103 protein-coding genes, 4 tRNA genes, 3 rRNA genes, 4 pseudogenes and 1 other annotated feature (1 of these 115 running past the window's edge) are annotated in these 115,343 nt (G+C 59.7%); of the genes and pseudogenes, 56 read left to right on the forward strand and 58 right to left on the reverse strand.

The annotated features are described in order from the left end of the window. Nucleotides 1–14: 14 nt before the first annotated feature. The 8 genes and pseudogenes from IPK17_RS11770 to IPK17_RS11805 form a co-directional block, all read right to left on the reverse strand. Nucleotides 15–868 (reverse strand): annotated as a pseudogene (locus tag IPK17_RS11770) (substrate-binding domain-containing protein). Further along, nucleotides 759–1,058: a LacI family DNA-binding transcriptional regulator gene (locus IPK17_RS11775; RefSeq protein WP_343417888.1), complete on the reverse strand. Its 300-nt coding sequence runs from the start codon at nt 1,056–1,058 to the stop codon at nt 759–761. Before IPK17_RS11775 ends, IPK17_RS11770 begins: the two are co-directional and overlap by 110 nt. A gap of 76 nt (nt 1,059–1,134) precedes the next feature. After that, nucleotides 1,135–2,298, reverse strand: coding sequence for a glycoside hydrolase family 32 protein (locus tag IPK17_RS11780; protein ID WP_343418258.1), 1,164 nt, complete (start codon nt 2,296–2,298; stop codon nt 1,135–1,137). Further along, a complete protein-coding gene (locus IPK17_RS11785; RefSeq protein ID WP_343417889.1) occupies nt 2,253–3,341 on the reverse strand; it encodes a LamG domain-containing protein in 1,089 nt (362 codons plus the stop codon). The genes IPK17_RS11780 and IPK17_RS11785 overlap by 46 nt, the downstream gene beginning before the upstream one ends. Before the next feature lie 111 nt (nt 3,342–3,452). Then, on the reverse strand, nt 3,453–3,857 hold the full coding sequence (locus IPK17_RS11790; RefSeq protein ID WP_343417890.1) for a type 2 periplasmic-binding domain-containing protein: 405 nt from the start codon (nt 3,855–3,857) through the stop codon (nt 3,453–3,455). A 4-nt stretch (nt 3,858–3,861) separates the two neighbouring features. Next, complete coding sequence (locus IPK17_RS11795) at nt 3,862–5,046, reverse strand: extracellular solute-binding protein (protein WP_343417891.1); 1,185 nt, start codon at nt 5,044–5,046, stop codon at nt 3,862–3,864. A gap of 97 nt (nt 5,047–5,143) precedes the next feature. Then, a complete protein-coding gene (locus IPK17_RS11800) occupies nt 5,144–6,052 on the reverse strand; it encodes a carbohydrate ABC transporter permease (RefSeq protein ID WP_343417892.1) in 909 nt (302 codons plus the stop codon). Between the two features lie 9 nt (nt 6,053–6,061). Next, on the reverse strand, nt 6,062–7,042 hold the full coding sequence (locus tag IPK17_RS11805; RefSeq protein ID WP_343417893.1) for an ABC transporter permease: 981 nt from the start codon (nt 7,040–7,042) through the stop codon (nt 6,062–6,064). A gap of 246 nt (nt 7,043–7,288) precedes the next feature. On the opposite strand from IPK17_RS11805, the gene IPK17_RS11810 reads away from it, so the two are divergent. Both IPK17_RS11810 and IPK17_RS11815 read left to right on the forward strand, forming a co-directional pair. Beyond that, nucleotides 7,289–7,942 carry a DUF4231 domain-containing protein gene (locus IPK17_RS11810; RefSeq protein WP_343417894.1) on the forward strand — a complete coding sequence of 218 codons (654 nt, stop codon included), beginning with the start codon at nt 7,289–7,291 and terminating at the stop codon, nt 7,940–7,942. 17 nt (nt 7,943–7,959) lie between these two features. After that, complete coding sequence (locus IPK17_RS11815; RefSeq protein ID WP_343417895.1) at nt 7,960–8,796, forward strand: hypothetical protein; 837 nt, start codon at nt 7,960–7,962, stop codon at nt 8,794–8,796. Between the two features lie 426 nt (nt 8,797–9,222). On the opposite strand, the gene IPK17_RS11820 is transcribed toward IPK17_RS11815, so the two are convergent. The 9 genes from IPK17_RS11820 to IPK17_RS11860 all read right to left on the reverse strand — a co-directional run bounded on the left by IPK17_RS11820 (nt 9,223) and on the right by IPK17_RS11860 (nt 20,145). Beyond that, nucleotides 9,223–10,440, reverse strand: a complete 1,218-nt coding sequence (locus IPK17_RS11820) for an ATPase, T2SS/T4P/T4SS family (protein WP_343417896.1) — start codon at nt 10,438–10,440, stop codon at nt 9,223–9,225. 7 nt (nt 10,441–10,447) lie between these two features. Then, nucleotides 10,448–12,169 carry an ATPase, T2SS/T4P/T4SS family gene (locus tag IPK17_RS11825; RefSeq protein WP_343417897.1) on the reverse strand — a complete coding sequence of 574 codons (1,722 nt, stop codon included), beginning with the start codon at nt 12,167–12,169 and terminating at the stop codon, nt 10,448–10,450. A gap of 109 nt (nt 12,170–12,278) precedes the next feature. Beyond that, entirely contained in the window at nt 12,279–14,666 is a 2,388-nt protein-coding gene (locus IPK17_RS11830; RefSeq protein WP_343417898.1) for an ATPase, T2SS/T4P/T4SS family, read from the reverse strand. 42 nt (nt 14,667–14,708) lie between these two features. Then, a complete protein-coding gene (locus tag IPK17_RS11835; RefSeq protein WP_343417899.1) occupies nt 14,709–14,975 on the reverse strand; it encodes a hypothetical protein in 267 nt (88 codons plus the stop codon). Further along, complete coding sequence (locus IPK17_RS11840) at nt 14,965–16,134, reverse strand: pentapeptide repeat-containing protein (protein WP_343417900.1); 1,170 nt, start codon at nt 16,132–16,134, stop codon at nt 14,965–14,967. The genes IPK17_RS11835 and IPK17_RS11840 overlap by 11 nt, the downstream gene beginning before the upstream one ends. 481 nt (nt 16,135–16,615) lie before the next feature. Further along, a tRNA-Gln gene (locus IPK17_RS11845) sits at nt 16,616–16,686 on the reverse strand. 48 nt (nt 16,687–16,734) lie between these two features. Further along, complete coding sequence (locus tag IPK17_RS11850; protein WP_343417901.1) at nt 16,735–17,109, reverse strand: P-II family nitrogen regulator; 375 nt, start codon at nt 17,107–17,109, stop codon at nt 16,735–16,737. Next, entirely contained in the window at nt 17,075–18,337 is a 1,263-nt protein-coding gene (locus IPK17_RS11855) for a cation:proton antiporter (protein ID WP_343417902.1), read from the reverse strand. Before IPK17_RS11855 ends, IPK17_RS11850 begins: the two co-directional genes overlap by 35 nt. A gap of 467 nt (nt 18,338–18,804) precedes the next feature. Further along, complete coding sequence (locus tag IPK17_RS11860; RefSeq protein ID WP_343418259.1) at nt 18,805–20,145, reverse strand: SH3 domain-containing protein; 1,341 nt, start codon at nt 20,143–20,145, stop codon at nt 18,805–18,807. 66 nt (nt 20,146–20,211) lie between these two features. Between IPK17_RS11860 and IPK17_RS11865 the strand changes: the two genes are divergently transcribed. Continuing rightward, nucleotides 20,212–20,664 (forward strand): hypothetical protein, encoded by a 453-nt coding sequence (locus tag IPK17_RS11865; RefSeq protein ID WP_343417903.1) that lies wholly within the window; start codon nt 20,212–20,214, stop codon nt 20,662–20,664. Between the two features lie 211 nt (nt 20,665–20,875). Here the strand turns inward: IPK17_RS11865 and bcp are convergent, their stop codons facing one another. Both bcp and IPK17_RS11875 read right to left on the reverse strand, forming a co-directional pair. Next, a complete protein-coding gene (gene bcp, locus IPK17_RS11870; protein ID WP_343417904.1) occupies nt 20,876–21,334 on the reverse strand; it encodes a thioredoxin-dependent thiol peroxidase in 459 nt (152 codons plus the stop codon). A 228-nt stretch (nt 21,335–21,562) separates the two neighbouring features. Then, nucleotides 21,563–22,042, reverse strand: coding sequence for a peroxiredoxin (locus tag IPK17_RS11875; RefSeq protein WP_343417905.1), 480 nt, complete (start codon nt 22,040–22,042; stop codon nt 21,563–21,565). 71 nt (nt 22,043–22,113) lie between these two features. Between IPK17_RS11875 and IPK17_RS11880 the strand changes: the two genes are divergently transcribed. The 3 genes from IPK17_RS11880 (at nt 22,114) to IPK17_RS11890 (ending at nt 24,957) form a co-directional block, all read left to right on the forward strand. Then, nucleotides 22,114–23,325, forward strand: coding sequence for a protein O-mannosyl-transferase family (locus IPK17_RS11880; RefSeq protein WP_343417906.1), 1,212 nt, complete (start codon nt 22,114–22,116; stop codon nt 23,323–23,325). Beyond that, nucleotides 23,288–24,004, forward strand: a complete 717-nt coding sequence (locus IPK17_RS11885; RefSeq protein ID WP_343417907.1) for a hypothetical protein — start codon at nt 23,288–23,290, stop codon at nt 24,002–24,004. Before IPK17_RS11880 ends, IPK17_RS11885 begins: the two co-directional genes overlap by 38 nt. A 158-nt stretch (nt 24,005–24,162) precedes the next feature. Further along, on the forward strand, nt 24,163–24,957 hold the full coding sequence (locus IPK17_RS11890; RefSeq protein ID WP_343417908.1) for an LGFP repeat-containing protein: 795 nt from the start codon (nt 24,163–24,165) through the stop codon (nt 24,955–24,957). Nucleotides 24,958–25,286: 329 nt separating this feature from the next. Here the strand turns inward: IPK17_RS11890 and IPK17_RS11895 are convergent, their stop codons facing one another. Both IPK17_RS11895 and gap read right to left on the reverse strand, forming a co-directional pair. After that, nucleotides 25,287–25,796 carry a hypothetical protein gene (locus IPK17_RS11895; protein WP_343417909.1) on the reverse strand — a complete coding sequence of 170 codons (510 nt, stop codon included), beginning with the start codon at nt 25,794–25,796 and terminating at the stop codon, nt 25,287–25,289. Nucleotides 25,797–25,868: 72 nt separating this feature from the next. Beyond that, nucleotides 25,869–26,887, reverse strand: a pseudogene (gene gap, locus IPK17_RS40525) (type I glyceraldehyde-3-phosphate dehydrogenase). A gap of 157 nt (nt 26,888–27,044) precedes the next feature. On the opposite strand from gap, the gene IPK17_RS11910 reads away from it, so the two are divergent. Beyond that, nucleotides 27,045–27,527: an alcohol dehydrogenase catalytic domain-containing protein gene (locus IPK17_RS11910; protein ID WP_343417911.1), complete on the forward strand. Its 483-nt coding sequence runs from the start codon at nt 27,045–27,047 to the stop codon at nt 27,525–27,527. 26 nt (nt 27,528–27,553) lie between these two features. Continuing rightward, the gene (locus IPK17_RS11915; protein WP_343417912.1) at nt 27,554–28,147 is read left to right on the forward strand and encodes a zinc-binding dehydrogenase; all 594 of its coding nucleotides are present in this window, start codon (nt 27,554–27,556) and stop codon (nt 28,145–28,147) included. Between the two features lie 571 nt (nt 28,148–28,718). Here the strand turns inward: IPK17_RS11915 and IPK17_RS11920 are convergent. The 4 genes from IPK17_RS11920 to IPK17_RS11935 form a co-directional block, all read right to left on the reverse strand. Beyond that, entirely contained in the window at nt 28,719–28,973 is a 255-nt protein-coding gene (locus IPK17_RS11920; RefSeq protein ID WP_343417913.1) for a HepT-like ribonuclease domain-containing protein, read from the reverse strand. Next, nucleotides 28,963–29,274, reverse strand: coding sequence for a hypothetical protein (locus IPK17_RS11925; protein WP_343417914.1), 312 nt, complete (start codon nt 29,272–29,274; stop codon nt 28,963–28,965). Before IPK17_RS11925 ends, IPK17_RS11920 begins: the two co-directional genes overlap by 11 nt. An 82-nt stretch (nt 29,275–29,356) precedes the next feature. Next, a complete protein-coding gene (locus IPK17_RS11930; protein WP_343417915.1) occupies nt 29,357–29,968 on the reverse strand; it encodes a YkvA family protein in 612 nt (203 codons plus the stop codon). 88 nt (nt 29,969–30,056) lie between these two features. Then, the gene (locus IPK17_RS11935; RefSeq protein ID WP_343417916.1) at nt 30,057–31,667 is read right to left on the reverse strand and encodes a carboxyl transferase domain-containing protein; all 1,611 of its coding nucleotides are present in this window, start codon (nt 31,665–31,667) and stop codon (nt 30,057–30,059) included. A 190-nt stretch (nt 31,668–31,857) separates the two neighbouring features. Here IPK17_RS11935 and IPK17_RS11940 point away from each other — a divergent pair, with 190 nt between their 5' ends. Together IPK17_RS11940 and IPK17_RS11945 are read left to right on the forward strand one after the other, a co-directional pair. Continuing rightward, complete coding sequence (locus IPK17_RS11940; protein ID WP_343417917.1) at nt 31,858–33,513, forward strand: hypothetical protein; 1,656 nt, start codon at nt 31,858–31,860, stop codon at nt 33,511–33,513. A gap of 369 nt (nt 33,514–33,882) precedes the next feature. Further along, nucleotides 33,883–35,088, forward strand: a pseudogene (locus IPK17_RS11945) (LIC_10190 family membrane protein); the annotation flags it as partial. Between the two features lie 36 nt (nt 35,089–35,124). Here IPK17_RS11945 and IPK17_RS11950 read toward each other — a convergent pair. Genes IPK17_RS11950 through IPK17_RS11975 form a run of 6 tightly spaced genes read right to left on the reverse strand, consistent with a single transcriptional unit; the run spans nt 35,125 to nt 41,391 of the window. Then, nucleotides 35,125–36,171, reverse strand: coding sequence for a CE1 family esterase (locus tag IPK17_RS11950; RefSeq protein WP_343417919.1), 1,047 nt, complete (start codon nt 36,169–36,171; stop codon nt 35,125–35,127). A gap of 57 nt (nt 36,172–36,228) precedes the next feature. Then, nucleotides 36,229–36,858, reverse strand: coding sequence for a hypothetical protein (locus tag IPK17_RS11955; RefSeq protein WP_343417920.1), 630 nt, complete (start codon nt 36,856–36,858; stop codon nt 36,229–36,231). 47 nt (nt 36,859–36,905) lie between these two features. Then, a complete protein-coding gene (locus IPK17_RS11960; RefSeq protein ID WP_343417921.1) occupies nt 36,906–38,405 on the reverse strand; it encodes a sensor histidine kinase in 1,500 nt (499 codons plus the stop codon). Between the two features lie 2 nt (nt 38,406–38,407). Further along, nucleotides 38,408–39,091: a response regulator transcription factor gene (locus IPK17_RS11965; protein WP_343417922.1), complete on the reverse strand. Its 684-nt coding sequence runs from the start codon at nt 39,089–39,091 to the stop codon at nt 38,408–38,410. After that, complete coding sequence (locus IPK17_RS11970) at nt 39,084–40,379, reverse strand: hemolysin family protein (RefSeq protein ID WP_343417923.1); 1,296 nt, start codon at nt 40,377–40,379, stop codon at nt 39,084–39,086. Before IPK17_RS11970 ends, IPK17_RS11965 begins: the two co-directional genes overlap by 8 nt. 10 nt (nt 40,380–40,389) lie before the next feature. Beyond that, a complete protein-coding gene (locus tag IPK17_RS11975; protein ID WP_343417924.1) occupies nt 40,390–41,391 on the reverse strand; it encodes a GNAT family N-acetyltransferase in 1,002 nt (333 codons plus the stop codon). Between the two features lie 196 nt (nt 41,392–41,587). On the opposite strand from IPK17_RS11975, the gene IPK17_RS11980 reads away from it, so the two are divergent. From IPK17_RS11980 to IPK17_RS11990, 3 genes are all read left to right on the forward strand, one after another. Next, nucleotides 41,588–41,782 (forward strand): pilus assembly protein, encoded by a 195-nt coding sequence (locus tag IPK17_RS11980; RefSeq protein ID WP_343417925.1) that lies wholly within the window; start codon nt 41,588–41,590, stop codon nt 41,780–41,782. 107 nt (nt 41,783–41,889) lie between these two features. Beyond that, complete coding sequence (locus IPK17_RS11985) at nt 41,890–43,329, forward strand: formylglycine-generating enzyme family protein (protein WP_343417926.1); 1,440 nt, start codon at nt 41,890–41,892, stop codon at nt 43,327–43,329. Between the two features lie 125 nt (nt 43,330–43,454). Then, nucleotides 43,455–44,465 (forward strand): glycosyltransferase family 4 protein, encoded by a 1,011-nt coding sequence (locus tag IPK17_RS11990; protein WP_343417927.1) that lies wholly within the window; start codon nt 43,455–43,457, stop codon nt 44,463–44,465. Between the two features lie 137 nt (nt 44,466–44,602). On the opposite strand, the gene IPK17_RS11995 is transcribed toward IPK17_RS11990, so the two are convergent. The 4 genes from IPK17_RS11995 to IPK17_RS12010 form a co-directional block, all read right to left on the reverse strand. Then, nucleotides 44,603–45,226, reverse strand: a complete 624-nt coding sequence (locus tag IPK17_RS11995; protein WP_343417928.1) for an ArsR/SmtB family transcription factor — start codon at nt 45,224–45,226, stop codon at nt 44,603–44,605. 3 nt (nt 45,227–45,229) lie between these two features. Next, nucleotides 45,230–45,445: a hypothetical protein gene (locus IPK17_RS12000; RefSeq protein ID WP_343417929.1), complete on the reverse strand. Its 216-nt coding sequence runs from the start codon at nt 45,443–45,445 to the stop codon at nt 45,230–45,232. Nucleotides 45,446–45,671: 226 nt separating this feature from the next. Then, nucleotides 45,672–46,481 carry a YwiC-like family protein gene (locus tag IPK17_RS12005; protein WP_343417930.1) on the reverse strand — a complete coding sequence of 270 codons (810 nt, stop codon included), beginning with the start codon at nt 46,479–46,481 and terminating at the stop codon, nt 45,672–45,674. 211 nt (nt 46,482–46,692) lie between these two features. Continuing rightward, nucleotides 46,693–47,145 carry a GNAT family N-acetyltransferase gene (locus IPK17_RS12010; RefSeq protein WP_343417931.1) on the reverse strand — a complete coding sequence of 151 codons (453 nt, stop codon included), beginning with the start codon at nt 47,143–47,145 and terminating at the stop codon, nt 46,693–46,695. 265 nt (nt 47,146–47,410) lie between these two features. On the opposite strand from IPK17_RS12010, the gene IPK17_RS12015 reads away from it, so the two are divergent. The 17 genes from IPK17_RS12015 (at nt 47,411) to IPK17_RS12095 (ending at nt 61,891) form a co-directional block, all read left to right on the forward strand. Next, complete coding sequence (locus IPK17_RS12015; protein WP_343417932.1) at nt 47,411–47,878, forward strand: type II CBASS E2 protein; 468 nt, start codon at nt 47,411–47,413, stop codon at nt 47,876–47,878. A gap of 3 nt (nt 47,879–47,881) precedes the next feature. Next, nucleotides 47,882–48,904 carry a hypothetical protein gene (locus IPK17_RS12020; protein ID WP_343417933.1) on the forward strand — a complete coding sequence of 341 codons (1,023 nt, stop codon included), beginning with the start codon at nt 47,882–47,884 and terminating at the stop codon, nt 48,902–48,904. Nucleotides 48,905–49,122: 218 nt separating this feature from the next. Then, nucleotides 49,123–50,037 carry a HesA/MoeB/ThiF family protein gene (locus tag IPK17_RS12025; protein WP_343417934.1) on the forward strand — a complete coding sequence of 305 codons (915 nt, stop codon included), beginning with the start codon at nt 49,123–49,125 and terminating at the stop codon, nt 50,035–50,037. Then, nucleotides 50,034–50,306, forward strand: coding sequence for a hypothetical protein (locus IPK17_RS12030; RefSeq protein WP_343417935.1), 273 nt, complete (start codon nt 50,034–50,036; stop codon nt 50,304–50,306). The genes IPK17_RS12025 and IPK17_RS12030 overlap by 4 nt, the downstream gene beginning before the upstream one ends. Then, nucleotides 50,296–51,468 carry a methyltransferase domain-containing protein gene (locus tag IPK17_RS12035; RefSeq protein ID WP_343417936.1) on the forward strand — a complete coding sequence of 391 codons (1,173 nt, stop codon included), beginning with the start codon at nt 50,296–50,298 and terminating at the stop codon, nt 51,466–51,468. Before IPK17_RS12030 ends, IPK17_RS12035 begins: the two co-directional genes overlap by 11 nt. After that, a complete protein-coding gene (locus IPK17_RS12040; protein ID WP_343417937.1) occupies nt 51,465–52,385 on the forward strand; it encodes a carbohydrate kinase family protein in 921 nt (306 codons plus the stop codon). Before IPK17_RS12035 ends, IPK17_RS12040 begins: the two co-directional genes overlap by 4 nt. Before the next feature lie 42 nt (nt 52,386–52,427). Further along, on the forward strand, nt 52,428–53,546 hold the full coding sequence (locus IPK17_RS12045) for a DNA adenine methylase (RefSeq protein ID WP_343417938.1): 1,119 nt from the start codon (nt 52,428–52,430) through the stop codon (nt 53,544–53,546). 10 nt (nt 53,547–53,556) lie between these two features. After that, nucleotides 53,557–54,066: a hypothetical protein gene (locus IPK17_RS12050; RefSeq protein ID WP_343417939.1), complete on the forward strand. Its 510-nt coding sequence runs from the start codon at nt 53,557–53,559 to the stop codon at nt 54,064–54,066. Between the two features lie 159 nt (nt 54,067–54,225). Then, a complete protein-coding gene (locus IPK17_RS12055) occupies nt 54,226–54,642 on the forward strand; it encodes a single-stranded DNA-binding protein (protein ID WP_343417940.1) in 417 nt (138 codons plus the stop codon). Between the two features lie 178 nt (nt 54,643–54,820). After that, nucleotides 54,821–55,147, forward strand: coding sequence for a DUF3467 domain-containing protein (locus IPK17_RS12060; protein WP_343417941.1), 327 nt, complete (start codon nt 54,821–54,823; stop codon nt 55,145–55,147). After that, nucleotides 55,147–55,782: a haloacid dehalogenase gene (locus IPK17_RS12065; RefSeq protein ID WP_343417942.1), complete on the forward strand. Its 636-nt coding sequence runs from the start codon at nt 55,147–55,149 to the stop codon at nt 55,780–55,782. The genes IPK17_RS12060 and IPK17_RS12065 overlap by 1 nt, the downstream gene beginning before the upstream one ends. Nucleotides 55,783–55,805: 23 nt before the next feature. Continuing rightward, nucleotides 55,806–57,068 carry a toll/interleukin-1 receptor domain-containing protein gene (locus IPK17_RS12070; protein WP_343417943.1) on the forward strand — a complete coding sequence of 421 codons (1,263 nt, stop codon included), beginning with the start codon at nt 55,806–55,808 and terminating at the stop codon, nt 57,066–57,068. A gap of 42 nt (nt 57,069–57,110) precedes the next feature. Further along, nucleotides 57,111–57,251, forward strand: a sequence feature (ribosomal protein L10 leader region). Nucleotides 57,252–57,369: 118 nt separating this feature from the next. Then, nucleotides 57,370–57,915 carry a 50S ribosomal protein L10 gene (gene rplJ, locus IPK17_RS12075; RefSeq protein WP_343417944.1) on the forward strand — a complete coding sequence of 182 codons (546 nt, stop codon included), beginning with the start codon at nt 57,370–57,372 and terminating at the stop codon, nt 57,913–57,915. 54 nt (nt 57,916–57,969) lie between these two features. Further along, on the forward strand, nt 57,970–58,368 hold the full coding sequence (gene rplL / locus IPK17_RS12080; protein WP_343417945.1) for a 50S ribosomal protein L7/L12: 399 nt from the start codon (nt 57,970–57,972) through the stop codon (nt 58,366–58,368). A gap of 173 nt (nt 58,369–58,541) precedes the next feature. Then, nucleotides 58,542–59,753 carry a benzoate/H(+) symporter BenE family transporter gene (locus IPK17_RS12085; RefSeq protein WP_343417946.1) on the forward strand — a complete coding sequence of 404 codons (1,212 nt, stop codon included), beginning with the start codon at nt 58,542–58,544 and terminating at the stop codon, nt 59,751–59,753. Nucleotides 59,754–59,895: 142 nt separating this feature from the next. Next, nucleotides 59,896–61,068, forward strand: coding sequence for a hypothetical protein (locus tag IPK17_RS12090; protein ID WP_343417947.1), 1,173 nt, complete (start codon nt 59,896–59,898; stop codon nt 61,066–61,068). A gap of 505 nt (nt 61,069–61,573) precedes the next feature. Next, complete coding sequence (locus IPK17_RS12095) at nt 61,574–61,891, forward strand: ArsR/SmtB family transcription factor (RefSeq protein WP_343417948.1); 318 nt, start codon at nt 61,574–61,576, stop codon at nt 61,889–61,891. On the opposite strand, the gene IPK17_RS12100 is transcribed toward IPK17_RS12095, so the two are convergent. The 3 genes from IPK17_RS12100 to IPK17_RS12110 all read right to left on the reverse strand — a co-directional run bounded on the left by IPK17_RS12100 (nt 61,881) and on the right by IPK17_RS12110 (nt 64,749). Continuing rightward, complete coding sequence (locus IPK17_RS12100) at nt 61,881–63,398, reverse strand: sensor histidine kinase (RefSeq protein ID WP_343417949.1); 1,518 nt, start codon at nt 63,396–63,398, stop codon at nt 61,881–61,883. The two genes, IPK17_RS12095 and IPK17_RS12100, sit on opposite strands and share 11 nt — an antisense overlap. 6 nt (nt 63,399–63,404) lie before the next feature. Next, on the reverse strand, nt 63,405–64,088 hold the full coding sequence (locus IPK17_RS12105; protein WP_343417950.1) for a response regulator transcription factor: 684 nt from the start codon (nt 64,086–64,088) through the stop codon (nt 63,405–63,407). Between the two features lie 109 nt (nt 64,089–64,197). Beyond that, entirely contained in the window at nt 64,198–64,749 is a 552-nt protein-coding gene (locus IPK17_RS12110; RefSeq protein ID WP_343417951.1) for a hypothetical protein, read from the reverse strand. 331 nt (nt 64,750–65,080) lie between these two features. On the opposite strand from IPK17_RS12110, the gene IPK17_RS12115 reads away from it, so the two are divergent. The 6 genes from IPK17_RS12115 to IPK17_RS12140 all read left to right on the forward strand — a co-directional run bounded on the left by IPK17_RS12115 (nt 65,081) and on the right by IPK17_RS12140 (nt 73,241). Then, the gene (locus tag IPK17_RS12115) at nt 65,081–66,241 is read left to right on the forward strand and encodes an aminotransferase class I/II-fold pyridoxal phosphate-dependent enzyme (RefSeq protein ID WP_343417952.1); all 1,161 of its coding nucleotides are present in this window, start codon (nt 65,081–65,083) and stop codon (nt 66,239–66,241) included. Nucleotides 66,242–66,432: 191 nt separating this feature from the next. Next, on the forward strand, nt 66,433–68,814 hold the full coding sequence (locus IPK17_RS12120; RefSeq protein ID WP_343417953.1) for an ATP-binding protein: 2,382 nt from the start codon (nt 66,433–66,435) through the stop codon (nt 68,812–68,814). Nucleotides 68,815–68,922: 108 nt separating this feature from the next. Then, complete coding sequence (locus tag IPK17_RS12125) at nt 68,923–69,732, forward strand: tetratricopeptide repeat protein (RefSeq protein ID WP_343417954.1); 810 nt, start codon at nt 68,923–68,925, stop codon at nt 69,730–69,732. Between the two features lie 80 nt (nt 69,733–69,812). Continuing rightward, nucleotides 69,813–70,433, forward strand: coding sequence for a dihydrofolate reductase family protein (locus IPK17_RS12130; RefSeq protein WP_343417955.1), 621 nt, complete (start codon nt 69,813–69,815; stop codon nt 70,431–70,433). Nucleotides 70,434–70,725: 292 nt separating this feature from the next. Beyond that, complete coding sequence (gene gatB / locus IPK17_RS12135) at nt 70,726–72,186, forward strand: Asp-tRNA(Asn)/Glu-tRNA(Gln) amidotransferase subunit GatB (protein ID WP_343417956.1); 1,461 nt, start codon at nt 70,726–70,728, stop codon at nt 72,184–72,186. Nucleotides 72,187–72,302: 116 nt separating this feature from the next. Further along, complete coding sequence (locus tag IPK17_RS12140; protein ID WP_343417957.1) at nt 72,303–73,241, forward strand: tetratricopeptide repeat protein; 939 nt, start codon at nt 72,303–72,305, stop codon at nt 73,239–73,241. Nucleotides 73,242–73,571: 330 nt separating this feature from the next. On the opposite strand, the pseudogene IPK17_RS12145 reads toward IPK17_RS12140, so the two are convergent. The 3 genes and pseudogenes from IPK17_RS12145 to IPK17_RS12155 form a co-directional block, all read right to left on the reverse strand. After that, nucleotides 73,572–73,946, reverse strand: a pseudogene (locus tag IPK17_RS12145) (FKBP-type peptidyl-prolyl cis-trans isomerase); the annotation flags it as partial. A gap of 110 nt (nt 73,947–74,056) precedes the next feature. After that, a complete protein-coding gene (locus tag IPK17_RS12150) occupies nt 74,057–74,530 on the reverse strand; it encodes a MarR family winged helix-turn-helix transcriptional regulator (protein ID WP_343417958.1) in 474 nt (157 codons plus the stop codon). Then, nucleotides 74,514–75,593, reverse strand: coding sequence for an isocitrate/isopropylmalate family dehydrogenase (locus tag IPK17_RS12155; RefSeq protein ID WP_343417959.1), 1,080 nt, complete (start codon nt 75,591–75,593; stop codon nt 74,514–74,516). The genes IPK17_RS12150 and IPK17_RS12155 overlap by 17 nt, the downstream gene beginning before the upstream one ends. A 257-nt stretch (nt 75,594–75,850) precedes the next feature. On the opposite strand from IPK17_RS12155, the gene IPK17_RS12160 reads away from it, so the two are divergent. The 8 genes from IPK17_RS12160 (at nt 75,851) to IPK17_RS12195 (ending at nt 84,340) form a co-directional block, all read left to right on the forward strand. Further along, nucleotides 75,851–76,954: a hypothetical protein gene (locus IPK17_RS12160; protein ID WP_343417960.1), complete on the forward strand. Its 1,104-nt coding sequence runs from the start codon at nt 75,851–75,853 to the stop codon at nt 76,952–76,954. 1 nt (nt 76,955) lies between these two features. After that, entirely contained in the window at nt 76,956–77,666 is a 711-nt protein-coding gene (gene rsmG / locus IPK17_RS12165; protein ID WP_343417961.1) for a 16S rRNA (guanine(527)-N(7))-methyltransferase RsmG, read from the forward strand. A gap of 546 nt (nt 77,667–78,212) precedes the next feature. Then, nucleotides 78,213–78,938 carry a DNA-3-methyladenine glycosylase family protein gene (locus IPK17_RS12170; RefSeq protein ID WP_343417962.1) on the forward strand — a complete coding sequence of 242 codons (726 nt, stop codon included), beginning with the start codon at nt 78,213–78,215 and terminating at the stop codon, nt 78,936–78,938. A 72-nt stretch (nt 78,939–79,010) separates the two neighbouring features. Continuing rightward, nucleotides 79,011–80,822: a cyclic nucleotide-binding domain-containing protein gene (locus IPK17_RS12175; protein ID WP_343417963.1), complete on the forward strand. Its 1,812-nt coding sequence runs from the start codon at nt 79,011–79,013 to the stop codon at nt 80,820–80,822. A gap of 153 nt (nt 80,823–80,975) precedes the next feature. After that, nucleotides 80,976–81,518 carry a peptide deformylase gene (gene def, locus IPK17_RS12180; RefSeq protein ID WP_343417964.1) on the forward strand — a complete coding sequence of 181 codons (543 nt, stop codon included), beginning with the start codon at nt 80,976–80,978 and terminating at the stop codon, nt 81,516–81,518. A gap of 124 nt (nt 81,519–81,642) precedes the next feature. Next, entirely contained in the window at nt 81,643–83,412 is a 1,770-nt protein-coding gene (locus IPK17_RS12185; protein ID WP_343417965.1) for a proline--tRNA ligase, read from the forward strand. Nucleotides 83,413–83,416: 4 nt separating this feature from the next. Next, nucleotides 83,417–83,632, forward strand: a complete 216-nt coding sequence (locus IPK17_RS12190; RefSeq protein WP_343417966.1) for an aminoglycoside phosphotransferase family protein — start codon at nt 83,417–83,419, stop codon at nt 83,630–83,632. A gap of 57 nt (nt 83,633–83,689) precedes the next feature. Next, the gene (locus IPK17_RS12195) at nt 83,690–84,340 is read left to right on the forward strand and encodes an aminoglycoside phosphotransferase/kinase family protein (RefSeq protein ID WP_343417967.1); all 651 of its coding nucleotides are present in this window, start codon (nt 83,690–83,692) and stop codon (nt 84,338–84,340) included. Between the two features lie 165 nt (nt 84,341–84,505). Here IPK17_RS12195 and IPK17_RS12200 read toward each other — a convergent pair whose 3' ends face one another. Genes IPK17_RS12200 through rsgA form a run of 3 tightly spaced genes read right to left on the reverse strand, consistent with a single transcriptional unit; the run spans nt 84,506 to nt 88,889 of the window. Further along, nucleotides 84,506–85,651: a WD40 repeat domain-containing protein gene (locus IPK17_RS12200; protein WP_343417968.1), complete on the reverse strand. Its 1,146-nt coding sequence runs from the start codon at nt 85,649–85,651 to the stop codon at nt 84,506–84,508. Continuing rightward, complete coding sequence (locus IPK17_RS12205) at nt 85,651–87,933, reverse strand: serine/threonine-protein kinase (RefSeq protein ID WP_343417969.1); 2,283 nt, start codon at nt 87,931–87,933, stop codon at nt 85,651–85,653. Before IPK17_RS12205 ends, IPK17_RS12200 begins: the two co-directional genes overlap by 1 nt. A gap of 11 nt (nt 87,934–87,944) precedes the next feature. Next, nucleotides 87,945–88,889, reverse strand: coding sequence for a ribosome small subunit-dependent GTPase A (gene rsgA / locus IPK17_RS12210; protein WP_343417970.1), 945 nt, complete (start codon nt 88,887–88,889; stop codon nt 87,945–87,947). A gap of 165 nt (nt 88,890–89,054) precedes the next feature. Between rsgA and IPK17_RS12215 the strand changes: the two genes are divergently transcribed. Continuing rightward, on the forward strand, nt 89,055–89,900 hold the full coding sequence (locus tag IPK17_RS12215) for a thioredoxin domain-containing protein (protein WP_343417971.1): 846 nt from the start codon (nt 89,055–89,057) through the stop codon (nt 89,898–89,900). A 55-nt stretch (nt 89,901–89,955) separates the two neighbouring features. Then, on the forward strand, nt 89,956–90,240 hold the full coding sequence (locus tag IPK17_RS12220) for a YkvA family protein (RefSeq protein WP_343417972.1): 285 nt from the start codon (nt 89,956–89,958) through the stop codon (nt 90,238–90,240). Nucleotides 90,241–90,321: 81 nt separating this feature from the next. Here the strand turns inward: IPK17_RS12220 and IPK17_RS12225 are convergent. The 5 genes from IPK17_RS12225 to IPK17_RS12245 all read right to left on the reverse strand — a co-directional run bounded on the left by IPK17_RS12225 (nt 90,322) and on the right by IPK17_RS12245 (nt 91,802). Then, nucleotides 90,322–90,396 (reverse strand) — tRNA-Met (locus IPK17_RS12225). An 11-nt stretch (nt 90,397–90,407) separates the two neighbouring features. Then, nucleotides 90,408–90,479, reverse strand: a tRNA-Gly gene (locus tag IPK17_RS12230). Nucleotides 90,480–90,529: 50 nt separating this feature from the next. Beyond that, a tRNA-Pro gene (locus IPK17_RS12235) sits at nt 90,530–90,604 on the reverse strand. A 2-nt stretch (nt 90,605–90,606) separates the two neighbouring features. Next, complete coding sequence (locus tag IPK17_RS12240) at nt 90,607–91,245, reverse strand: hypothetical protein (protein WP_343417973.1); 639 nt, start codon at nt 91,243–91,245, stop codon at nt 90,607–90,609. Nucleotides 91,246–91,322: 77 nt separating this feature from the next. Beyond that, entirely contained in the window at nt 91,323–91,802 is a 480-nt protein-coding gene (locus IPK17_RS12245) for an NYN domain-containing protein (protein WP_343417974.1), read from the reverse strand. 196 nt (nt 91,803–91,998) lie between these two features. On the opposite strand from IPK17_RS12245, the gene IPK17_RS12250 reads away from it, so the two are divergent. The 3 genes from IPK17_RS12250 to IPK17_RS12260 all read left to right on the forward strand — a co-directional run bounded on the left by IPK17_RS12250 (nt 91,999) and on the right by IPK17_RS12260 (nt 95,662). Next, the gene (locus IPK17_RS12250) at nt 91,999–94,014 is read left to right on the forward strand and encodes an ArnT family glycosyltransferase (protein WP_343417975.1); all 2,016 of its coding nucleotides are present in this window, start codon (nt 91,999–92,001) and stop codon (nt 94,012–94,014) included. Between the two features lie 75 nt (nt 94,015–94,089). Next, nucleotides 94,090–95,064 carry a lamin tail domain-containing protein gene (locus IPK17_RS12255; protein WP_343417976.1) on the forward strand — a complete coding sequence of 325 codons (975 nt, stop codon included), beginning with the start codon at nt 94,090–94,092 and terminating at the stop codon, nt 95,062–95,064. Nucleotides 95,065–95,209: 145 nt separating this feature from the next. After that, a complete protein-coding gene (locus IPK17_RS12260; RefSeq protein WP_343417977.1) occupies nt 95,210–95,662 on the forward strand; it encodes a DnaJ family domain-containing protein in 453 nt (150 codons plus the stop codon). A gap of 73 nt (nt 95,663–95,735) precedes the next feature. Here the strand turns inward: IPK17_RS12260 and IPK17_RS12265 are convergent, their stop codons facing one another. Next, the gene (locus IPK17_RS12265; protein ID WP_343417978.1) at nt 95,736–95,921 is read right to left on the reverse strand and encodes a twin-arginine translocase TatA/TatE family subunit; all 186 of its coding nucleotides are present in this window, start codon (nt 95,919–95,921) and stop codon (nt 95,736–95,738) included. A gap of 105 nt (nt 95,922–96,026) precedes the next feature. On the opposite strand from IPK17_RS12265, the gene dnaX reads away from it, so the two are divergent. The 6 genes from dnaX to rrf all read left to right on the forward strand — a co-directional run bounded on the left by dnaX (nt 96,027) and on the right by rrf (nt 103,930). Beyond that, on the forward strand, nt 96,027–97,589 hold the full coding sequence (gene dnaX, locus IPK17_RS12270; protein ID WP_343417979.1) for a DNA polymerase III subunit gamma/tau: 1,563 nt from the start codon (nt 96,027–96,029) through the stop codon (nt 97,587–97,589). A gap of 15 nt (nt 97,590–97,604) precedes the next feature. Next, the gene (locus IPK17_RS12275) at nt 97,605–97,982 is read left to right on the forward strand and encodes a YbaB/EbfC family nucleoid-associated protein (protein ID WP_343417980.1); all 378 of its coding nucleotides are present in this window, start codon (nt 97,605–97,607) and stop codon (nt 97,980–97,982) included. Nucleotides 97,983–97,986: 4 nt separating this feature from the next. Next, entirely contained in the window at nt 97,987–98,589 is a 603-nt protein-coding gene (gene recR, locus IPK17_RS12280; protein WP_343417981.1) for a recombination mediator RecR, read from the forward strand. Nucleotides 98,590–99,150: 561 nt separating this feature from the next. Further along, nucleotides 99,151–100,636, forward strand: a 16S ribosomal RNA gene (locus tag IPK17_RS12285). Between the two features lie 258 nt (nt 100,637–100,894). Next, nucleotides 100,895–103,655, forward strand: a 23S ribosomal RNA gene (locus tag IPK17_RS12290). Between the two features lie 158 nt (nt 103,656–103,813). Further along, a 5S ribosomal RNA gene (rrf, locus tag IPK17_RS12295) occupies nt 103,814–103,930 on the forward strand. The 16S, 23S and 5S rRNA genes sit together here, the layout of an rRNA operon. 176 nt (nt 103,931–104,106) lie before the next feature. Here the strand turns inward: rrf and IPK17_RS12300 are convergent. The 8 genes from IPK17_RS12300 to IPK17_RS12335 form a co-directional block, all read right to left on the reverse strand. Further along, complete coding sequence (locus tag IPK17_RS12300; protein ID WP_343417982.1) at nt 104,107–105,066, reverse strand: DMT family transporter; 960 nt, start codon at nt 105,064–105,066, stop codon at nt 104,107–104,109. An 89-nt stretch (nt 105,067–105,155) separates the two neighbouring features. Further along, nucleotides 105,156–106,370 carry a phenylacetate--CoA ligase family protein gene (locus IPK17_RS12305; protein ID WP_343417983.1) on the reverse strand — a complete coding sequence of 405 codons (1,215 nt, stop codon included), beginning with the start codon at nt 106,368–106,370 and terminating at the stop codon, nt 105,156–105,158. Between the two features lie 454 nt (nt 106,371–106,824). Next, on the reverse strand, nt 106,825–107,619 hold the full coding sequence (locus IPK17_RS12310) for an ABC transporter ATP-binding protein (RefSeq protein WP_343418260.1): 795 nt from the start codon (nt 107,617–107,619) through the stop codon (nt 106,825–106,827). Between the two features lie 140 nt (nt 107,620–107,759). After that, entirely contained in the window at nt 107,760–109,145 is a 1,386-nt protein-coding gene (locus tag IPK17_RS12315) for an ABC transporter substrate-binding protein (RefSeq protein ID WP_343417984.1), read from the reverse strand. 41 nt (nt 109,146–109,186) lie between these two features. Further along, nucleotides 109,187–110,302, reverse strand: coding sequence for a branched-chain amino acid ABC transporter permease (locus IPK17_RS12320; RefSeq protein ID WP_343417985.1), 1,116 nt, complete (start codon nt 110,300–110,302; stop codon nt 109,187–109,189). A gap of 136 nt (nt 110,303–110,438) precedes the next feature. Beyond that, complete coding sequence (locus IPK17_RS12325; RefSeq protein ID WP_343417986.1) at nt 110,439–111,626, reverse strand: branched-chain amino acid ABC transporter permease; 1,188 nt, start codon at nt 111,624–111,626, stop codon at nt 110,439–110,441. Nucleotides 111,627–111,939: 313 nt separating this feature from the next. Continuing rightward, nucleotides 111,940–113,889, reverse strand: coding sequence for an AMP-dependent synthetase/ligase (locus IPK17_RS12330; protein ID WP_343417987.1), 1,950 nt, complete (start codon nt 113,887–113,889; stop codon nt 111,940–111,942). Continuing rightward, nucleotides 113,886–114,659 carry an ABC transporter ATP-binding protein gene (locus IPK17_RS12335; protein WP_343417988.1) on the reverse strand — a complete coding sequence of 258 codons (774 nt, stop codon included), beginning with the start codon at nt 114,657–114,659 and terminating at the stop codon, nt 113,886–113,888. Before IPK17_RS12335 ends, IPK17_RS12330 begins: the two co-directional genes overlap by 4 nt. Nucleotides 114,660–114,864: 205 nt before the next feature. Between IPK17_RS12335 and IPK17_RS12340 the strand changes: the two genes are divergently transcribed. Beyond that, nucleotides 114,865–115,343, forward strand: partial view of a DUF4256 domain-containing protein gene (locus IPK17_RS12340; protein ID WP_343417989.1) — the 5' portion only. It continues 73 nt past the right edge of the window; the window shows 479 of its 552 coding nt (coding positions 1–479); the start codon lies at nt 114,865–114,867; its stop codon lies off the right edge, out of view.

Below are 115,343 nucleotides of genomic sequence, written 5' to 3' on the forward strand. Positions count from 1 at the left end.
ATACTCGGTACACTTTACAGACGCGACCAGCTGGAATGACTCAGCTGATCGACTCTCGTTCGATAGGGGCAGTGCATGATCTGCTGGATCGCCGTCTCGTCGGGCTCATCGCTCTCCGCCAGCGCTGCCAGATAATTTGCCGCCCAGCGCCCCATCTCATAATGAGGAAGCTGCATCGTGGACAACTTCGGATGCAGAGCCGAGGCGATGATTTCCTGATTGTCGAAGCCGATCACGGCCACATCGTCGGGAATTTCAAGCCCAGTTTGCGCAGCGCATCATAAGCCCCCATTGCCATACGGTCATTACCACAAAATAGTGCTGTCGGCGCGGGGTCGAGCGACATCAACACTTTGGTGTAGTCGTAACCATGTTCAGCCGCACCATACCCGTAGCCCACCAGCGCCGCATCGAACGGCACATTGTATTCGGCGAGTGCCTGGCGATAGCCCTGGAGTCGTCCGCGCGATGCGGGCACGCCGGGCGTCACCGTGTTGACGTTGATGAAACCAATACGCCGGTGTCCACGCCTGAGCAGCTCGCAAGTGGCTGCATACCCGCCTTGGACTTCATCGGGAACCACGGACGGCAGTGATCGATCGTCGACGTAACAGTTGGCCAGCACCGTAGGCACTTAGTAGATGTTCGCGGGCAGCGTGACGGGGCGGTGATACATCGCGGCATAGATGATGCCTTCAACTTCGCGTTCCAGCAGCGCATCGACTGCTTGCTGCGCGTGCTCGAGGTTATCCCCGGCGCTAATCACCATCAGAATGTGATCCGTCTCCCACAGCACATCCTGCGCGCCGCGAATAATATCCCCGGCATACGGCGTCGTCGCGACTTGATCGGTCAAGAAACCGATCAAGGTGAACGCTGCGTCCGCATTGTGCGCGCCGTAAAGCTGGACGATAATCGAGATTTTCGATGACTGCCATGACCTTCGCCCGCTTCTTCTCGCTGACGTGCGCGTAATTGTTCAGCACGCGGGAGACGGTCGCGGGGCTGACTCCTGCACGTTTGGCGATATCTTGAATCGTGAGCTTTTTGTTGTCCATGGCAGTTTCCTTCAGCACCGGGTGCGATCAATCCCCCTGATTGTACGCAGAACCCAGCGCCCAGACATCTACCCGCTCAATCAGGGAGATCGCTCTCTCCCCACAAGGCTAGTCCGGTCGCATCCTCCCGTCTGGGAAACACGCGACTGGTGAGGCTCTTGCGATCATTGGCGTACGCTTCGATCATCGAGTGGTCGATATACACCTTCAGGCGCAGTCTCCCGTCGGAAAGCCGGAGTGAACCGCCTTGTACCCCCTGCTGATGAACAGTCGCGCTCAAGCTCGCTCGATTGCGGTCGATGAAGAACTGCGCGTGGCGCGCGTCATAGCCAATGCGCGTTTCTTCTTCGCCCTGCGGAGAGCGGCGCACACTCACGCCAAACCGTTCGCCCTCGGCAATGCAGGCCGTCACTTCTATTTCCAGCATCTTGCCCCGAAGGCCTTCTAACTGAGTGTTTGCCTCCGCTAGAGACACGTTCTCAAGCGCAATCAGGTGATCCGTACGTAGGGTTTCCAGTTCCGGGATTGGTCTGAGGCCCAGTTCGCCGTCCTCGTGCAAGAATAGTTGGATCGGCAGTCCAGCATTTCCCCACCAACCGGAATCATACGCCATCTGCGCGTTCCACTTCGCTTGGGCGATGTTGAGGACAATGCTGCGCCCATACTCATCCACTGATCCGCTGGGACCGGTGAAGTGTTCGCCGTAATCGAAGAGCCGTGGCTCAGCATTATCGGGCGTGAAGGTCAGTGTGGCAGCATCCCATGTGCCGATCCAGTAGGGCACATACTTCAGGAAATGCGCGCTCGGATGTCCCGGTGCCCACCACGGACTGAACAGGAAAATATGCTTACCCTTCCCTAACGGCAGAAACACGGGCAGTTCCCACATCATGCTGACGAGCGGGTAGCGCTGCATGTCGCCGACGAGGAATGGCTTCTGATACGTCCAGTGGACGAGATCGGTCGAGGTGAAGAGCAGCGCCGTCCCGCCAACCTCCTGCACCCCCGCGCCCACCAACTGACACCAGACATCATCTTCGCGCCACACATACGAGTCGCGGAACTCATGCGGCAGCACTTTATGTCCCATGATTTCGAGGTCTTGATTCAGCACGGTGACGGGTGTTTCATGGACGACCCAGGTGGTGAGGTTCAGATCGCCATCGTCGCGGTAGGTGCTGCGCGCCAGCCCGGTCATTTGATTGGGCGACAGCGCGTTGTTCCCCGCTGTGAAGAACAAGACCGGGTTGCCCTCGCCATCGATGCTGGCGCTGCCCGACCAGATACCATCGGTGCGACCGTAGCTTTTTCGGGGATGATCGCGTCCGGCAGGTCTTTCCAGTGGACGAGATCGTCGCTCACGGCGTGCCCCCACGAAATGTGATGCCAGAAGGGGGCGTGCGCGTTGTGCTGGTAGGTGATGTGATACTTGCCTTTGAAGTGCAGCAGCGCGTGCGGTTCGTTCATCCAGTGCTGCGGCGGGATGAAGTGGTATTGTGGACGGTGAATATCACCTGCATAACGACTGCGGCGTGGGCGTGTATCTGCTGGCGGAATGACGCCGCGATAGGCTTCCAGATCGGAGCTAAAGACCGCTTTTACCTGCTCAGCCGTCCACACCACCGAGTCAATTTTCAATTCATCGATGAGCCCGTCGAAGCAGTTGGCTTCAAACACATCTACCTGCACGGGCGTGTTGTGTTTGCCGATCAGCACATCTTTCGGGGCAGCTTGCAGCGTGTATCCACCTGAATAGGTCTGCTCCGCGACGGGTTCGCCGTTGAGGTAGAGCCGTAAACAGCCGTTGACCGAGTCGAAGGTGGCGGCGACGTGCGACCAGACATGGCGCGGAAGGCGTCGGTCACGCGACCAGACTTCCAGCCATTGGCTCCCTGTACCGATTTGCAGTGACCAAGCGCCATGTGTGAACGTACCGAGGATGAAGCCCTGCTGCAGCAAGCGATCATGCTGGTTGACGATCACGCTTAACTGCCCGCCGATTCCGGCTTCAAAGGTGCGCGGCGCAACCCACGCAGAAATTGTCAGCGCGCGGGTTGGCGTGCTAAACACATCAACTGGGTGCGTGATCCACGTGGAATAGCCGTCAAACAGCAGCGCCTGACCACGAATGCCAGCGCGCCACAGCGGATCGCTGGACGGTTTGTAGCGCGCGTTGTTGAAGACATAAGCGATGGAGTCTGCACGACCGCTCACCTGCTCGGTGGTCGTGTTACCCTGACCTTCATCAAATGTCCACCACGCGCCCAAAGTGCTGCTGCCCATGCATGGACTCCTTTATGTAGTTCACTTCAATTCAAACGGATACAGTACGACTTCTATCGGGGAGTCCTGTGAAGGACTCCCCATCGCATAGTTTCTTGAACGGTGCTGGACTTAATTCGCGGCGTTGAAGCGATCCAGCGCCGCCTGATAAATCGCCATCAACTGCGGCAAGCCCATGCTGTCGAGCTGAGCGAGATAGCCGTCCCATTCCCCTTCGATGCCGCCTTCGGCGAGCCACTGAGCGCGCTTCAGGTTCGTGAACTCGTTGATGTCGAACTCGATCAATTGGAGTTGGTCCAGCTCTTCGGGCGTGAAGAACACGGTCGGATACCATTCATCTTCGGCGAACGGCAGGTAGATCGAGCTCAGGTCGGCAATGCGCTGCTGGGCGCGCGGTTCCATGTCGACGACGCGACCGAAGTCCTCGTTGAAAATGATACCGAGACCTTCCGGCGCGACCGTCTGGCGGAACTCGCCCATCGACACGCCTTCGGGCAGCGGCAGGTTGACGAGCATGCCATTAGCATCTTGTTCGTAAATGGTGCCAACCGGACCCCAGATCACCTGCGCCGAGACGTACGGTTCGCCAAAACAGATCGACCCATTGCAGTGTCAGTTCAGGATGTTCGTTTGCCGACGTGATGGCGAACGCCGCGCGACCAAAGCCCGAGCCATTCGCGTGACCGACGCCTTGTTCACCGGTGGGGCCAACCAGCGGCGGGACCAACGTGTACTGGTCAGCGCGCTCCGGACCAACCACTTCTTCGATTTCCCACCAGATGTACGAGCCAAGCTGCGACACATCGCCCGCCTTGCCCTTCGCCAGATACGTCTGCACGTCCTGCGTGAACGATTCAGGATCGATCAAGCCTTCTTGCGCCCACTGGTTGAAATAGGTGATGGCGTCGCGGTATTCGGGCTGCACTGCGGTATAGATCGCCTGCCCATCGCGTACGATCAGGTGTTCGTAGTCGGCGATGGTGTCGGGCATGCCGAACGCGCCGAACAGATCGCCGATGTCCGCGCACCACCAGTCAAACATGAAGCTGAACGGAATTTCATCGGCCACGCCGTTGCCGTTGGGGTCTTGCGTCTTGAATGCGACCAGGACATCGTGCAGTTCATCCATCGTCGTCGGCATCGCCAAGCCGAGGTTGTCGAGCCACTGCTGATTGATGGCGTGGAAGAAGCGTATCGCACCAATCCCGGAGCCCTCGCCCATTTGGACGAAGCTGGGCAGCGCATAGATATGACCATCGGGTGCGGTCACAGCGCCGCGCAGCGCCGGGTAGCGCTCAAAGGCCGCCTGCACATTCGGCGCATACTGCGGGATCAGGTCTTCCAGCGGGATCAAGGTGCCATTGCCGCCGTAAGTCACGATGTCAGCATCGGAGAAGCCGGTGTTCCAGAAGGCATCCGGCAGATCGCCGCTCGCCAGAATCAGGTTTTTGCGTTCCTGATAGTCGGCATTGGCGATGTTCGTCCAGTTGACCTGTACGTTCGTCTGCTCTTCTGCCCAGTCGAACAACACCATCTGATCAAAATCGGGTGTGAGCGGGCCGGCCTTCTGCGCGACAATATCTAGTGTGACGGGTTCGGCGGTGAGCGGTTCCGGCGAAATCACCCACGGGGTGACGCCATCTTGCGCCATGACGGGTAAGGCGACGAAGACCACGAGGAGTAAGGCGATAAGTCTGAGTTTCATTTCCCTTTTCCTTTATTGAAATCGATATCAATCGATGACACAAAAAACAACGAATCCGACAGTGAAATCACTCGATAGCCATGCCTTTCACTACTGCTTAGCCTTTGATCGCGCCGATCATCATGCCTTTGACGAAATAGCGCTGGAGGAAGGGATACAGGATGATCATAGGCGCAGAAGCGACGATGATCATGCCGTACTTAATCAATTCGGTGACGCGCTGCTGATCGGCGTACGAGGTCACGCCCGTGAGCATCGCCGCGTTCGCGGTGACATCGCTTTGGGTGAGAATGTTCCGCAGCACCAACTGGAGCGGATACATATCTTCGCGCGTAATGAAGATCAGAGCGTCAAAGAAGGAATTCCAATTGCCGACCGCATGGATCAAGACCATCACCGCGATGATGGGGCCTGACAGCGGCAGCACCACGCGGAGGAAAAAGGCGATGTTGGAAGCGCCGTCAATCGAAGCCGCCTCCCGAAGTTCGTCCGGGATCGTGATCTGGAAGAAGGTACGCGTGATAATGAGATTCCACACGCCAACCGCATTCGGAATAACCATCGCCCAGATGGTGTTGAACCACCCGAGATCGCGGATCAGGAGGTAGCGCGGAATCAAGCCGCCATCGATGAACATGGTGACGACGAAGAACAGAATGATCAGATTACGCCCGACCAAGTCTTTGCGGGAGAGCGCGTAGCCCGCCGTGAGCGTCAGCGAGACGCTGACGAACGTACCCACGATCGTGTAGATCGCGCTGTTGCGGTAACCAATCAGGATCGAGTCGTCGGCGAAGATGCGGTTGAAACCTTCAAAGGTCAGTCCCTGTGGGAGCAACCAGACCGAGCCCGAGTACACCGCATCCGGATTACTGACCGAAGCGATCACCAGAAAATACAGCGGATAAAAGACGAGCAGCAGCGTAAGCGTGAGAACGATAAACGTGAAGACATTGAAGGTTCGATCCGTTGCGAGAATTCGGATCACAGGTTGAAAGATGCGCATCGCTTCACCTCACCACAGGCTCGTATCAGAGACGCGTTTCGCAAACCGATTGACCATAAACAACAGGATCAGGTTGACGACGGAATTGAACACGCCGACTGCCGCCGAAAAACTGTACTGTGCGCGCTGAAGCCCCAGACTGTAAACATAAGTCTGGATGATTTCGGAAGTTGGTTTATTGAGAGGCGTTTGCATGAGCAGCGCTTTTTCGAACCCGACATTCATGATGTTGCCCACCGCCAGAATCAGCAGAATGATGATGGTCGGCATAATGGCGGGCAGATCGACATAGCGAATACGCCCCCATTTACTCGCTCCATCCATAATCGCCGCTTCGTGCAGCGCCGGGTCGACCGAGGCCAGTGCCGCCATGTAGACGATGGTGGCAAAGCCCGTTCCCTGCCATACCCCTGACCAGACGTAAATCGACGGAAACCAGTCGGGACTCGCCATAAACTGGACGGGTTGTCCACCAAACAGCACGACGAGATGATTGATCAAGCCGCTGCGAGGAGAGAGGAACACATTGATCATGCCGACGAGGACCACGGTCGAAATGAAAGTTGGCGCGTAAATAACGGTCTGCACCAGACGACGGTAGCGCACCACCGGAAACTGGTTCATCAGCAGGGACAGGAAAACGGGCAGTGGGAACGAGATGACGAGCGCGTAGATGCTCAGAACCAGTGTATTGCGCAGCAGCGTTCCAAACTGGAATGAGTTGAAAAAGCGTTGAAAATGTTCAAGACCGACCCAGGGACTGCCCCAGATTCCCTCTGTCGGCACGAAGTCTTTGAAGGCAATCTGGATGCCGTACATCGGGCCGTATTTGAACACGAGAAAATAAAGGATTGTCGGCAGTAGGAATACATAGAGCTGCCAGTTCGTCAGGATTTTGCGCAGCGTGCGCCGCAGATTTTCCGAATTCAGATCAGCAAACCATCTGCCCGAAGTTACGCGGGTTTTCTTTGACAACGATGCGTTTGCCATACATATTCCTCAATCTATGCACTATTTTGAAATCGATTTCAATTTCCGATCAAATAAATCGGCAAACAAATTGAAATCGATTTCAATTTTATCCGATTTGAACTACTTGTCAAGAATCTGGTGAAACGTGGAACCACTCAGGTTGCAGAAGTTGATCCGTCCGCTATAGTTGCGCATTTTGACATATAACTGATAATGTAAAGAGAATCTAAATACTTAATTTCATCCTGATTTTTAGGAGGTGTTGTGAGCGGTCCTGTTCAGCATGCCGATAGCTCTCTCCACTCCGAAGCGCCTAATACTCAAGCAGAGAAAAAATACCGCGTAGGCTGGCCAGATTGGATGCAGTTCCTGCCCTATTTTCACTTCCAGCCTGCCGAACCACAGCTAACCCCACTGATCAAACCCGAAGAACTAGAAGCCCTGCTCGCCGACGCCAGCCCCGAAACTTCCAATGCAATCCGAACTGATATCAAATTCCTCGAAGAGGAAATGTTGCGCCTATTTCGTGAGCGGGATCACATGGCCTCCAAACAGCAGAACGCGTATCGCCTCTACCAAATTCTGTTTTTGGTGCTGGCTGCCGTCGCTACCGCTTTCGGATCATTCCAAGCACTCGCCCTTGCGGGGAGTGATCGCAACTGGCTGGCCGTCTGGGGGCTTTTGGAAACCGTTGTGGCGCTGCTGGCGGTCTTCCTAGCGACCATCAGCGGTCGCGAGCCGCCGCTACCGCTCTGGATGACCAATCGCCGCCGTGCTGAACAACTGCGGCGCGAATACTTTCGTTTCCTGATGAATTTGCTGCCATACAACGAACTCGACTCCGTTGGACGGCGGGTAAAGCTGTCGGAACGTGTCGCAGACATTAATCGTGGTGTTTTTCCCGATGAGGGCCTGTAGGTCTTAGGAGCGAAATCATGCCGGAATTCAACCGCGAGCGACTCGAACTGTCGTACCAGATCTTCCAGCGTTTTGCCCTCGATGATCAGCGTAAGTTCTACAAAAACACCTTGAAGCGGAACCGCACGGCTGCGAGTCAGGTTAATCGACTGCGCGCATTGTTCGCATTGCTTACGGGGCTCGCTTCCGCGCTGGCCGCATTTATTGTGATCGTGACTCCAACCGAGTGCGAAACGACACGGCTTGTCAATGCACTGAGTGACACGGGGGTGGAGGTGCAGATCGAAACGACTCCAGAAGCAGGAACCGATGGTGCAGCAGTCACGCCACAAACAACACCCGCCACACCCCCTTTCAGCTGTTCGCTTTCCAACAATGTAATCCCCTTGCTGCTGATAGTGGCGGTGCTTGCTCCGGCGCTCGGCGGTGCGTTCGGTACCCTTGCCGATTTGTACCAGTGGGACCGGCTGGTGAATATTTATGATGTGGCGCTGGAAAATCTGGAGGTTGCCGATGCGAAGTCACCTCTCGCCGATATGGACGATGTAGATTATCTGGGCAGCTTGAAAGCGTATGCTCACGGAACCTTAGGCGTGATGCGTGATGAAACCGCCCAGTGGGGGCAGATCATCCGCACGCCCGAATCACTCCAGCGCTTTGTCGACGCTGAACGCGAAATTGCCGGAAAAGTGGCCACGGGCTTACCGAAGCAGATTGGCGATTATTTGAGTCAGGAGATGGAGCGGATTCAAGCGGCTACAGAAGCGAACAAGCGGCTGTTGGAAGAAATCCGCGCCCAGTTTGCGCAAGACGCAGGGACCAAACCGGACGACGAAACAGACCCGAAGCAGTAAAATCAACCGGCAAGGTTAGGGAAAGCCTATACAAGATAGGGACGTTTAAAGAGGGTAGCGGGTCAGAATTCTCCTTGATCGCCATGTGTCCAAAGGAAACATTGTTCGCGTGTTCGGGTAGGGGGAAACACGGCAACAAAAAACGGCGGGAATGTTCCCGCCGTTTCATCCGGAGCATATTCGACTCAGCTTCCAGTGTGCTTGCCGATGCTATCTGAGCAGGGTGTCGGGCTTGACGATGAGCAAGACATTTCTCCACGTCCTCAATCGACTGGCGAGCATGACAAGCAAACCTCGATCTAAGGGTGTGAAAGTAGGGCGCTTTGCTTATTTATGGCCGTAGAATCCTAACTGCTGACGCAGAAACGCATGTACGGCGGCCAGTAAACCGCCCTGCTCTCATGTCCTTGCTATTACAACTTTTGCTCAAGCCTCGTGCAGCATGCCCTGAATCACTCCATCCGCAGCGCTTGACACTTGAAAGACAAACCGATCATGCAGCGTACCGTGAGGCGTAATTTCGCTGATGCGCGCCACCCGCCGCGATCCGTCTTCCATGCGGGCTTGATGTACGATGAGATGCAAAGCGCTGGCGACGAATTCGCTCACAGTTTCGTCGGTACTGCTCGTCTGCAGCGTTTGCGCGCACTGCTGCATGATCTGGGTGAGGGCATCTTCCGGATCACGCGCCAGTACGACCGCGATACTCCCTGACAACCGCGATTGATCGCTTCCGATCCACAAGGCCGTCTCGTCCCCTTCCAATTCGCCGATAATCACGCGATCCGCCGCCAGTGTTGTGGCATAACGCAGCAGATCCACCGCTGTGAGCTGGGTTTCATCGCTCAGCGTCAGGCGCAGATCGTTCGTCACATCGATATTCACTTCACGTCCGCGCTCAATTACGATCACCCGGTCAGCCGCCGGGATCGACTTCGCCAATACGTTGAGTAGGGCGGTCTTGCCGCTGCCGCTCGTGCCGCAGAGGACAAGATTGCGCCGATTTTGAACTGCATCGATCAGCAGCTTAAGCGCCTCTTTGGTCAGTCCAAAGCGCGCCAGCACATTATCGGCGCGGCCTTCGGCGCTTTTAACAATCGTCAACAATGGTCCCGTCACACTAACCGAGTCGATCACGGCAGTGATGTGCGTCCCGTCAGGCAGAGTGACCCATTTGAGGCCAGCGACGTTTTGCGTATAGTTTCCAGCAAGAAGCGTGAAACGTTCGAATATGCACAGAATATGCGCTGGATCATCAAAGACCACCTCTGAGCGCTGCATACCGGTTGCTTGCTTGATATACACGTTTTTGGGGCCGTTGACGTGGATTTCGTTCACACTATCATCGTCAAGCAGACTATCCAGGGGGCCAAAGCCACAGATCTCGCTGAAGATCGTCGCCTGCAGCTTGTGCCGATCCACCCGCGACAGCACAAGCTGTTCCTCCATGAACAGCTTGTCGAGCTGTTCGCTTACGACCGGACGGTAGCGCACCCGGTTCTGGTACCGCATCAGCCACGAGCCGCCACCGTCAGCCGCCAGCGTATCCGTGACCTTCGCCGCCAGATCTTTGATCAGGTCACGGTAAGCAAATGGCGAAGACGCGCGCTGCATACCGGATGGTCTGGGTCTCAACAATGACATCGTATCCTCATTTGCTCCGCGGCTTACCGGGCGAACCCTGAAGGAAAGGCGGAAGCGTCATCCCGGCGCGGACAAAATGGTCGATGAACTGGCTCTTCGTGGTTACGATCCGGTGTTCGCCGTAGACTTTGCCATTGACCATCCCGGCTGGCTGGAAATCGAACATGAGCGACAGACTGATTTCGCCGCCGCTCAGCCCCGTCACTTCCCAGATGCCAGCGATTTTGCGCGACCCATCGTGCAGCTGCCGCATGTGTACAATGACCTGCAACCGCTCAGCGATCCGTTGGCGCAGGACTTCCAGTGGACCATCGTCAGACTGTAAACCAATGATCTCCAAGCGTGTGATGGCGTCGCGCGCGTCGCCGCCGTCGAGGCTGCCCATGATCTGCTGGGCTGGAGGATCTTTCGGCAGCACAAACAGCCGTTCGCCGCCGCCTTGATTCATGTGCGGCCCGAACAGCACTGCATCGGCGCGTAAATGCCGCGCCTGTTCGATCAAGTCGAGGGTATTGACTGCGCGTTGCCCATCACTTTGGAGCGGGCTGCATTCGAGCGTTACCACATGTTCATGCTGCGCCTGAAGTTCGGCGATCGTTTCCAGCGTAATCAACCGGCGGTTGGCGGGAATAAACCCGGCCATAATGTTGCACAGCGTCGTTTTGCCTGCGCCAAGGCCGCCCGTGACCAATATCGACATCCCGGCAGTCGCGCACATCTGGAGATAAGTGCAGATTTCAGGCGTTGCACTGTTGTAGCTCAGCAAATCCTCGACCGTGAACGGCGTGCGTCGGTATTTGCGGATCGTCATGCTTGGTCCATTCAGCGCAATCGGGCGCACGGTCAGGTACGCCGTCGAGCCATCGGGCAGTCGGGCATCGCCAAATGGCACGATTTCGTCGATCCGCCGCCCCAGCGGGGCAGCGATGCGATCCTTGATCCGGTGCACATGCCCATCATCCTCAAAGACCACCCCGGACAGTGATTTTTGCCCATTCTGCTCGATGAAGATCAGTTTGGGACCGTTCACCATGATCGCCGTGATCGACTCATCTTTCAGCAGCGGATCGAGCGGGCCGTAGCCGAAAAGCTCGCTGATCGTCGCGCTGTACAGCCGCTCGCGCTCGGTTCTGGTCAGCACAACGTATTCCTCGGCTAAAATCTCATTGAACAGATCACGCAGTCGCTCGTCGACCGCCGCCGAATCAGGCCGATATTCAAAATTCGGTTCCAGCTCATAAAGCAGCGCGCGCATTATTCTGTTTTGGAGGTCACTCAACTGCTGGCGGTGTTCTTGTTCCCTTTGCCATCGAGCTTCCCATGACGGAATGATCGGCGGTGGTTCGGCAGGTGTGGAAACTTCAAAGTCAGAAAAACCGCTCTCCACATCGGAGTCGTCCACAGCACCAAAGGGCGTTTCTTCACCGAAATCGGGCAGATCATAGGCTGCGCCAAACGCATCCGGGGGTGGCGGGTCGGGGCGCTTAGCCTTGAGCGCCGCCAACCCCTTGCGGGCGCGTTCATTCTGCGGATTGAGCGTTAGCACATTTTCCAAACAGATGATTTGCTCCTCATGATCATCGGTCGCACCGCTTAACCACAGCCAGCCCAATTCATGTGCTGGTTCGTCATTGACCAGCTTTTCGAGCAGTTCGCGGGCAGTCCCTCGCCGTCCCTGTTTGAGAGCTTCAATCCCTTGCCGGAGCAGTGCGTCAGTTGCGCTGGTCATGCTGTTTCCTGCTCATTCACTGGCGAAAATATCATCATCGTCATCCAAAGACCCGAAATCATCATCCAATTCAAGTTCATCGATTAACGGGCGAGCCTTCGGCACGGATTTAGCCGCGGGCTTCTTGCGCGCTGCGCGCTGTTTCTCTTTCAACTGGCGGTCTTTTTCGCGTTGCTCGGCAGCCCGGCGTTCCGCTTCCCGCTGCTGATAGCTTTCCAACCGCCGGAGCTGATCGTCCCCGATGAAAGCGCGCATCTGCGCGTCGCTCACCCCGAATGTCTCGCGGGGAAGCGTGATGCCCGTTTGAAAGATGGCGCGATAGAACTGGGATCACCCCGGTGGGCGCAGTCCGACCGATGATCCGGCCACTTTCGTAACCCGTTTCTTCAAAGCGGAAAATATCGACCAACTCCACTCGGTCACCAGTTACACCGCACACCTCGCTGATCGCCGTGACTTTCCGCGAACCATCGCGTAGGCGATCCTGCTGCACCACAAACTGCAGCCCCGATGCGATCCGCGAGCGCACCAGCGCAGGTGGCAGCGCGTTACGCATCAGGATCAGACTTTCCAAACGGTTGAGCGCGTCACGCGGATTAAATGCGGTGATGGTCGTCCAGACTATCAGATCGGCGGTATTCGCCGCCTGAATATAGGCCAGAGCCTCATTCATGCCGATCTCGCCGAGGATAATCCCGTCGGGGCGGTGCTGTAAAGCGATGGCAATGAGATCGCCGACAGTGACCATGCCTTGTCCCTCAATATTGGGCGAGCGGCTTTCCAGTGTCAGCACATGCTCCAACGGAAGCTGCATCTCGACAGCCGATTCGGCGGTGATGATTCGGCGATCCATCGGAATGAAACTGGCGGTCACCTGCATCAGCGTCAGCTTGCCAGAACCGGCGTTGCCCGAAAACAGGATATTCGCGCCGGCGATCGTGAGCGCGCGCAAAAACTCTGCCACCTCAGGTGGCAGAGCGCCAAAACGGATCAAATCCTCAATCTGCAGCGGTCGCTTGTTGAATTTACGGATGACGATCATCGGGGACGGACTGATGGGCGGCATGATCAACTGCACGCGTGAACCGTCGGAGAGCCGGGTGCTCACGATCGGCGCTGTTACGTCGAACCGCTGTCCTAGCGGCGCGGTGATCCGATCCATAATCCGCAGCAGTTGGTCGGAATCTTCAAAGGTAACATCTGGTAGAAGCTTAAGAATGCCACGCACCTCGATATAGACTTGATCCGGCGCATTCACCATAATCTCACTGACCGTATCATCTTCGATGAGCGCTTGCAAGGGGCCGTAGCCGATAACCGCAGCCAGCACGCGCTCATAGAGCCGATCCCGATCCGCTTCCGAAAGCCCTGTTTTCTCTTGGGCAAGCACGGAATCAAACAGCGCTCTGATTTCGTCAGCCTCTGTACTTAACGCCCTGCGATCTGGGTAGTGAGGTGACACATTGAGGTTCGACGTGTACCACACCTCGACGAACCGCTGTATCAGCCGTTTTTCGAAGGCCGCCTGCCGTGCTTTCGCCGCCTGCTGTTCAGAATCAAGCGCTGATACTGCTCGCGGTTCGTAATAACTGCGCAAAGCATCAACAACTGTGTCGAATTGCAGCGGCTCAGGCGCGGAGATTTCACGGCGACTGTGCCGGAATCCTCGCCGTATCTGTGTCGCCAGCGCTTGAAGCCGGGATGTCGGGCGCTTTTTCGAGTCCGGGTCACGAATGCCGAACAGCGCTGGCGCAAGCATGATCCCGGCAGATTCGATATCACGCATGCAGCCCGGAAGATTTCCTGTCGGTCTAAATGCATAATCACCTTCAAATAGGAGAGTCAGTGCGATCCTGTCACCTTCCATACCGCGCACTTCGACCACCTGTGCCAGATCGCCGCGCTGATCGATATATACAATCACATTGATGGCTTCACTGACATACCGACGGGCGACCCGATCTGGTGTATCGTAACCCGCCGCGAGAAACTGCACTTCCAGCAGCGACAAAGCCGCCCGGGGCGATGCCGCCGGAACAGTGAACAGTCCACCCTCATAGGCGCCACTGTAGCGAATGAGCGTATCCATCGTCGCCACCGGATCGACCAATGGATCGATGATCGCCCGATCGACACGTAGATCCCAGACGGCATTCAACACGCGGCTGATAGGCACCGCGCCTGCGCCTTCACGGTTGGCCGCCCGTGGCGTCAGGCTGATCACATGCGGTTGGGGTAGGTGCAGCGACGGCTGCGCTTCTACTACAGCGATCCGTTCGTCGGACGGGATCAGCGCACTCAAAACTTCCAACCAATGGGAGCAGTCATCCGGATTGACGCCCGTGATACAGATCGTCAGCCGCGCCCACACACAGGCATACAGAAATGTGAGTGCGGCGGATTGCGTGGTGTCGGCTAGATTTTCCGCAGTTGCAAGCGGCGTCATGGTGCGGCGCGACGGCTTGCGGATCATCAACATCGGGCCATCGCGCGCCACGGGCGGCAGCGCCGCCGTGATCTGGGTGCCATCCTCAAAGTGTCAGGAAGCCGTCGGAGAATTCGTGTTAAGCGGCGTGTCCGGGAACAACGCCTGAATACAGGTGATGAAAGCCCCTTCATCCTCAAAGGCATTCCCGAACCAGGGATCGAACGCGCGGCCAGAACGGTGATTTGATTTGCGGTAAATCGACGGTTTACCGAACCCTTCGACCAGAATTTGTGCGACCGTCTCATCTTCGATCAGCGGCTGCAAAACACCCCAGGGATAAGGCGTAGTCGTGATGTAAATTTCCGAATTAAACGCCATAGTATTCTCGCAATCCGGTCTCGCTGTGCAGATCAAACCCCTGAGCCGCCGCCGCTTCTCTATCGCCTGCCAGCGCGAAGCGCCCATCATAGCGCTGGCCATCCGGCAGCACCGCGCCGCGCAGACTGCGGGCAAAGCGCAGCTGTCGCTCGCTCGTCAAAATCGCACCCGTCAAGTCAGCAGAATTCAGTACGGCATCGGTGAAATCGGTGTGGGAGAAATTCGCGTTTTGCAATCCGGCTTGGGTCAGGTTGGCTCCGCTCAGATTGGCATCTGCCAGATGAGCGCCTAGCAACCGTGCTCCCGAGAGATCCGCTTGATGAAAATTGGCATTCACAAAGCGACAGTTGACGAATTCGGCACTGCGGAGCACCGCTCCCCAGAAATTCGCGCTGCTGAAATCGACATTCGAGAAATATCCATCAGTCAGGCGGGCGCGGTACAGCATGGTTTCAAGAAATACCCCATTGATCACGCGCAGCCCGCTTAAATTGGCGTAGCGCAGATCACGGCGGCTTAGGTCGACATCGCGCGCGGGCTGCGTCAGCAGCGCGATCACCGTATCCCAGCGACTGCCGAGCGGTTTTTCCAGCTTCACCCCGCGCAGATAAGTGCCGTTCAGGTTCAGCCGCTCGATCTGCACGTTTTCCAGCACCGCATTCGAGAGATCCGCGTCTTCCAAATCGGCATCGCGCAGATCAGCACCGCGCAGCACGACATTTTGCAGGTTCGCCCGTCGTAAACTGACCCCGCGCAGGTTGGCATCCGTTAAGTTGGCGTCGTGTAGATCCGCCTCCGACAGGTTGACGCCAAGCAAGGTGCCATCCAGCAGCCAGCCGCGCTCGCGCAGTTCTTCGGCGGCGCGTTTAGCCTCGTTGTTGACGCTGCTTGCAAGCTGGCGTGTCAGCCGATCACGATCCCGCTGCCGTTCAGCTTCTTCTTGCCGCCGCTGGTTCAATGTATCGATCACGAGGATGGTGATCGCAATACTGCCGAGGTCTGTCCCGACGTTCTGCCACAAATCCCGAAAGACGGCGAGCGGCTCAAACTGGATGCCATGCTCGATCAGCGTGCCCGTGATGATAACTAGGATCGACAGAATGCCGAGACCAACGCCAACCATCCGCACATTGAGCCGCGAAAGCGCGCGTTTCATCATGCCCTTTATGGCAGATCAACTGCCAAAGTTTGCATAAGTTCTCTCTTGAGTGTACTCGAAATCCGCATGGGCGGGGCTGGAAAGCATTGAGCAGACCACAGTAAGCTCGGTTCGATTTCGAAATTAATCTTAACATCGATCATTTCCGTCGCGAAAACTGTGGGCGTCCAGAAGCACATCGTCGATCAGTTCGATGAGCAGATTGACCAGCTTGGGATTGAGGACTAGCCATCCCGCTGGCCGTGGGCGACACACAACACAAAACGCCGAGATATATCCCGGCGTTTACACTGAACAATGTTCGAGTCACATCCAACTAAGTAGGCTCAAAACCAGGACTCGAACGTTCTTTCCGTCAATCTACCTTTAGTCTAAAGCAAAAGTTTGCGGTCAAGTCAATAAACAGGAGACTTGAAATCGAACATCGCTTAAGAGAAAAAAGGGCTTTCTGACACTGTCAGAAAGCCCTTTTCCCCGTGAGCTGGGGGACTTGGATTCGAACCAAGATACACGGCTCCAAAGGCCGTTGTCCTGCCATTGGACGATCCCCCAATCTGGCGCGAATTATAGCAGAAAGGGTCTCGGTGACAAGTCCCGATGCTAGGTCGTCCGGTGATCGCGGACGCCGATGGCCCGCTCAATCGGCACGACGAACAGAATGCCATGGTTGGGATCGGTCAAGTCGCCGAGGACGGCGCTGGTCGCCTCGATTAACGTATCCACCAGCGGGTCGTCGACCAGCGAGAGCAGCATATGATTGCGGGCTTCCATGTTGTCGAGAATCGCCGCCATCGCCGCCGCCATTGACGAGATCATGCGCGGCAGTTCAACATCACCGTGGCGCAGTTCCTGCTGCAGCGCGTGCAGCCCATGCGCGCGGACGATGGTCACGCCCGGCGCGCCCGCCTCCTGCCACGTCAGCGCGACATCAAGGCCATCTTCAACCTGCGCGGTGATCAGCACGACCAGCTTCATGAGTCTGCTCCCCCTTAAATAACGCGCGCACGAGCGGCGGCGTGATGAGCGTTGAGACGAGGATCACGAGAAACAGTGACGCGAACAGCGGATCATCGGCGCGAAACACGCCCACGCCGATCCCCAACGAGGCGATGATCAAGCCGACCTCGCCGCGTGAGATCATACACACGCCGAGCCTGAGCGCATCCCCGTTAGCAAAGCCGCCGAGCCGCCCGCCGAGGCCGCACCCCCCGATTTTCGAGGCGACGGCGACCACCAACAGCAGCAGCGCCAGCGGCAGTGCTGAGAGCGGGAAGGTACTCAGATCTGTTTGCAGGCCGACATCCACGAAGAAGATTGGCACGAGGAACGTGTAGGCAATGCCGCTCAGCGCCGTTTCGATATCATGGCGCACGCGCTCTTTCGCGCGGCTGAAGCCCACGCCCGCGAGAAATGCCCCGGTGATCGCCGCCATGCCGCCAAGTTCTTCCGCTGACCAGCCGAACAGCAGCAGCGCGATCAAGGCGAAGGCCGGAATGCCATAGGACTGCGCCAGTGATGGTCGTGTTGACAGCCAGTTGATCACCTTGGGGACGATGAACCACGCCAGCAGGAACGCGCCGACGAGGTAGAGCGCCATCGTCACGATGATCGAGAGCAGTGAACCGAAATCCACGCTGGCGGCACTGCTGTCCGTCCCGGTGATGGCGACGGTCAGCGAAACGAGCAGGATCGCGATAATATCATCGATGAGCGCCGTGGCCAGCAGCGCGTTACCCACCTTTGTGCGCAGTACTCCCAATTCCAGCAGCACCTGTGCAGAGATGCTCACCGAGGTCGCGGCCAGCGTCACCCCGGCGAACAGCGCTGGCTGCCAGGCGTATTGAAACAGCAGCACAAGCGGTAAGGTGAGCAGCACGGGCGCGAAGGCTCCGGCGAAGCCCGCGATCACGCCGACGCGCCCGACTTTCATCAGTTCGCCCATGTTAACTTCGAGGCCGACGATGAACATCAACAGGAGAACGCCGAGTTCGGCGAACAGCTTGATCGTCTCTTGCAGTTCCACGCCGTGAAAGACCGACTGATGCAGCACATCGATTAGCGTGGGGCCGAGGATCACGCCGATGATCAGTTCGCCGAGTACGCGCGGCTGATGGAAGCGGCGGGCGATGGTTCCGCCAATGCGGGATGCGGCGACGATCAGTCCAATAGCTAAAAATAAGGCGACGGCCGGGTTGCTTTCCATCGCGCCTCCATAGGGTGCGAAAAAATCATACTATAGGAGAGATCGCCGCGGCGCAAGGGAAATCGGCTGCGAGGGGTAAGGTTAGATCAGGGGTAAGGCATGCCGGTAGGTGCGCGGCATACTGTGAGCGCCAGCCAAACTGTTCAGGACGAGGCCTGCCTCGTCCCTACACAAATGCTAGACAATCTTCTCGTAGGGACGCGATGAAGAGGGTGTCTAAAAAGCGCACAGTTATCTTGATGAGAGAGGTTTTTGTAGGGACAAGGCCTGCCTCGTCCTCTATATCGTTCTCTAAAAATTAGGACGAGGCCTGCCTCGTCCCTACAGGTGATAACCTTGTTAGACACCCTCGGAATCGCGTCCGCAAAATCCCAAAACCGACCTGTATCCCATTTTCACAGGCTTCTACGCATTTACCGGTACGCCTTGCCCCTGCGTGAGCAAGCATGACTATCGAACGGGGCGCGCTACGGATTCCCGTCCCGGTTCGGGTCGGGGAAGGCATTGCCGAATGTCCCCGGCACCTGCGTCGGGAGCGGGGTCGGCGGCGGCAGCGGCACGCGCGCATCGACGGGCAGCGCTTCGATGTAGGCCTGCGTTTGCAGCGCGATCAACGCGATCCAGCCGGTGTAGCCGCCCACTTCGATCTTCACCCATGGGCTGTACGGGCTGCGTGCCAGCAGATTGACCACCGTGCCATCAGGCAGCGTGACCACCAGCGGGAAACTGATCTCCGGTCCTTGGCGCAGCGCCGCCCCCGCCGGAGCCGAGACCTGCGCCCGCGTGCCGAGATCGCCGTAGCGCTGGGGGGGCAGCGGCGTTTCCGAATACACTGACGAAATCGCCCCGAGGTTGCGCGCCAGCAGTTCGCCGAGCATCCACCCGGTTTCACCGGATTCGAGGCGCACGTGATACCACGTGCCTTCCGGGTTTTGACCGAGCACACTCATGACCTGCCCGGCGGGCACCTGCATGATCAAGCCCGCATATTGATCCGGCGACGAGCGCAGGTTGACCGCGCCCTGCGTCATGACGAAGCCTGGCTGCGGCAAAATCACGGGGCGGTCGAACAGAGCGACGGGCAAATTCGTCAGCACAGCGGGCTCGAGGGGGAAGGCATCGCTGGGCACATCGCCGGGTGCATACGGATTCACACTGTCACGCGTCACGCTGACTTCCTGCCCCATGTACAGCGTGCGTTCGGTGCCAAACGTGAGCAAGCTGTGCTGACCGGACAGCGCAATGAAGCGCGTGCGCGTCGGCTCCGTGACCGTCATCACCGTGCCGTTGAGCAGCATCGACACGCCGTTGACCACAATGCGCGCCGCCGAACCAATCTGGCTTTGCAGCACGAGCGTGCTGAGCGGCGCGGTGCCGCACACGTTCTCGTTGACGGTGGTTTCGAGCTGCAGTGAGGTCCACGCCGGGAAATCCGGTGGAGAGGCATCGCGCAGCGACACGTCGCCGAGCATGAGCATCGTGTAGTTGAGCGCTCCAGTCGAGCGCACCCACGCGACGCCGTTGGTGCTGCCATCGGCGGCGAGCGGCGCAGTGCGGATGAAATCAACCGCCCCCGATTCGACCAGTGCGCCAATCGGACCGAGCGCATTGCTCACCGGACCGACGGGTTCAACCACGGGCGCAGAACCGCCGTTACAGATATATCCGCCCGGGCGGTTGATACACGCATTGCTGGCCGCCGTCCACACCGCGAGCATGTCACAGGTGGTCGGAGGCGGCAGCTCCTGCGCGAATAGGCGGGTGCCGATGATCAACAACAGAAGGCCAGAGAGCAGGATTTTTCGCATCTTCAACGAATTTCGGGATTTTCCGGTAAGATTGTTTCAATTCTACCATTGATTGAGGTTTGCTCTGTGCCTTTGTCCGTCGATCCCCCCATCCGCCTGCTGATACATTATCAAACTCTCTACCCTGACCAGTCGCCCCAGTGGATTGTCGTGCCACCGGGACGGGTGATGTGGGTGGCCGCGAAGCCGGGGGAGGATGAGCGCTACACGGTCTACGATGTGGAAACGGAAACTGAAGCGACCTTCAGTCGGCAGAGCGCCAAGAGCAAGCGCACGGTGCTCAATCGACCGCTGCCCCGGTGGGCGCGCTACGCCGCCGGGGTGATTCTGCTGCTGGACGATGCGCCGGGCGTCGATGCGGTGATTTGTGGCGATGAAGCCGCGGGGGTGCGCTATGAGCACTCGCTCGGCGTGGCGTTCACCGCGCTGATGTGGGAGATGCTCGGCCTCTCTTATGACGAACGCGCGCTGGTCGATTTCACCGAGCGCGTCCGCCGGGAGTACGTCGAAACGAGTTAAAACCGCAGAGAAATAACGAAAATTAACCACAGAGAACACGGAGAACACAGAGGAAAATATCAAATCAACAACAAGATAGGCACGCATCGGCTCTACAGAAAACACTGATCACTCTCTGCGGTCTTTGCGCACTCTGCGGTTAACTTTATCTTTTTGCTCTGTGTTCTCTGTGTTCTCTGTGGTTCAGTATCTTTTCTGCGCTGAGTTGTGGTTACCAGCCGAGTGACTTGACCGCTTTTTCGACCGATTCGGTCGCGCTCACGCCCAACTGCTCGTCGATGACTACGCCGTGTTCATCGATCACCCAGTGCGAGCGGACGACGCCCATGTACTTCTTGCCGTACATCGACTTTTCGCCCCACGCGCCCCACGCCTCTAACACCTGATGATCGGTGTCACACAGCAGGTTGTACTGCAAACCTTCTTTGACCGCCCACTTTTTCTGATCTTTCGGCGCGTCCGGGCTGATGCCGAGCACGACCACGCCGTTCGCTTCCATCTTTGGGAACTGATCGCGGAAGCCGCACGCCTGCGTCGTGCAGCCGCTCGTGCCTGCCTTGGGGTAGGCGAACAGCACGACTTTCTTACCGCGGAAGTCGCTCAAACGCACGGTGTTGCCATCCTGATTCGGCAGCGCGAAATCCGGCGCGGTCTCACCAATGGTCGGCATTTGCTGTCTCTCCTGTGTACGCACGCCAATCCAGTTCACATCGGCGCGTAATGCTCGGTAAAGATCGATCTGTTCTGTGTCGAGATACGGGGTGATCGCGAGACTCCAACCTCACCCCTAAACCCCCTCTCCGAAAAGAGGAGAGTGGACTTCAAAACCTTGCTTGTCTCCCCTCTCCCCGCTTGCGTGGGAGAGGGGTTGGGGGGAGAGGGGATCTGTCCCTACGAACTAATCCCCGGTCGCCGCGATGGTCTTCGAGACCGACTCCAACGCCTTGCGGACGCTCGTGCCCGGCAGCACATTGATCTGCTGGTCGATGAGCACGCCGTTTTCGTCGATTACCCAGTACGAGCGGTTGATCATCGGGACTTTGACCAGCCCGAAGACCGGAATGCCCCACGCGCCCCACTGTTCGACCATCACATGCTTGGGATCAGAGAGCAGGTCGTAGGGCAGATTCTTACTCGTCTGCCACTCTTTGAGCGTGGCTTGCCCGTCGCAGCTCAAACCGAGCACGACGGCATTATTGGTGCGAAACTCTTCCATATCATCGCGGAAACCACAGGCCTGCGCATTGCAGCCCGTCGTGTTGGCTTTGGGGAAGGCGAAGATCACCACTTTCTTACCGCGGAAATCGCTCAGACGCACGGTTTTGCCATCTTGATTCGGGAGCGCGAAATCCGGGGCTTTTTCGCCAATGGTCAGCATAGTCCACCTTTGTTACGATAGAACAACTCTGAAGTGAGATATAGCTCGCTTAAATAAGAAGCGCTATAGAAATGACTGATGCCCGCATGATTCGGCGACAAACTCTCATCCCCCTTTTACCCTTGGCCGCGCTGCTGGTGGTCTATGTCACTTCGTTGCAGACGATTCCCAATGGGTCGGAACACTATTTCATGATGGATGTGGGTGAGACGCAGGTCGTCCTGAACACGTGGGGGACCCTGCACGCGACGGGCTACCCGCTGTATGTCATGTCCGGCAACCTGACCGTCGCCGCGCTGCGGCTGATCGGCGTCAGCCCGGTCACCGCGCCCGCCGTCGTCTCGCTCATCTGGATGCTGGCGGCGCTGGGACTGATCTACGTGCTCATGCGTCACCTCACCGGGCGCACGGTCGTGCCCGCGCTCGTCGTGCTGGTCTACGGGCTGACGCGCACGGTCTGGATTCACGCGGTGATTCCCGAAGTCTACAGTTACACGCTGTTTCTCATGGCGCTGCTGCTGATCATCGCCCTGTGGCGCGGTGCGGTGCGCTGGCGGGTGTTGTGGTTGGCATCGATTGGAGGCATCGGCATTGGTCAGCACCGCGCAGTCGCCATGTTCATCCCCGGTCTGGTCTATGCCGCGTGGGCAGATGTGCGGCTCGGGCTGCGCCGCCCGCTCACGCTGATCGCCGCCGCGCTGCTCGGTCTCGCGGGGCTGCTGCCCTATGGCTACCTCTATCTGCGGGCACAGGCAGGCGGCGCATGGGTCTACGGCGACCCGGGGACGCTCGCCGGCCTCTGGGATCAGTTCACGGGCAAGGAGGCTTCACGCTTCATCGGCTCGATCACCTCGCTCGACGGTCTGATCGCGAATTTCAACCTCGTCAACACGGTGCTGCTCACTGACCTGACGCTGCCGGGGGTGCTGCTCGGCCTCGCCGGGCTGGTGATCGGCGTACGCCGCCGGGAAACCCGCCGCGCCGCGCTCACGCTGACGCTGGTCGGCGCGGTCTGCTACGGCTTCCATGTGGTCGCCTATACCGATGTGCTCTCCGCGCTGATTCTCCCCGTCACGCTGGCGCTGGCCTTTGGGTGGCTGCTGCTGGTGGATTGGATTCTCACCTCACCCCCTAGCCCCCTCTCCGAGCGGAGAGGGGGAATCAAGACCCTCGCCCTTGGGAGAGGGGATTTAGGGGTGAGGTGGTCTTGCCCTCCTCGCCCTCATCAGCGCGGCGATCCTTTACGTGCAGAATCAGCCGTTCATTCATGTGCTGACGACTGACCCGACCGGAGTCGAAACCATCGACCGCGTGCAGTTGCTGCCGCCCAACGCGACGATCATGCTGCCATGGGGCGTGCATCACGCAGCGGTCGGTGTGGCACGAGATGTGCTCGGGATGCGCCGGGATATCGGTCTCGTCGATCACAAAGCCGACTATGCGGCCATTCTGCAGAACAGCCGCCTGTTCACGCTCTCGGATGTGTTCTACAACCAGCCGATCTCGTGGTGGGAGGAGCGCCTTGGCCAGCCGATCTACCTGACCGCCGCCGCGCCGTATCTGGTCGAGATTGCCACGCGTCCGCGCCTCGGTCTGGTCGACGCGCAGGCCGAGATTGACGGCGTGATCGCGCTCGATTACTTTCTCGTGTGTCATGAGCAGCGGTTTTCGCTGGCGGTCAACTGGTACACGCCGACCGTCCCGGACCGCGATTTGAGCGTGTTCGTCCACGGGATCGATCTGGCGAACAATCTCGTCACCGCCGATCAGAGCGCGCCTGTCTATGGCTGGCGTCCGCTCACGACGTGGACGCCGCGCGAGATCGTTTCTGACCATTACCCGCTGCCGCGCGTCGGCGGCTTGCGAGAAGTCCGCTTCGGTCTGTATGAACAGTTGCCAAGCGGGGAGTTTCGCAATACGGTTGAGTATGTGATCACCGATATCCCAGAGTGTTTGCCGTGAGTGATTCGAAGCAGATCATTGTAGGGACGAGGCATGCCACGTCCTTTGCCTCCCAACGACCGACCCCACCCCCGGCCCCTCCCCGAATTCAGGGAGGGGAGCCAGCAGATTCGTCGTCTCGATCATCTCCCCGCTTGAGTGGTAGAAGGGAGTTAGGGGTGACGGGTATTTGCTTATTGATTCTCGCCCTCCTGCTCGGCGCGTGTACCGGGCAGAATGCCGCGACCACGGCAGGCACGCCCGTCGTCGAATACAAGCTGCTGGCGACACTCTACCTCTCGCCGACGCCCAACGATGCCGAACGCGAAGCGACGCGCCTCGCGGTGCGCTCAGTGCCAGCCACGGCCATCCCGACGGCGACGCCCGCGCCGACCGTGTACGTCGGCGTGTTCCTCGGCGAAAACGACACGGTCGTCGATCCGGTCGTTGACCCGGCGCGCTATCAGGGTACGCTCACGGCGGGCAATCTGCCCACGCCGCTCCCAATCAACTGTCTGTACCCGATCGACGCGGTCTTTGGCACAGTGTGGATGACCAACGAGTCGGCGCGCGCGGCGCTCGGTTGTCCCGGCGAACCCGCAACGCCTTACATCGGCACGGTGCAGTTCTTTGAGCGCGGGGTGATGTACTGGCTGCCGACGGGCGAAATCTGGACGGTGGCGCCGGGTGGTGCGCTTGGCGGCGTCTACTGGTATGTGCCGATTGCGCCGCCGGATCAGGGGTGGCAGGCGCAAGCGCCGGACGGTCTGCGCGTGCCGGAATTCAGCTTTGGGGCGCTGTGGCGCGCCAACGAGCAGATCCGGCAAACGCTCGGCTATGCGCGGGCGGACGAAAGCTCGGTGTCGATCACTGTGCAGCGCTTTGATGGCGGCGCGCTGATCTTCGATCAGACGTCGGCGCAGGTGTTCACGCTCGTCGGTCGCGACGACGGCACCGCCTACGGGCCGTATTAAAGCAAAGACTCAACGCAAAGACGCGAAGACGCGAGGGCGCAAAGTACAGGAGATAAAGCGTGTCGGCGAATTCGTAAAATAGGGGCTAATTCTGTCGGGGACGGCGGACGCCATGAAGAGGGTATCTAAAAAACGTAGGTATCTTGAGGAGCGAGTAGGGACAAGGCATGCCTTGTCCTCTGTATCCTTCTCTAGAAATGAGGACGAGGGATGCCTCGTCCCTACAGACGACACCCTTATTAGGCACCCTCCGAATGGCGTTCCTACCTAGAAATTTCTTCGTAGGGACGCGATTTATCGCGTCCGCAAAACCCACCTAGCCAAGTGATTTAGGTCACGCACTGCGCCAGCAGACTCGGAAGCTGATCGCGCAGTTCGAGGCGCTGCGCGGGATCGTACAGCGTGGTGAACACCCAGCGATTCTGTTCTGGGGGCGTGCCGCGATCCGTGTAGTACAGGTCGAAGCTGTCGCGAATCAACTTGTGATACGCTTCCGCCTCGTAGAACGGCGCAGTGAACGCCAGCAGCTTTGAGCCGACGATGATCCGCGTCGCTTCCGCCTCCGCGACCGCCCACACACCGATCACCGTGAGCGTTTTATAACCGAAATACCCCGCCGGACGATGCCAGATCAGCGCGCCGACCCATGGTGTCGGCTGTTTGCCGGTGAAGGCTTTCGCGCCCCAGCTCAAATTCGGCGAGAAGCGTTTCGCCCGCAGCAGATCGAGCGCGTCGAGCGCGTTCAACCCGTCGAGGATGCGCGCGAGTTCGTCCAACTGCGCTCGCCCGCGAATCTCGGAGATCTGTTCGAGGATGGTCTTCTTGCGTAGTCGTTTCATGACTCGAGTATACCGCGAGTAGGGGCAAGCCGCGGCCTGCCCCTAGATGAAAAGTGACGCAGCAGCTGAGCTTTAGTAGGCGTATTCGCGCATGCCGAGCGACACCAGCGCCGTCTTGATCATCTGGTTGGTGAAGCCCCACTCGTTGTCATACCAGCTCATCACTTTGACGAGGTTGCCGTCGACGACGCGCGTCATATCCGCCTGCACGACGGAGGCACGCGAGTCCTGAATGAGATCCGACGAGACCAGTTCCTCTTCCGCCACCCCGAGGATGCCGTCGTAGCGTTCAGTCGCCGCTTCCCGGCGGAACACATCGTTGATTTCCTCGACGGTGGTATTGCGGCTGAGAAGGAGGGTGATGTCCGCCATCGACACAATCGGCACTGGTCCGCGCACCGACACCCCGTCGAACTTGCCTTCCAGTTCCGGCAGCGCTTTCGCCGTCGCCGTGGCGCGCCCGTGCTCGAGGGCACGAAGTTCGCCGCTGCCGCGCGTCCCCGGCGCATGTCTTTCTTGCCCCCGGGGCTGTCCACGAGCATTTGCGTGGCGGTGTAGGCGTGCAGCGTGGTCATAAGCGCCTTTTCAACGCCGAAATGCCGCTGCATGATCTCCATGATCGGGCCGATATTGTTCGTCGTGCAGCTCGCGCACGAGAGAATGTTTTTCTGTCCGTCTGGACGGTTAACGCCGTGGACGACCGTCGGCACATCGGCGCTGCTGGTGGGGCCGGAGAGGATGACCCACTTCGCGCCCGCCGTGATGTGCTTGGCCGCGTCTTCCTGCTTGGTGAAGATGCCCGTACATTCAAAGACCAGTTCGACGTTCATGGCACCCCAGGGGAGCTTCGTCGGGTCTTTTTCGCTGAGGTAAGCGATCGATTTGCCATCGACGACGATGTTGCCATCGCCCGCTTCGACGCTGCGGGCGTACCGACCGTAAACGGTATCGTACTTGAGGAGATAGACCATGTTTTCCAACGACCCAATGTCGTTGACCGCAACCAGTTCCAGTTCCGGCGTATCCATGAGCAGCTTAAACGCCGCCCGTCCGATTCGACCAAGACCGTTGATCGCAACCCGCACAGCCATAGACTGATGCTCCTATTCATAGAAGTAGATCTCCTAATTTGACGTGTTCTTAACGTGAATGTTTACATTCCGGTGTCTGCCGCTTTGGCCTTCGCCGCCTTACATCTTTGCGTTAGGTATTTTCTTTTCGTTACAATTGTTTTCGGAGGGAAACACCATGCAAATTCAAGCCGCAGTCCTGTATACGCCCAATACCCCGTTCATTCTCGAAACGCTCACGCTCGACGACCCGCGCGCGGGCGAAGTCCGCGTGAAGATCGCCGCATGCGGCGTGTGTCACAGCGATTATCACCTCGTCACCGGGACGACCCGCCACCCGCTGCCCGTTGTGTGCGGACATGAAGGCGCGGGCGTGGTCGAAGCGGTCGGGGAAGGCGTCACGCGCATTCAACCGGGCGATCACGTCATTCTCAACTGGGCGCCGGCGTGCGGCGACTGCTGGTACTGCCGCCACGATAAGCCGAATCTGTGCGCGACCTTCACCGATCCGATCTGGGCGGGCGTCATGCTCGACGGGACGACGCGCCTGCATCTGCCCAACGGCGATCTGGTCTACGCCTACTGCGGCCTCGCCTCGTTCGCCGATCACGTCGTCGTGCCGGAGCAGAGCTGCATCCCGATCGCCGCGATGTCCCGCTGACTGCCGCCTCGCTGGTCGGGTGCGCGGTGGCGACGGGCGTCGGCGCGGCCTTCTACACGGCGAACGTGCGCCCCGGCGACAGCGTGGTCGTGATCGGGTGCGGCGGCGTCGGCTTGAACGTGCTGCAAGGCGCGGCGATCTGCGGCGCGAGTACCATCATCGCCGTGGATACCAATCCGGCGAAAATGCGCATCGCGCAGGAATTCGGCGCGACGCACGCGCTGCTCTCGAATGACAATACCATCGCCGAGATCCGCGCGCTCACGGGTGGGCGCGGCGCAGATCACGCGTTTGAGGCGGTCGGCCTGCCCAAGCTGCAAGAGATGGCGCTGGCGGCGGCGCGTCCCGGCGGCAACGTGATTCTCGCGGGCTTATCGCCGATGGGCTCCGCGACCAACCTGCCCGGCTCGATCATCACACGCGAGGAAAAGTCGGTCAAAGGCAGCTACTACGGCTCGGTCGACTCACAGCGCGATTTCCCGCTGCTGGTGGATTTGTACGCGGCGGGCAAGCTCAAGCTGGATGAACTGGTCACGCAAGAGTACAGCCTTGAGGAGATCAACGAGGCGTTCGAGACGATGATGACGGGCAGCGTCGCCCGCGGGGTGATTGTGTTCTAGCGCGGTCAACTGCTCAATGTCGGCAACTAGCAAACCAAGTGATCGCGGGTGTCTCCGCATTCATTTGATGGTGATTGGGATCGTCTTCGCGTTCATCTGCGTACTCGAGTTTACGCTGGGTATTTGTGCGCGGATCGCGAGTATGCTGATTTCACACGCTTTGCCAGCCGTCGAAGCAGTGCATGACTATCTCTTAGCCAAAATCTGCCGCTGGAGACCACTTCGGCGCAGGAACTGCTGCGCTTTATCGGCGAAACGTCAAATATTCCCTGTGTCTCGGATGGAGAGCCAACAGAACCATTAGTAATCATCCAAGATGAAAGTCTGCGCTGTACGGTACTGGCCGCATCCGAGCAGCGCCAGATGTCGTGGCTGAATAACTTGGGGTAACAGCATAAATTCGTTGGGAATCCTGATTGCATCGAGTTTGTCATGCGCGCTGGCGATCAACGCGAAATGCGCGTTCGGCGAACTGATACCAGTTTGTAAAGCCCTATTCTTTCGGTGGGACGAGGGCAGTAACGCGGCAATCAAAGGTGGTAGACTGTCTTGGACAGCATCCCAGATCACTTCAAGATCGATCCGGAAATTCGTGAATGACAAGCGTTCGCATTCCCATCATCTTGCGCCACTCAATTTCGGGATGATCAATCCGCATGTCGTTTGATACCCGCCGGGCTGCCTCGCCAATCACTTGAATACAGCGAATGACGGCATCTTGGCGGAGGCGATTCTGCAAGAACTGATCGCGGGTAATGCCAGTCAAATAGCTCTGTATACGCCCTGCTGCATCCAGCATGTGAGCGAGAAGTTCTTCATCGGGCATAGATAACCTGCATTGTGTTCAAGAGCTGTTCAAAGTGTTTACGCGTTGTATAGCTTTTGACGAGTTCGCGCTCGTCCATCGCTACGCGTCGTCCCAAAATCGCGCCAAGCTCATCTTCCATGTCGAAGAACCCGTGAAAGTAACCGGGCGTCTCGTAGCCGGGTAAAAGTGTGTACATCACATCGGTGATCAAGCCTTCGCCTTCGCGCTCGTGCGTGTCGAAGATCGCGAGGTCCTGAATCCCCCATTTGTCGGGGAGGGCCGCGGGTTTTTGCGGGGCGATCTGGAGATTGAGCGCCATCGGCTTGCACTTTCACTCACACGAACAGGTTGATTATACTGCCGAAATAAAAAGGACGAGGTCGATAGCCTCGTCCCTACACCTAGAGCACTTCTTCCTCGGCTGGCTTTTTCCGCCGCAGACTTAAGCGGGGCAGACGGCGTTTCGCCTTGCCTTCGACCACATCCGGTGCGCCGCGTTCAAAGCGCGCGCGGATCTTCGCCCACGTCTCCGGCGTGAACAGCTTGTCGGCGTTGTCGGTGACGCGCTTATGCAGCCCGGTGATCGCCTGCTCTACATCGCCGCTCCCCGACCAGTTATCCCGCAGCACCTGCTTATCGACATTGCCAATCCCGCTGATCCACATGAGCACGAGCGCCAGTGCGCCCGCGTCTTCTGCCAAGCCGATCACACCGAGAATCGCCTCCGGCACGAGATCCACCGGGCTGATCACATAGGCCGCCGCTAGGAGAAGCTGCGCTTTCAGCAGAAACGGCACGCGCTTATCCCGCGCCAGTCGCACCACCAGCATCAGCATGTCGGGGACGAGCAGCACAATCTGCGCGACCTGTTCATCTGCGCCGCGCTGCACCCATTCGCGGATGCGGCTGCGCCACTGGTCGTACCAATCCGGCGCGCGCCCGTGAATCTCCGCTTCTTTCAGCGGTTCAATCCCCATACCGGGATCAGCCGGGACGGTTGCATTCTCAGTCATTCCCATACTCCTCAAGGACGAGGCATGCCTCGTCCCTACTCTTTCTTGGCGTCTTAGCGTCTTCGCGCCTTTGCGTTGAGTCTTTTCCTCACATTCTGAATACGCCGAATCGGGTCGGTGGGTTGCGCTGATTCATGCACGCGCTCAGGGCGAGGCCGAGCACGCGCCGGGTTTGCGCGGGGTCGAGGATGCCATCATCCCACAAGCGGGCGGTCGAGTAGTACGGGCTACCTTCGGTTTCGTACTTTTCGTGAATTGGCGCTTTGAACTCGGCCTGCTCCTCTGGCGTCAGGTCCGGCTTGCCCTCGCGCGCCAGTTGATCGCGCTTGACGGTCAACAGCACGTTCGCCGCCTGCTCGCCGCCCATCACGCTGATGCGGCTGTTCGGCCACATCCACAGGAAGCGCGGCTGATACGCCCGCCCGCACATCCCGTAATTGCCCGCGCCAAAGCTCCCGCCGACGATCACGGTCAGCTTGGGGACAGCGGCGTTGGCGACCGCGTGCACCATCTTCGCGCCATCTTTGGCGATGCCGCCGCTCTCGTACGCCTTGCCGACCATAAAGCCGGTGATGTTTTGCAAGAACAGCAGCGGGATGTTCCGCGCCGTACACAGTTCGATGAAATGCGCGCCCTTGAGCGCCGATTCGCTGAACAGCACGCCGTTGTTGGCGATGATGCCCACCGGGAAGCCTTCGAGCCGCGCGAAGCCCGTGACGAGCGTCGTGCCGTAGTTGGCTTTGAATTCGCGGAAGCGGCTGCCATCGACCAGCCGCGCGATGATCTCGCGGGCGTCGTAGGTCTCGCGGAAGCTCGTCGGGAGGATGCCGTAAAGCTCGGCGGGATCGTAGAGCGGTTCTTCGGGCGCGGTCACATCCACGTCGAACGTCTTCGGGCGGTTGAGCGTCGCCGCAATGCCGCGCACGATTTCCAGTCCGTGATCGTCGTCCTCGGCGTAGTGATCCGCGACACCGGAGACGTGCGTGTGCACATACGCGCCGCCCAGTTCTTCGGCGGTCACGTCTTCGCCCGTCGCCGCTTTGACCAGCGGCGGCCCACCGAGGAAGATCGTCCCGGTGCCCTTGACGATCACCGTCTCGTCGGACATCGCCGGGACATACGCGCCGCCCGCCGTGCAGCTCCCCATCACCGCGCTGATCTGCGGGATGCCCGCCGCGCTCATCGTCGCCTGATTGTAGAAGATGCGCCCGAAGTCGTCGGAGTCGGGGAAAACTTCATCCTGCATCGGCAAAAACGCGCCGCCGCTGTCCACCAAGTAGATGCAGGGCAGGTTGTTCTCCAGTGCGATCTGCTGGGCGCGCAGGTGCTTCTTGACCGTCAGCTGGTAGTACGTGCCGCCTTTGACGGTCGCATCATTGGCGACGATCACGCACTCGACGCCGCTCACCCGCCCGATGCCCGTGACGACGCCCGCCGCGGGCGCATCACCGCCGTATAATTCCCACGCGGCGAGCGGCGCGATCTCCAGAAACGCCGAGCCGGGGTCGATCAGGCGGTCGATGCGGTCGCGCACAAACAGCTTGCCTTGCTCGCGGTGGCGCTGCTGATACTTCGCGCCGCCACCTTGGCGCACGAGCGCGAGCCGTGCGCGCAGTTCGCTGACCAGCGCGCGTTGCTGTTCCGCGTTGCGCTGAAACTGCGCATCGTTCGGGTTGATGTGGGTTTCAAGAATTTCCATGCAAGAAGCCTTTTTAGCGGTTAGCTGTCAGCCATTAGCAGTTAGCAAAAACACTGGGAAAGTGATCAGTCATGTGTATTGTAACCTAGACCTGAATAGAATGGCTCTGCTTTTAGCCAACGGCTAATGGCTAACGGCCAATCGCTCTTTTTGAGCCAGACTTAACATCGCGCGGCTTTTAGGGTATGATTTGCCGGGTTTTGCCCATCTCACCGGAGTCCTTACGTATGAACAAAAACAGTTCCAGAAGAGCCAGCATCATTCTGGGCGTATTCATGTTTGTCGTCCTGATTGCCGGGACGATCATCCCCTGATCACCCGCAACCAGACCACGACCACGCAGACCGTTGATCCCACCACCGTGCCGACGCCGACGTATCCCCCCGTGATTGCGGACTACAGCGGCATCAGCTTCGACAAGGTCTATCTGCACCCGACTGGCATGTACACGATCCCCGAACCGACGGGTTGGGAAGTCAGCTCGCCGAGCAGCAATGCGGGCATCGCGCAGGTCAACATGATCAACCAGACCCAGTTGAGCGTGATCGACGCCTACGTGCAGGATGCGGAAGGCCCGATTACCCCGCAAGACTTAGATGCCCGTTTTACGCAAGAAACCATTCTCGCGACGTGGTCGAATTTCCGTGACCCCATTGAGACAAATCGTTCCTTTGAAAATGATATCCTGACCATCGATTTCCGCGTGGGGCTGGCGAATGGTCAGACCTATGTCGCGCGGCAGAACGTGTGGACAGACGGCGAATGGATTTACGTCGTGCGCGTGGTCGTGCCGGAAAACGCGACCGAAACGCTGCGCTTCCTGCTCTCCAACCTGACCGGAAAGATCACGCCGTTTAAGCAGTTCGCAGCGGAACCGTTCAACTGGAACGCGTACTATGACAATGTGACGAGCGCCATCATCCGCTACCCGCAAGCGTGGACCGTCACCGACAGCGCGCCGGGTCGCCCGGCCAGCATCACCGGCACGAACGGCGAAGCGCTGCGCGTGGAAGCCCGCGCGGGTCAGTCGGTGGCCGATGAAGCGGCTGCCAGCGCGTGGTTGGAAGCGGAACGCCCCGGCGCGACCGTGTTGAGCGTCGCTCCAGTCACCCGTGGTGACGTTTCCGGTTTCTCGGTGGCGTATACTTATAACGATGTCGAAGGCGCGGCCTTTAGCGGCCTCGCCGTGCTGCTCAATGGCGCGAACGCATTGTACATCGCCAACCTGCATTTCTCCGGCGCGGATATTGACCTGAACACGGTGCGCTGCCGTCGGCGGAACCGGCTGCCGAAGCGACCGAACTGCCCGGTCTGCTGGCTGAAGCGACCCCGCCGCCGACCAGAATCAAACGCTGGCGCAGGTGATGGCCTCGTTCCAAATTCTGCCTGCGCTCAACCTGTCGGCGAGCTCGCTGCCGCCCGCCACGCCGACCGCCATGCCGACGCTTGCGCCGACCATCGAAACGACGGCGGAAGCCACCGCCGAAGCAACGGACGCCGCCCCGGTCGAAACCACGCCCGGAAGCGACCGCCAGCAGCTAAAGTAGTTTTCCAAACCAACCCCCTTTTTGCGATTAAAGAAGGGGTTGGTTTTTCTCATGCGTTTCAGACACCATACCCCTCTTACAATTCAAATAGATGGAGATGTTCGCGGTTGCTCGTCAGGAGAGGTTGTGGCCAGATACTTCCTGGTTTGAATGGACTGCGTGTCTACGCAGCTTTCAGTGAAGATTGGTTTTCATGCCGGTCCCGGCCTACTCAAGCCGTTCTTGCTGGATGGGCGGGATGCGGTAACACTGTTTTTTGTCCTCTCTGGCTTTCTGATTACCTACATCTTGCTCAATGAGCAAGGCAGCACCGGAACAATTAATTTACGCCGTTTTACTGGCGGCACACGCTGCTATTCTCTGTGAGGCAAACACTAAAATGATCGAAATCCTCATTGTTTGGGTCATTATTGGAGTCACGGCGCTTGGACTCGGATTATTGTTTACCATGTGGTTGAAGGCTGGGTAATAACGATCGCTGTTCTACTCGTCTATCATTTGGTTGCACCGATTACTCCGATCATTGGTGTGGTTCTCTGTGCAATTAGTCTGCTTGGTTGGCTGCGCTGGCGTCCCGTTCCAAAACGAACATGGCTAGTCGCGCCCATGATCGCGCTCTTACTAGCAGGTTTCGCGACTGCTCCATCACTTAAGCCGATGATGGGGGGTATCAATTACAGGTTGTGAAATGGTATGCAGCCTACCCGGTCGTGCCGGGTCTTGCAAACATACAAGGGCGGTTTGGGTTTAACAACTCCTCTTTGCTCTATAACGCGCTATTTACAGAACTACCTAGCACCCCCATGCACTATGGAATGGGTGCGCTGTTTGTCGCATCAGCGGTTGGCAGTGTACTAGCCGCGGTACGCTTGCGTAAGTCGGGCAAATGGTCAGATTTCTTCCAAGCTCTGATGATTTTCCCTATATCACTCTATCTGAAAAGTCTCATGACGCTGGAAACGAGCATCGTAGTAACTTTGCTTGGATTTGTTATTGCCATAAGACTCGCGCGACTACTGGATAACACTGAGATCGATCACAGATTGTTGATCATATTTGTTGCTGCAGCAATCACTGTGAAATTGAGTATCGTCTTCTTTGCGGGTACAGCCTTACTCGTGGCTTGGATTGTGGCTAAACCACCGATTCGCTCACTGGTAAAACCCTTGACCCTTGCAAGTCTACTTGGTCTAGCATGGATAGCTCATGGTATCGTTCTGTCGGGAATGCCCGTATATCCAGCAACGCTTGGGGCAATTGGTGTTGACTGGCGAGTTCCAGATGTGAGTGCAAATGCTGATGCCGCCCAAGTAACCATTTATGCCAGATATTCCAGTCCTGTACCTATCGCAGCAGATGGAGAATGGGGCTGGATACCGAATTGGTGGAAAAGAATCGTCCAATTGCCGGCGATATTCTCCACAGTGGCCATGCTACCAGCCCTCGTATTTGCTGTTCGGCGTCCCTATAGACGTTTACTGTTGTTTGCACCACCGATTGTAGGGTTGGTGTATTGGTTTATCGTCATGCCCTCAACCGAATTTGGGCTTGCGAGTTTCTTCACGCTGGGCTTAGGTGGACTAGCACTTGGCATATCTCGAAAGCTGCGAAAACCGTTTTTGTACGGAGTGCTAGCTATCTCTTTGATGCAGGTAGTTCTATATGTGCCTTACATGTGGAATGTAAATTTGCAGGAGCAGTGGGCACCAGAGTATCAGACTTTCGAGTTTCCAGATGGGACTCAATACTTTGCACCGAATGACGATGGCCCGTGCTGGGATACACCCTTGCCGTGTACCACTCCATCTCAAGTCACTAGATATGGGGTTGTGCTGCGAACAGCGGATTTACGGGATGGATTTAGGTCTCAGTAATGGACTACAGCCCGAAACACGCCGATCGTGCGCCGTCTATCCCGCCGCGCGTGGATGCGCCTTGAAGAACTCCCAGATCACCTGCGTCGCGTCAATGTCAAAGGTCGTCGTGCCGAGGTCGAGTCCGAGCGCATGACCGGGGTAGTTGTGCCCGCCATAGTACACGCCGTAGAACATCACATCGGCGCCATTCGCGCAGTCGGTGGCGGTTTGCAGCAGCACGCGCGCCCCATCATCAGGATCGACATCTTCCAGCATATCAATGCCGCTTGACGTGGCGCATTCGTTCTGGCGCGTCCAGTAGAGCAGGCTGTTGGCCGCCGACATATAACCTAAGCCTTGACGCGGCATGCCGTAGAATGGCACGACGTTATCGGCTGTGCCCTGAATGATCAGCACGGGCATGTGTTCGCCGTCGGTGCAGTACGGCGCGACGTATTCGGGCATGCTTGACGCGACCGAGGCAATCGCCGCCAAACGATCTGGCATCTGGCAGGCGAGACGGAACGAAAGCATGCCGCCCATTGAGAAGCCCGTCGCATAAATGCGCTGCTGGTCGATGTTGAGTTTGTCCGACATGAAGTTGATCGACGCATTGATGAACCCGGCGTCGTTCACATCGGTGATACGCGCATCACCGAGGCGACCGTCATTCCACACATTGTTGAGACCATCCGGATAGATCACAACGAAGTTTTCAGCTTCCGCTAGTTCACTCCACCCCGACCACGACTGGATTTCATTGCCGCTGCCGCCTGCGCCATGCATTACGACGACCAGCGGCACCGCCGCCGACGAAGTAATATACGCTTCGGGGATATACACGCTGAGCGTGCGTGGGATGCCGTCGATGCCGAGCTGGACGGTGTAATCGCCGGGGCCGGGGAAGTCGAGCAGGGCGTTGGGGGGCAGCGCCGCCGTCGCCTCCGGCGTGACTTCGTTGGTCGCCTCGAGTGTGACCTCAGCGGTCGGTTCGGGAGTCGCCTCTTGCGCGGAGATCGGCGCATGCAGCAACGCCGAGAGCGGGAACAGCAAGAACATCAGTATCCCAACGAAACGCACGACTGCCAGTAGGCGCACCATAAACCACTCTCCTGTTTTCTGTGAAGTTTACCCACAGGTGGGGGCAATAGTTCATTTTCAGCGGGAATAGGTCTTCGACTTGCTGTGACGGGCAGTTGTGCGCACTGACCAGGTGTGCAATCGGAAGTTCGACTGCTGCAAATAGGTGAAAGCGGGCGGCATAGCGGGATGATCGAAGCCCTGCACTGTGCTTCCGGCGCAGGCGTAATACTCCGTGTGCCCTTCCAGCCGAGCATAGAAATACTGTGGCTTCGTCGTCGGCAGGGTTAGCTGCCATTCGCGGCATTCGTCCGCGCTGCGTTCAACAGGCGCCGTATCCGGCAGACGCGCGTCGAGCAGCGGCTGTCCCTGAATGGCGAGGTGGATGTGTCGGGCTGTGACGCTGATCGCCGCGTAGTAGTACGGCGTGTGAAACATTTGCCGTTCGATGAAGGCGAACACGCGGCTGGAGTTGAACGCATGGACGAGTATCCCCTTTGCGTCATCCAGCAGCAGCGAGAGCGACAATTCGCGAAAACGCACGCCCATGTAGGTCGTTTCGACCGCGCTCAACACGACGGTTACGGGATCGGCGGTCCGTGCATCGAGGTCAAGGTGCGGCGCCCACACGGCGCGGTCGGCTGTGCCGATGAGCGTGACTTCCAGAACAGGTTCGACGATGGTCACATACTCAATCGGTTGGGTCATGGTGTGCTCCTATGATCGGTGAGGGTGAGGTTACGCCACGGCGGCGGCTAGCGCCGCCGCATGATCGTCGACATCTGCGGAGAGGGCAGCCACACTGTGAACGTCGAGCCTTGTCCTTCGCCGGGACTCGTCACGCTGATTCTGCCGCCGTGCGCCTGAATGATCTCTTGCACAATCGCCAGACCTAAGCCCGTGCCCCGCTGCGGCCCACGCGCCTTATCCACTTGATAGAAGCGCTCGAAGATGCGCGGGAGCTCGCTCGCGGCGATGCCCAGCCCGGTATCCGTGACGACCACTTCGACGCCGCCGTTGCGCACCTGCGTGCATACATTCACTTTGCCGCCCGACGGCGTGTACTTGATCGCATTGCTGATCAGATTGGTCACCACCTGCACCAGTCGATCCCCATCCCCGGCGATCACGGGCATGGACGGCGCGTTGACGGTCAGCGCGACCTGTTTTTCGCGCGCCATGATGGCGAGGCGCTGTCCCACCGCCGCCGTCAGATCGCCCATATCGATGGGGGTGGTTTGCATGGAGAGCCGCCCCGCCTGTAAGCGCGCCAGATCGGTCAATTCGATGACCATGCGGTTGAGGCGTCCCGCTTCTTCGTGGATGATGCGCGCCGCCGGAATCGGATCGCCGACGCCGTCCATGATGGCCTGCGAGAAGCCCTGAATCGAGGTGAGCGGCGTCTTGAGGTCGTGCGACACGTTGGCGAGGAAGTCCTGCTGTGAGCGCTGCTCGGCCTGAATCTTCTCGCTCATCTGGTTGAAGGCATCGGCGACCGCCTTAACTTCCTCCGGCCCCGCCATCGGCACGCGCCGATCATAGTGCCCCTGCGCCACTTCCGAGGCCGCGCTCGCGACCGTTTGCAGCGGGCGGGTGATGCTGCGCGTGATCCACCCGGCGAGCATGACCGCGATGATCAAGCCAATGCCCCCGGCTTGCAGGAACAGCGGCGCGAGTTCCGTGCCGAAGTCGCTCAGCGCCGCTTGCAGCGATTGACGCGGGCGCGGGTCGGCAAACAGCAGCACATTGGCCGTTTCGTCGGTGGGCTGGCGAATCGACTGCAGACCGACGAACAGCCACTCGTCGCCGCCATCACTGAAGATGCCGCGTACGGCGCGAATCGCCGCCAAGCGGGTGATCACGCCGCGGGCGATGGCCGCCGGGATATCGTAGTTTTCGACATCGGCGTTGAGCGGTCGATCAATGAATGACTGGGCGCTGTCGTAGAGCACATCCTGTGTGACTTCGCGCACGATCAGGATGCGAACTTCGCGGTCAGTTGCCACGGCATCCAACTGGCTGGTCAGCCGTTCCCAGCCCGCCGCGGGCGATTCGACGTAGGCGGTCGCCGCCTCGGCGAGAATCTGCCGCAGGTCAACGCTGAGCGCGGTGGTCGCGAGGCGCAGATAGGTGGTTTCCGGCGGCGCATTGCGCAGGTTGAGGATGGCGAACAGCGCCACACCCACGACGATCAGCATGACCGCCATGAGCAGCACATACGAGAGGAATAAGCGACCGCGCAGCCGAGCCAGCATCGTTACACGTCCAGACGGTAGCCGACACCCCACACGGTATCGATAACCGGGCGCATACCCTTGAGCTTATGCCGCAGGTGCGCGATATGCACGTCGACTGTGCGCGTTTCGCCCGCGAAATCGTAGCCCCACACCACGTCGAGCAGCTTTTCGCGCGTGAATACCATGCCGACGTTCTGTGCCAGTGTGTAGATCAAGTCGAACTCTTTCATGCGCAGATCGACCTCGTGGCCGTCCACCATGACGATGCGGCGTTCCGGGTAAATTGCCAGATTATCGAGCGTGACTGCCGTTTCGGCGCTGGCGACAGGCTGACTGCGCGGCGCAATCCGGCGTAAAATCGCGCGCACGCGAGCGACCAGTTCGCGCGGGTTGAACGGCTTGGTCAGGTAGTCATCCGCGCCCAGTTCCAGCCCCACAATGCGGTCGATATCGTCGCTGCGCGCGGTCAGCATGATGATCGGTACGTCGCTTTCGGCGCGCACACGGCGGCAGACTTCCCAACCGTCCATCTGTGGCAGCATCAGGTCGAGCACGACGAGCGACGGCTTCTCGTGCAGTATTTTCTGCAGCGCGGTCTTACCATCGGTCGCGCTCGTCGTTTTGTAACCTTCCTGTTCCAGATACAGCTTGGCGAGATCGATGATGTGCTGCTCATCATCGACGATCAAGATTGTTTCAGCCATCGGCTTCATCCTTCGGGGCTGCTTCGAGCGTGGACACCAGCACTTTATCCACGCGGTTACCGTCCATGTCGATCACTTCTATGCGTAGTGTACCCCAAGTCAGTTGATCGCCCGCTTTGGGGATTTCGTCCCGTAGTGCCATGATGAAACCGCCGAGCGTTTCGAAGACTTTGTGCGCGCCGGGGATGTCCTCAACCGCGAACAGATCGCCGAATTCATCGATGGGCAGCAGGCCGTCGAGCAGGTATGAGCCGTCGTCGCGCCGCACAATTTCCGGTTCGGCGGAGGTTTCTACCTCCCCGACAATCTCCTCAAGGACATCTTGCAGGGTGATGATGCCGAGCGTTTCGCCATATTCGCCAATCACCAGCGCGAAATGACCTTTGTTCTCCCGGAACAGCTCCAGCGTCCGCGTGACCGGCGCAGACGCCGGAACGGTGAGCGCGGGCTGCATGAGCGCCTGCACGTCGAGCGGTTTGCCGAGCAGCAGATGATCCATCACGTTCTTAGAATGCACTACGCCGAGCACATGATCGAGATCGCCAGCGCACACCGGGAAGCGCGAATGATCACCTTTGATCAGTTCGTCGCGGATCAGCCCAATGTCGTCTTGAATGTTCAGCCACAACACTTCGGTCCGTGGGGTCATCAGGGCGCTGTTGCGGCGGTCGCTGAGGCTGAATACGCCTTCGACCATGTCGTGCGCCGTCTCTTGGAACACGCCCGCTTCGATGCCCTGTTTGACCATGCCCGTGATTTCATCTTCCGTGATCGGGGCTTCGTCGGTGTGGCGGGCGCGCAGCACCCACAGCAGCGCCTCGGTCGAGGCGCTCAACAGGCTGACGATGGGCGCGGTCAGGCGGGACAGCAGGTTCATGGGGCGCGCGACGCGCATTGCCATGGCTTCGGGCGCGCGCAGCGCGAGCCGCTTCGGGACGAGTTCGCCGATGATCAGCGAGAGATAGGTCGTGAGGAGGACGATCATCGTGAAGGAGATCACATCGCTGTAGGGTGCGAACGGTGTATCGACCAGTAGACGCGCGAATTGGTGTTCGAGCGCGGCCCCGCCGATGGCGCCGGTCATGATGCCGATCAGCGTGATGCCGATTTGCACGGTGGAGAGAAAGCGGTTGGGGTCGTCCGCGAGTTTAAGCGCGGTCTGAGCCCCTTTATTCCCTTTCTCAGCTTGCTGCTGTAAGCGGCTTTTGCGCGAGGCGATGATAGCAGCTTCGGACATCGAAAAGATGCCATTGAGGACGATCAACCCAAGGATGATCAAAAGTTCCATAGATTGTTTGTTAGGCTCTCCAGGTCATATGGACTAAGGAACGCTGCCGGGTGAAGGCGTATTTTTGGAGAATCGCGTTGGTGAGGATGTCATCCGCCGGATGCTCGATCATGAGGGCGGAACGCAGCCCGAAGCGCCGTGCCGCCAGATTAAGCAGGGCATCATCGTACACGCCTGCGTAGTCCGGGTCAACCAGCAAGCTGAGTTGGACCGAGCTGGACGCGAACGCCGATTCGATCCACAGGGAGGCGCGCAGCACATGATCGGTGTCTGTGCGGACGATCAGCCGTTCGATGGAGCGCATATTGAACAGGTCGCTGATCATTTTGGCGAGCGACGGGCGGAAGAGCCCGGTCGTAAGTGGTCGCAGCCAGCCCATGCCGCCTTGGTCGTTGGGGCGCACGCGCCGCGCGAGGTCATACTCGGCTTTCCATTCGTCCGGGCGGCGGCGGGTGATGTAGACCGCATCCTGCGGCGCGGGAATGCGCGCGGTGCTGCTGCGCCGCCAGATATGGAAGGTGCGGTCGGCGGTGAAGCCGAGGCTCTCGTAGAGGTGGCGCGCGACATCATTGCCGTCTTCGACCTGCAGTACAGTGGTGGTCGCGTGCCCGCGCTTGCGGATCATGTCCATGCTGGCCTGCATCAACTGCCGGGCGATGCCGCGCCCGCGATAGTCCGGATGCACGGCGACGTTGGCGATGATCCAGGATGAGCCGAAGCTGCGCGGCAGATGCGCCGGATACACCGACGTATTGCCCACCAACCGACCGTCTTCGATCCACACGTAGCCTAAGCCGATGCCCTGCGCCACTTCGTTGACGTTGAGCAGCGCGCCCAACCCCGGCGCGACGCGGCTGAGCGTGCGCATTTCCCGAATCGCTGCGCGTCCGCTGCTGTCCATCGTATCGGCAAACGCCAATTCGATGAGGTCGGCCAGCGGCGCGAGATCAGTGCGTAAATTAACCGGGCGCAGTCCCGCAGACACACTGGGAATGCTCAATGTGACTACCACGAACAAACCTCACAAAGCATTTTAGGTTAGCGTAACGAGCAGACTAGGATTTTGTCAATAGATTGTCAGAGACATCTGAAAAAAGTCTCAAACTTAATTGTAAAATATTCATGAAATGCTATAGTACGATTGTGGTAGCATCCCGCGCCGTTCATTTGCGCTGGACACTTGTAGTCATCAGTGAGCGGGAGGTCTTATGGGCATTGAGTTGTGGGCAGGGCGGATGCGACACGCTCTGTCACGCTGGTTCTCTGCTGAAGAGCCCAGTGGACAAGGGTTGGTGGAATACGCGCTGATCCTTGTACTTGTCGTGATTGTCGTTCTCGTGGTTATCACCTTTTTAGGGCCATGGATCGGCAACGTTTTCTCCAACGTGGTGAACAACATCTAATTCACATTATTGTTCCCCCGTCCTTCTTGAAAGACCCTACCGTTGTTCTGGTAGGGTCTTTCGTTTACTATAGTGCCAATTCTGTCTAAACAGGAGAGATGGTAGTAATGGCACGATATAATCCCCAGCGTCGGCGTTCCGGTAGTGCCGCATGGCAGTGGATCGTAATCGGGATGGTATTGGGCTTCGGTTGCTCGGTGATCCTCGTTCTGGCGGCACTGGCAACGGGCGTAGCGAGCCTCGACCCGAACCGTGTCGCCAATGCCGCAACCCAGACCCCGTTCATCATTACCGCGACACCCGCTCCGGTGACCGCCACGCTGACACCAACGCTCGGCCCGCCTACGGCCACGCAGGGCATTCAGCTTGAAGTTCAGGCGCCGACCGCCAGCCCGACGATTCCGCCCACGCTGCAAACTGTGCAGCCCACGCTTGCGCCTACTACGGCGACGGCGGGGAATGGCGGCGCGTTGAGCGGTGCTGGTCAGGTGGCCGGCACATCGCGGTTCTCGCGTACGATTGCTGGCCGCAGTGAAGTGGTGGCCATTGAAGGTGGCACGTTCCAGATGGGTACGACCATCAGCGAAGTCACCTCGGCCGTGCAGGAATGTCTCGGCGGGTACGGCGGTGACGCCGGGACCTGTCAGCTATCCTACGGCGAAGATTCCTTCCCCCAGCATCCGGTGACGGTCAGCACCTTCAACATGGAGACGACCGAAGTCACCTATCAGCAGTACCTGACGTTCCTGAACGAAATGGGCGCGGGTAGTCACCGCAATGGCTGCCTCGGACAGCCATGCATGGAGACGAGCAACGACTCGGAGACGAGCAACGTCTCGTTTGACAGCGCCAACTACAGCGTCCCCGGCGTGATCGCGGACTTCCCGGTCACTAACGTGACGTGGTACGGCGCGCAGGCGTACTGCGAAGCCGTGGGTCGCCGTCTGCCGACGGAAGCCGAATGGGAATTCGCCGCCCGGTCGCGCGATCAGGGCTTCATCTATCCGTGGGGTAACGAGTGGAACGGCAGTCTCGCCGCGACCCGCCGCCTCGCCGATGGTACGCTCGGCGCGAAGGTGTCGGCTTTCAGCTTCCCGACGGGCGCGACCCTGCAGGGCGTGCTCAACATGGCGGGTAACGTCGCCGAATGGGTGAATGACTGGTACGACACACGCTACTACGCCAACCCCACTGCCAGCCAACCTGATCCAACTGGCCCGACCGCGGGCACAGACAAGGTGAATCGCGGTGGCTCGTGGGATACCATGCCGTTCTTCGCGCGCACCGTCCACCGCCGCAACCAACCGCCGCTCGACCCGACCGCGGACATCGGTTTCCGCTGTGTCGAAGAACCCGGCGCGCCGGTCCCCGGCACGGGGCCGCTCGGCGCGGAAGCCGCGCAGACGGGTGAAACGGATCTCGCGCTGCCCACCAACACGCCGAATCCGGCGACGCTCGGCACGAACGAAGAGCAGATCGACAGCGCGCCGACCGTTCCGCCCGCGCCAACCAGCGCCATCCCGACGGCGACGCTCGCTTCGGGGTAAAAGTCACCTCACCCCTAAATCCCCTCTCCCAAGGCGAGGGGCTGGGGTGAGGGGTAATCAATCACACACACTTCTGTCGGGGCGCAGCATGCTGCGCCCCTGCGTTATCTAGAGGTCGAACGCTGATGCTCCCCTTGCTCTACGTGATCGGGCGCAATACGTGGGCGCTCAAAGAAGATGCCCTCGCCCTGAGCGATTCGCTGCGGCGGCAGTTCAGCATCACCGCGCCGCTCGTGACCACGCCATCCCCCGTGCAGAACACGCTGCTGCACTACATCAACCGCTATGAGTACCTCGACAACGCCGACGCCGGGATCCACCCGTCGAATCGCGTGCTCGTCACGTGGTATCACGGCGCGCCCGACGACCCCGACTACGCGCCGATGTATACGCGGCTGTTAGGGCGCGTGGACGAGATCGAGCGCATCATCACCTCGTGCCAGAGCACGCGACAGCATTTGCTGACGGCAGGCATTCCCGACACCAAAATCGCTGTGATTCCGCTGGGCGTTGATCTGGCGCGCTACCGCCAACCGAGCGCGCGCGGACGCGCCGAATTGGGCATCCCCGTCGACGCAGTATGTATCGGCTCGTTCCAGACTGATGGCCTCGGTAATGACGAGGGCGACGCGCCAAAGCTCATCAAAGGGCCGGACGTGTTCCTCGACGTGATCGCGCGGTTGTATCCGCGTGAGCCGCGGCTGTTCGTGCTGCTGACCGGGCATCAGCGCGGTTATGTCAAAGCGGGGCTGCGCCAGATCGGTGTGCCGTTCGCGCATCACAACTTCGCCACGCATGCCGACACCGCCGCCTGTTTCCGCGCCGCCGACCTCATCCTGATCGCGTCGCGCGAAGAGGGCGGCCCGAAAGCCTTCACGGAAGCGTGGGCGGCGGGCATTCCGGTGATCTCCACGCGCATGGGCATGCCTGCCGATCATGTGATCGACGGCGAAAATGGACTGCTGGCGAACGTCGACGATGCGGTTGGGTTGGCGGCGGCGGTTCAGCAGTTGATCGCCCAACCGGAGTTGCGCGCGCGGATTGTGGCAGGTGGCACGCGGGCCGTCGCAGCGCTGACATGGGACATCATCGCCGCGCGGCATATGGCGGAGCTTTATCAGGCTGGAACGGCTTGATTATTTGTCCAATGGTAGAGGCTCAAAGCCTCTGCCTATAACAAAAAGCCCGCTGAAGCAGGCTCTCACAGCCCCGTTCACGGGGCTTACTTACGCAGGCCGGATGCTTTAGCGTCCGGCCTACAGTGGCTTTGCGCTTACTTCTTCGGTTTGTGCGCGACGGGGTAAATGCCGACCACCATCCCCCACTGCTGCGACTCATCCGCGTTGAGTTCGCGCAGCGTGTTGAACTCGGCCACCAGTGCTTCGAGGCGGCGGTAGAATTCGGCGGCCTGTTCGACCGTGAGGCCGCTGGTGGCGCGCCACATGCGCAGCTTTTCGTAGGGTAGGCTGTCATCGCTCATGTCGATGGCGCCCTGCTTGAAGGCCTTGTGGATGTCACCGCGAATCGGTTCGATCATCGCGTCGATGGCCGCGTCAATGGCGTCATCGCCGGAGTCCTGACCGGGTGTGAGCAGCGGGCGGTTGATCTCGAAGGCATACGCTGCCGACTGGTAATGCTTCTCGATGATCCCCGACACAATGCGCGTATCAGTCACGCGGATCAAGCCGTGTTCTTCGAGCAGATTGACATGGTAGTAGAGTTTGGTGGGGGCGAGATCCAGCTCGGCGGCAATTTGCTTGACCGTCTTGGGGCCTTCGAGCAGGGCTTCGATGATCTGCTGGCGCAGGGTGTCAGAGAACACCTTCAGCGTTTCCAGCGTCGTAATCCGAAATTTAGGGGCGGGTTGATACCCGCCCGCCGCTTGCTGATCACTCATGCGTTAATTCAGACTCACATCCTGTTTGGAGTCACCATCAGGCTTCGCGATTTCCACCAGCTTCAGGCCGAAATTGGCGATGCGCTGGCCAACCCACGCGAGCGCGGGATTGTTCTGCTTGTGCTGCTCGTGCAACACTTCCTGAGCCAACAGATCCATCTGCGCCTGTTTGATGAGTTCCTTGCGATACTGCTCGTAGTCGATTTGATCCCAGTTCATTTGGACGCTCCTAGCACCCTATATTGCTGCTTGTGCAGTTCGTAACAACGGAGCGTTTAAAATATTTCAAATATTTATCTTGATTCTACGACTGCGATTTTCAAAAGTCAATTGAGATTTTCAATGCTTGAATTAATTTAAGCATTTGGTGACATCTGTTATTTTCCATGCTGTAATTTGGATTAGCCAGACGGGCGCAGCTCGGTCGTGCCCTATCTATCCATGGTCATAGGCGGACATATCCGACCGCCGTGAGCACCACGAACACCGCGCCGAAGATCACTTCCTGCATCCCGATCACTTTCGCGGGGACGCGCGGCTCCGCGATTAATAAGCCGTAGGTCGCCCGCAGGAGCAGCAGTAGGAGTGCCAACAGGGCGGTGATCGGGATCAACCCCGCATCGAGGAGTGGGAAGGCCAGCAGCAGCGCGCCGCTATGGGCGCCATTGACCGAGTAGCGATTGAATGGCTGACCGCGCCCCCGCCGCAGCCGTGCCCGTACATACAGGATCGAGGGCAGTGCCCGCGCGACGATCAGCACCCACAGGGCGACCGCTTGCAGCGGCGACCACCCGCCTGCCAGCGTGATCGACGCGGCGATCACCGCCAGCGTCGCCGGGCCGCTCAGTTCGGTGAGCAGTTCGCGGCTTTGCCCGGTCGCGTCCCAGTAGGCTTGCAGCGCGAACAACGGCAGCGCGATCAATAGTGGCACGAGCGGCGTCAGGCCGCCCGTGAGCAGCGCCAGCCCAAACGCGACCGCCGCGGTCAGTCCGTAGCCGAGCGCGAAGCGTTCCGCGTACGGGGTGCGCGCCAAGCGCTGCCCTTTGCGCCGGTCACTCAACGCCAGTTTGAGCGGATGCCGCGCCATAAAGGCGAAAAACATACCGATTCCGTAGAACAAACCCGCCGTCGAAAAGGCGACGAGCCAGCCCAGCAGAATCGGTTCGAGGACAAAGCTCCAGCCGCCGTGTTCGGCGGGGAGCGCAATCGGACGAAGACGCACGGGCGCTTTCGTCCGCACTCCGGAATTAGACATACCACTATCCTAATTGATGCTGGGACGAGGTTGTCCGGTAAGTATGTAGAAGAGCGTGAAGTGTCTGTTTTTGGCCTCACCCCTGCCCCCTCTCCGTTCGGAGAGGGGAAAAACGCGTGTTCGTGAAGTCCCCTCTCCCGTGGGAGAGGGGATTTAGGGGTGAGGCCACGCAGATCCCACTATCTTACCGAGCTACTGGCCAACCTCATCCCTATTTCAAATTCATGGTGTAACGGGTGCGCAGGGGTTTGTACCCCATGCTCTTCACCCAGCGTTCGACGCCGCTGTTAAACGCCCACACTTCCAACTGCACCTCGCTGATGCCCTGTGCGCGCCCATAGTCATAGGCCGCATTCAGCAGCACATCGGCAGTATTCGACCCGCCGTTCATCGCCATATTGTGAATCAGCAGCGCTTTGTGGGCGTGATGTTCGAAATCATCCGGCTGATCGAGTACCTGAATCAGCACATAACCGACGATCCGTCCATTTTGTTCCGCGACCAAAAACTGCAAGCCGCTCGCAATCAGCTCCTCCAGCCCTTCACGGGTCAGGTGATTATGTTTGAACATGTGCGGATACGCCGAGGCGTGCGAGTCCTGCACCATGGCGTAGAGTGATGCGAGCGCGGCGTGATCCTCGGCGGTGGCGAAACGCGTTTGCATGGAGTGTTTCTCCTGTCGTAGGCCAGCACCCCACGCTCGGCGGGACGCTCGACGCGCCCGGTCGAGAGGTTGCAGGGTGTGGCTGCCTTCGCTGACTAGATTCGTAGCGTTAGTGTAGCAGATCCTGGCGGTGCTGGAGGTAAAGGCTGGCACCCCCTCAGATCGTGGGGGTTCGCAACATTTTCGGCGTGGACTGCGTATAGAGGAATATGTTGGCATGGTACAATCGTGCTTGTGAAATGCAATGCAAACCGTGAGGGAATCCATGTCTGCATGGTGGGGAACGCGGAACAACGTCTCGCCGCGTCTGCGGCTGGAAGTCGAGGCAATGCGGGCGACCTTTGAAAACACGTTTAAGCTCAACGTGCCGTCGACCGGGCGATTGTACTGGGAAGGGTGGATCGAGGTGAATCTGGCGAACTTGAAGCAGCCACTGCATCGCCTGAAGATCGAATACCCGGACGACTACCCGAGCCGCCCCGCAGAAGCGTACGTACTCGAACCGCGCATTTACAGTGAGAAGCACCAGTATGAAGACGGTCAACTGTGCCTGTTCAACCCGAAGGACGGCGAACACTACGGCTGGAATCCCAGCCGCTCGACGGCCGTCACTGTCGCCGGGTGGGCGGTCCAGTGGCTGTATGCCTATTACACCTGGCGGGCGACGAAGGAATGGCCCGGTATCGAAGAACGGGTCGACCCGAACACGCCGCTTCCGCCACGCCGGAGATAAATCATGGTGATGAAGCGCATCACGGGGCGCAGCGTGCCGAATTTGGTCGTCGCGCAGCGCGTGATCGACAAGATGGCTGCCGCGGCGGCCACCCATATGGAAGATGAAACGGGCGAGGCCATGGTCGGCTTTTACGTGCCGCGCCAGCATCCCAGCGGTGTGCCGACCCTCTACGCGCTGGATACGATTTCGCCGGATGACAGCGCGATCCGCCAGTTCCACACGTTCCAGCAGGGCGATGATCGGCAGGATGATCTCATCTGGTGGCTGCAGGAGAATTGGCGCGTGCAGCGTGAGAAGAACGGTACGTTTTTGACCAAGATGCTCGGCTCCAAGTGGGATGTGCCGCTGCGCTATCTCGGCGACTGGCACAAGCAGCCCGGCTTCATGATTCAGCCGAGCGGCGGCGACCTGATGACCGCCATCGACTGGATCGACGATGAGGACAACAACACCGATTTTCTGCTCGCGCCGATCGTCACGCTCGATCATCCGCATACGATTGTCCCTTCCAATGTGACGACCAACTTTCTGATGGTGCCGCAGGCGAGCGGCGACGCCATGCGCGTCGACTTCTGGTACATCGACAAGAACGCGCACGGCTTCCTGCCCATCGCGCCGACCATCTACCCGAACGATCAACTGCCGACACTGGCCGAATACCCGTGGCATCTCGTGGACGATGCGCGCTTCACCCGCGAAAACGACGCGCTGCAAGCCGAGCAGTTGTTCGTCTCAGTCACGTTGTACGACACTGACGAGACGCCGCCGCTCGAAGTCTGCTATCTGGTGGGGCGCATGGGCGGCGATAAGCTGCTGATCATCGCCACCAAAGCCGACTACCCGAAGTCGGCGCCGAAGGTGCGGGTCGCGCCGTTCATCCACATGAGCGAAGACGACGATATGTACAAGGTGTTCGAGCAGACGTGGAAGGCGTCAACGCCGCTGGATCTACACTTCGACTGGACAGCGGATCACCTGCTGATCGACGTGATCAAGGCGGCGGAAGCGAAGCTAGGGAAGTAAGCACCCCACCCCCTACCCCTCCCCGAATTCGGGGAGGGGAGCCAGCAAAAACGCGCGGTTTGCCCCTCTCCTTTAGGAGAGGGGGCGGGGTGAGGTTAGGTCGAAACGGCGAAGACGTGTAGGGGCAAGGCGCGCCTTGCCCCTACGAACAGCGAATGATAATGCGGTCGTCAGGATGCGGGATCAACCCTCTGACAGTAACCGTTAGGAGTAAAACCATGAGTTGGGATCGAGTAGAGCGGTTGATCGGCTCAGATAATCTGGCGCGGCTGGCAGAAAAGCGCGTCGCGGTGATCGGCCTCGGGTCGGGCGGCGGGTTCGTCGCGCTCACCCTGGCCATGAGCGGCGTCGGCCATTTTGTGCTCATTGATGACGATACGCTGGAAGAAACCAACATCGTGCGCCATGTCGCGGATCGGCGGTATCTGGGACAGCCGAAAGTCGAAGCGGTGGCCGACCTGATTCGCCAGCGCAACCCGAACGCCGACGTGAAAACGGTGATTGGCCTGATCGAAGACCACAAGGACGCGCTCGACGGCGTCGACATCATCATCTCCGGCGTGGATGGCGAAAACCCGAAATACGTCATCAATCAGGTGGCGCTCGAAAAGTTGATCCCAGCCGTGTATGCGGGCGTGTACGAGCGTGGCGAAGGCGGCGATGTCGTCGCGATCACGCCGTACGATGGCCCGTGTTACGCCTGCTGGGCGGCGGAGCTGCGCGACGAATTAGCCGCCGTGAAGAATTTCGGCGAGCGCGAACTCGATTATGGTATGATCGGGGAAAGTGGCACGCTGGAAGCCGAACCGGCGCTGTGGCTGCACGTCACCCGCGTCGCCTCGGTGCAGGCGGATATCGCGCTCAATGAACTCTTGCGTGACAGTGCCATTCATAAGGACATGCCCGGCAACACCGTCATCCTCGCCAATGTGGCGCTGGAGATCGTCGACGGCCAGATCAGCCCGCCGTATACCGCGGTGTGGGCAACCGTTGACCGCAACCCCGACTGCTTGATCTGCGGGGACTACTTCCGGCGGCAGGCGGCGCTCTCCGAAGAGGGCGGCGTATCGCTGGATGACTTGATGCAGGAAACGGGCATGATTGTAGAGGACGAAAAGGAACAAAAATCGTGACGGACGAGCTCAATAACCAACCGGGCGGCACTACCCCTCCTCCCGAACCCACCGATCAAGACGCGAATCCGACCGATGAAGGCTACAAGGAACGGTTGGAACGGCTCGGCGGCGAGCCGGCGCCGGCGATCACGCCGGAGGAATTCGCGCGCCTGCAAAAGGCCGGACAAGTCCACATTGACGCGCGTGGCCGTGTGAAAACCACGCGGCGCAGTGACGCCGAAGCGGGCGTTTCGCTCAAAAAGCGTCGAGCGTGGTATGGCCGATAACGCGGCACTGGTCAACGCGCTTAAAGACGCGGGACTGCTGACTGAGCCCCGGCTGGAACGGGCCTTTCGCGCTGTCCCGCGTCATCTTTTCCTGCCCCAGGTGCCTCCCGAACAGGTTTACTCCGATCAAGCGATTGCCATTAAACAGGGCGCGGATGGTACGGTCATCAGCTCGTCCAGCCAGCCGAGCATGATGGCGCACATGCTCAACCAGCTCCGTTTGACCGAAGGCTGCAACGTGCTGGAAATCGGCACCGGGTCGGGCTACAACGCGGCGCTGATGCAGCACATCGTCGGCGACCTGGGCAAAGTTACCACCATCGAACTCGACAAAGAATTGGCCATGCACGCCGAGAATCATCTGGCGGATGCGGGCATGCGCGCGGTCAACGTGGTGCACGGCGATGGCGCGCTCGGGTATGCGCCGCGGGCGGCATATGATCGCATCATCGCGTCGGTTGGCGTGTGGGACGTGCTCAAAATGTGGGTGCGCCAGCTCAAGCCGGATGGTCTGCTCGTCGCGCCGATCTGGTGGAACGCCTTCCAGTTGAGCGCGGCCTTCACCCCGTCCGGCGATGGGACCCTGACCAGCCGCAAGAACACGCTGTGCAATTTTGTGGTGCTGCGTGGCGGCATCGGCACGCCGTCGTTGAGCGTCCGCCTGGGGACGACGCCGCTCTGGCTCGACTCCAGCGAGGCCGCCCGCATCGACACCGCGCGCTTACATGCGCTGCTCTCGTATGACGCGGAGCGCGAACACCTGAGCGTCCCCCTCACCTTCAGTGAGATGTGGTCGAGCTTTATCCCGTATCTGGTGCTGAATACGCCGCCTGACTTTGTCTTTGCGAAGTATCAGGTGCGCGACAGTGAGCAGCACCCGTACGGCATTGAAGGCATGGGTTTCGCGCTGCTGGCGCGGGGCAGCGCGTGTTTCATCCCCCTGAATGGGAACGGCGTCATCTATTACTACGGCAGCGCCGATTCGTTTATGGCAACCGAGGACGCGCTCAAAGGCTGGAACGCGGCTAAACGCCCCAAACTGGATCAACTGCGCTTGCGCCTGATCCCGAAAGAACGGGGTGAACCGGAAATCCGCGCGGGCAAACTCTACCCGCGCCGAGATCACACTCTGCACGTATGGTTCGAGGATGAGACAACATGACCGACGGCTACGCACTGGTGATCGGATCGATGGGCATTGAAGTCAAAGCGTATGCGCCGCAGCCTTTGGGCGCAGTCAACGCAGGGATTGTGCGCAATACGCTCGGCGGGGGCGCGCGCAATATCGCCGAAAACCTCGCGCGGCTCGATGTGGCGACGACGCTGCTCTCGGCGGTCGGCGTGGACGGCGCAGGCCGCCGCGTGATTCGTTGGATGCGCAAAGTCGGCGTGGACTGCCGCCATGTGCGCGTCGTGTCGGAAGGACGCACCGCCAATTTCATCTCGCTGACCAACGAGCGCGGCGAGCCGACCATGACGATCTACGATACCTCGATCATGGAGCACGTCGACGCCAACTACCTGTGGAAACACGAACCGCTCATCGAAAAAGCCGCGCTGCTCGTGATCGATGCGACGTTGAGCGACGAGGCCATCGCCACCGCTTTCGAGATCGCGGATCGCTACGGCGTACGCGTGTGCGCTGACCCGACGACGCCAGCGCTGGCGGGTAAACTGCGCCCATACCTCGATCAGATGTATCTGGTGATCCCCAACGCCGCCGAAACGACCGCCCTGTGCGACCTGCAGCCCGTCGACCGGGAGTCGGCGTTGGAGGCGGCGCGCAAGCTCGTCTCGCTCGGCGCGCTGATCGCCGTGGTGACGATGGGCGAGATCGGCGTGGCGTATGCGCATGGCAGTGGCAGCGGTTTCATTCGCGCCAAAGCCACGCAGGTCGTCGACCCGACGGGCGCGGGCGACGCTTTCACGGGCGCGGTGATCTTCGGCTTGCTCAATCATGTTTCGGAAGATGAGGCCATGCGGCTCGGCATGACCGCCGCCGCGCTCACCCTGCAATCCAAAGACACGGTGTTTCCCGGACTAACGCAAGAGTTGCTCTACGACAAATTGGTGGTTTAATTGAGGGATCAACATCCGTTAACCCTCGAAAGCTGACCAACGGTGATCCAGCTCGCGTCCGAAACCGTCCACTGGGACAAGCCCATCTCCATCCAACCGACCCCACGCGACGCGGGAGATGCCGTTTCGGACGAGGATCTGACCGCGGGCTTGCTCAAGCCGCCGCTCAAATGGGCGGGAGGCAAACGCTGGCTCGTGCCGCACGTGCGCCCCTTGTGGGAGCCGTTTCGTCAGCGGCGCTATGTCGAACCGTTTTGCGGTGGGCTGGCGCTGCCGCTGAATTTCATCCCGGCGCACGCGGTGCTCAACGATATGAACGCCCACCTGATCAATTTCTACCGGCAGGTGCAGGATGGTCTCCGGATGGAGATCCCGACGGTCAATGACAGCGTGCTCTACTATCAGCACCGCGATACCTTCAATGCGCTGATCCGCGAGGGGCGCGCGCAGAGCAAAACCGCCGCCGAACTCTTCTACTACCTCAACCGCACGGGTTACAACGGTCTGTGCCGCTTCAACAAGAAGGGCGGCTTCAACGTCCCCTTCGGCAAGTACACGACCATCCACTATGCGCCGGATTTCTACGCTTATCAGAGCGCGCTGGCGCCCTGGATGTTCAGCGCGGGTGATTTCGCGCAGATCGACCTCGATTCCGGCGATTTCATCTACGCCGACCCGCCGTATGACGTGCCGTTTGTCCAATATTCGCAGACGGGCTTCACGTGGGAGGATCAGGTGCGGCTGGCAGAATGGCTGGCGCGGCATCGCGGCCCGGTCGTGCTCTCCAATCAGGCGACCGAACGCATCTGCGCGCTGTACGAGCGCCTCGGCTTCACACTCATGAAACTGCCTGCGCCGCGCCGCATCAGCTGCAACGGCGACCGCACGCCCGCGATTGAAGTCCTCGCCATTCCGGGGCATCACGTTGTGAATGGCTGCGTGAGCACACTAGACTCTCGCTGTAGGGACGAGGAATGCCTCGTCCTCATTTTTCCCCTCACCCCTCACCCCTCTCCCACGCAAGCGGGGAGAGGGGCACTGCTGCGAGCGCTGTTGGCTCCCCTCCCTGAATTCGGGGAGGGGCCGGGTGTGGGGTCGAAAAGACTGGATACACCTCCTCTAAATCGCATCCGCCGTCCGCGCTCCCGAGTGTTACGCTAAAGGCGGACGCATGCAGCCTCCCTACTACTTCCCTCACAAGCGCGAAGAATCTTATCCGCCCGTCGAACGGGTGCGGCGGTGGTTCGAGAAGCGTGGGGATGTAGCCGAGGCGCGCGATGTGCAGGACAATGCGGAGTACTACTACAAAGGCGATATTCTGATCATTCGCGGCGACGGTTCGACGCAGTTTGTCGAAGTCAAATCGGAGCCGTCGTATACCCGTCACACCACCGAAAACCTCGCGATTGAGCGCTATTCCGATGTCGCCAAACACACCCCCGGCGGCCCGTGGTCGACGCAGGCCGATTTCTACGTGCACATCTACGGTGATGGTCTGCTGGTGGTGATGAACCGTAAACGCCTCGTCCACTGGATCGATTCCGAACTGGAACGCGATCGGCACACGTTCACCTACCGCGAGATCGCGAATCACGGGTGGGTGACGGGCACATATCTGATTCCGCGGGGGCGGGTGCGTTCCGCGCTCGGCGACTGGATGCGCGAATACGACCTCGATTAGAGTTGCCACTCTGCTTTATGTATGACACTAAATGTATGATATCAGGCGAAGAATTCGCAGATTTGTTCTACATTTCCCCTGTGTAATTCGTTGAATTTATGTTATAATGTTACGTACTGTCTGAGGGAAAATTTGCGCTTAAGAGTAGGAGTGTGACACATGGCGGGCTGGAGTCAGATGATCATACTGGGTAATGTGGGTAGAGACCCGGAAATGCGGTACACCCAATCCGGTGTTGCTGTGTGTTCCTTCACAGTGGCAGTGACACGGCGTTTTGGGAGCGGCGATCAGCGTCAAGAGAAGACGCAGTGGGTGCGCGTTAGCTGCTGGAACAAACTGGCAGAGACGGCGAACCAGTGGATTAAGAAGGGCATGCAGGTGATGGTGGTGGGCAACCCCGAAGTCTCCGCCTATCTTGATAAGAGCGGTCAGCCACAGGCATCCCTTGAACTCCGTGCCGACAACTTCCAGATGCTGGGGCAGCGCGGCGATGGGCAGGGTGGCAATCAGGGTGGCGACTACGGCGATTACGGCGGCGGCAGCGGTGGCTCGAACGTCGACGAGATTCCGTTCTAAACCTTCACGGCTAGTGATATACAAGGACAAGGCTGACACCTTGTCCTTTTTATTTCCCACATGCCCCCTGAATCGGGGGGCGGACGGTTGTTTTCAATCCTCGCGTAATCCAGTATGCTTGAAGGAGTCAGCCCACTTGCTGACAGGCCTTGTGGATTGAGGAGCACACTTCCCCCTTATGACCCAACCACCGAAACCCAACCAGCGCCAACTGCGGCTGGAAATTCCCGCCAACCTCGCTGCGACCTACGCCAACGCCGTCATCGTCAGCCATACCAACAGCGAAATCATCTTCGACTTCCTGCAAATTATGCCGAATGATCCGCGCGCGCGGGTGCAAAATCGCGTCGTGCTCACGCCCGCCAACGCCAAGCTGTTCATGCGGGCGCTGCAAACCAACCTCGACCGCTTCGAGGAGAAATTCGGCGAAATCCCCATGCCGCCGCAAACGGCCTCGCTGGCGGATCAACTCTTCGGCATGATCAAACCGGAAGACGAACCCTGATGACCGACCTGCTCCGGATCTCAGACTCAATCCGTGCGGCCTTCGTCACCAAGAACGCCGCGCGCGACAGCGCGATCAGCCGTTCGCGCGAACTCATCCGCCACTGCGCCGAGAGCATCCGCGCCATTCACCGCCGCGAATGGGACGCCGCGCAGGCCAAGCTGGCGGTCGCGCAAACCGCCGCCGACGATCTGCGTGCGGTCATCAAAGACTATCCGGATTTGCATTACAGCGGTTACACGCAAGATGCGCTCAAAGAGGTAGTCGAAGCCTTCGCGACGTATGCCATCATCCGGGATCAACCGCTGCCCTCGCCGGAATCGCTGAATGTGGATGCCAGCACCTACCTCAACGGGCTGGCGGAAGCCGCCACCGAACTGCGCCGCTTCATCCTCGACATTTTGCGCCGTGAAGACGGCGACGCCGCCGAAGCCGAGCGTTTGCTCAATTGGATGGATGCGATCTATGATCAGCTCGTCACGTTTGACTTTCCCGACGCGATCACGGGTGATCTGCGGCGGCGCACGGATGTGGTGCGCGGCGTGCTCGAACGCACCCGCGGTGACCTCACGACGACGATTCAGCAGCAGCGGTTGCAGGCGGCACTTCAGCGTTTCGAAGGGCGGATCACCTAACTTAGAGCGGGCAGGGTTGAAAAATGACACAGATCTTTATCAGCTACAGCCGGAAAGATGAAGCTTTTGCGCGCCGCCTCACGACGTCGTTGTGCCTACTGGGCGCCGAAGTCTGGATTGACCTCGAAGATATTCCGCTCGGCGTCAAGTGGAGCACTGCGATTCAGGAAGGGCTAAACGAGTCCGAGGTGATGATCATCATCCTCTCGCCGGACTCAATGGCTTCCAGCAATGTTGAGGATGAATGGCAGTATTTCCTCGACCAGAAGAAGCCCGTCATCCCGGTGCTGCTGCGACCGTGCAGCATTCATTTTCAACTCAACCGCCTGCAGCGCGTGCACTTTCACGAGCGCGACTATGACAGCGCTTTCGAGGAACTACATACCGAACTGCAAGAGCGCGGCTTCACGTTTGAGCATACGCCGGAGTATGCGCGTACCCACCCGGCCACGCAGCCGACGCTGCCGCTGCGCCATCCGCCGCCGCCGCGCCGGACACGACTCGCGGTCGGCGGCGCAGTTGTGCTGATCGCGCTGGTCGCCGCGCTTGTGCTCATGCTGATGAACGGCCAAACCACCCTGAGCACGGCGAACGCCACCAACACGCGGATTGCCGAAATCGTCGCCCAGTTGAGCGCCACGGCCACGGATGCGCCGGTCGTCGTGGACGCGGGCACCCGCACGCCGACGGACACCGCGACACTCTCGCCAACGGCCACGCCGACCACACCGCCCACCGATACGCTTGAGCCAACAGCGACGTCGACCCCGCCGCCGCCGACCGATACGCCCACTTCGGAACCAACGGCCACCGCCACCCCGCCGCCAACCGCTACGCCAACACCGGAGGCCACCGGAACGGCCACGCCGACCGAACTGCCCGTCATCGTTACACCTGCGCCGCAGGCGTCGCTGGTGCTGCTGTACGGCGAGAACGGGGTCGCGTTGTTGAACCGCTCGTCGCGGGCGGTCAGCATTGAAGGGCTGATCTTCATGCAGATCGTCGGGCGTACTCGCATCAGCTTTAACAGCACAACGTGGACTTCCACGTCGCGCACGGGCTTGCTCCCGAGCGGCTACTGTGCGTGGGTGGGCAGCGTCCCCGAAGATGAGATCGAACTGCCGCGCGACTGTCGCGGTCGTTACGCCTGGGCGCAGGTGAGCAGTACACGCCGCTTCTGGACGAGCAGCGAACGCGGGGCGACATTCGAGGTGCAGCAGAATTTCGAGACCATCGGCATCTGTGACATCAGCGCCGGAACGTGCGAACTCGGGGCGGGAAGCTGACCCTTGTCAGCGTTTGCTGGCATCAGTTAGAATAACTCTCGCTTAGTCAATTCGACTTTGCCGCAGACCGCAGGTGCGGATCATCCGCTTAATCTCCTGCCGAGGCGAGGGAACCCAATGTCTTATTCCACCGTGAATAGACAGCCCTTCGCGCGTTTGCGAGGGCTGTTTTTGTTTTTAGCGCTTAGCAATTAGCGCTTAGCAGTTAGCGAAGAGCGGCGACCCCTCGCGGGATCGCGTGCTTTGGGCTAATCGCTGATAGCTAAAGGCTAACAGCTATTTTCAGGAAAGGAGGATGCGCTTGGCAATCACACGGGAGCGCAAAGAAGAACTCGTCGCCACGTATACTCAGTTGTTGAGCAAGACCGATGGTTTCATCCTCGCGGAATATCGCAAGATGAACACGGACAAGGTCAACGATCTGCGGAAGCGGCTCGGCGACGCGGCGGGTGGCACCTACTCGGTGACCAAGAACACCCTGTTCCGCATTGCGTTGGAACAAAATGGGTGGCCAGTCCCGCGCGAACTGCTGGAAGGTCAAACCGGGGTCGTGTTCGGCAACGGCAACCTCCCCGCAGTGGCCAAGGCGGTTCAGGCATTCGCCAAGGACAACGGCGATTTCTTCGTCGTCAAGGGTGGTGTGATCTCCGGTTCCGTCTTCAACGCGAAGGAACTGGAAGCGGTCGCGAACCTGCCGACGCTCGACGAAATCCATGCTCAGCTCGCGGGTCTGATCGTCCAACCGGCATCGCTGCTGGCGGGGCTGCTCAGCTCGGCAACGGGTCAGGTCGTCAACGTGCTGCAAGCTTACTTGCAGGAAAAAGAACAGGGCGATGCCGCCGCTTAAGGCCCATTTCCCCCAACATCACTCGTTAAAATCACAAGCTCGAAAGGACTTGAAATGGCAGATTTGAATCGTTTGGTGGATGAACTCAGCGCGCTGACTATTCTGGAAGCGTCGGAACTCAAGAAACTCCTCGAAGAAAAATGGGGCGTGACCGCGGCTTCGGGCGGCGGCATGATGATGATGGCGGCCCCGGCAGCGGGCGGCGCGGCTGCGGCTGCGGCTCCGGAACCGGTCGAAGAACAGACCGAATTCAACGTGATCCTCGACGATGTTGGCCCCAAGAAGATCAACGTCATCAAGGCCGTTCGTCAGGTCACCAACCTCGGTCTGAAGGAAGCGAAGGATCTGGTCGAAGCTGAAAAGCCGCTGGTCCTCGAAGCCGTCAGCAAGGACAAGGCCAACGAAGCCAAGACGATCATCGAAGCCGAAGGCGCGAAGATCGTCATCAAGTAATTTCGCCCACTGCGAAATTTCAAAGGCGGCTCATCCGAGTCGCCTTTTTGATTCCTAAGCTATAGAATGTATTCGGTGGACGAGGCATGCCTCGTCCCTACGAGGTTCGTCTTTGTAGGGACAAGGCATGCCTTGTCCTTGTTTTATCAAGTGCCTTGAGGAAGAAATTCTCTATGCTCGCTGCCTTTGCCCGTAATCTGCGCGATCTCCCCGGCGCGCTGACGCCGTCCGCCGTGCTGTCCGGCCTGCTCGTCATCGTGATCGGCTATGCGTCGTCGCTCGTCATCGTCTTTCAGGCCGCCGCCAATGCTAATTTGACGCCGGGGCAAACGTCGTCGTGGGTGCTGGCGATCACGGTTGGATCCGGTCTCAGCAGCCTGATCATGAGCCTGTGGTTTCGCCAGCCCGTCGTCGCCGCCTGGTCGACGCCCGGTGTAGCGCTGCTCGTCATCAGTCTAGGTCAGTATGCCTTCAGCGAAGCCATCGGCGCATACATCCTCGCCAGCGCGGCGATCATGCTGCTCGGTTTTTCGGGTTTGTTCGGGCGGGTGATGGGCTTGCTGCCGATGCCCATCGTGCTCGGCATGCTGGCGGGCATCCTGATTCGCTTCGGGATCGCCGCGTTTGATGCCATTCCGGACGCACCGTGGATTGTGCTGCCGATGATCGTCGTCTTCTTCGTGCTGCGGCGGCGCAATTTCCGCGCGCCCGCGGCGATCACGCTGCTTGTGGGGCTGGTGCTGGCGTTCGTGAGCTCGGCTGTGCACGTTGACAGCTTCACGCTTTCGCTGACCGCGCCCGAACTGACCGCGCCGACGTTCTCGCTGCAGGCGCTGCTCGGCTTGGCGCTGCCCCTGTTCGCGCTGGCGCTCACCGGGCAGAATGCGCCGGGCCAAGCGGTGCTCAAAAACGCGGGCTACGACGCGCCTATCGACAAGGCGCTGATCGTCACCGGCGGCGTTTCGCTGCTCACCGCGCCGTTTGGTGGGCATGGCGTCACGCTGGCAGCGATTACCGCCGCGCTGGTCACCGGGCACGAGGCGCATCCCGACAAAGACAAGCGCTATTCCGCGGGCGTGGCGACGGGGGTGTGGTACATCGTGACAGGGATCTTCGGCGCGGCGCTGGTAGCCCTGTTCGCCGGGCTGCCGCACGCGCTGATTGCGGCGACCGCGGGGTTAGGCTTGGTCAGCGCGATTCTGTCGTCATTGAGCGGCGCGATGACTGCTGTCGAAGGGCGGGAAGGCGCGCTGGCGGCACTGCTGTGCACCGCGGCGAACTTCTCGCTGCTCGGGATCGGCGCGCCGTTCTGGGGCTTGGTCTTCGGGCTGCTCGTGCATTTCATCATGACGTGGAATCGAACCAAGTTCCCGGCGAAGTCGTAGAATGGTTGAAGGCTGGAAAGTACCTAAACCTCACCCCCGCCTCTCTCCTAAAGGCGAGGTGAGGGCGGCGGAACACTGTCGATGCGGACATTGCTCGCACAAACGTCCGGCCGACAACCCCCTCGCTGAGGATATGAACTCGATGAACCGATCCATCACACGCGCATTTCATCCAGCCCTGATTCTGCTCTGCGCGCTGCTGTGCGCCTTTCCCGTCGCGGCCCAGACCGACGCGCCGCAAGTGCAGCCTATCGGCTTCGGCATGACGGTCGAGGAAACAATCAGCGCGACGGCGGCGTTCGACTGGTGGCAGATCGAAGCGACAGCGGGCGATCAAGTCGACATTGAAATCGAGGCGTACGACGGCCTCGCGCCCGTGATCGGCGTGCTCACATCGGGTGGCACGCTGCTGGAGCGCAGTGAAGACGGTGCACCAAACGGCACACTGCGCCTGCGCTTCGAATTCCCCGAGAGTGGGACATTTGTGATTGTGGCGGGGCGCGCGGGGCTGGATCAGGGCACGACCACTGGGCGCTACGTGCTGCGCGTCGAACGCGTGGGCACCCTCACGGTGATCGACCCGGCGTTTCAGGAAGTCACGTTTGTGTGCGAGGATCAGGAAGTCGTCACACTGGCGACCGTCAGCTTCCACATGGATGCCAGTGACATGACGAGTTACCGCGTCACAGTGCTTGGTGAGTCGGGGTTCGCGCCCGTGATCCGCTTCCTGTCCAGCGCGCAGTCGACCGACGAATGCCTGCTGCCGCGCCCGGAAGACCGCGTGCGGGCCACGCTCAGCCTGCCGGATGGCACTCAGGTTCCCAGCGATCCCACCAATTCCAATCAATTGGTCATTAGCCCGAACGGTACCGATCTCGGCGAGATGACGGTTATCATCGGTGGGGTGGACGGCAGCAGTGGGCAGTACATCGCGCTGCTGGAAGGACTCAACCTTCAGCCAGCCAGTGACACTGATATGTTTAACGTCCGTTTTGGGCCGCTTCCGGCGCAGAGTACGACGCTCACAGCCTATATGATTCAGGTCTATGATCGGCTTGATCCGGTCGTGCTGCTCGACGAGCAGTCGTGTGACGACGCAGGCGCGCGCGGGTGCGACCAGGTCGCCCCGGCAACGGGCACGGGCATTCGCTTTGAGACGTACGGGAACATTGTCGGGGATCGCTTTGACGCGGGCGCGCTCATCACCGATACCGAGCCGCACACGTTGATTCTCAGCAGCTTTGCGAACCGCACGCAGGGCAGTTACGCGCTCATGCTGGTCGGCGAACTGCCCCCACGCAGTTTCGCGGACTAACCGCACTCTACAATCCGGCGGACGCAATGAAGGGGTGTTTAAATAGCATCCTTTGAAGCTTTTCCACTTCGTCAGCGGACGCAATGATGCAATTTAACTTATGAATACGGAGATCGTAGGGACAGCGCAGGCGCTGTCCGCTGAGAACGGACAAGGCACGCCTTGTCCCTACAAACACCATCTTCTTTTCTTAAACTGCACAATTGCGTCCCTGCGAAAACCAATTTGGTTTTACGGTCGGTGTTGGCTCGCCGCCCTGAATTTGTGTGCAGGGTCGGACGCTGCCGACTATCCGAGTAGGACGAATCGGCTACTTGATTTACGGACCTCGAAATCGGTTTCAGAGAGATTGGCGACCCCGTCTTTCCCCTCAAAAGCGGTGCATGCGCAGCCATCCATGCGATTGGCCTAATCTGAAGTCGAGTAAAAACTAGCCGCTAGTCGAGTTGACGCTCCCCTCAAACTCGCATACCCTATATTAAACGCTACTATAAGGGATGAAATAATGTCGCAGAGAACTCAATTGCACATCCTCAACACCGAAGATGCGCGTCAGATTGCCCGTTTCTTTCAGGTTCTGTCCGACCCCACGCGCGTGCGCCTCGTCAAAGCGCTGGCGGATGGCGAGTGGTGTGTATCTGAACTCACGCATGCGCTCGGCATGGATCAGCCGGCCGTCTCCCATCAGCTCAAGTACCTGCGTGAACAGGGTCTGGTCGCGTGGAAGAAGACCGGGCGGCACGTCTATTACACGCTCTCGGATACGCACCTGCGCGATATTCTGATCAGCAGCAAGGCGCACCTGGACAGCCCTAAGGCTTAATTTTCTGCGGTGGCGGGTTCGTCCGGCGTAACAGTCGCAGCCCCGGTCGGGTGACCGCGGCATGTTCTGGCGAGGCGACGTGCTCCTCAATGTGCGGAAGCGTCACGGTAAAGGTGGTTCCGACGCCGACTTCGCTCGTCACCGTTATTTTTCCCCCATGCGCGTCCACAATCCAGCGGGCAATCGATAACCCTAAGCCCGCCCCTTCGCCTTTGCGCACGCGTGACGGTTCTGCCTGATAGAAGCGGTCGAAGATGCGCTTCAGATCTTCCGGCGCAATGCCGATGCCGTTATCGGCGACTTCCAGCACGGCCTCTGTTTCCGTTTTGCTCAAATTGAGGATGATCTGCCCGCCGTCCGGCGTGAACTTGATCGCATTGCTCGTCAGGTTGAGCAGGAGCTGCTTGAGGCGATCCGGGTCGCCGCTCACGCGCACTGGCTCAAAGTTCAGCACCGTGATTTTGAGGTCGCGGTTGCTGGCGAGCGCGCGCGCTTCGCGCAGCGTTTCCCCAACGATCACGTCGAGGTCGACCGGCTCGGCATTGAGCGTCAGCCCGCCGTAGTCGGCTTTGGCCAACAAGAGCAAATCGCTGACGAGGCGGGACATGCGTTCGACTTCGCTCTCAATCGCATCCAGCGAGTCTTTGTCCATGCCGTAGCGCTTGATCAAGTCGACGTGACCGCGAATTGCGGTGAGCGGCGTGCGTAGTTCGTGTGACACATCCGCGACGAAGCGCTGCTGGACGCTGAACAGATGCTCCAGCCGTTCCATCACGCCGTTGAACACCTGCACCAGCCGTCCGATTTCGTCTTCCGGCCCGGTCCAGTCGAGGCGCGTTTTGAGGTCATCGGCGGCGGTGATTTTGGCCGCGGCGCGCGTCACCGAGTCAATCGGCTTGAGCGCGCGTTCCGCCAGCAGCAGGCTGATGCCAATCGACCCGAAGACGGCCAGCGTCATGCTGCCGATGAGGATCGCCAGCAGCCCCTTAGTCGCGAGGTTGACCGCATCAAAGGCGGTCGCCGCCTGTAGGACGAGCGGTCGCCCCCACACATTAATGGGCCGGGTGAGCACTCGCCACGTTCCGGTCTCCACCGTCACATAGCTGTAGAGGTTCGTCACCACCCCCGAATCCGAGCGTTGATACAGCGCCGGATCGGGGTTGATCATGCTAGAGTCAATCGGTTGGGTGTAATCGTCGAGGTTGGACGAGGCGCGCAGCAGCCGCGGCTCCGCCTCGCTCATATCCCACACCTGCACCACCACGCCCGAGGCGCGGAAGACATCAAGCTGTGGGAAAAAGACCACGATCCGTGCCGGGCTGCCAAATTCGCGGACAAGCTCTGCTGAACTGTTCTTCAGTACCTGATCGACGGTTTCAGTGAGCGTCGTATCGACGCTGGTGACCAGCGTCCAGCGCGAGACGAAGAACACGCTCACGCCAAAGACGATAATGATCGCCGCGAGGAGGACGGAATACCACAGGATGAGCTTGCTGCGAATGGTCATGACGCATTATTCTTCTTCGCGCAGCACGTACCCGACGCCGCGCACGGTATGCACGAGGCGGGGTTCGCCGTTTTGCTCCGTTTTCTGGCGCAAATAGCGCACGTACACTTCGATGATGTTGCTTTCACCGCCGAAGTCGTAGCCCCACACCCGGTCGAAGATCACGTCACGGGTGAGTACCTGTCGCGGATTGCGCATGAACAATTCCAGCAGTTCGTATTCCTTCGCCGTCAGGTCGATCGGACGTTCGCCGCGGTAGGCGCGGTGCGTGCCCGTGTCGAGCGTTAGGTCGGCAAAGCGCAGAATCTCCGGGCGGGAGGTCGGCGTTGAGCGGCGAAACAACGCGCGCACGCGGGCCATCAGCTCGTCGACCGAGAACGGCTTGACCAGATAGTCATCTGCGCCCGCGTCCAAACCCTGCACGCGATCTTTGATGTCATCTTTCGCCGTGAGCATGAGAATCGGAACGTCGCTCGCGGCGCGCAGCCGCTTGCAGACTTCCAAACCATCTAAACCGGGGAGCATCCAATCGAGAATGACGAGATCAGGCGGGTTATCACGCGCAATCGCCAGCCCATTTTGACCTTCCCGTGCCACACTGACACGGTAGCCTTCGTAAATCAAGGCGCGTTCGACAAACTGGGCGATCCGTGCTTCATCTTCGATCAGTAGTATCCGTTCACCTGCCATTCCATTTTCCTATGTGTCGATTGTCGCCATACTGTCTAGTATAGCTAAGAATTATGAGTTTCTGAGATGAAGATCAGCGAAAACACACACTTATCACCAATCATTAAGCCTACACATCCGCGCTGCCATCCCCGTCGAAATCGAGCATATCGCTGCCGAGTTCGTCGTCTTCGTCCCGGCGGCGGTCACTGGGCGGTCGTTTGGCTCCCGGCGCGCGGTGACCGAAACGCGGCGTCGGCGTGGCGGGCGGGAGCGGATGCGCCGCCTGCGCGGAGGCGCCGGGCGGGACAAATGTGGGCGGCGGCGTGTGATACGAGTCGGCGGGCTGAATATCATTGGCGACATATGGCGCATTCTGCGGCGTGATCGGCGGTGGTGTGGGCGCGACCGTTTGCTTCTCGATCACCTGCTGGGCGAGCGCCGCGTTGAAATCGTGCTGCTGCGCGATCGAGCGCAAATCGGCGTGCCCCTTTGGAGCGTAACGGCGTTCGTCTTCCGGGTCCGACTCGGAAAATTGTTCGCGCAGCGAGAGCAGTAAGGGGATGATGCCGCGTCCCGTGATGCGCATGAAGAGCGCCGCGATGAAGATCACGATCAACAGGCACAGGAAGGCCAGCACTACCAAGGCCAGCACAACAATCAGGTTATTGTCGAACGTCATACCCCGCCTTTCCCATTACCTCTATCCATCTCATTTTAACCCCGGGGTCAAGATCAGCAACGGACCAGCCAGTCCATGATGTGCTAATCCCCTCTCTATGACGGTTCGGGCGGGCAGTCTGCCAGATTCAGACACATTTACCAACCGGGACGGGACACGGCGCCGGGGCGTAATCCTCACAACGCGCAGTCGTATCCGGCGCAAGCGGAGGCGAGGCGGACGTTTTCGTACACAATGTATGAGACGTCATAGTCATTTTGATGACTCTTGGCGTGTTCAGCCAGGCGAATGTGCTAGATAATGGTTAGGCTTACTTCTGACAGGATCGATTATGCGAAGCTTCATTTCTCAGAGCGTCCAGAATATGAAACCCTCCGGCATTCGCCGGTACTTTGACATCGCGGCGACGATGGAAAATGTGATCACCTTGGGCATCGGTGAACCGAATTTCACCACCCCCGATCACATCATGCGCGCAGGCATCGATTCGCTGATGGCCGGGAAAACGGCTTACACGTCGAATTCCGGCACAATTGAACTGCGGCGCGGGATTGCGGCGCATATCGAACGGCGCTACGGCGTGCACTACTCGCCCGACGATCAAGTGCTGGTGACGGTTGGCGTGAGCGAGGCGCTGTGGCTGGCGCTCAAAGCCATCCTCGACCCCGGTGATGAAGTGCTCGTCGTGCAGCCCTGCTTTGTCGCGAATGCGGCCGCTGTCGAAATGGCGGGCGGCGTCCCGGTGATCGTCAATGCCCTGATCGAAGACGAGTTTCAGGTGACGGGCGCGCAGCTCGAAGCTGCCGTGACCCCGCGAACTAAAGCGATCCTCATCAGCTACCCGAACAACCCGACCGGCGCGATCCTCGACCGCGAGCATATGCTGCAAGTCGCCGCCGTCGCCGAAAAACATGACCTGATGGTCATCTCCGACGAGATTTACGAGCGGCTGGTGTACGGTTTCGAACACATCTGCTTTGCCGCGCTGCCCAATATGTACGAACGCACGATCCTGTTGAGCGGGATGAGCAAATCGTATGCGATGACGGGCTGGCGCATCGGCTATGCGACGTCCACCGCGCCCATCATGGATGCCATGCGCAAGCTGCACCAGTACCTGATCATGTCCGCGCCGACCATCGGTCAGCACGCCGCACTGCAAGCGCTGGTCTCCGGCGAGGACGATGTCGAAGCGATGCGGCAGGAGTACGACCGCCGCCGCCGTTTGATTGTCGGCGGGTTCAACGACCTTGGCCTGACCTGCTTTGAACCGCGTGGCGCGTTCTACGCCTTCCCCAACATCGAAGCGACGGGCATGCAGGATGAAGAATTCTGCGAACGCCTGCTGATGGAAGAACAGGTCGCGGTTGTACCGGGCAGCGCCTTCGGCGAGAGCGGTCGCGGGTTTGTCCGCGCCAGCTACACCAATTCCTATGAGAACATCGAAGAAGCGCTCAACCGCATGGAACGCTTCATGCGGCATCATGGCTGAATCGACGGCCACTGCTTGAATCTGTATCGACGACCGGGCGCACATGCTGCGCCCGGTTGGTTTTCTGACCCCGATTCGCCTAATAACCAATCTCACCACAATCTCGTACGAATTACACATTTTTAATAAATTGATATTGTGCCAGCGGAACCTTCGTGTTAACTTGATGAGAAGTACACGGGGGATAGCCGATGCTCGAGTCGCTTTCGATATTGGTCGCCGATGAGGATCGCAGACAACGCCTGTCTTTTGCGGCGATTCTCGACCAATATCGCATTGCCTCGGTCGGCAGTCTTGAAGAATGCCTCGCTCTCTTCCCCCATGCCGATCTCCTCATCCTGAGCCAAAGCCTGCGCGACTGGGAAGTGATTGTTCAGCAGGTGGGCGCCAGGGTGCCGATTCTGCTCATCGTCACCAATGATGAACACAGCATCCGGCAGGCGCTGCGCGTCGGCGTAACCGACATGATCACCATGCCGGTGTCGGATCTGCTGCTCCGCCATCGCGTCGAACTGCTGCTGACGCACTTCAGTGCCCTACGGCGCAGCGATGAATACGAGAAGCGCTGGCTGCAAACCTTCGAAACCAACCGCGCGATCAAGCTGCTGATTGATCCCACCGATGGACGCATCGTCGATGCCAACAGCGCGGCGGGGCAGTTTTATGGCTACACCCGCGAGCAGCTCCGCCAGATGACCATCGCCGACCTGGACTCGCCGATTCCGGGCGATACCGTCGGCAGCACGCGCAACTGGACGCTGTTCAATTTCCGCCATCGCAATCATTCCGGCGAAATCCGGCACGTCAAAATCTTCTCCAGTCCGCTCGAATATGAGGGGCGGACACTGATGTATATGATCCTGTTCGACATCACCAAGCGGCGCAAAGCAGAAGCGGCGGAACACGATCAGCGCATTCTGGCGGAAGCCTTGCGCAATACGGCGGCAGTGCTCTCCAGCACGCTCGAACTCGACGAGGTGATGGATCGCATTTTGCAGGAAGTGCAGCTCGTCGTCCCGCATGAGCGCAGCAGTATCATGCTGATCGAAGGCTCGATGGCGCGGGTGGTGCGCTCGTGGGCGGCTGAGAGCGTGCCGCTCGACCAAACGCATCGCAATATCGTGTTCTCTGTGCGTCACACGCCCACGCTGCAATGGATGATCGTGAATCGCAACCCGCTGATCATCCCCGATGTCGATGCGTATCCGGATTGGCATCATGTGGGCGATGAACATCGCCGCTGGACGAAGGCCTATCTGGGCGCGCCCATTCGCGTGGGGCGCTACGTAATCGGTTTCCTGAACCTCGACAGTCATTCGCTGAATCGCTTCAATCGCGTTGATGCCGAACGCCTGCAATCCTTCGCGGATCAGGCGGCCATCGCTATTCGCAATGCCCGCCTCTACGATCAGGTGCGCGTGCAGGCCGTGGAGCTGGAACGGCGCATCATCGAACGCACCGCCGAACTCGAACATGAGCGCCGCCAACTGCGCACGATCATCGAAGGCATGAGCGAAGGCGTCATGTATACCGAGTACACTGCGCAGGGATTTGAAACGCACTATGTCAACGGCGCGCTGGAACGACTGACCGGGTACACCGCCGAAGAATGGAAGCTGCTCTCGGTGCAGTTGTTCAAACCGCAGCGGGTGGGCGAACATCTCTTTGAGGAACGCATGGCGGAAGCCATGTATGTGCTGCGCCGCACCGGGCGCTGGGCGCTGGACTACAACTTCACGCGCAAAGATGGCACGCAGTTTGCCGCGCAGCTCTCGGTGACGCTCGTCGGCGGGGACAATGGCCGGAATACCGGGGCAGTCTGTGTGATGCGCGACGTGAGCGAAGAAAAAGCGCTGGCGCAGCAAAAAGCCCGCTTTGTCGCCCATGCCTCGCATGAGCTGCGCACGCCCATCGCCAACCTCAAGACGCGTGTGTACCTCGCCAAACGCCAACCTGAACGCCTGCACGAGCATCTGCGTGTGCTCGAAGAGGTTAGCGGACGCATGCAGCGCTTGGTCGAAGACCTGCTGGATGTGAGCCGCTTCGAACGCGGCATGATTCGGCTGCAGGTCGGGCAGGTGGAAGTGCAGCGCCTGCTGCGCAATGTCGTCACTGTGCAGATGCCGGAAGCCGAGCAGAAGAATCTGCGCCTCGCCGTCGAACTGCCCGAGGAACCGCTGATCGTCAGCGCCGATCTCGAACGGGTGACGCAGGTGATCACGAATCTGGTGACGAACGCGCTCAACTACACGCCGCCCGGCGGCGCGGTGACCTTACGCGCCCAACCGATTTATGATCCGGCGGGCACGTTGTGCTGCGCCCGCATCGAAGTGGAAGACACAGGCATCGGGATTGCTGAGGACAACCTGCCGCACATTTTCGAGCCATTCTTCCGCGTGACCAGTCAGGTGATTGGCACAGGCTTAGGGTTAAGCATCGCCAAAGAGATTGTCGAGCTGCACGGCGGCAAAATCAGCGTGCAGAGCGCGCCGGGCACAGGCAGTCGCTTCAGCTTCTGGCTGCCGCTCAGCGAGCAAATGCTGCTCCCGGCGTTCATCATGGGGGACGAGTAAACGCTCAATTCGCTCACTCCTTTAAAATCTTATGTAGGGACGCGCTTCTGCGCGTCCGCTTCGACGGCTGACCATACAAATGCAAATATCCGTCTGATGGAGCCCTAATTGACTTACACGCCCATGCAGTTAGCCGAAGCGTATTTGGAAACGGGCGAGTTGAATCTCGCTCTGGCGGCGCTCGACGAGCATCTGACCGCCTTCCCGCAGGATGACAGCGCGCGCCGTCTGCGGGTGCAGGTGCTGCGTGATTTCCCTGAAGGCATCGCCACCGCGCTGGCGGATCTCGATGCGCTGGCCGAGCCCAACGCCAGCGATTACGGCGTGCGCGGATCGATTTTGCTCGGTCAAGGTGCTGTACTCGGCGCGGCGGCGGCTTACGAACGCGCGTGGACGCTCAGCCCGGTGGGCTATGCCGAGTTCTACTTCCGGGTGTTGAAAGACCTCGGTCAGTATGAGCGCGCGCTCGTCGTGTTGGACTCACTGCCACAGGCATGGCACTGGCATCAGGCGCACGGCGAAGTCGATGCGCTGCGCGGCGATCTGCCGAGTGCGCTGGCGCATTTCACGCAGGCCGCCGATCAGCTCGCCGCGTTAATCGCCGTGGCGAAAGACAAGCGCTTGCTGGTCGCCATGCAGGCCAATCTGCTCCTCAAACGCGCGGATGCCTACCGCCGCTCCGGTCGCTACGCTGAAGCAGACGCCGATTATCAAGCGGCTGAAGCCGCGGAACCGGGCGACGCCGCGATCCCGTTCAATCGCGGCTTAGTGCGCTTCGAACAGGGCGATCTCGACGGGGCGATCAGCCTATGCCGCGCTGGTTGGTCACGCGCCAACGCCGATATGCGCGCTGCCATGCGCGCCGAACTCACCGCCGATGCGCGGTATCAGCCGATTCTCGCAGCCCTTGCTTCGTAGCACCTGACTGCCGCATTTGCACACATTGAACATCTGTGCTATTTTCTGCGGAAAATTAGCCGATGTTGCAGGAGTCCACGATGCGCAAATTGATTGTCATTTCCCACCTGTCCCTTGATGGTGTCATCCAATCGATGGGGCGCGCCGACGAAGACCCGAGCGGCGGTTTTGCGTACGGCGGGTGGATCGGGGCGTATACCGACGAGCTGGTGGGGAGCGTCGTCCAGCGTGAGATGAAGCTGCCGTTTGATCTGTTGATCGGGCGCAAAACCTTTGACATTTGGGCACCATACTGGCCGTACCATGCGGATATCTGGCCGGGGGTCAATACGGCGACCAAGTACGTTGCGTCGAATACGCTTACGGCGCACGAGTGGCAGCCGACCGTGTTTTTGAGCGGAGACATCGGGGCAAAAGTCAGCCAGATCAAACAGCAGCCGGGGCCGGATTTGCATGTTTATGGCAGCGGTAACCTCGTTCAGACGCTCATGCAGCAGGATCTGGTCGATGCCTTCTGGCTGAAGATCTATCCACTGACGCTGGGGAAGGGTAAGCGGCTGTTTGCCGATGGCTCGATCCCGCTGGCGTTCAAGGTGACGGAAAGTCAAGTCACCCCGAAGGGGGTCATTCTCGTGAATTACGAGCGGGACGGCGCACTTACCCCCGGGGCGCTTGTGGAAACGAATCGTCGGAAGTTTTAACAAAGAGCGCTAAGGGACGCCAAGGAGCGTCCGCCGGAATCACGAACGGACGCGCCGTTCGCGTCCCTCAAAGGGCGATTTTGTTAAGGATGCGGTTAATTGCATCCCGCCCAAAAAGGGTTACGCTACGCACTGCTACCGGCTTGCCTCGCTCGCACACGGGATGGAAGCCGACAGCATCGCAATATCTAATCGCTAAAGGCTAATCGCCAATCGCTAAAAGCTAACGGCTAACCGCCGACTTGTGTTAGAATCAGCAGCCGAAGCGAAACTCCAAACAGGACGATGATTCATGAGCGATTGGAAGCCGATCATCGGCTTGGAAATCCATGCCGAACTCCTCACCCAGAGCAAAATGTTCAGCGCGTGCCCCGTCGTAGACAGCGTGACCGCGCCGCCGAATACCGCCGTTGATCCCGTGTCGCTCGGTTTGCCGGGGACGCTCCCCGTCATCAACCAGGAAGCCGTCGAAATGGCGATGATGGTCGGGCTGGCGCTCAACTGCGAAATCCCCGCGATCAACCAGTTCGCGCGCAAGAGCTACTTCTATCCCGATCTCCCCAAAGGCTACCAGATCAGCCAGTATGACCGCCCGCTCTCCGTGCGCGGCACGCTGGACATTGATCTCAGCGATGGCACGACGGCGACCATCCGTGTGCGCCGCGCCCACCTTGAAGAAGACACCGGCAAATCGGTGCATGTCGATGGCTACAGCCTGATCGACTACAACCGCGCGGGTGTGCCGCTGCTGGAAATCGTCACCGAGCCGGATATTCACAGCGCGGAAGCTGCCGAAGTCTTCGCCCGCAAGCTGCGCGCGATTCTGCAGTATCTCGGCGTGAACGACGGCGATATGTCGAAGGGCGTGATGCGCGTCGAGCCGAACATCAGCGTGATGCACAAAGATGACACGGGCTACCGCACGCGCACCGAGGTCAAGAACCTGAACAGCATCCGCAGTCTGTTCCGCTCAATTGAGTACGAAGTCGCCCGCCAGATCAAAGCGTGGGAGTCGGGCGAGGGCGTGCGGCAGGCGACGATGGGCTGGGACGAAGCGAAGCAGCGCACGGTCGTGCAGCGCTACAAAGAGAGCGCCGATGAATATCGCTATTTCCCCGAACCCGACCTGCCCGTCGTGGAAGTCAGCCGTGAATGGGTGGAGCGGGTGCGCGCGCGCCTGCCAGAACTGCCGGATGCCAAGCGTGACCGCTTCATCAACAGCTTTGGCCTCAGCCGCTACGACGCCTCCGTCCTGACCGCGGAGAAAGCGGTCGCGACCTACTACGAAGGCGTGATCGCGGACGGCGCGAATCCTAAATCCGCTTCGAACTGGATCACGGGCAACCTGTTCGGTCTGCTCAACCGCGACGGCATCGAGCGCGAAAGCGCCGCCGAGAAGGTCGCGCCGGAGAAGCTGGGCGCGCTCGTTAAGATGGTCGATGACGGCACGATCAACAAGGCGACTGGCGTCACCGTGCTCAACGATATGTGGGAGACGGGCGGATCGCCGGAAGACATCGTCAAGGCGAAGGGCTTAGGACAGATTTCCGACACGGGCGCGATTGAAGCGGCGCTGGCCAAGGTGTTGGCCGAAAACGCGCGGCTGGTAGAGGACTATATCGCGGGCAAGGACAAGGTGTTCGGCCCGCTGATGGGCAAAATCATGGCGGAACTGGGCGGACGCGGGAACCCGGCGCTCGTCAAAGAGACGCTCACGCGCGAACTCAACGCGCGGCGGGGGGTAGGTTGTTAGCCCCTCTCCCTTGGGAGGGGGTTGGGGTGAGGTGTGGACCGTATTGTTAGACGGACGTGCAGGGCGCGTCCCGACAAGGGCTGAGGTTTATGGGTAAATTTCGGACTCTGATCGCAATGATCATGTTACTGGCAGCCGTGCCCGTGTTCGCGCAGGACGAACCGACGCCGGAACCGGCCGCCGTCGTCTTCCCCGGCATCTTCGATCAAGCGGTGGCGCTGTTCGACGCGCAGGATTATGAGCAGGCCATTCTGCGCTTCAGCCTGTTCTCGCTGTTCAACCCAACGGCGGGTGAGAGCTACTACGCCACCGCGTTGAGTCACCTCAATCTGGGCGATGCGGAGGCCGCGCTGGCTGAATTCGACCTCGCGCTGAGCATCGACGACCTGCCGCCCGATCTCGAAGCAGACATTTATCGCGTGCGCGCGGGCATTTACGGGCAGCAGGAGCGCCTCGACGAGGCGGTGAGCGACTACACGGCTGCGCTCGATCTCATCCCGGACGCGCAAACCTACTTCCGCCGCGCCCTGAGCTACGCCGCGCTCGAACAGCTCGATAATGCGCTGGCCGATTTCAATGCGGCACTGGAACTGGATGGGCAGAACCCGGTGCTGTATGTGTATCGCGGCTACATCTACGCGACGGATGGGCAAACGCAGCTCGCCGCCGAAGATTACCTGACGTACATCAACCTGATTCAGACCGAGCGCACCGACGGCGCGGCGCTGGAATCGGGCGCGGCGGTCATGGCGCAGATCGAACCAGGCGCGGTCTTCGCGTATCCGCTTGAAGTCAAGGTGGGAACGTATTTCAGCGGGATTGCGATCTCGACGGACGAAAACACGGCCATCGACACGATCATGGTGCTGCTTGATGAGACGGGCAAGCCGCTCATTGGCGACGACGACAGTGGTAACAATGGCGCGGCGCTCGTACTCAACTACGAGATTCCGAACAGCGGCGCTTACACGCTGCTGATTGCGAATTCGACGGGCGGCGGCAGCGGCCAGATCGCGGTGCAGATGTTCCTGAGCGACGAACCGCTGACGAATTGAGGCAGGCTAACCTCACCCAAACCTCGCGCAGTGACCTGCGGGTTTGAGGGACAACAGATTTGTGTAGGGACGCGCAGCGGCGCGTCCGTCTCAGTCTTGCAGCGGACGCATGATGCAATTTAACTTATGAGTACGGAGATCCGAATGTAGGGGAGGGGTGGTGTCCCACGTACGGGCGACCACATAGGGTCGCCCCTACAGCCAATATCCGCGATCATTAGTTAAACTGCATAATTGCGTCCCTACGAAAACAAATCTGGCTTGGCATACGATGCTGGCTCCCCTCCCTGAATTCGGGGAGGGGCTGGGGGTGGGGTCGGAAAATGCTGCCTACTCAAACACCTTGATCAGCTCGACCTTGAAGATCAGCGTGGCGTTGGGGGGGATGACGCCCGCCGCGCCGCGCGGACCGTAGCCCAGTTCCGACGGGATATACAGCTCGTAGATCGAACCGGTGGGCATCAACTGCAAGCCTTCCGTCCAACCGGGGATGACCTGATTCAGGAAGAAGTTAATCGTTTCGCCGCGCTTGTACGAGCTGTCAAAGACTGACCCGTTGATCAGCCGCCCCTCGTAATGCACTTCGACTTCGCTGTTGGCGCTCTTAGGCTTCGGTCCGGTTCCCTGCGTCAGCACCTTGTATTGCAGGCCGCTCTTGGTCGTGCTCACGCCTTCTTTGGTGGCGTTCTCTTTCAGAAAGTCCTTATCCGCGGACATGTGCTCTCCTCAATCGTGATTGAATGCGCCAAGTACTATAAACGGTTTGGGCGTTAGGCGCGAAAAAACGCCGGGTTGAAGCGTGATGCGGGAGTAGGCTAGGCGCGCAGGATGAGCATGTCGACGTAGCGCGTGAGGTCGAAGAGCAGCGAGCGGCGTTCATCGGCGTTGAGCAGCCCCAGCACCGCGCGCAGTTGATCCATGAGGTCGGTCTGCACGCCGATGAAGCGCTCGCGCCCGGCGTCGGTCAGCACGACGTAAACCGAGCGGCGGTCTTCTACGTTGGTTTCGCGCAAGACCAGCGGCGGATCGAACACTTCCAGCCGCTTGACCAGTCCCGTCATAGTGGCGTTGGTCAAGCCGTGCAGTTTGGCCAGCCGACCAATGGTCAGCCGGCCATCATGTTCGATCAGCGTTTTGAGCACGTAAAACTGCGGCGTCGTCAGGCCATGCTGACCCAGCATATCCGAGAGGCGCTTCTCGCCGTCCAGCACAACCTGAAACAGCAGCGCCCAGAAGTGCAGTAAATCGCGCTCAAACGCCGGATCCACGCGCTTACCCGTGGAGGGCATCCCACACGTCAAGCTTGCCCTTGACGCGCCGGATGACTTCGTTGGTGTATTCGTCGGTGTGCGCCTGACCGCCGAGGTCAGACGTCTTCAGCCCATCGTTGATCGTCTCCATCGCCGCTTCGTAGATGGCGCGGCTGGCGCGGGCGGCGGCGTCCGTCTTGATATAGCGCAGCAGCGCCGCGCCCGCGAGGATCATCGCCAGCGGGTTGGCAACGTTCTTGCCGAACAGCGACGGCGCGGTGCCGTGCGGCGCTTCGGTCAGCACGGTCTGCACTTCGAAATCGTCGTTCATCGACAGGATGACCGATTCCGCGCCCGCGATGCTGCCGAACATTTCCAGCACGAGGTCGCTCAGGCTGTCGCCATCACGGTTGAGCGCGGGGATGACCAACGGTTCGCCCGTCGTCTTGAGCAGCAGCGCGTAAGTTGCGTCGATCAACTGGGGGTCATAGCGCACATCCGGGTAGCGGGCGGCGGCGGCATCCAGTTCTTCTTTGAAGATGCCTTCGTAGACCACGCTGACCGTGTACTTCGGCCCGCCGAAGACTTTCGCCCCGATGCGGCGTGCATAGCGGAAAGTGAATTCCGCGACCTGACGGCACACGCGGCGTGACAGCTTGCGCGTGCTGTACGAGATTTCGTCCAGACCTTCGCCTTCACGCCATTCCTTCGCGCCGTAGGCATCTTCGACGGCCATGCGCACGACCGAGATCGGCGCGTACACGCCCGCCAGCGGCCGCACCGACGGAATACGCCGCCCGGTGCGCAAAATCACCTGCCCGTTGATCAGTTCACGCAGCAGGGCGTTGGGGCTGCCGACGTCGTCGGGGTTGCCGGGGGTGATGGTCGCCGCCTTGATGCCGAGCCCCGTCTTGCGGATGGCAGCAGCAGCGTCGTGGACGACTTGATTTTTCGTAGCGCGGCGATTTTCCAGCGAGAGGTCGAAGAACTGGAAATCCAGATCAACCCGGGTCACGGCGGGGTCGAGGACGCGCAGAGCTTCGTCAAGGAGTTCCTGACCAGTCTGGTCGCCCTTCAGCACGGCAATAGTCGGTTGGCTCACGTCGATTTCCTTACTTGGAGAACAAGATGCATCATCGGCTAAGATTCCGTGTGGCGGTCGGCAGCTTGACGGGGCTCAATGACCGCCGCTGCCGCGCGCTGACCCCCGCTCCAGCTTGAGACTGAGGGCGTACCGCACTGAACCATAACTCACATTATGCAGCCATTTTACGGTACAAAGTGTGGATTGAGTAGATTGTGCACAAGGTTTTGCGCTATCATAGCGGCAAATCTAGCAGTAAGGTAAAGGAAATTCCGGTGAAAAAACTGGCATTGCTTACATCATGTCTCCTCCTGCTAATGGTGATCGCGACGCTGGGCGTGCAGCCCGGTCAAGCGCAGACGACGACACCGACCCCGGCTGCGACCACGCAGGGCACGACGGTCGAGGCGTTCGCGGTGCTGTGCACCGATGCCGTCGTTGTGCGCTTCAGCGGCACGATGCTGAGTGGGTGGGACATTTACTATCAGGCGTTCAACGGCCCGAACGGGACGGGCACGGCGCTGACCAACGTCCGGCAGGCGTCGGTCGCGGGCGACTTCCTGTTCAACGAACGCCTCGCCTACAACAGCGGTTCGACTTTGGCGACGGGGGCGACGGGCAGCATCAAGGCGTTTGTGGCGCGTGAAGGCAACAGCAGCAGCGTCGACTTTGAATTCACGGTCAACGACTTTAACGACGGGTGCAGCAGCGACACGACCACGCAGCCTACGGGCAGCGCCGACACCGGCACGACGACCGGTTCGACAGATACGACTGCCGCCGCCGCGTCGACCAGCCGCCCCGGTTTCACCACCAGCCTGCTCGCGCCGAATGGCGGCCTGCTGAACCCGAACCTGCAGCCCGAAGCCGCCGTCGTCATCGGCGCGCGCCCGAGCGATACCTTCCGCTCGGAAACCCCCGGCCTGCTGTTCGCGGAATGCGACGAGTACCCGCTGGCGCTGCCCGGCCTGATCTACGATAACGACACCGTCGTCGTGTACTGGTCGTGGTACACCAAGACGCTCGAAGATATGCAGCAGCACATCGACAACGCGATCTATGTCGCGTCGATCAACACAGCGCGCTTCAACGACGTCCAGCGCACCGAACCCGTCCGCCGCAACGGCAATTACTGGGTGTTCTACAGCTTCACCGCCGGTCAACTGCGCCCCGGTCACTACGAAGTCGCCTATGATCTGACGTGGGCGAACCCGGTCAACGATGGCTACGACGATTACGGCCCCGGCACGGCGCGGCCGCGCGAAAGCGGCAACTGCAACTTCGACGTGACGCGTAACCCGCAGAATCAGAGCGTGGATTACATCGATATGTTCTTCCCGACCAACTGGCCAGTGCACAACATCACGCCGAACGACTAGTATGTGGAACGAGGCAGCGACGCACGCCTTCGGGGTGACGCTCACCCCGGAACAGGCCGATTCTTTCGACGTGTATCTGCGCGAATTGGCGGCGTGGAACAGTCACACCAACCTGACCGCCATCACCGCGCCCGACGAGGTGCGCGTGCGTCACTTCCTCGATTCGTTGAGCATTGTCCAAGCCGTCCCCATGCGCCCCGGCCTCCGGGTGATCGACGTGGGGACGGGCGCAGGTTTCCCCGGGCTGCCGCTCAAAATCGCCTATCCCGGCATCCATATGACGTTGGTCGATGCGACCGGCAAGAAGGTTGCCTTCCTGAGCCATGTCGCGCAGTTACTCGGCATTTCACAGGGGATTGAATGCGTGCATGCCCGCGCCGAAGAGATCGGCCATGTGCCGGAACACCGCGCCAGTTATGACGTGGTGCTGGCGCGCGCGGTTGCCCGCCTGCCCAGCCTGCTCGAATATCTGCTGCCGTTGGCGAAGGTCGGCGGGGTGTGCGTCGCCATGAAAGGCAAGACGGCACACGAAGAGGCGGTCGACGCGAAGAAGGCGCTGGCGGTGCTCGGCGGTAAGCTCGGCGCGATCGTCGAGGTGACGCTCCCCGGCGTCGACGAGGCGCATTATCTCGTGGTGATCGAGAAGGTCAAGCACACGCCGAACGACTACCCGCGCAAACCCGGCACGCCGACCACTAAGCCGATTATTTGACCCCCCTCTGTACGGTAAAAGAGTCTTTCGTAGGGACGAGATATATCTCGTCCGTTTTGGTTAATTAGGCAGCGGACGCCATGTATGGCGTCCCTACAAACACCGTCTTCTGTTCTTAAACTGCATCATTGCGTCCGTCTTTTCCACCTCACCCCCGGCCCCTCTCCGAAAAGAGGAGAGGGGAGTCAAACATGGCTCGCCGCGTCGCCCCTCTCCCCGCTTGCGGTGGGAGGGGGTTAATGGGTCAAAACCATCAAGCTCCTCAGTTTCACTACAACAGGACAGGGGCGAATGCCTGTCCCTACAAATTGATGACATTCTTGACATCACAGGCATCCAGCTTCCCAACATACAGGTCTATGTTCACGATTACGCCCAACCCGCCCTATGATTTCGCCAAGACGCTGCGCGCGTCGCACGCCCTGTATACGATGGGACACGCCCAGCATGGCGCGTTCCGCCGCGTGCTTCGCGTCGGCGCGGCGCTGGCGCTGATCGAACTGCGCAGCGTCGGTACGGTCGAGCAGCCCCGCCTCGAAGGTCGACTTGCTGACGGCGAACGCGCCCGTGGACGAGCATTTGCTCAGCGCGAAGCTGCGCCGCCTCGCCAACGCCGACAGCGATCTCGCGCCGTTTTACCGCTACGCGCAGCACGATCCCGCGCTGCACGCTGTGATCGAACCCGTGTACGGCATGAACACCTTTCAATCCGACACGTTTTTCGAAGCGGTCGCGCTGACCGTCATCGAGCAGCAGATCACGCTGAAGATGGCGCAGGACGCGGAACGCTGGCTGATGACGCAGATGAACGACGCGCTGATCTACGAGGGCGTCACCTACTACACCTTCCCCGATCCGCGCAAACTGGCGGCGTGCACGGTCGAAGACCTGCTGCCCATGAAGATCACAGGCATTCGCATCCGCGTGATCCTCGACATCGCCAAGCAGATCGCGTCCGGCGAACTGGATCTGGAAAGCCTGCGCGATCAGCCGTTCGACGTGGTGTATCCGCGCCTGCGGAGTCTGCGCGGCATCGGGCACTGGACGGCGGCGTGGTCGATCATCCGCGCGTTGGGCGTGTTTCCGCCCGTCGGCTCGGCGGATGTGGCCCTGCGGGCGGCGGTCAACCGCTATTTTCACGGCGCGAACGGTCGCTGTGAGCCGGAAGTGCTGGAGCGGACACTCGGCGTGCATGGCGAATACGAAGGCGTGATCAGCTACTGCGCGCTCACCCGCTGGGAATTCGAGCGGCATCCGCACATTTACGGGTGAAAGCCCCCTCCTCCCAACTCTGTCGTATTTTCTGCTACAATCTGCGCACTGGCAGAGTTTAGGTGCGATGCTATGGCGTCTGACCCGTTCATTCAGCGACACATCCGCAATTTACCCTTGTTCGAGCGGCTCACGAATCCACAGATCGAGCTAGTAGCGAACGCCGCCGAAGTGATTCAGCTTCAGCCGGGGCAGTTCGCCTTCCAGCAAGGTCAGCCCACGCGCGGCATGATGCTGTTCGTGGCCGGGCGCGGCGTGCTGACGCGCTTCAACGCCAACAACATCGAAGAACCGATCGGCTCGGTCGAGCAGGGGCAGTACATCAACGAGACCGCGCTGTATTCCACCACGCGCGAAACGGCGAACCTGCGCATTGTGCAGCCCGCCGTGATCATCCTGATCCCGCGCGGACGCTTTGTGAACCTGCTCTCGCACCTCCCCGAACTGCGTTCCAATCTGCGCGTCGAAACCTCCGCCGATCACCGGGAAGCGCCGCGCCACCTGTTCAAAGGGCAGCGCGACGACGAAACCGTGCTGCACATCTACCGCCGCCACTGGTGGACGTTCGGGCGCTGGTTGTGGCTGCCGGTCGTCTTCGCCATTGTCGCCTTCACCGCCGCCGTGCTGCTCGCGCCGATCAATGGGATCGTCGCGCTGGTGGCGGCGGGCTTGGGCGTGATCGTCCCCGGCGTGATCATCGCCTACTTCTACTATGAGTGGCAGGACGACAGCGTCATCGTGACGAATCAGCGCGTGGTGCGCGTGTGGAATACGCTCTTCACCTTTGAGAACACGATCAACGAGATTCCGCTGGATCGTGTGCTGGAAGTCAGTTCGGAGATTCCGCCCGGCGATGCCTTCGCGCGGTTGCTCAACTATGGCAACGTCGCGATCAAGACATCCGGCGAAAGCGCCAACATGTTCCTGACGTTCGTGCCGAGCCCTATGCAGGTGCAGCGCACGATCTTCGCGCAGCGTGAGCAGGTGCAGCAGTTGAACGCGCAGCGCCGCCAGGCGCAGATCCGCTCCGATATTGAGCGCGTGCTTGGTCGGCAGGCCGGGCAGACGCAGGCCGTCGGCGGCATCGCGCCCGTCGAGCCGAACGACGACAGCGACTCCACGATTGGTTTGAGTTTTCTGCGCACCAAGTACATCAACATGAACGGCGACATCATTTACCGCAAGCATGCCTCGGTGTGGTTCTTCCACATCTTTCCGCCCCTGCTCGTGATTCTTGGGGGGATCGCCTTGTTCTTTCTGAGCCTGATCCCAACGTTCACGTTCTCGGGCGCGGCGGGGCTGGGGCTGAGTCTGCTGGTGCTGCTGCTCGGCGCGTTGTGGTTCTATTGGGGCGATTGGGACTGGCGCAACGACCTGTTCATCGTCGGCAAAGACTCGATCACGCTCATCCGCAAACGGCCGCTGTTCCTGCAAAACCAGCGCGATACCATCCGTCTGACGCAGGTCGACAATGTGCGCTCGGAGGTCAACGGCGTGGTGAATACGCTGCTGAACCGCGGTGATGTGCATATCTCGCTGATCGGCGCGGAGTCGAACGCCAAAATGTTCGACCACGTGTACGACCCGCAGGAGATTCAGTCGGAGGTCTCGCAGCGCTTGTCCGCGATCAAATCGGCGCAATCGCAGTCGGCTTCCGAACAGCAGCGGCAGCAAATGCTGGAATACTTCTCGGTATTCCAGCAGATGACCGGAAATGATGGCCGCGAACTGCCGCGCACCCAACCGAGCGCACAGGCGCAGCCTCAACCGCGCTCGTATACGCCCGCCGCGCCGCCGCCGGACGATGAGGTCACGCAGCAGCCCCCGCCCATGCGCGATGGCAACCGTCCACCGCGCATACCGCGTAATCGTCCCGGTGGATAACGCGCCGAGACGGGGTATAATCAATACATTCCGTAGGTCATTCGCCTCACCCTAAATCCCCTCTCCCACGGGAGAGGGGACTTGAAAGCTACCCGTATTGCCCCCTCCGTTCGGAGAGGGGTTGGGGTGAGCTCCAGATGCAAGGTATAAGGCATGGCAATTCGCGACATCATCAAGCCGGATAACCCGATTTTGCGCAAGAAGGCGCACAAAGTGACCAACTTTGGCGCGGATTTTCAGAAGCTGGTCGACGACATGGTCGAAACCATGATCGCCGCGCCGGGCGTCGGTTTGGCCGCGCCGCAGGTCGCCATCCCGCAGCGCTTGATCGTTGTTCGTCTGCCCGATGACGAGGACAGCAAGCAGGAATACGGCGATCAGGCGGGCGTCGTCTACGTGGTCGCCAACCCGGAAATCATCAAGGCGAGCCGGGAGATGGTCGAAGGCGTGGAAGCGTGCCTCTCGATTCCCGGTTACTTCGGCAAGGTCGACCGCCATGAGAGCATCACCCTGCGCGGGCTGGATCGCAACGGCAAAGAATTCCGCCTCAAGGCGAAGGGCTGGCAGGCGCGCGTCTTCCAGCACGAGATCGATCATCTCGATGGGCGGCTGTACATCGATATCGCCAGCGAAGTGTGGCGTGAAGACGAAGAGACGGAAAGCGCCGAAGATCAGCCCGTCCCTAGCCCCGAATAAGTCGAACCACAGGACGCCAGTCATGGTGTCTCTACTGAACATGCTGTCGTAGGGACGCCCAATCGGGCGTCCGTTTTTTTTGTTGTGCTCGCGGACGCACCGCGTCCCTACGATGGAGTGGTCAATGCGCAGTTCACAGCTTTTCAGTCAGACCTTGCGGCAGGCTCCCGCCGAAGCCGATGTGCGCAGCTATCAACTGCTGCTGCGCGCCGGTTACATCCGTCAATTATCCACCGGGATTTTTTCGTATTTGCCCCTCGCGCAGCGCTCGCTGGCCAAAATCATGGCGATTGTCCGCGCGGAGATGGACGCTATCGGCGGGCAGGAGATCACCATGCCCGTCGTGCATCCCGCCGACCTGTGGAAAGAGACCGGGCGCTGGTATCAGATCGGCGCGGAGATGGCGCGCTTCAAAGACCGGGCGGATCGGGACATGGTGCTCGGCATGACGCACGAAGAGGTCGTGGGCGATCTCATTCGCCGCGAGATTCGCTCGTATCGCCAGCTTCCGCAGCTCATCTATCAGCTCCAGACCAAGTTCCGCGATGAGCCGCGCCCGCGCGCCGGGCTGATCCGCGTGCGCGAATTCACCATGAAGGACAGCTACAGCCTCGATGCTGATTGGGACGGGCTGGACGCGCAGTACCGCCGCCACTATCAGGCGTACTTCAACATCTATCACCGCTGCGGGCTCCCGGTGATGGCGGTGCGCTCGGATGTCGGCATGATGGGCGGCAGTATGGCACATGAGTTCATGTACCTGACGTCGATTGGCGAAGACACGCTGCTGATCTGTGACGAGAGCGGCTACGCGGCCAACCGGGAGGTCGCCACGTTTCTGAAGCCGCCGGCTCCTGTCGAGGACGTGCTGCCGCTGCAGAAGGTCGAGACGCCCGGAACAACCACGATTGAGTCGCTGGCGGATTTCCTGAAGATCCCCAGGAGCAAGACGGCGAAAGCCTTCTTCGTCACGGCGACCGTTTCCGAGAACGATCAGTACGTGGAGCGCTTCGTGATCGCCATCATTCGCGGCGACATGGACGTCAACGAGACCAAGCTGCAAAACGCGCTCAAGGCGAAGACCATGCGCGCCGCTACCGAAGACGAAATCAAGGCGGCGGGCGCGGTCCCCGGCTACGGCTCGGCGATTGGCGCGCGCGGCGCGATCATCGTGGTCGACGACGCGATTCCGACTTCGCCCAATCTGGTCGCCGGGGCGAACGAGGCGGGCTATCACCTGCTCAACACCAACTACGGGCGCGATTTCACCGCGCACATCGTCGCGGATATCGCCGCCGCCCGTGAAGGCGACCGTTCGCCGGATGGCGCGGGAACGCTGCGCGCCGTACGCGGTGTCGAGGTCGGGAACATCTTCAAGCTGGGCACACGCTACAGTGCCGCGCTCGGCGCGACCTTCCTCGACAAAGACGGGGCAGCCAAGCCGATCATCATGGGGTCGTATGGCATCGGCATTGGCCGGTTACTAGCGTGCGTCGCCGAGCAGCACAACGATGATTACGGCCTGATCTGGCCGATCAGCGTGGCGCCGTATCAGGTGGCGCTGATCCTCGTCGTGGGCGATGATGACGCGGCGCGGCAGGCGGCCAACGACTTATACCGCGATCTGCAGGCGGCGGGCGTGGAAGTGCTGTTCGACGACCGCGAAGAACGCGCCGGGGTGAAGTTCAACGACGCCGACTTGATCGGCTTGCCGCTGCGCATCACGGTCGGGGCGAAGTCGCTGGCGCAGGGCGGCGCGGAGATCAAGCGGCGCGGGCGCAAAGACGGACAGATCGTCCCCGTGGATCAGGTCGTCACGTTCATCAAAGGCGAAATCGCCGCGCTGTATGCCGAAATCGGCGCGACGGTGGTCGAAGTGCCGTTCAAGGAGTGAGTGGATGCTCGACCAATTCATCGCGGCGAACTATGGGCTGACGAACGTTCGCCTGACGCCTGCGCCGCGCGGCTTTGTCGCGGAGACGTATTACGTGGACAGCGATTCCGGTCGCTACTTCGCCAAACTGGTGCGTCCGCCCTTTGACGTGCCAACGCTGGCGCCGACCTTGCCCGTCCTGCGCGAACTGCGGCAGTTGGGGATAGCGCAGATCATCTAACCCATACCGACTCTCACCGGGCAGTTGAGCCTGGCGTTCGACGGAGGAACGTTTATCTTGTTCAACCGGGTTGAAGGTGCTTGGATCTTCGATTTCCCGTTTGAACCGTATGTCCGGTTGCTGGCCAGCATTCATGGGCTATCTGATCAGATTCAGACGCCGCTGCCGCGCGAAACCTTTGAACTGACGTTCATGAACGACCTGTTGGCGGTCTGCGAACGGTTGTGGACGGACACTTTTGCTCACCCGCAGGAACACGCGCTGGCGCAGTGGGCCAGCGCGCGGCGCAGCGACCTGCTGCGCGATATCGGCATCGCGGAAGCGGCGGTCAAACAACTTCGGTCAGCCGACCTGCCCTTCATCCTGACGCATGGCGATGCGCCGGGGAACATTCTCTACGATGGGCAGCAGGTGGTGCTGGTCGATTGGGATACGGTGCTGTTGGCGCCGCGCGAACGGGATACGTGGTTTCACCGCTATGATGCTAATTTTCTGCCGCTCTACCGCCAGTTCGTGCCGGGGTACGATTTCGACCCGACTGCCTATCGTTTCTACCTCTACAAGCGCTATCTTGAAGATGCACTGGGGTTTTTCGACAAGGTACTAGCCCCGACCAGCAGCGACGCGGAGAAAAGCCATAATTTCAGCGAATTGATCAACGACTGTGAGGGTTGGCTGCGACCGCTCATGGAGCGCGAACGAGATTAAGTGCTTCATCAGGTAACTTGTTGAATATGGGATTTGTAGGGGCGCACGGCCGTGCGCCCCTACAGAGATAACCGGGTTCGTTTGGGACGACTTACCGAACGGATCCCAAAACCTCAAAAGGAAACACGCCGCGGCGCGTCCCTCCGCAGTTTTCAACTGCCAACGCTACGGAATGCCCCACACGTAGATTGCGCCGACGGCGTCGAACAGCAGAATCAGGCGGGCGTCGTCCGTCCAGCGCACATCGTAGATTTGGCGTGTGCCGACGTCGAGCGGCGCTTGGCTCAATTGCGTGCCTGTGACTTCATTCAGATTCCAGAGATACACGCCACGGTTGAGCGTCGAGGTGATGAGCAGCGCGCCATCCGGCGAAAAGGCCGCGGCCACGCCATCGCCCGCCGTATCCGGCATGATGCCAATCAGTGTGGCGTCCGGCGCGTTCCACAGCGTCAGCCCGTCGGAGCGGCTGCCTGCCAGCAGGTAACGCCCGTCACCGCTGAACTGCATCACATCCGAACCACGCGTATCTAGGGTGACCGGGGCGGCGTCCGGCGTCCACAGGGCGACACTCGTGCCCATCCCGAGCGCGATGGTCGCGCTGTCCGGGGCGAAGCTGGTGCGTAGAATCTCCGCCGCGTCCGTTTCAGCTAATAGGGTGCGCGGCTGCCAGTCCCATAAGCGCGCGCGGCCATCGGCGGCGGTGGAGGCGATGTACACGCCGTTCGGGGCAAAGGCCAGCGTATTGATGCGCCCGCTGTGCGCGTTGATCGTCACCTGTGCCTGTCGCTCCAGCGTATTCCATACGCGGATCGTGCCATCGGTGCCGCCGAGGGCCAGCAGCCCGGCGTTGGCATCATAAGCGGCGACGCCCGAGAACGCGCTGTGCCCGCTGAACTGGTTGATCTGCTGCCCGGTCAGCGCATTGTAGATCGCGACGCGCCCGGACGTTTCCACGCCGTACATTTCGGTTTTGTCGGGGGAATAGAAGACGCGCACCGCTTCGCCGCGCCCAGTGTAAAACAGCGTTTCCCCGGTGAGTAAATTCCACTGCGCCAGTTGATCGATGTTGATCGCCGCGAGCGCGGTCGAATCGGGGGAGAGCGCGGCGTCAAACCACGTCGCCACCACATCCGGCGGATCGATGCGGCCGAGATAGCGGATGGAATCGACGTTCTCCAACGTAATCGGTTGATTGCCCGTCACCCATGCGGGTGCGGTGAGCGTCGGCGCGTTGCGCGCCTCCGGCGTCACGGGAGCGGGCGTGCCGCAAGCGGCCAGCGCCAGCACGAACAGCAGTAGGATGTGCCTCATTATCCCTCGGGTTGGGCGGCGAAGATGTGCATGTTGCCGACAGAGACGCCGTAATCGAGAATTTGTTCCAATCCGCACTCGCCTTCAAACGGCTCGACCTGCCCGTTCTCATTGAGATCGATGCCGGAGACCAGCGCCTGCGCCAGCATGGTCGATTCGACCAGATTCGGCTGGGCAGCGGCCACACTGTCGGCGGTGAGAATGGCCGTTTCCAGCGTCACCACCTGATCTTTCCACTGGCTGGCGTTCGCTACGCAGATGCGGATAAGTTCGGCCTGGCTCTGAATGAGCGCGTTCGAGTCCGGGGCGTTGACGGCGGCGTCGAGCCGCTCCCACATCGCTTCGACAAAGAACATGACGCCGAAACCGCGACCGGGATTTTCGCCGCGACCGTTGCCGTCGTAGTCTTCGCGCGTGCCGTTCAGCGTGTTGATCGTATGTTCGGCGTGGGCGCGCATGCTGCCGACGCTCGTCGCGCCCGCGGCGAGACCGGAATGCCGCGCGGCGATTTCGGCTTCGGTCAGTGCGCCGTCGAGCAGACTGCCGTCGTAAGCGGGTTCAGCCGTGGATGCATAGTCTTGCTCGCCCGCGGGGGCGGCGCTCGCTCCAGCACTGGGATCGACCAGAATGTCCCGCAGCGCCTGTGTCACTTCGACCGGGACGCGGCCGCTGTAAGCGATGGCGATCTCGGGCGGGGCGGCGCTCGGATCATCCAGCCCGATCAGCACACTGTTGTACAGAGCAGGCAGCACCGACTCGTCCTCAGCGCGATAGGTCAGCGCGCCGTTGCCGAGCGCGTCGAGCGTGATCTCGCCGAGGCTCAAAACCTGCTGGGTGCTTGTATTCTGCAGCCACGCCGTATACACCTGTCCCTGCGGCGGCACGCGCACGTCGGTCAACTGCACGTTGACCGTATCGCCGAGCGTGGTCGTCGTGCTGAAGTTCGTCCGCCCGAAGTTGGGCTCGGCGGGGGTGGGCAGCAGGACGACAGGCGGTTGCGTTGGCTGCGCGGCTTGTCCAGTTGGCACGCCTATGTTTTGCGGCGGGGTGCGATCATCATCTGGCGCGCGGTTGTTCTGGCTCACGACGATCAACACGACGACGACGATCAGCACGGCGATGATCGCGAAGCCGCCGAGCAGCACGAGCGGATTCGTCCCCTGCTGCGTGATGATGGTCGGCTGCGGCGGCGGATAGGTGGGGTACTGCGGATACACCCCCGGCGGCGGCGTTTGCCCCGGCGGATACGTCCCCGGTGGCGGCGTTTGACCGGGCGCATAGCTCCCCGGTTGGGGTGTTTGCCCCGGCACATACACGCCCGGCGGCGGGGTCGGAATGCCCGGATACGATCCCGTTTCGACGGGTGGTGGCGTGCTGGGCGTCGGCTGCGTCGGTACACTTCCCTGCGGGAAGATGAAGGTATTCGCCGATGGCGTTTTGCTCAATTCGCCGCGAATGGCGAGACCGAAGTCTTCGGCGAACGCCTGCGCGGTCGGGTAGCGGTCGGCGGGACTCTTGGCGAGGATGCGGCGCATGACCGCGTCGACATCGCCGGGCAGCGCGGGGTTCACTTCGCAGATTGGCGGGATCGGCGCGCTGACATGCTTGAAGACGACTTGCATCGGCGTATCGGCTGGATACGGCTGCTTGCCCGTCAGCATCTCAAACACCACGACGCCGAGCGAATACAGATCGCTGCGGTTGTCGACGGCCAGCCCCTGCGCCTGTTCTGGCGACATGTAGGCGGGTGTGCCGACCAGCCCGCCCGTGATGGTGAGCGACTGCCCGCCCGCCCCGCCTTCGATCAGCTTGACGATGCCAAAATCGGCGAGCAGGGCGTGACCTTCGCGGTCGAGCAGGATGTTATCCGGCTTGATATCGCGGTGAATGATGCCCTGACGATGGGCGTAATCCAGCGCTCCGGCCACCTGCTTGAGGATCGTCTCGACTTCGCGCGGCGGTACGAGGCCGCGCCGCACGCGGTCGCTGACCGAACCCCCGTCAATGTACGCCATCACCAGATACAGCACGCCGTTTTCGTCACCATAATCGTAAAGCGGCAGAATGTGCGGGTGCTGTAAGCGGGCAATCGTGCGCGCTTCGAGGCGGAAACGCTCGACAAACTGATCGTCCTGACCGGGGTGCGTTGGCAGAACCTTGATCGCGACGTTGCGCTCAATGTCGGATTGGTGTGCCTTGTAGACCGTCGCCATGCCCCCATGCCCGATGAGCTTGGTAACGTCGTATTTGCCGAGTTTTTGTCCGACCAATGAAGCGGCCACGTGGTCAATCCTTAGCTGATTGCGTATGCTTCTTCGAGCTCTTCGCGGAGACTGACGTAGCTCCGGTAGCGTGAGCGGTGGATGCTGCCAGCGACGACCGCGCGGCGCACGGCGCAGCCCGGTTCCTGACGGTGATGGCAGTCGCGGAAGCGGCATTCGCGCACATACGGCGCGATCTCGCGGAAATAGGCGTCCAGCTCTTCTGGCTCGACGTCCCAGATATTGAGCGTGCGAATCCCCGGTGTGTCGGCGAGATAGCCGCCCACCGCCAGTTTGACCAGTTCGCTGTCGCGCGTGGTGTGCACGCCTTCTTCGCTGAAGCCGCTCACGCTTTTGACGGCGCGACCCAGCCCCGGTTCGACGGCGTTGAGCAGACTGCTCTTGCCTACGCCCGACGGCCCGGTGAACACGGAAATCTTACCGCGCAAGCGGTCGGTGAGCGCGTCCACGCCGATTCGTTCCAGCGCGCTCGTGTAGATGACCGGGTAGCCCAGCGTGATATAGGGCGCGAACCGTTCTTCCGTTTCGGCGCGGTCGGCGAGGTCGATTTTGTTGATGACGATGATGAGGTCGCTGATGCCGGATTTTTCGCCGACGACGAGGAAGCGGTCGAGCAGCTTGAGACTGGGCGGGGGCTGCGCGGCGGCGAAGACGAACAGCGCCTGATCGGCGTTGGCGATGATGACGTGTTCCCGTTCCGGTGAGCCAGCGCCCCGGCTGCCTTCGGTGCGCAGCGCGCGGGAAATCACGCTGTGGCGTTCCTCGACGGCCTCGACCACGCCCGTCAGATCCTCAAACGCGGTGATCTGCACCCGGTCGCCGATCGCGGCTATGTCGGAAGCCTGCGCGTCTTCACGCAGTTTCCCCCGTAAGCGGCACATATAGATGGTGCCTTCATCCACCTCCACCCAAAAGAATCCGCTTTGCTCTTTGACCACCAAACCTTGTCGATCCAAGCATTCCCCCTCATGTCTAACACTGTTGTTATTCTACACAGATTCCCTAGTTTCCGATGCTTATTCATCATTTTTACAGCTTTTGATCAGCACGTATTATTTCAAAACGCCGCCGCGTCTGTGCTATGATAAGGAACGTCTTGGAAGACGAGAGGCTTTTCTAACGTGCAAAATGATTTGAATCCCACTCCTAACGAAGCGCCTGTGATCCCGGAAACTGCACCGATTCCCACCCCAGCGACTCCGGTTGTCACCGTGCAGCCCGCCACCCTGAACTATATCGTCGTCGGGTTGGTGTGCCTCGTCATCGGGGCGATTATGGGGATGGTGATTGCGCAGCGCATGGAATCGAGCGCAGGCATCGATCAGACGCAGGTCGAGGCGATCATCAACAGCGCGGTCGCGACCGCCGTCGCCGCTGTGCCGCAGAATACCGCCGCCACCGCGCAGGGCTTGAACGAGAATACCGTGTACACGGTGTCGACTGAAGGCGATCCGTTCGTCGGGCCGGAAGACGCGCCAATCACGATTGTTGAATTCGGTGATTTCCGCTGCGGGTACTGCCGCCGCCACTTTGAAGAGACGTTCGAACCGCTGCTCGCTGCCTATGAAGGCGAAGTGCGCTATGTGTTCCGCGACTACCCGATCCTCTCGCAGGAATCGCTGGTCGCCGCCTTAGCTGCCGAGTGCGCGCATGATCAGGGCGCGTTCTGGGAATTCCACGACCGCGTGTACTCGAACCAGAATGTGCTGACGCGCGAACAGTTCATCAGCTATGCGACCGAGCTGGGGTTGGACACGGCGACGTTCACGACGTGTTTGGACGAGCAGCAGCATCTTGACGAAGTTGTGCAGGATTATCAGGATGGGCAGACGCTCGGCGTCGGTGGTACGCCGACCTTCTTCATCAACGGTAAGCCGCTGATCGGCGCGCAGCCCTATTCGCAGTTCCAATTGCGCTTCGACGCCGAACTCGCCGCCGCCACGACCAGCACCGCCGGTACGAATTAGTTCAGCCTCACCCCGAACCCCTCTCCTACGGGAGAGGGGCAGGTTGACGCCTCACATGTTTGACCGCATCCGCGCGTTCACCAGACAGATCAAACGCGAAATCGCTGTCTATCGGTTGGTACTGGCGGATGCGCGCACGCCGCTCCCCGCGAAGATCGCGCTTGGCGCAGCCATTGGCTACTTGCTGCTGCCGTTTGATCTGATCCCCGATTTCATTCCCGTGTTAGGTCAACTCGATGATCTGCTGATTGTGCCGGGGCTGGTGTGGCTGGCGCTGCGCTTGATCCCGCGCGAAGTGGTCGAAGAGGCACGGCGACAAATCACCGAGGGAACGGTGTAGGGGCGCGATTTATCGCGTCCGCTGTGTTGGAAACCGCAGATCTTGTCCCTACAAAAACAAAAAGCCCCGAGCGGGCTTTTTTGGTGGGGGCGGCCCGATTCGAACGGGCAACTTACGATTTATGAGATCGTTTTTCTGCCATTGAAATACACGCCCAGAAAACAAAAAGCAGGTGGGGGGATTCGAACCCCTCTCAGTCACCTTGGAAGGGTGAAGTGCTACCGTTACACCACACCTGCACGTGTGAGGCATTCTAGCAGAGCCACGCCTCAAATTCAACCTATTAATGTCGGGGTGAACGGATTCGAACCGATGAACCTCTCGCTCCCAAAGCGAGCGCGCTACCAGACTGCGCCACACCCCGTTTTACCACTGCGCTTTAATATGGTCGATCCAAGCTTGCAACCTTGACCGGAACTGGGTATCTCCGGTTGATACTGTCAGCAGACCGTAAACGGAACGGTACTTTCTACCCGCCAACTGATTGCTGTTGGACTTGCGCATTACTGAGATTATAGCAGGTTCTATTCCAAGAATTCCAGCCCAATAATTTTTGAGTTCATCAACATCGTGATCTGTGTGGTACTGCAAACGATAGGCCAGCTTATTGGTAGCGAACTGCTTGATCCACTTATTTGCTATTTTCACCATATGTGGATCGGAATTCACGAAACTCACTACATTGCGATTCCGCTTATAGCCTTCCGCCATGTACAGGACGACGAAGTCTCGAAAAGTCAAATCTTGCAGCAGGGACTGCACCTCCGCTGCACCTTCTTGATACCACTGTTGACGAACTGCCGCCGCTTTCTGTCGAATCAAATCCGCTTTTCGGCGTTGGTCAAGCGTCTGCTTTTGAGTGCGGGGAATGGGTATGTCTTTGATCCAATAGTAAAGCGTTGCTCTGGGAAGTTGTAGGCACTCGATCAGATCATCAATCGTCATGTTCTGCTCAGTCCGCAGTTTGATGGCTTTCTCACGGAGATGATCATAGCGGTGTGCCATAGCTAGCGCCTTAGTAGGAGTCGAGTCAACAGTCAATACATAGTATTATAGGAGACTGTAGTGATCTGTCAACGAACTTATTTCCGCTGGCTGAAAATTTTGAGCCACGCTTCGACTTCGGCGGGCGAGGGGTAGACTTCGCTGCTGCGCCCGTCCTTGTCGAGCACATCGTCTTTGTTGGGGGCTTGCGCGGGCTTAATGAGCTGCGCGAAGTCTTTGCTCTTGATCGCCCGCATTTTGCGCATCCGCGCCGCATCCAGCACGACGCGGTCATTCGAGACGACCACCCATTCCTGCACGTTACGCGCCGCCTTGATCCGCCCGATCATGATCCGGTCAGCGTCGGTGTTGGCCGCGGCGAACACCACCTCGACGGTCGCAGTGGACATACGCGACTTGCCGCCCGTAATCCCGCGATCGAAAATGACGACGCACTTCTTCTTCATGCGCGCCGAAAAGCCGATCAGCTTCTGCACGAGCTTGGCTTCGTCGTTGGGGTCAGAGAGGGAGATATCCTCCATCTGGCCGATGAGGTTGTGTCCGTCAATCAAGTACATAGGCGCTGTCCTGTCGTTTGCCGCCTATTGTAATGAACACCGGGGGCAAAGTTCAAAGCCAAAAAGCCCAGGTGCCGCGAGATTTGATTTTCCCTGTGCAAACGTTAACTTGTTCATTTTTCGCACGAGGGGATGAGGTTACACTAAACGTGCTTCATCTTATCCATCGACCTTATCCCAAGGCTTGGGAGTCACTATGCGGAAAAACATCGGTACGCTCCTACGCGCGCTCATCATTTTCGTTGGCATGGCGGGGTTGCTGACCGCTTACTACTGGGTGCATCGTCCGTTCGATATTCAGCCGGGGAGCGCCATCCCTGACTCCGCGCTGCGGCTGGGCGGCGCGCTGCTGGATCTGTTCACCGTCGGTGTGATCTTTGCGGCGGCGGGCGGACTCGGGCGACTGCTGCTCTCCCGGTTGGATATGCCTTCCCGCGCTGAACGCTTCGCGCTGGAAGGCGGCATCGGTTTGGGCGCGCTGGCGCTGATCGTGCTGGCGTTGGGTTTAGTCGGCCTATTTCGCGGAGTTGTCTTCGGCGTTGGGTTGGTCGCCGCACTGGTTCTGCTGCGCCATCAGGTGATCGTCTGGCTGCGCGATGGTCGTGACCTGCTCCGCTCGATCCGGTTGGAGAACATGACGATCACCCTCGCCGTGATCTTCACGGGGGTACTGCTGGTCATGGCGCTGATCATGGCGCTCACGCCGCCAACCCACTGGGACGGTATGACCTACCATCTGGTAGCGCCGACGCGCTATTTACGGGATGGACGTATTCTTGCGCATCCCGACAACTACTATCTTGGCCTCTCGCAAAATGTCGAAATGCTCTATGGCGTGGCGATCGGGCTGTTCGGAAGGGATACGACTGCCGCGCCGCTCCATTGGGGGCTCGGGCTGTTGGGCTTGATCGGCGTGGCGGGGCTGATGCGGCGCTTTGCGGGCCATGCTGCCGCGTGGATGTCGATTCTGCTGCTGCTCAGTGCCTATAACTTGTGGGCGCTGTTCGGCTGGTCATATGTGGATTTGGGGACACTGCTGTTCGGCGCGCTGACGATGATCGCTTCTGTGCGCTGGCGGGAAACCCATGGGCGCGGTTGGATCGTCTTGCTGGGGGTGATCATCGGGCTGGCAATGGGCGTCAAATATACGACCGCCGCGCTGGGGCTGGCCGTCGGCGTGTATCTGCTCCGGCACGAGCCGCGCGAGATCGTCCGCAACGGCTTGATTCTGGGAGTCGCCGCGGTGCTGACATTCGGTCTGTGGGCGGTCAAAGGGACAGTGCTGTACGGCAACCCGGTCTATCCCTTCTTCTTCAACGGCGTGAACTGGGATGCCGGGCGGGCAGCAGCATTCAGTTTTGCCGACCGCAGTTTGATCGCCACGGGAAACGGTTGGCAAGTTCCGATTGTACCGATTGCCGCGACGATCTTCGGGCAGGACAACACCGACGGCTTCGGCTTCACGACGGGAGTCTGGCTGCTGACGGCATTTTTGCTGCTGCCGTTGGTCTGGCGCGGTCTCGACGAACGGGCACGCCAGTTTGCAAAAGACAGTCTGACGATTTTGCTCCCCTTGATCGCGTTTTGGATGGTGACGGCGGCATGGTCAATCACCGGGATGCAGACACGCCTCATGGTGATGAGCCTGCCCGCTTTTGCGGTTGCAGGATCGCTCGGTTTCGCCGGTCTGGCGAACTTTCCCAAAAAGCCGCTCGATATCAACTGGATGGTGCGCGCCGCCTTTGTCCTGACCTTTGCGCTGGGCTTCAGCGAGCAACTACAAACCTTCACCCGTGAGCAGAGCGCTGCTTATCTCACCGGACAAATTGCGCTCGACGATTTTATGTACACCAACACGGGTGCGTATTACGGCGCGCTGCAAAACCTGGCGACACTACCCGCCGGATCACAGGTGCGGCTGATGTGGGAGCCGCGCACCTATTACTGTCCATCGACCGTGACCTGCATCCCCGACAGCTTGTTTGATCACTGGGCACGTCCCCAGCTTTACGGCGCGACACCCCAAGAAGTATTCGCGCAATTCCGCGAATCAGGGGATGATTATATGCTGTTCTTTCATTCGGGTTACGATCTCTACCTGAACGTTTCGCATCACGCTGATCAGGATCGGTTGTTCCCGCAGATGATTGCAGATTATCTGACGCCCGTGTGGACCGATGAAGTCCGCTACACACTGTACACATGGAAGTGATTGCGTTGAGTCCGGCATTGTGCTAAAGTTCACAGACGCTTTGTGACGAAGCCTACTACTGAATAGAGGGTTATTATGCGGCGCTTGGGGCAGATCGCCTTCATCCTATTGAACGTCATCGTCTCGCTCGTCGTGGTGCTGGCCGTCATTACACTCAACGATTCGCAGCGTCCGGCAGAACAGAGCCAGGTCGTGATCACCGTACCCGTGCTGATCACCGCGACACCGAATCCCAACCAGTTCACGCAGACGCCCTTCATTATCACGACGACGCCGCTGCCCGGGACGCCGCGCGTGGCTGCTCTGCCCACGGGCTTGATCGATGCGACCTTTGACCCGGCGCAGCCGACGATTGACCCAGCGTTGATCGAATCGAGTCAGCTTTTGCAGGCGACTGCCGGGACGGCGCTGCCCGACAACTGTATCCTCTATGAAATTCAGGAGGGGGATACGCCGTTCGGCATTGCGGAAGAATACGGCGTGGATGGCTTCGAACTGATGGCGGTGAATGGGTTGGACGATGTGACCGCCAGTCTGCTGCAGCTCGGCCAGACGCTGATCGTGCCGCTGCCGGGCTGCGAACTCACCGCCGAAACGGTCGGCGCGACCGAAACGGCTGCTGTGGTGCCCACACTGCCGCCGACCGCGACCGAAGGCACGCCGCCGAGTGCGACTGTCCCGCCGAGCGCCACCGCTGCCCCGACCAACACGCCAACGTCGACGCTGCCGCCGACCGCGGTCAATGCGCAGGTCGCCATTCTGCGCGTGATGGGCGCGGGCGACATCACGACTGAAGGCGTCGAGATCCAGAACAACGGCGCGGTCGTTGATCTCTCCGGGTGGACGCTGAGCGACGGCGGGGAGAACACCTATACCTTCGCCGATCAACGCTTTTTCACCAATGGGCGGTTGGTGGTCTACACCCGCACGGGAGATGACACGCCGAGCGCCAAATACTGGGATCGCCAGACGGCGGTCTGGGTGTCCGGCGCAACGCTAACGCTCAGTGATCGCGAAGGGCGCGTCCAGTCGACGTTTAGAGTGCCGTAAAACCGCCGCAGCCCGGCAAACCTCACCCCCCGGCCCCTCTCCCAAGGGCGAAGGGGAGTGAAGTCCCTCTCCTCTAGGAGAGGGATTTAGGGTGAGGTTGCCGGCAAATCCGTGGCTGAGGTTAGAGACATAGGAGGACGGATCTATGTCGCTGATGGATGACATTCTGAAGGACGCCATGCAGAAGGGCGAATTCGACAATCTGCCGGGGGCGGGCAAGCCGCTCAAACTGAACGACGATCCGCACACGCCCGCCGAACTCCGTTTAGCCTACAAGATACTCAAAGACAATGATTTGCCGCCCGACTGGATCGCAGCGGGCAAGGATGTCGATGCGGGGCGGGATAAGCTGCTGGCAGAGATGCGCGCAGCCCTGCGCCGCTATCGCGGGGCGCTGAATGACGCGGCCCGTTCCGAGCAACCGGAGCAGACGCGCATCAAAGTTGACGCGGCGTGGCAGACTACGCTAACGGCGCTGCGCGACTCCAGCAAGGCGCTGAATCGGCAGGCGCTCAATTTCAATCTCAAAGCCCCGCAGGGAGTCGCGCACAAATCCATGTTCGACTTCGAGCGGGAACTGCAAAAACTGAGTGTTTAGTTTTCAGTTGACAGTTCACAGTAAAAGCAGCCGTTGTTACTGTCTACTGTGAACTGATCACTGTCTACTTGATTTACGCCTTGGGTTCTTCAGAATTGGCGGGCGCCGACTTGTCCTGACCGCCGGTCTGGAGACCCTTGCGGAAGTTCGCGACCGCGCTCCCCAGTTCACCGCCAATCTTCGACACGCGCCCCACACCGAACAACAGCAGCACAATCACCAGAATGATGATCAGTTCCAGGCCACCGGGTAAATTCATGATGCTCTACCTTTTCCTCTAACAGACAGCACATCATTATAGCACCGTTTAGATTGGCAACACCCTCCAATCGATGATAGACTCCATGTGTAGAGAGGTGACACCTTGCCTGAACAAGCACTTTATCTGAAGTGGCGACCGACAGCCTTTGAGGATTTTGTCGGTCAGGAGCATATCACGCGGACGCTGCGCAATGCGCTCAAGACTCAGCGCGTCCGTCACGCTTACCTGTTCAGCGGCCCGCGTGGCACAGGCAAAACGACGACGGCGCGTTTGCTCGCCAAGGCGCTCAACTGCCTGCACGCTGATCCGGATGCGCGTCCGTGCAACGAATGCTCGACGTGCGTCGCGGTGAACGAGGGACGGTTTCTCGATCTGATTGAGATTGACGCGGCGACGCATACCGGCGTCGACGATGTGCGCGACCTGCGCGACAAGATCGCCTTTGCGCCCGGGGAAGGCCGCTACAAAGTCTATATCATCGACGAAGTGCACCGCTTTACAGGGAATGCCTTCGACGCGCTGCTCAAGACGCTTGAAGAACCGCCGGATCACGCGGTCTTCGTGCTGGCAACCACTGAAATCGACAAAGTCCCGGCGACGATCAAAAGCCGCTGCTTGCAGTTTGAATTTCGCCGCTTCACCGTGCGCGAAGTCGCGGATCGGCTTGACCGGATCATCACCTCGGAAGGCTTGAAAGCCGAACGCGCCGCCCTCGAAATGATCGCGCGGCAGGGCACGGGCAGCATGCGTGACAGCATCAGCCTGCTCGACCAGATCGTGACGGATCCGCAGGCGCTGATCACGGCGGAACTGGTGCAGCGCGTGCTTGGCACGGCGAACCTCGCCGCCGTCAAAGAACTGGTTGCGGCGATTATCGAAATGGATGCCGGGCGCGGCCTGCGCGTGATCAACAGCGCGATTGATGCCGGAACCGATCCGCGGCAGTATGGCCAGCAGGTGGTCGAGCATTTGCGCTGCATTTTGCTCACGCAGACGGCGGGCGCGGAGCTGGTCGAAGCCTCGAACGAAGACCGCGCTATGTACACCGAACAGGCGGCGCAGATTCAGCGCGCCGTGCTCGTGCGGGCGATTCGCGCGTTTAATGAAGCGGTCAATAACTACAAAGGTGGCTGGCAGCCGCAGTTGTCGCTGGAACTCGCGCTGATCGAAAGCCTGCGCACATCGGCAGACGTTGTCGAGGATGCGCCTATTCAAGTCGTCGCCAAGAAAGCCGCGCCGGCAGCCGCCGAACCCGCCGAGCCGGAAGCGCCCGCGCAGCCGCCGGGATCGCCGCCCGCCGTCCCCGCCGCCGTGATCAACGAACGCTGGGATGCGGTTTTGCAGGCGATGGGCAAGATCCACCGGACCAGCCCGGAAGTGATGCGGTATTTCCGCGCGCTGCGTGTCGATGGCAACACGGTCTTCATCTGCACCGATAATCAGGTGTACTTCGACCGCATCTATCCCTATCCTGAGAAGAAGAAGATCGTGGAACAGGCGCTGAGTAATCTGTTCAAAGTGCGCCTGCATGTGCAAGTCGTCAAAGTCAGCGACATGAACAAGCTGAATGATGAAGCCGCGGCGGCTGTGAATCTCGCCGACGATCCGCTGCTGGCAACCGGACGTGAGTTGGGCGCGGAAATTCGACCTGTGAATAAGCGTTAAAGGAGTAAGGTTGTGATGAAGAAGCGTGGTGGTCTCCCCGGTGGTGGCATTCCCGGTGGAGGGAATCAAGCGGCGATGATGCGCCAACTGCAAAAGATGCAGGAAGATATGGTTGCGGCGCAGCAGGCACTGGAGACCGAAACTGTCGAAGTCAAGTCGGGCGGCGGCCTGATCACGGTCGTGATCACCGGGCATCAGCGCGTGCAGTCGATCACCATCAACCCGGAAGGGCTGGATACGAGTGATTCTGAATGGGCGACCGACCTGCAAGACCTGCTGGTGATCGCCGTCAACGAGGCGATTGAGAAGAGTCAGACGATGGCCGCACAGCGCATGGAGTCGATCACCGGCGGGTTGGGCAACATCCCCGGCTTAGGTGGTCTGCTCGGTTAATGCTGTGAGCAAAGCCGTTCCCGAACCCGTCACCAAATTGATCGAAGCGTTTTCCCGTCTGCCGGGGGTGGGTCCCAAGACCGCCTCCCGGCTGACGTATTTCCTGCTGCGGTCGCCCGATGAAGTCTCGCTGGTGCTGTCTGATGCGCTGCGCGACCTGAAGACGCTCACGCGCATGTGCTCGATCTGCTACAACATCACGACGACCGATCCGTGCCCGATCTGCGGCGATTCGCACCGGGATCAACGGTTGATCGCGGTGGTGGAGGAGCCGCTCGATGTGCTCGCTATCGAGCGCACGTCCAGCTATCAGGGCGTGTATCACGTGTTGCACGGGGTGATCAATCCGGTCGGCGGGGTCGGCCCCGATGATCTTAAAATCCGCGAACTCGTCGCCCGCGTGGATAACGGCGGCATCGGCGAGGTGATCATCGCGACGAACCCCGGCTACGAAGGCGACGCGACCGCCATGTACATCCGTGAGCAATTGCTCGGCAAGGGCGTCAAGATGACGCGCCTCGCGCGCGGTCTCCCGGTTGGCGGTGACATCGAGTACGCCGATTCGGTCACGTTGATGCGGGCGCTGCAAGGTCGCAGCGAGCTGTAACCTGAGCGAATAGTCGAAGGCTCAGCAGGGCGCACGTCAGTGCGCCCTGTTTGTTTTCTGCTCCTCCTTGATTGAATGGCGTCACCCCATCCCTCTCCGCTCATAGAAGGGCGAGCGGCTTCCCTTAGGGACCATCCGCACGGGGTAGGGGCAAGGCGCGCCTTGTCCCTACGATAGAAAATGGACGCCGGGCTTTAGGGGCGAAGCTGATGCCTTTACCTTCTTCATATAGATGAAAGCCGCGTTATTGGTCAGATGGTGCACCACCTTGCGATATCCGCGCGCGATCTGGTGCGATTCTGACGAAACTCACCCTTCACACCCCTACTTTCGAGGTGTATACTCCCCGTCCGCTAGAGAGAAATCCAGCGCCGCACCTTGAAAACCAGATATCCCAAATATCGCAACCCAGTTTGAAGAAAGTTTGAAAACGGGGTGCAAAAGGGGTTGACAGGTTCAGGAGGGGTTGGTATCCTTCTAGCACATTCAGCAACGCGCTGAGTGCGAAACACGCACCTTAACAACAGAACTGTGAAGACGAAGAGATGAGCAAGTCAAACACTGACGGAGAGTTTGATCCTGGCTCAGGATGAACGCTGGCGGCGTGCTTAACACATGCAAGTCGAACGATCGCAAGATAGTGGCGCACGGGTGAGGAACACGTAGCTAACCTGCCTTTGGGTCTGGGATAACGTCGCGAAAGTGACGCTAAGACCGGATAAGCTCCCGGGTTGTAGAGACCAGAGAGAAAAGGGGCAAGACGCCTGAAGAGGGGGCTGCGGCGCATCAGCTAGTTGGTGGGGTAAAGGCCTACCAAGGCAACGACGCGTAAGGGGTCTGAGAGGATGATCCCTCACACTGGGACTGAGACACGGCCCAGACTCCTACGGGAGGCAGCAGTGAGGAATATTGCACAATGGGGGCAACCCTGATGCAGCGACGCCGCGTGGGTGATGACGGCCTTCGGGTTGTAAAGCCCTTTTGCCACTGACGAGAACGGACGGTAGGTGGCGAATAAGCCTCGGCTAACTACGTGCCAGCAGCCGCGGTAAAACGTAGGAGGCGAGCGTTATCCGGAGTTACTGGGCGTAAAGCGTGCGCAGGCGGTGCCATAAGTCAGGTGTGAAAGGTTCCGGCTCAACCGGGAAAACGCGCTTGAGACTGTGGGACTAGAGTGGGATAGAGGGACGTGGAATTCCGGGTGGAGCGGTGAAATGTGTAGAGATCCGGAGGAACACCAGAGGCGCAAGCGGCGTCCTGGGTCCCAACTGACGCTGAGGCACGAAAGCTTGGGGAGCGAACGGGATTAGAGACCCCGGTAGTCCAAGCCGTAAACGATGCAGACTGGATGTCCACTCTCGCAAGGGAGGGGGCGCCACAGCTAACGCGATAAGTCTGCCGCCTGGGGAGTACGGTCGCAAGACTAAAACTCAAAGGAATTGACGGGGGCCCGCACAAGCAGCGGAGCGTGTGGTTTAATTCGAGGCTACACGAAGAACCTTACCCGGGTTTGACATAGGCGTAGTAGCGAGCCGAAAGCTGAGCGACCGCAAGGAGCGTCTACAGGTGCTGCATGGCTGTCGTCAGCTCGTGTCGTGAGATGTTCGGTTAAGTCCGAAAACGAGCGCAACCCCCGGGGTCAGTTACACGTGTCTGGCCCGACTGCCTGCGAGAAGCAGGAGGAAGGTGGGGATGACGTCAAGTCAGCATGGCCTTTATATCCGGGGCTACACACACGCTACAATGGTCGGTACAGTGGGTTGCGAGACCGCGAGGTGGAGCCAATCCCCAAAGCCGATCGTAGTTCGGATTGCAGGCTGCAACTCGCCTGCATGAAGCCGGAGTTGCTAGTAACCGCGTATCAGCCACGGCGCGGTGAATACGTTCCCGGGCCTTGTACACACCGCCCGTCACGTCATGGGAGCTGGTCATGCCTGAAGTCGGAGAGCCAACCGCGAGGGGGCAACCGCCGAAGGCAGGGCGGGTGACTGGGACGAAGTCGTAACAAGGTAGCTGTACCGGAAGGTGCGGCTGGATCACCTCCTTTCTGAGAAACAAACGGGCTGACGCCGAGAGGCAAGGCCCAAAGCAAGACAAATGACACGGAACACTCCGGTCAAAACGCGATTTGCTCCACCCTCTTCAATGAAGGATCTCTTCGTCTCACAGTTCTGTTGTTCAGGGCGCGGAAGCGCTCAGAGCGACTGGAAGCACCTTAACAACTCAATAACGCAAATGGGAAACGACGAGATCAAGAGCAAGTCTTCGAAAGTAAGCGAGAGTATCCTCTTCTCCGTAACACAGGTTCAAAGCGGATAAGAGCATACGGGGGATGCCTTGGCGTCAAGTGCCGATGAAGGACGTGGTACACTGCGAAAAGCGTGGATGAGGCGTGTGCAGCCGTAATAATCCACGATGTCCGAATGGGGAAACCCGGCAGGCGTGAGCTTGTCACCCCGCGAGGGGAGGGAACCGGGCGAACTGAAACATCTCAGTAGCCCGAGGAAAAGAGAAGGATTCTGCGAGTAGTGGCGAGCGAAAGCGGAAGAGCCCAAACCAGCGCAAGCTGGGGTTGTAGGACCTCTATCAGCAACCGAAACTGAACCGAACGGCTTGGGAAAGCCGACCAGAGGGGGGTGAGAGTCCCGTAGGTGAAGGGGACGGTTGTGGGGGTATCCTGAGTACCACAAGGCACGCTAACCTGGTGGGAAGCTGGGACGACCACGTTCCAAGGCTAAATACACTTGACGACCGATAGCGCAAGAGTACAGTGATGGAAAGGTGAAAAGAACCCCGGCGAGGGGGAGTGAAAGAGAATCTGAAACCGTATGCTTACAGACGGTCAGAGGGGGTAAAACCCTGATGGCGTGCCTATTGGAGAATGAGCCCGCGAGGTCAATAGCTGTGGCCAGCTTAAGGGAGTGACACCCGGAGGCGAAGCGAAAGCGAGTCTGAATAGGGCGATTAGTGGCAGTTATTGGACACGAAACCAGACGAGCTAACCATGTGCAGGGTGAAAGTCCGGTGACACGGACGGGAGGCCCGAACTCACGTTTATTGCAAAAAACGGGGATGACATGTGGTTAGGGGTGAAATGCCAAACGAGTTTGGAGATAGCTTGTTCTCTCCGAAATAACTTTAGGGTTAGCGTGTGGTGATGACGACCGGAGGTAGAGCACTGAATGGGCTAGGGGGCTGTGAGCTTACCGAACCCAATCAAACTGCGAATGCCGGTCGGTGAGCCATGCAGTCGGACGACTGGAGATGAGTTCAGCCGTCGAGAGGGAAAGAACCCAGACCCCGGTTAAGGTCCTGAAGTTCATGCTCAGTGGGAAACGATGTGGTCGTGTTGAGACAGCCAGGAGGTTGGCTTAGAAGCAGCCATCCTTGAAAGAGTGCGTAACAGCTCACTGGTCGAACGCGACTGCGCGGAAAATGGAACGGGGCTGTAAGCATGACACCGAAACCAGGGACTTGCGTAAGCAAGTGGTAGGAGAGCGTCCCCACAGCGGTGAAGTCGCACGGGCAACGTGCGGTGGAGTGGTGGGGAGTGAGAATGCGGGCATGAGTAGCGAGAACGTTGTGAGAACCAACGTCGCCGGTAGTCTAAGGTTTCCGACGGAAGGTCAGTCCACGTCGGGTGAGGTCGAGCCTAAGCCGAGGCTGGAAAGCGTAGGCGATGGACAGCAGGTCAAAATTCCTGCACCAGTATGTGGAGCGAAGCAGCACATCGCTTGAAGGTAGCCGTTAGCGGGTGGATGTTAACGGATGCTGGATGGGGGTCAAGAAAAGACTGCGGAGCGGTGAAGCATACTGACCGTACCCCAAACCGACACAGGTAGACGAGTAGAGGATACTAAGGCGAACGGGAGAACCTCTGTTAAGGAACTCGGCAAAATAGCCCTGTAACTTCGGGAGAAAGGGCGCCCCTGCAAGGGGGTCGCAGTGAAAGGGCTCTACCGACTGTTTACCAAAAACACAGGTCTGTGCTAACGCGCAAGCGGACGTATACGGGCTGACGCCTGCCCAGTGCCGGAAGGTTAAGAGGAGCGGTGCAAGCTGCGAATTGAAGCCCCGGTGAACGGCGGCCGTAACTATAACGGTCCTAAGGTAGCGAAATTCCTTGTCGGGTAAGTTCCGACCCGCACGAAAGGCGTAACGAGTGGAGCGCTGTCTCAACAGGGGACCCGGCGAAATTGAAGTACGTGTGAAGATGCGCGTGACCCGCAGCAGGACAAAAAGACCCCGTGGAGCTTTACTGTAGCCTGTCATTGCGTTAGGACTGCGTTTGTGTAGGATAGCTGGGAGGGGGCGAAGCTGGGCCGCTAGGCTCGGTGGACCCGACGGTGAAATACCAGCCTGACGTGGTTTTGACCCTAACCCTTCGGGGGACAGTGGCAGGTGGGCAGTTTGACTGGGGCGGTCGCCTCCTAAAAGGTAACGGAGGCGTTCAAAGGTTGGCTCAGGCTGAATGGAAACCAGCCAGTGAGTGCAAAGGCACAAGCCAGCTTGACTGCGAGGCCAACGCGCCGAGCAGAGACGAAAGTCGGACTTAGTGATCCTACGACTCCGAGTGGAAGGGTCGTAGCTTACCGGATAAAAGCTACCCCGGGGATAACAGGCTAGTCTTGTCCAAGAGTTCACATCGACGACAAGGCTCGGCACCTCGATGTCGGCTCATCGCATCCTGGGGCTGGATAAGGTCCCAAGGGTTGGGCTGTTCGCCCATTAAAGCGGTACGTGAGCTGGGTTCAGACCGTCGTGAGACAGGTCGGTCTCTATCCGCTGTGGGCGTCGGGAGTTTGAGAGGATCTGCCCCTAGTACGAGAGGACCGGGGTGGACGGAGCGCTTGTGTGTCGGTTGTCGTGCCAACGGCACAGCCGAGTAGCAATCTCCGGAGCGGATAACCGCTGAAAGCATCTAAGTGGGAAACTGACCTCAAGATGAGACTCCCCATCGCGAAAGCGAGTAAGACCCCAGGTAGACGACCCTGGTTGATAGGCGGGAGGTGGAAGCGCAGCAATGTGTGGAGCTGACCCGTACTAATGGTCGAGGGCTTTGAGTTCTGTGTTGCGGGAAGAGAATACTCTGGCTGAGCTGGAGAAGCTGCGAATGAGAAAAGTCGAAACCCAGGCACGATTGACCCTTCAAACGAGGGGGAGAGCGTGCTAGAATACGCGTTATTGAGTGACAACAACTTGTGAATGAACGAGAAGTGTGTGTGTTGGTGGTTTGAGCGGTGAGGGTCCACCCGGCTCCATCCCGAACCCGGCAGTTAAGCTCACCAGCGCCGATGGTACTGCAAGGGCGACCTTGTGGGAGAGTAGGTCACTGCCAACCCACCCTTCTCGTTTTTCTATTCCCAAATCGAAATGCCCCTCCGAACGGACAGCCAACAGCGTCCGTTTTTGATTCCCCTCTCCTTTAGGAGAGGGGTTCGGGGTGAGGTTCGCTCCTAATCCAACAAAAAAGGACGCGGCACGCCGCGTCCTGACAAACTCTCGTGAGTTGATCGCCTAATTGCGACCCGTTTCGACCGCCAGCGCGTCGACGGCTGCCGAGCGGTTCGCCATCCGCCGCAGCGCTTTGATGCTCACGTTCACCACGGCGATCCCGCAAAAGATGAGCGCCGCGCCGACGATGATCTGCCAGTCCAGCGGCTCATTCAGGATGAGTACACCGAGAATCAGGCCGACCGCCGGGACGACATACGTCACCATGCTCGCCCGCCCTGCCCCCAACTGCTGTACCACCCAGTAGTACATCAGATAGGCGACAAAGGTATTCACCAGCCCGAGCAGCCCAATGGCGATCAGAACATCCGAACTCACGTCGACGAGCATGGTCGCCGGTTCACCGTTGAAGTACGGTGCCAGCACCATCAGGATGCCCGAGGAGATGGCAGCGAACGTCATCGCGCCCGCCGACACCACAATCGGCTCGTACCGCGTGTTGATTTGCTTGCGGCTGTAAATAGTGAACACGGCGTAGAACAGTGACGCGAGCACAATCGCCAGCGCGCCTGTCAGTTCGTTGATCACCAGAGTCCCGGAGGCCCAACTGCGGCTCGCCAGTGTGACCACGCCGAGGAAACCGAGAATCAAGCCGGCAACCTTTTTCATGCTCAGTTTTTCATCAAAGAAGACAAAATGCGCGATCAGCATCGTGAAGAACGCAGCGCTCGATTGCAGCACTGCCGCCAACCCGCTGTCGATACTCTGCTCACCCCATGTGATGAGCGCGAAGGGGATGGTCGTGTTGCCAATGCCGATCACAATCAGCGGGAACAAGCGCTTGAAATCCAGCGGCAGGCGCTTCTTAAGCAGCACCAGCACGAGATTGATGCCGACCGCCGCGATCCCCGTACGGATGAACACCACTTGAAACGGACTCAACTCCTCGACGCCGATGCGGATGAGGAGGAACGACGATCCCCAAATCAAAGCTACGAGCCAAAAGGCTGCCCATTTACGCACTCGAATGCTCCTTTCAAACGGGACATCCCAAGGGTACGGCAGCCTTCAGAACCGGTCAATATCCGCAACGCCGGATCAAATTCGTGGACTTACTCCCACTTACGTTCGTCTTTGATCGCCCGCTGCGTGGGATCGATGCTGCCCGCCGGGACAATGTCGACCGCGTCCACGCGCAGCCGCGCCATCGACTGCACATACGCTTTGACCGCGTCTTCGACCTGCCCGCCGTCGTGATCTGGCTTGAGTTCCACACGCATGGTCACCACGTCGCGGTTGTCCGCGCGGGTGATGACGGCCTGCGCCGTTTTCACGGCGTCGATGCGGGACATAGCCGCGAGAATCTGATTCGGATGCAGGAACATGCCGCGCACCTTGATCGCGTCGCCGCTGCGCCCGAATAGGCCGAGCAACTGCTGACCGCCATCGCAGTTCGGATCAGCTTCCGGAGCAAGCGCGCCGAGGTCGCCGGTGCCGAAGCGGATGAGCGGGTAGCTCTTGTTGAAGGTGGTGACGACAATTTCGCCGACATGCCCCTGCTCGACCGGTTCGCCTCTCTCCGGGCTGCAAATCTGCATATAGATGTTCGGCGTGAGGCAAAAGCCCTGCACCCCCGCTTTGGTGTAACCCATGAAGCCGAGATCGGCGGTGCCATAGGCTGAGGTCGTCACCATGCTGTAATCACCTTCAAAGCGCGCCCGCTGACCCGGCATATACGGCTCCGCGGAGAACAGCGCCTTCTTGATCGTGACCGCTTCTTTCGGGATTCCCATCTCGGCGGCTTTGTCGAGGATGATCGCCAGAAAGCTTGGCGTGCCGACGTAGCCCGTCGCTCGCAGCGAGGTCAGCAGCATGATTTGCAGTTCGGTGTTGCCGGGGCCGGACGGGATGACCGTCGCACCGACCGCCCGCAGCGCATTGTCGATCAACAGGCCAGCGGGCGTCAGGTGATACATGAACGTATTCAGCACGCGGTCGCCGCTCCCAAAGCCGACCGCGCGGAACGGCGCGAGGGCATAGTCGGCGTTTTCGGCATCCGGCTCAGGCTGCGGATCGAAGATCGGCCCCGGCGAGATGTAGATGCGCGGCAGCGTCGCCGGATCAACGGTGAGCAGACCGCCGAAGGGTGGATTTGCCCGCTGAAGATCGACCAGCGCGTCTTTGGGCAGCACCGGGATTTTGGCGAGATCGGCGGCGGACTGGATGTCGGCGGGTGTCACGCCCGCCTGATCGAGGCGGTCACGAACCGCCGGGGCGTGCGCGTACGCGTGCGCGACGAGGTCGCGGATACGCTGGTCAAAGTTCATGGACACTCCTCATCAGTTTTGCTGATAACGACGAACCTCACCTTACGGGTCAGGTTAGCGCATGTGGACGAGGCATGCCTCGTCCCTACACAATCGCTCTTTTTGTCTCCCCTCTCTTCTTTTCGGAGAGGGGGTGAGGTTAGAAACCTCAGCTTTACGCTATCCTACCGAGCTATTGGCAGACCTCATTCATACACAAGCATCTCTTCTGTCTCCCCTCCCTGAATTCGGGGAGGGGTTGGGGGTGGGGTCGGAAGCAGCGGACGCAATGAATTGCGTCCCTACACAAAACGGTTTTTTCTCGTAGGGACGAGGCATGCCTCGTCCTCTACATCCCCGGTTCAGGCGATCTAACTTACAACAGCACAATCAATATGCCGATGATGAGCACGACGCCCATAAATAGGCGCATGAGCCCGTCGAGGCAGCCACTTTGTTCGACATCCATGTTTTTTTAGCCTAACCAGCGTTTGCGACGCTTATAGTGTTTGACCTCGCGGTAGCTCTTGCGTTCGCCTAGTTGATTCAGGCCGAGGTAGAACTCTTTGATATCCTCGTTTTCGGCAAGCTGCGTCGCGGGGCCATCCAGAACGATGCGTCCATTTTCCATCACATAGCCATAATCGACCAGTGACAGCGCGGCGCGTGCGTTCTGCTCCACCAGCAGCACGGACATTTGCTCCTGCTGATTGATCTCGCCGACGATACGGAAGATCTCTGCCACGAGCATGGGGGCGAGGCCGAGCGACGGCTCGTCGAGCATCATGAGTTTGGGGTGCGCCATGAGCGCCCGCCCAATGACCATCATCTGCTGCTCGCCGCCGGAGAGATAGCCGCTCGTGCGGTGGCGCAGATCGCGCAGGCGCGGGAAGTAGTGATACACGCGTTCCAAGTCGGTGCGGACTTCGCGTCCGCCGCGGAACACCTGCCCGCCGATGCGCAGATTTTCTTCGACCGTGAGATGCCCGAACAGCGGTCGCCCCTCGATCACCTGCACCAGCCCTTTGCGTACGATCTCTTCTGTGTTCTGGTGATCGATGCGCTCATCGCCCCAGGTGATCGTGCCGCGCGTCACTTCGCCGAGCTCGGACGAGAGTAGCCCGCTGATCGCCTTGAGCGTGGTCGATTTGCCCGCGCCATTCGCGCCGAGCAGCGCGACCACCTGTCCCGGCTTGACCTGAAACGACACGCCGCGCAGCACGAGGATCACGCTGTTATAGGTCACTTCAATGTTGTTGACAGACAGCATCATCAAACCTAAAAAAGGACTGAGCTTAGAGGACTGAGGACTGAGTAAACACTTTGAATTTTCCCTAACTCCTCTTTCCATATACAGAGGGGTCTAGAGGCGGTGACTCAGTCCTCAGTCCTGCTTTATCTCAGTCCTCTTTAGCTCGCGGGTACATCCGCGCCGCCGGGACGCAGATCGGGCGCGGGCGCGAATTCGGTCAGCGGAACGAGCACGGGGATGAACGCCTGCGTGCCATCGGGCAGGTCGACCTTCATGGCGTCATCGCCGGACGTAGCGACGCCGTCGCCCGTGGCGTTCAGGAACATCATGGTCGCCATACGGTTGCCGTTGACGGCGCGCACGCCGTCGGCGAAGTTCATCTCGTAGAAGCCGAGCGGCGAGTACACCATCGACTCGATGGTTTCCTGAATCGCCGCGCCGTCGACCGCGTCGAGGCTGCCGACACGGTTCACCGTCTGAATGTACATCTCGACGTAGGTGTCCACCGTCGCCCAACCGAGCAGGTAGGCGATATTCTGCGTGGACAGGCTGCGTTCATTCGCCGCCGCCTGCTCGTTGATCAGCGCGATGCCGGGTTCAGCACGTTCCGACCACCACAGGAAGGGCAGCGAGCCGACGATGCCGTTCACCGCGGGCAGACCATCCGAGCCGAGCGCCGTGCGGCTGAGCAGACCGACCGACGTATCCAGCGCCCAGTTGACGCCCGCCAACTGCACATCTTCTTCGAGGCCGAGGTCGACGACCGTCTTGGCGATCATGAAGGGGCCGGAAGCCAGCGAGTTGGTGTACAGGATATTCGCGCCCGCGTCCACGAGGTTGAGCACGTTGCCGCTGATATCGGTCGCGGTCGGCAGGAAGTATTCCGGCGTTTCGAGCATGCTCACGCCCTGTTCGGCGCAGTACGCCATCGTTTCCGGCGTGAAGGCCGACGAACCGAACGCGCCCGGCCAGCTAATGTAGCCGATCACCGGGTCGGGGTACTGTTCCGGGTTCGCGCCGACATACGCGCAGAACGAACCGATCTGATCCGCATACAGCGGGTTGGTCGCGTAGATCCAGCCGGGGGTCGCGCCATCTTCGCCGTACAGACCCGCGACCGACCCCGCCGAAATGAAGGCCGGGATTTCGTCTTCTGCCAGTTGATCGCGCAGCAGTTCCGCGTCACCCGACGCGTACAGCACGATCACATCCGGCTTGGGATCGAGTGAAGAATAGGCATCATATGCGGCTTGGGTCTGTGCGAGGTCGCCGCCCGTATCGCGGTTATCCTGCACGATGGTCGCGCCGCAGATGCCGCCGCGCGCGTTGAAGTAGGCCGCCGCATCCGCCAGACCCGCCAGCAGCGGCTGGGTGATGAAGGCGTACGACCCGCTGATATCGCCAAAGTGGTAGACCGTGACCGTTTGCCCGGTCAAATCCACTTCACAATCGGAATGCTGAATGAACTCCGGCAGTTCTTCTTGGGCAAACGCCGGAACGACCAACAGGGACAGTAAAACGATGAACAGCACTACTTTTTTCATGTGAAACTCTACCCTTTCATAAAAATACTTTGACGTCGCGCTCACAGGTTGGAGTACGGACGCCGTTTCCACGCGATTTTGAAGATTTCCCACCGATGCGCCAAGCCTCGCGGCGCGGCGATCAGGAACAACATGAGCGCCGTCCCGAACAGCAGGGGACTGAGCGCGGCGTAGATGTTCACCGGGTCGATGAACGGGAGCAGCGCGGGCAGAAATGAGACGAGCACCGGGATGATCGCCGGGATGACGTTTTGCTGGAGCAGATTGACGAAGGCCACGCCCAGCAGCGGCGCGAGCGAGAAGCCCGCCCCGCCGATCACCAGCATGGCGAGCAGCTCAATCGAGCGGTCGAGCAGAAATTTGTCGAGCGTCAGGCTGTTCGACTCGAAGGCCAGCAGACAGCCTGCAATGCCCGCGTAGAAGGCGCTCAGGAAGAAGGCTTGCAGCTTGTAGCTGAACACGTTGATGCCGAGCAGTTCGGCGGCGAGGTCGTTGTCGCGAATCGAGATGAACGCCCGTCCGATGCGCGTGCGCGTCAGGTTGCGCGCCGCCAGCATCAGAAACACCGAGAGCGGGATGATCACGTAGTACATCGCGGATTCGTGCGCGAGGCTCAGGCCGAACAGCGTCGGCACGGGCACATCGAGCGGACGCGACCCGTTGGTCAGCGGTTCGAGCGGGTAGCGCAGCAGCCACGGGATGATGAACTGCGCGGCCAGTGTCGCCATGACCAGATAGAAACCTTTCACGCGCAGCGACGGCAGGCCGAACAGCAGCCCGATCACGCCCGTGAACAGCGCCGAGACGGGCAGCGCGATCCAGAACGACAGCCCGAATTGGCGCGCCAGCACCGCCGACGAATACGCGCCGACCGCCATGAACGCCGCGTGCCCGAGCGAGAGCTGTCCCGTGTAACCGACGAGGATGTTCAAGCCCTGCACGGCGATCACGAAGATGGCGATGCGGATGATCGTGCCGATCCACAACTGCGGCACGAGGTTGAGCCCGAACGGTCCCTCGACGGTCAGCAGCGGGATGATCAGCAGCAGGATGAACAGGCCGTTGGCGAGTACCCGGTCAAAGAGCGTGCGGTTGAGCGCGATGTCCTGCGCATACGTGGTATCAAACACCCCGGAGGGGCGAATATTCGCTGACATAAAAGCTCCTTAAAAGAAGGACTGAGGACTAAGTGCTGAGGACTGAGTGAGAACATACCGCCCAACAACGAACTAGCATTTGTCTCTCAGTCTGAATATCGTCACGCAAAGAAGAATCTTTACTCAGTCCTCAGTCCTAAATTCTTTCTATTCTCTTCTCGCCAAACAGCCCGTCTGGTCGGATGACCAGTACAATCATCAGAATGACGTAGGGCGCGAGCTCCGTGCCGACCTGCGTGCCGGGGAACAGCAGATTCGACAGTTCCTGCGCCAAGCCGATCACCAGCCCGCCGATCAGCGCGCCGGGGATCGACTCCAGCCCGCCGAGCAAGACCGCCGGGAAGGCCAGCAGCGCCAGCAGCGGCAAATTGAGCGATAGGCTCGTCGCGCCGCCTTGCAGCACGCCCGCGACCGCCGCCAGCAGCGCTGCAATCGCCCACGCAATCGCCAGAATGGTCCGCACGCGCAAGCCGACCGATTGCCCGAGCTTTTGATTTTCGGCAATCGCGCGCATCGACAGGCCGACGCTGGTGAAGCGGAAGAAGGCGACGAACACGCCGAAGGCCGTCAATGCCAGCAGAAACGCCAGCAAAAGATCGGCGCGCACATTAATTGGCCGCTCAAACGTCCCTTCGCCAAACCGGATCTGCGCCGGGATGCCCAACTGCTGGATGCCGCCGAAGACTTGCAGCGGCAGTTCCACGCTGCCCCAGATCAACTGGGTGATGCCGTGCAGCAGTTCGGAGACCGCCAGCGTCATCAGTACCATCGCGAACAGCGGCTGACCGATCAGTGGGCGGATGTTGAAGCGTTCGATCACGAGGCCGATCAGCACGCCGCCGACTGCTGCCGCCGTGATCGCGCGGATCAGTTCCCATTGGTCGCCTTGCAGCGAGAGGATCACCGCGAGGAGCGCCGTCCCACCCGCCAGCACGAGCAGGTTGCGCGGATCAGTCAGGCTGCGCCAACTGTTAGTCGTCATGACCATGATGCCCGTGACGAGCGGCAGCCCAATCGCCGCGACAGGCGAGATCGCCGGGGCGGAATAGAAGCTGAAGAAGATCAAGCCGCCGAGCAGCATCATCCAGCCGTGCGCGAAGTTGAACACGCCGGACGCTTTGTTGATGATGACGATGCCGAGCGCGATCAGCGAGTACACGCCGCCGACCAGCAGCCCGGTGATGGTGCTCTGCACGAGGCGATACGGTCGCTGCGCCCCGATGATCGGCAGCAGCCACGCGAGAATCAGCAGCGTCGCAATCAGGTATCCGCTGATGATCAGGTAGCGACGATTGGTGCGAAAAGTCTGTGTAAGTGCAGCCAAATTCAATAACCCTTTTTTGTGCTAAATCTTGTTTTGATAGCTTTGCCCCTCACCCCCGGCCCGGTGATCGGCGGGTCTTGTTGGCTCCTCTCCCTGAATTCGGGGAGGGGTCGGGGGTGGGGTGGTTAGGCGGACGCGCCGTTGCGCGCCCCCAAAGAAACGGGGGGGGGGGTAGTGGCGCCGTGGGGGGCTGCCCCCCCCTACAAAACCACCTTCTCCCCGGGGAGGGGGGGGGGGAGGTTGATCCGGGGCAGGGGATGCGTAACGGCGCGTCCCTACTCAGTTCTCAGTCCTTTGCCCTCAGTCCTCGTCCCTACACCGTACACACCCGCACCGCCGTCTCGACCACGCCCGTGCGCCCATCGCGATACTTCACCTCCGCGCTGACCGTCACGCGGTCACGGTTGCCGTACATCGCGTCGAGCATCTCGCCGTACTTCTGCTCCAGCGTGCGGCGGCGCAGCTTGCGCGTGCGCGTGAGCTCGTTTTCGTCCGCGTCGAACGCCTTGTGCAGAATCACGAACTTGCGCACGCGGGCGGCCTCGGGCAGCGTCTTGTTGACACGCTCTACTTCCCGCTTGATCAGGTCGTAGACTTCCTGCTTCTGCGACAGATCGACGAACGTGGTGAACGCCAGCCGATTCTTCTCCGCCCAGCGCGCCACATTCTCAAAGTTGATGTTCACAATCGCCGTGACGTAGTGCATGTCGAAGCCGCCGACCGTCATCACATCCTGAATGTACGGGCTGAACTTGAGCCGCCCTTCGATGTACTGCGGGCTGAACTTTTCGCCGTTCGCCAGTTCGATCATGTCGCTCACGCGGTCGAGGTAGATCAGGTGACCGTCCTCGTCGAAGAAGCCCGCGTCGCCCGTGTGGAAGAAGCCTTCGGCATCAAGCGCCGTGGCCGTCTTCTCTGCGTCCTTGTAGTAGCCGCCGAAAACCGCGCGGCTGCGCACCCACACCTCGTTATCCGCGCCGAGCTTGATCTCGACGCCGGGGCACGGCAGACCGACCGTCTCCATTTTGATGTTCCGGTCGTAGTGCAGCGTATGCGCCTGACATTCCGTCGAGCCGTACAGGTTCTTCAACGACACGCCGACCGCGCGGAAGAAGCGCAGTTGATCCGGGCTGAGCGATGCGCCAGAGGTGTAGGCGTGGCGCATGCGTGTCATGCCGATTTTGTCGCGCAGCGGCTGGAACACGGCCAAATCGCCGACCACTTTCAGCGCGCGCAGATGAAGCGGCACGGCTTTGCCCGCGTCCTCGTATTCCTCAATCTTGTAGGCGATGGGCAGGAACAGGTTGAACAGCGTGCGGTTGAGCCATGTGCTGTCGTTGATGCGCATCTGCATGGTGCTGGCGAGGTTCTCCCAGATGCGCGACGGGAACAGCAGCGAACTCGGCGCGACCTCGCGGATGTCGTGCTGGACGGTCGTCGGGCTTTCGGGGAAGTTGACCGTCACGCCCAGCATCACGTGACTCGTCAGGCCGAGGCTCTGCTCGGTGATCCACGCCAAGGGGCTGAACGAGACGTAGTTATCGGTCGGATAGACCGGAGCGACCGACGTGGCGTGCTTGTTGCCGTAGATCAGATTGCGGTGGCGGATCATCGCCCCTTTGGGCAGGCTGGTCGTACCGGACGTATAGCTGAACAGCGCCACATCGTCGCCCGTGCCCGCCGCGATCATCTGCTCGAACGCGCCCGCGTGACTTTTCGCGTACTCGCGCCCTAACGCCTCCAGCGCGTCGATGCTCAGCAGCCAGTCGTCGGTGTAGTTCCACAGACCCTTGTCATCCCAGTAGATCACCTTGCGCACGTTCGGGATCTTTTCGCGGATCGTCAGCGCCTTGTCACACTGTTCCTGATCATGCGCGAACAGGATGACCGCGTCGCTGTTGTCGACCACATACGCGAGTTCTTGCAGGTTGGCGTCGGTGAAAATCGCCGTGGTGACGCCGCCCACCGCCCAGGTCGCGATCTCCGCCCAGTAGAATTCCGGGTCGTTCTCGCCGATCAGCGCGACTTTCTCCCCGCGCGTCAGGCCGAGACTGGCCAGCCCAAGCGCCATCGCCTGCACGTGCTGGTGCACCTCAATCCACGAATACTCCTGCCAGATGCCGAAGCGTTTCTTGCGCATCGCCACCCGGTCGCCGAGTTCTGCTGCCCGTCTGACAAAGTTTTTAGGCAGCGTGTCGGCGTCGGCGGGGAGGGGCGGCAGGTCGATGCGCTCTTTCGCTACATAAATCTTTGCGCCCGTCATACGTTTGCTTCCTGACCTAAATACGCCTTGATGACGCGCGGATCGCGCTTGATGTGCTCCGGCGTGCCCTCGGCGATCTTTTGCCCAAAATCCAGCACCATGACGCGGTGCGAAATATCCATCACCAGACCCATGTCATGCTCGATCAGCACGATAGTCATCCCCTGCCGCTCGTGAATGTCGAGGATGAAGCGCGCCATGTCTTCTTTCTCTTCGACATTCATGCCTGCCATCGGCTCGTCGAGCAGCAGCAGCGACGGTTCGAGCGCCAGCGCCCTCCCCAGCTCCACGCGTTTGCGCAGACCGTACGGCAGCGCGCCGACCGTCACTTTGCGGATGGCTTCCAGTTCCAGAAAGTCAATGATCTTCTCGACCACTTCGCGATGCGCGATCTCTTCGCGTTTCGCCGCGCCGACGAACAGCGCTCCGGTGAGCATATTGGCTTTCATGTGGATGTGCCGCGCCGCCATCAGATTGTCGAGCGTGGTCATGTTGGTATAGAGGGCGATGTTCTGGAAGGTGCGCGAAATGCCGAGCGGCGCGCGTTTGTAGGGTGGCAGGGTGGTGATATCGCGCCCGTCAAAGCGGATCGCGCCGCTTTGTGGCCGGTAAAACCCGTTAATGCTGTTGATCAAGCTGGTTTTGCCCGCGCCATTCGGGCCGATCACAGCGAAAATCTCGCCGCTATTCACTTGGAAATCAACGTTTTGTAATGCTTTAATACCACCGAAACTCAAAGAGATGGCATCAACGTGCAGTTTCACTGCCATGCAGTTTTCCCAAAAATCTAAATTAAATCTAATCAGTTATCATCTAGTGAGTTTATCGTAGCATTTTTCGAAAGGTCAAGCAACTTATCATCAGATATTCATATAGAAAACGATTACATGAGCCTGTACGCGGAATCCGGTATCCTCATCTACGCTCTGCCTATAGAATGGGAATGGGTTTACGACCAGTAACGGGAGTCGAACGATGCAATTATCTGCCGAAGAGGGCGCCAGTTTGCTCGATACGCTGCAGGCTCGGTTTCAGAAGCATATGCAGCGCCATGCCAGTCTGGACTGGGGACATGTCCGGGCGAAGCTCGAAGCGCAGCCCACCAAACTGGAACCGCTGGCGGCGATGGAGCGCACAGGTGGCGAACCAGATGTCATCGGTTACGATCAGGCGACGGGCGAATTCCTGTTTGTGGACTGTTCAGCGGAAAGCCCGGCGGGTCGGCGCAGCTTGTGCTACGACCGGGCTGCGTGGGATGCTCGCAAGGAAAATAAGCCTGCCGCCAGCGCCATGGAAATGGCCGCGGCGCTCGGCGTTGAGCTGCTGACCGAAGATCAGTATCGCGAACTGCAGCGACTCGGCAAGTTTGATCAGAAAACGTCGAGCTGGCTGCAAACCCCGTCCGCGATTCGCGAACTCGGCGGCGCGATCTTCGGAGATCGCCGTTACAACCA

The organism is Candidatus Flexifilum breve (assembly GCF_016713355.1).

Coding starts and splice junctions, on each gene's coding strand:
- IPK17_RS12250 (WP_343417975.1), top strand. CDS start 91,999: ATGCGGAAAAACATCGGTACGCTCCTACGCGCGCTCATCATTTTCGTT.
- IPK17_RS12020 (WP_343417933.1), top strand. CDS start 47,882: ATGGTGATGAAGCGCATCACGGGGCGCAGCGTGCCGAATTTGGTCGTC.
- rplL (WP_343417945.1), top strand. CDS start 57,970: ATGGCAGATTTGAATCGTTTGGTGGATGAACTCAGCGCGCTGACTATT.
- IPK17_RS11955 (WP_343417920.1), bottom strand. CDS start 36,858: ATGACCCAACCGATTGAGTATGTGACCATCGTCGAACCTGTTCTGGAA.
- IPK17_RS12070 (WP_343417943.1), top strand. CDS start 55,806: ATGACACAGATCTTTATCAGCTACAGCCGGAAAGATGAAGCTTTTGCG.
- IPK17_RS11980 (WP_343417925.1), top strand. CDS start 41,588: ATGGGCATTGAGTTGTGGGCAGGGCGGATGCGACACGCTCTGTCACGC.
- IPK17_RS12055 (WP_343417940.1), top strand. CDS start 54,226: ATGGCGGGCTGGAGTCAGATGATCATACTGGGTAATGTGGGTAGAGAC.
- IPK17_RS12105 (WP_343417950.1), bottom strand. CDS start 64,088: ATGGCAGGTGAACGGATACTACTGATCGAAGATGAAGCACGGATCGCC.
- bcp (WP_343417904.1), bottom strand. CDS start 21,334: ATGCCGACCATTGGTGAGACCGCGCCGGATTTCGCGCTGCCGAATCAG.
- IPK17_RS11785 (WP_343417889.1), bottom strand. CDS start 3,341: ATGGGCAGCAGCACTTTGGGCGCGTGGTGGACATTTGATGAAGGTCAG.
- IPK17_RS12110 (WP_343417951.1), bottom strand. CDS start 64,749: ATGACGTTCGACAATAACCTGATTGTTGTGCTGGCCTTGGTAGTGCTG.
- IPK17_RS11895 (WP_343417909.1), bottom strand. CDS start 25,796: ATGAAACGACTACGCAAGAAGACCATCCTCGAACAGATCTCCGAGATT.
- rsmG (WP_343417961.1), top strand. CDS start 76,956: ATGTGGAACGAGGCAGCGACGCACGCCTTCGGGGTGACGCTCACCCCG.
- IPK17_RS12275 (WP_343417980.1), top strand. CDS start 97,605: ATGAAGAAGCGTGGTGGTCTCCCCGGTGGTGGCATTCCCGGTGGAGGG.
- IPK17_RS12050 (WP_343417939.1), top strand. CDS start 53,557: ATGCAGCCTCCCTACTACTTCCCTCACAAGCGCGAAGAATCTTATCCG.
- IPK17_RS12310 (WP_343418260.1), bottom strand. CDS start 107,619: ATGCTGTCTGTCAACAACATTGAAGTGACCTATAACAGCGTGATCCTC.
- gatB (WP_343417956.1), top strand. CDS start 70,726: ATGAGCGATTGGAAGCCGATCATCGGCTTGGAAATCCATGCCGAACTC.
- IPK17_RS11930 (WP_343417915.1), bottom strand. CDS start 29,968: ATGACTGAGAATGCAACCGTCCCGGCTGATCCCGGTATGGGGATTGAA.
- IPK17_RS11790 (WP_343417890.1), bottom strand. CDS start 3,857: ATGCTCGTCAACCTGCCGCTGCCCGAAGGCGTGTCGATGGGCGAGTTC.
- IPK17_RS12035 (WP_343417936.1), top strand. CDS start 50,296: ATGGCCGATAACGCGGCACTGGTCAACGCGCTTAAAGACGCGGGACTG.
- IPK17_RS11795 (WP_343417891.1), bottom strand. CDS start 5,046: ATGAAACTCAGACTTATCGCCTTACTCCTCGTGGTCTTCGTCGCCTTA.
- IPK17_RS11965 (WP_343417922.1), bottom strand. CDS start 39,091: ATGGCTGAAACAATCTTGATCGTCGATGATGAGCAGCACATCATCGAT.
- IPK17_RS12255 (WP_343417976.1), top strand. CDS start 94,090: ATGCGGCGCTTGGGGCAGATCGCCTTCATCCTATTGAACGTCATCGTC.
- IPK17_RS12005 (WP_343417930.1), bottom strand. CDS start 46,481: ATGTCTAATTCCGGAGTGCGGACGAAAGCGCCCGTGCGTCTTCGTCCG.
- IPK17_RS12000 (WP_343417929.1), bottom strand. CDS start 45,445: ATGAACTGGGATCAAATCGACTACGAGCAGTATCGCAAGGAACTCATC.
- IPK17_RS11990 (WP_343417927.1), top strand. CDS start 43,455: ATGCTCCCCTTGCTCTACGTGATCGGGCGCAATACGTGGGCGCTCAAA.
- IPK17_RS12150 (WP_343417958.1), bottom strand. CDS start 74,530: ATGCCCTCCACGGGTAAGCGCGTGGATCCGGCGTTTGAGCGCGATTTA.
- IPK17_RS12335 (WP_343417988.1), bottom strand. CDS start 114,659: ATGGCAGTGAAACTGCACGTTGATGCCATCTCTTTGAGTTTCGGTGGT.
- IPK17_RS11855 (WP_343417902.1), bottom strand. CDS start 18,337: ATGGAAAGCAACCCGGCCGTCGCCTTATTTTTAGCTATTGGACTGATC.
- IPK17_RS11850 (WP_343417901.1), bottom strand. CDS start 17,109: ATGAAGCTGGTCGTGCTGATCACCGCGCAGGTTGAAGATGGCCTTGAT.
- IPK17_RS12220 (WP_343417972.1), top strand. CDS start 89,956: ATGTTTGACCGCATCCGCGCGTTCACCAGACAGATCAAACGCGAAATC.
- IPK17_RS12320 (WP_343417985.1), bottom strand. CDS start 110,302: ATGTCAGCGAATATTCGCCCCTCCGGGGTGTTTGATACCACGTATGCG.
- IPK17_RS11880 (WP_343417906.1), top strand. CDS start 22,114: ATGACTGATGCCCGCATGATTCGGCGACAAACTCTCATCCCCCTTTTA.
- IPK17_RS11950 (WP_343417919.1), bottom strand. CDS start 36,171: ATGGTGCGCCTACTGGCAGTCGTGCGTTTCGTTGGGATACTGATGTTC.
- IPK17_RS12010 (WP_343417931.1), bottom strand. CDS start 47,145: ATGCAAACGCGTTTCGCCACCGCCGAGGATCACGCCGCGCTCGCATCA.
- IPK17_RS12120 (WP_343417953.1), top strand. CDS start 66,433: ATGCTCGAGTCGCTTTCGATATTGGTCGCCGATGAGGATCGCAGACAA.
- IPK17_RS12095 (WP_343417948.1), top strand. CDS start 61,574: ATGTCGCAGAGAACTCAATTGCACATCCTCAACACCGAAGATGCGCGT.
- IPK17_RS11920 (WP_343417913.1), bottom strand. CDS start 28,973: ATGCCCGATGAAGAACTTCTCGCTCACATGCTGGATGCAGCAGGGCGT.
- IPK17_RS11960 (WP_343417921.1), bottom strand. CDS start 38,405: ATGCTGGCTCGGCTGCGCGGTCGCTTATTCCTCTCGTATGTGCTGCTC.
- IPK17_RS11875 (WP_343417905.1), bottom strand. CDS start 22,042: ATGCTGACCATTGGCGAAAAAGCCCCGGATTTCGCGCTCCCGAATCAA.
- IPK17_RS12100 (WP_343417949.1), bottom strand. CDS start 63,398: ATGACCATTCGCAGCAAGCTCATCCTGTGGTATTCCGTCCTCCTCGCG.
- IPK17_RS11840 (WP_343417900.1), bottom strand. CDS start 16,134: ATGATGAAACGCGCGCTTTCGCGGCTCAATGTGCGGATGGTTGGCGTT.
- IPK17_RS11825 (WP_343417897.1), bottom strand. CDS start 12,169: ATGACCAGCGCAACTGACGCACTGCTCCGGCAAGGGATTGAAGCTCTC.
- IPK17_RS12190 (WP_343417966.1), top strand. CDS start 83,417: ATGCTCGACCAATTCATCGCGGCGAACTATGGGCTGACGAACGTTCGC.
- IPK17_RS12130 (WP_343417955.1), top strand. CDS start 69,813: ATGCGCAAATTGATTGTCATTTCCCACCTGTCCCTTGATGGTGTCATC.
- IPK17_RS12115 (WP_343417952.1), top strand. CDS start 65,081: ATGCGAAGCTTCATTTCTCAGAGCGTCCAGAATATGAAACCCTCCGGC.
- IPK17_RS11820 (WP_343417896.1), bottom strand. CDS start 10,440: ATGTCATTGTTGAGACCCAGACCATCCGGTATGCAGCGCGCGTCTTCG.
- IPK17_RS11835 (WP_343417899.1), bottom strand. CDS start 14,975: ATGGCGTTTAATTCGGAAATTTACATCACGACTACGCCTTATCCCTGG.
- IPK17_RS12175 (WP_343417963.1), top strand. CDS start 79,011: ATGGCGTCTGACCCGTTCATTCAGCGACACATCCGCAATTTACCCTTG.
- IPK17_RS11910 (WP_343417911.1), top strand. CDS start 27,045: ATGCAAATTCAAGCCGCAGTCCTGTATACGCCCAATACCCCGTTCATT.
- IPK17_RS12185 (WP_343417965.1), top strand. CDS start 81,643: ATGCGCAGTTCACAGCTTTTCAGTCAGACCTTGCGGCAGGCTCCCGCC.
- IPK17_RS12245 (WP_343417974.1), bottom strand. CDS start 91,802: ATGTACTTGATTGACGGACACAACCTCATCGGCCAGATGGAGGATATC.
- IPK17_RS12200 (WP_343417968.1), bottom strand. CDS start 85,651: ATGAGGCACATCCTACTGCTGTTCGTGCTGGCGCTGGCCGCTTGCGGC.
- IPK17_RS12025 (WP_343417934.1), top strand. CDS start 49,123: ATGAGTTGGGATCGAGTAGAGCGGTTGATCGGCTCAGATAATCTGGCG.
- IPK17_RS11935 (WP_343417916.1), bottom strand. CDS start 31,667: ATGGAAATTCTTGAAACCCACATCAACCCGAACGATGCGCAGTTTCAG.
- IPK17_RS12015 (WP_343417932.1), top strand. CDS start 47,411: ATGTCTGCATGGTGGGGAACGCGGAACAACGTCTCGCCGCGTCTGCGG.
- IPK17_RS12260 (WP_343417977.1), top strand. CDS start 95,210: ATGTCGCTGATGGATGACATTCTGAAGGACGCCATGCAGAAGGGCGAA.
- IPK17_RS12265 (WP_343417978.1), bottom strand. CDS start 95,921: ATGAATTTACCCGGTGGCCTGGAACTGATCATCATTCTGGTGATTGTG.
- IPK17_RS11775 (WP_343417888.1), bottom strand. CDS start 1,058: ATGGACAACAAAAAGCTCACGATTCAAGATATCGCCAAACGTGCAGGA.
- IPK17_RS12085 (WP_343417946.1), top strand. CDS start 58,542: ATGCTCGCTGCCTTTGCCCGTAATCTGCGCGATCTCCCCGGCGCGCTG.
- IPK17_RS12040 (WP_343417937.1), top strand. CDS start 51,465: ATGACCGACGGCTACGCACTGGTGATCGGATCGATGGGCATTGAAGTC.
- def (WP_343417964.1), top strand. CDS start 80,976: ATGGCAATTCGCGACATCATCAAGCCGGATAACCCGATTTTGCGCAAG.
- IPK17_RS11995 (WP_343417928.1), bottom strand. CDS start 45,226: ATGAGTGATCAGCAAGCGGCGGGCGGGTATCAACCCGCCCCTAAATTT.
- IPK17_RS11970 (WP_343417923.1), bottom strand. CDS start 40,379: ATGGAACTTTTGATCATCCTTGGGTTGATCGTCCTCAATGGCATCTTT.
- IPK17_RS12240 (WP_343417973.1), bottom strand. CDS start 91,245: ATGGCACACCGCTATGATCATCTCCGTGAGAAAGCCATCAAACTGCGG.
- IPK17_RS11860 (WP_343418259.1), bottom strand. CDS start 20,145: ATGCGAAAAATCCTGCTCTCTGGCCTTCTGTTGTTGATCATCGGCACC.
- IPK17_RS12330 (WP_343417987.1), bottom strand. CDS start 113,889: ATGACGGGCGCAAAGATTTATGTAGCGAAAGAGCGCATCGACCTGCCG.
- IPK17_RS11800 (WP_343417892.1), bottom strand. CDS start 6,052: ATGCGCATCTTTCAACCTGTGATCCGAATTCTCGCAACGGATCGAACC.
- IPK17_RS11925 (WP_343417914.1), bottom strand. CDS start 29,274: ATGGCGCTCAATCTCCAGATCGCCCCGCAAAAACCCGCGGCCCTCCCC.
- IPK17_RS12140 (WP_343417957.1), top strand. CDS start 72,303: ATGATCATGTTACTGGCAGCCGTGCCCGTGTTCGCGCAGGACGAACCG.
- IPK17_RS11805 (WP_343417893.1), bottom strand. CDS start 7,042: ATGGCAAACGCATCGTTGTCAAAGAAAACCCGCGTAACTTCGGGCAGA.
- IPK17_RS12065 (WP_343417942.1), top strand. CDS start 55,147: ATGACCGACCTGCTCCGGATCTCAGACTCAATCCGTGCGGCCTTCGTC.
- IPK17_RS12060 (WP_343417941.1), top strand. CDS start 54,821: ATGACCCAACCACCGAAACCCAACCAGCGCCAACTGCGGCTGGAAATT.
- IPK17_RS12090 (WP_343417947.1), top strand. CDS start 59,896: ATGAACCGATCCATCACACGCGCATTTCATCCAGCCCTGATTCTGCTC.
- IPK17_RS12305 (WP_343417983.1), bottom strand. CDS start 106,370: ATGAACTTTGACCAGCGTATCCGCGACCTCGTCGCGCACGCGTACGCG.
- IPK17_RS11815 (WP_343417895.1), top strand. CDS start 7,960: ATGCCGGAATTCAACCGCGAGCGACTCGAACTGTCGTACCAGATCTTC.
- IPK17_RS12315 (WP_343417984.1), bottom strand. CDS start 109,145: ATGAAAAAAGTAGTGCTGTTCATCGTTTTACTGTCCCTGTTGGTCGTT.
- IPK17_RS11985 (WP_343417926.1), top strand. CDS start 41,890: ATGGCACGATATAATCCCCAGCGTCGGCGTTCCGGTAGTGCCGCATGG.